91 protein-coding genes (2 of these 91 cut by a window edge) are annotated in these 115,343 nt (G+C 65.8%); 48 read left to right on the top strand and 43 right to left on the bottom strand.

Annotation, left to right across the window (positions count from 1 at the left end; translation table 11 throughout):
- Positions 1-321, top strand: partial view of an outer membrane protein assembly factor BamB family protein gene (locus tag H3H39_RS12570; protein WP_182153716.1) — the 3' portion only. 1,602 nt of this gene lie to the left of the window's left edge; only the last 321 of its 1,923 coding nucleotides appear in the window; the start codon falls outside the window, past its left edge; it ends in the stop codon at positions 319-321.
- A 40-nt stretch (positions 322-361) separates the two neighbouring features.
- On the opposite strand, the gene H3H39_RS12565 is transcribed toward H3H39_RS12570, so the two are convergent.
- The 5 genes from H3H39_RS12565 to H3H39_RS12545 form a co-directional block, all read right to left on the bottom strand.
- Entirely contained in the window at positions 362-1,066 is a 705-nt protein-coding gene (locus H3H39_RS12565) for a glutathione S-transferase N-terminal domain-containing protein (RefSeq protein ID WP_182153715.1), read from the bottom strand.
- A 113-nt stretch (positions 1,067-1,179) separates the two neighbouring features.
- Entirely contained in the window at positions 1,180-2,520 is a 1,341-nt protein-coding gene (locus tag H3H39_RS12560; protein WP_182153714.1) for a carbohydrate porin, read from the bottom strand.
- Positions 2,521-2,537: 17 nt separating this feature from the next.
- Entirely contained in the window at positions 2,538-3,854 is a 1,317-nt protein-coding gene (locus tag H3H39_RS12555; protein ID WP_182153713.1) for an NRAMP family divalent metal transporter, read from the bottom strand.
- Between the two features lie 418 nt (positions 3,855-4,272).
- Positions 4,273-8,034, bottom strand: a complete 3,762-nt coding sequence (locus H3H39_RS12550; RefSeq protein ID WP_182153712.1) for a DUF748 domain-containing protein — start codon at positions 8,032-8,034, stop codon at positions 4,273-4,275.
- Positions 8,035-8,179: 145 nt separating this feature from the next.
- Positions 8,180-8,887, bottom strand: a complete 708-nt coding sequence (locus tag H3H39_RS12545) for a phosphoribosyltransferase (protein WP_182153711.1) — start codon at positions 8,885-8,887, stop codon at positions 8,180-8,182.
- Positions 8,888-9,193: 306 nt separating this feature from the next.
- Here H3H39_RS12545 and H3H39_RS12540 point away from each other — a divergent pair, with 306 nt between their 5' ends.
- The 3 genes from H3H39_RS12540 to H3H39_RS12530 are packed head-to-tail and all read left to right on the top strand — an operon-like array spanning position 9,194 to position 14,967.
- Complete coding sequence (locus H3H39_RS12540) at positions 9,194-10,699, top strand: efflux transporter outer membrane subunit (protein WP_311196906.1); 1,506 nt, start codon at positions 9,194-9,196, stop codon at positions 10,697-10,699.
- A gap of 31 nt (positions 10,700-10,730) precedes the next feature.
- A complete protein-coding gene (locus H3H39_RS12535) occupies positions 10,731-11,870 on the top strand; it encodes an efflux RND transporter periplasmic adaptor subunit (protein WP_182153710.1) in 1,140 nt (379 codons plus the stop codon).
- Between the two features lie 10 nt (positions 11,871-11,880).
- The gene (locus tag H3H39_RS12530; protein WP_182153709.1) at positions 11,881-14,967 is read left to right on the top strand and encodes an efflux RND transporter permease subunit; all 3,087 of its coding nucleotides are present in this window, start codon (positions 11,881-11,883) and stop codon (positions 14,965-14,967) included.
- A 48-nt stretch (positions 14,968-15,015) separates the two neighbouring features.
- On the opposite strand, the gene H3H39_RS12525 is transcribed toward H3H39_RS12530, so the two are convergent.
- Together H3H39_RS12525 and H3H39_RS12520 are read right to left on the bottom strand one after the other, a co-directional pair.
- Positions 15,016-16,461, bottom strand: coding sequence for a wax ester/triacylglycerol synthase family O-acyltransferase (locus H3H39_RS12525; protein WP_229218000.1), 1,446 nt, complete (start codon positions 16,459-16,461; stop codon positions 15,016-15,018).
- A gap of 96 nt (positions 16,462-16,557) precedes the next feature.
- Positions 16,558-18,111: a fatty acyl-CoA reductase gene (locus tag H3H39_RS12520; RefSeq protein ID WP_182153708.1), complete on the bottom strand. Its 1,554-nt coding sequence runs from the start codon at positions 18,109-18,111 to the stop codon at positions 16,558-16,560.
- Between the two features lie 549 nt (positions 18,112-18,660).
- Here H3H39_RS12520 and H3H39_RS12515 point away from each other — a divergent pair.
- The gene (locus H3H39_RS12515) at positions 18,661-20,856 is read left to right on the top strand and encodes a putative bifunctional diguanylate cyclase/phosphodiesterase (RefSeq protein WP_182153707.1); all 2,196 of its coding nucleotides are present in this window, start codon (positions 18,661-18,663) and stop codon (positions 20,854-20,856) included.
- Positions 20,857-20,927: 71 nt separating this feature from the next.
- On the opposite strand, the gene H3H39_RS12510 is transcribed toward H3H39_RS12515, so the two are convergent.
- Both H3H39_RS12510 and H3H39_RS12505 read right to left on the bottom strand, forming a co-directional pair.
- Positions 20,928-22,565 (bottom strand): methyl-accepting chemotaxis protein, encoded by a 1,638-nt coding sequence (locus H3H39_RS12510; protein WP_182153706.1) that lies wholly within the window; start codon positions 22,563-22,565, stop codon positions 20,928-20,930.
- A 437-nt stretch (positions 22,566-23,002) separates the two neighbouring features.
- The gene (locus H3H39_RS12505) at positions 23,003-25,705 is read right to left on the bottom strand and encodes a winged helix-turn-helix domain-containing protein (protein WP_182153705.1); all 2,703 of its coding nucleotides are present in this window, start codon (positions 25,703-25,705) and stop codon (positions 23,003-23,005) included.
- Positions 25,706-25,851: 146 nt separating this feature from the next.
- Here H3H39_RS12505 and H3H39_RS12500 point away from each other — a divergent pair, with 146 nt between their 5' ends.
- From H3H39_RS12500 to H3H39_RS12460, 9 genes are all read left to right on the top strand, one after another.
- Positions 25,852-26,988, top strand: a complete 1,137-nt coding sequence (locus H3H39_RS12500) for an acyl-CoA dehydrogenase family protein (RefSeq protein WP_182153704.1) — start codon at positions 25,852-25,854, stop codon at positions 26,986-26,988.
- 25 nt (positions 26,989-27,013) lie between these two features.
- A complete protein-coding gene (locus H3H39_RS12495; RefSeq protein ID WP_182153703.1) occupies positions 27,014-28,219 on the top strand; it encodes an acetyl-CoA C-acetyltransferase in 1,206 nt (401 codons plus the stop codon).
- Between the two features lie 10 nt (positions 28,220-28,229).
- Positions 28,230-30,353: a 3-hydroxyacyl-CoA dehydrogenase NAD-binding domain-containing protein gene (locus H3H39_RS12490; protein ID WP_182153702.1), complete on the top strand. Its 2,124-nt coding sequence runs from the start codon at positions 28,230-28,232 to the stop codon at positions 30,351-30,353.
- Positions 30,354-30,567: 214 nt separating this feature from the next.
- A complete protein-coding gene (locus H3H39_RS12485) occupies positions 30,568-31,428 on the top strand; it encodes a beta-keto acid cleavage family enzyme (RefSeq protein WP_182153701.1) in 861 nt (286 codons plus the stop codon).
- Positions 31,429-31,479: 51 nt separating this feature from the next.
- Positions 31,480-32,334, top strand: coding sequence for an SDR family oxidoreductase (locus tag H3H39_RS12480; protein WP_182153700.1), 855 nt, complete (start codon positions 31,480-31,482; stop codon positions 32,332-32,334).
- Positions 32,335-32,395: 61 nt separating this feature from the next.
- A complete protein-coding gene (locus tag H3H39_RS12475; protein ID WP_182153699.1) occupies positions 32,396-33,565 on the top strand; it encodes an acyl-CoA dehydrogenase family protein in 1,170 nt (389 codons plus the stop codon).
- 1 nt (position 33,566) lies between these two features.
- On the top strand, positions 33,567-35,192 hold the full coding sequence (locus H3H39_RS12470; RefSeq protein WP_182153698.1) for an acyl-CoA carboxylase subunit beta: 1,626 nt from the start codon (positions 33,567-33,569) through the stop codon (positions 35,190-35,192).
- A gap of 9 nt (positions 35,193-35,201) precedes the next feature.
- Positions 35,202-36,044: an enoyl-CoA hydratase/isomerase family protein gene (locus H3H39_RS12465; protein ID WP_182153697.1), complete on the top strand. Its 843-nt coding sequence runs from the start codon at positions 35,202-35,204 to the stop codon at positions 36,042-36,044.
- Complete coding sequence (locus H3H39_RS12460) at positions 36,034-38,052, top strand: acetyl/propionyl/methylcrotonyl-CoA carboxylase subunit alpha (protein ID WP_220461523.1); 2,019 nt, start codon at positions 36,034-36,036, stop codon at positions 38,050-38,052. The genes H3H39_RS12465 and H3H39_RS12460 overlap by 11 nt, the downstream gene beginning before the upstream one ends.
- Before the next feature lie 52 nt (positions 38,053-38,104).
- On the opposite strand, the gene H3H39_RS12455 is transcribed toward H3H39_RS12460, so the two are convergent.
- On the bottom strand, positions 38,105-38,986 hold the full coding sequence (locus tag H3H39_RS12455) for a LysR substrate-binding domain-containing protein (RefSeq protein ID WP_182153695.1): 882 nt from the start codon (positions 38,984-38,986) through the stop codon (positions 38,105-38,107).
- A gap of 105 nt (positions 38,987-39,091) precedes the next feature.
- Between H3H39_RS12455 and H3H39_RS12450 the strand changes: the two genes are divergently transcribed.
- From H3H39_RS12450 to H3H39_RS12425, 6 genes are all read left to right on the top strand, one after another.
- Positions 39,092-39,403: a carboxymuconolactone decarboxylase family protein gene (locus tag H3H39_RS12450; RefSeq protein ID WP_182153694.1), complete on the top strand. Its 312-nt coding sequence runs from the start codon at positions 39,092-39,094 to the stop codon at positions 39,401-39,403.
- A gap of 17 nt (positions 39,404-39,420) precedes the next feature.
- Positions 39,421-39,834, top strand: coding sequence for a tautomerase family protein (locus H3H39_RS12445; RefSeq protein ID WP_311196905.1), 414 nt, complete (start codon positions 39,421-39,423; stop codon positions 39,832-39,834).
- Positions 39,831-40,403: a DUF4865 family protein gene (locus H3H39_RS12440; protein WP_182153692.1), complete on the top strand. Its 573-nt coding sequence runs from the start codon at positions 39,831-39,833 to the stop codon at positions 40,401-40,403. The genes H3H39_RS12445 and H3H39_RS12440 overlap by 4 nt, the downstream gene beginning before the upstream one ends.
- Positions 40,404-40,533: 130 nt before the next feature.
- Positions 40,534-41,391 carry a FecR family protein gene (locus H3H39_RS12435; RefSeq protein ID WP_182153691.1) on the top strand — a complete coding sequence of 286 codons (858 nt, stop codon included), beginning with the start codon at positions 40,534-40,536 and terminating at the stop codon, positions 41,389-41,391.
- A gap of 41 nt (positions 41,392-41,432) precedes the next feature.
- Positions 41,433-42,311 carry a c-type heme family protein gene (locus H3H39_RS12430; protein ID WP_182153690.1) on the top strand — a complete coding sequence of 293 codons (879 nt, stop codon included), beginning with the start codon at positions 41,433-41,435 and terminating at the stop codon, positions 42,309-42,311.
- Between the two features lie 15 nt (positions 42,312-42,326).
- Positions 42,327-43,835: a serine/threonine-protein kinase gene (locus H3H39_RS12425; protein WP_182153689.1), complete on the top strand. Its 1,509-nt coding sequence runs from the start codon at positions 42,327-42,329 to the stop codon at positions 43,833-43,835.
- Here H3H39_RS12425 and H3H39_RS12420 read toward each other — a convergent pair.
- Entirely contained in the window at positions 43,816-44,238 is a 423-nt protein-coding gene (locus H3H39_RS12420; RefSeq protein WP_182153688.1) for a VOC family protein, read from the bottom strand. The genes H3H39_RS12425 and H3H39_RS12420 overlap by 20 nt on opposite strands.
- 264 nt (positions 44,239-44,502) lie before the next feature.
- Here H3H39_RS12420 and H3H39_RS12415 point away from each other — a divergent pair, with 264 nt between their 5' ends.
- Positions 44,503-45,162, top strand: coding sequence for a Crp/Fnr family transcriptional regulator (locus tag H3H39_RS12415; protein WP_182153687.1), 660 nt, complete (start codon positions 44,503-44,505; stop codon positions 45,160-45,162).
- Between the two features lie 12 nt (positions 45,163-45,174).
- Here H3H39_RS12415 and H3H39_RS12410 read toward each other — a convergent pair whose 3' ends face one another.
- Both H3H39_RS12410 and H3H39_RS12405 read right to left on the bottom strand, forming a co-directional pair.
- On the bottom strand, positions 45,175-45,636 hold the full coding sequence (locus H3H39_RS12410; RefSeq protein WP_182153686.1) for a hemerythrin domain-containing protein: 462 nt from the start codon (positions 45,634-45,636) through the stop codon (positions 45,175-45,177).
- A 115-nt stretch (positions 45,637-45,751) separates the two neighbouring features.
- Positions 45,752-46,900: an acyl-CoA dehydrogenase family protein gene (locus tag H3H39_RS12405; protein WP_182153685.1), complete on the bottom strand. Its 1,149-nt coding sequence runs from the start codon at positions 46,898-46,900 to the stop codon at positions 45,752-45,754.
- Between the two features lie 222 nt (positions 46,901-47,122).
- On the opposite strand from H3H39_RS12405, the gene H3H39_RS12400 reads away from it, so the two are divergent.
- The gene (locus H3H39_RS12400) at positions 47,123-47,770 is read left to right on the top strand and encodes a TetR/AcrR family transcriptional regulator (RefSeq protein ID WP_182153684.1); all 648 of its coding nucleotides are present in this window, start codon (positions 47,123-47,125) and stop codon (positions 47,768-47,770) included.
- Here H3H39_RS12400 and H3H39_RS12395 read toward each other — a convergent pair whose 3' ends face one another.
- Positions 47,771-49,219: a coniferyl aldehyde dehydrogenase gene (locus H3H39_RS12395; protein WP_182153683.1), complete on the bottom strand. Its 1,449-nt coding sequence runs from the start codon at positions 49,217-49,219 to the stop codon at positions 47,771-47,773. It abuts the gene before it with no gap.
- A gap of 38 nt (positions 49,220-49,257) precedes the next feature.
- The gene (locus tag H3H39_RS12390; RefSeq protein ID WP_182153682.1) at positions 49,258-50,874 is read right to left on the bottom strand and encodes an AMP-binding protein; all 1,617 of its coding nucleotides are present in this window, start codon (positions 50,872-50,874) and stop codon (positions 49,258-49,260) included.
- A gap of 177 nt (positions 50,875-51,051) precedes the next feature.
- Between H3H39_RS12390 and H3H39_RS12385 the strand changes: the two genes are divergently transcribed.
- The 3 genes from H3H39_RS12385 (at position 51,052) to H3H39_RS12375 (ending at position 55,323) form a co-directional block, all read left to right on the top strand.
- On the top strand, positions 51,052-52,089 hold the full coding sequence (locus H3H39_RS12385; RefSeq protein ID WP_182153681.1) for a helix-turn-helix transcriptional regulator: 1,038 nt from the start codon (positions 51,052-51,054) through the stop codon (positions 52,087-52,089).
- 387 nt (positions 52,090-52,476) lie between these two features.
- Positions 52,477-53,832, top strand: a complete 1,356-nt coding sequence (locus H3H39_RS12380; RefSeq protein ID WP_182153680.1) for a nucleobase:cation symporter-2 family protein — start codon at positions 52,477-52,479, stop codon at positions 53,830-53,832.
- Between the two features lie 126 nt (positions 53,833-53,958).
- The gene (locus tag H3H39_RS12375) at positions 53,959-55,323 is read left to right on the top strand and encodes an 8-oxoguanine deaminase (RefSeq protein WP_182153679.1); all 1,365 of its coding nucleotides are present in this window, start codon (positions 53,959-53,961) and stop codon (positions 55,321-55,323) included.
- 89 nt (positions 55,324-55,412) lie between these two features.
- Here the strand turns inward: H3H39_RS12375 and H3H39_RS12370 are convergent, their stop codons facing one another.
- The 6 genes from H3H39_RS12370 to H3H39_RS12345 form a co-directional block, all read right to left on the bottom strand.
- A complete protein-coding gene (locus H3H39_RS12370; RefSeq protein WP_182153678.1) occupies positions 55,413-56,126 on the bottom strand; it encodes a GntR family transcriptional regulator in 714 nt (237 codons plus the stop codon).
- Positions 56,127-56,136: 10 nt separating this feature from the next.
- Positions 56,137-56,466, bottom strand: coding sequence for a DUF2288 domain-containing protein (locus H3H39_RS12365; protein ID WP_182153677.1), 330 nt, complete (start codon positions 56,464-56,466; stop codon positions 56,137-56,139).
- A gap of 138 nt (positions 56,467-56,604) precedes the next feature.
- Entirely contained in the window at positions 56,605-57,324 is a 720-nt protein-coding gene (locus H3H39_RS12360; protein ID WP_311196904.1) for an RES family NAD+ phosphorylase, read from the bottom strand.
- A complete protein-coding gene (locus tag H3H39_RS12355; protein WP_182153676.1) occupies positions 57,325-57,762 on the bottom strand; it encodes an antitoxin Xre-like helix-turn-helix domain-containing protein in 438 nt (145 codons plus the stop codon).
- Between the two features lie 133 nt (positions 57,763-57,895).
- Positions 57,896-59,590, bottom strand: a complete 1,695-nt coding sequence (gene recJ / locus H3H39_RS12350; protein ID WP_182153675.1) for a single-stranded-DNA-specific exonuclease RecJ — start codon at positions 59,588-59,590, stop codon at positions 57,896-57,898.
- Positions 59,587-60,642 (bottom strand): hypothetical protein, encoded by a 1,056-nt coding sequence (locus tag H3H39_RS12345; RefSeq protein ID WP_182153674.1) that lies wholly within the window; start codon positions 60,640-60,642, stop codon positions 59,587-59,589. The genes recJ and H3H39_RS12345 overlap by 4 nt, the downstream gene beginning before the upstream one ends.
- A 269-nt stretch (positions 60,643-60,911) precedes the next feature.
- Between H3H39_RS12345 and H3H39_RS12340 the strand changes: the two genes are divergently transcribed.
- The 7 genes from H3H39_RS12340 (at position 60,912) to dcd (ending at position 68,738) form a co-directional block, all read left to right on the top strand.
- Entirely contained in the window at positions 60,912-61,637 is a 726-nt protein-coding gene (locus H3H39_RS12340) for an FxDxF family PEP-CTERM protein (protein ID WP_182153673.1), read from the top strand.
- A gap of 145 nt (positions 61,638-61,782) precedes the next feature.
- On the top strand, positions 61,783-63,048 hold the full coding sequence (locus H3H39_RS12335) for a lipoprotein-releasing ABC transporter permease subunit (RefSeq protein ID WP_182153672.1): 1,266 nt from the start codon (positions 61,783-61,785) through the stop codon (positions 63,046-63,048).
- A complete protein-coding gene (gene lolD / locus H3H39_RS12330) occupies positions 63,041-63,748 on the top strand; it encodes a lipoprotein-releasing ABC transporter ATP-binding protein LolD (protein WP_182153671.1) in 708 nt (235 codons plus the stop codon). Before H3H39_RS12335 ends, lolD begins: the two co-directional genes overlap by 8 nt.
- Positions 63,749-63,750: 2 nt before the next feature.
- Complete coding sequence (locus H3H39_RS12325) at positions 63,751-64,548, top strand: TatD family hydrolase (protein WP_182153670.1); 798 nt, start codon at positions 63,751-63,753, stop codon at positions 64,546-64,548.
- Positions 64,549-64,654: 106 nt separating this feature from the next.
- Positions 64,655-67,108 (top strand): DNA internalization-related competence protein ComEC/Rec2, encoded by a 2,454-nt coding sequence (locus H3H39_RS12320; protein WP_182153669.1) that lies wholly within the window; start codon positions 64,655-64,657, stop codon positions 67,106-67,108.
- Between the two features lie 118 nt (positions 67,109-67,226).
- On the top strand, positions 67,227-68,066 hold the full coding sequence (locus H3H39_RS12315; protein WP_182153668.1) for an alpha/beta hydrolase: 840 nt from the start codon (positions 67,227-67,229) through the stop codon (positions 68,064-68,066).
- A gap of 105 nt (positions 68,067-68,171) precedes the next feature.
- On the top strand, positions 68,172-68,738 hold the full coding sequence (gene dcd / locus H3H39_RS12310) for a dCTP deaminase (protein ID WP_182153667.1): 567 nt from the start codon (positions 68,172-68,174) through the stop codon (positions 68,736-68,738).
- A gap of 43 nt (positions 68,739-68,781) precedes the next feature.
- On the opposite strand, the gene H3H39_RS12305 is transcribed toward dcd, so the two are convergent.
- Positions 68,782-70,155, bottom strand: coding sequence for an ATP-binding protein (locus tag H3H39_RS12305; RefSeq protein WP_182153666.1), 1,374 nt, complete (start codon positions 70,153-70,155; stop codon positions 68,782-68,784).
- Complete coding sequence (locus H3H39_RS12300) at positions 70,152-70,829, bottom strand: response regulator transcription factor (protein WP_182153665.1); 678 nt, start codon at positions 70,827-70,829, stop codon at positions 70,152-70,154. The genes H3H39_RS12305 and H3H39_RS12300 overlap by 4 nt, the downstream gene beginning before the upstream one ends.
- Positions 70,830-70,939: 110 nt before the next feature.
- On the opposite strand from H3H39_RS12300, the gene H3H39_RS12295 reads away from it, so the two are divergent.
- From H3H39_RS12295 to H3H39_RS12280, 4 genes are read left to right on the top strand one after another with little or no spacing between them, the layout of a single operon-like run.
- On the top strand, positions 70,940-72,091 hold the full coding sequence (locus H3H39_RS12295) for an efflux RND transporter periplasmic adaptor subunit (RefSeq protein WP_182153664.1): 1,152 nt from the start codon (positions 70,940-70,942) through the stop codon (positions 72,089-72,091).
- Positions 72,091-75,153 (top strand): efflux RND transporter permease subunit, encoded by a 3,063-nt coding sequence (locus H3H39_RS12290; RefSeq protein WP_182153663.1) that lies wholly within the window; start codon positions 72,091-72,093, stop codon positions 75,151-75,153. Before H3H39_RS12295 ends, H3H39_RS12290 begins: the two co-directional genes overlap by 1 nt.
- A 15-nt stretch (positions 75,154-75,168) precedes the next feature.
- Positions 75,169-75,489 (top strand): DUF3240 family protein, encoded by a 321-nt coding sequence (locus H3H39_RS12285; protein ID WP_182153662.1) that lies wholly within the window; start codon positions 75,169-75,171, stop codon positions 75,487-75,489.
- Positions 75,486-76,739, top strand: coding sequence for a TolC family protein (locus H3H39_RS12280; RefSeq protein WP_182153661.1), 1,254 nt, complete (start codon positions 75,486-75,488; stop codon positions 76,737-76,739). Before H3H39_RS12285 ends, H3H39_RS12280 begins: the two co-directional genes overlap by 4 nt.
- Before the next feature lie 33 nt (positions 76,740-76,772).
- Here the strand turns inward: H3H39_RS12280 and H3H39_RS12275 are convergent, their stop codons facing one another.
- Both H3H39_RS12275 and H3H39_RS12270 read right to left on the bottom strand, forming a co-directional pair.
- The gene (locus H3H39_RS12275) at positions 76,773-78,380 is read right to left on the bottom strand and encodes a sensor histidine kinase (protein ID WP_182153660.1); all 1,608 of its coding nucleotides are present in this window, start codon (positions 78,378-78,380) and stop codon (positions 76,773-76,775) included.
- A 3-nt stretch (positions 78,381-78,383) separates the two neighbouring features.
- Entirely contained in the window at positions 78,384-79,073 is a 690-nt protein-coding gene (locus tag H3H39_RS12270; protein ID WP_182153659.1) for a response regulator transcription factor, read from the bottom strand.
- A gap of 186 nt (positions 79,074-79,259) precedes the next feature.
- Between H3H39_RS12270 and H3H39_RS12265 the strand changes: the two genes are divergently transcribed.
- Genes H3H39_RS12265 through H3H39_RS12255 form a run of 3 tightly spaced genes read left to right on the top strand, consistent with a single transcriptional unit; the run spans position 79,260 to position 81,582 of the window.
- Positions 79,260-79,862, top strand: coding sequence for a Spy/CpxP family protein refolding chaperone (locus tag H3H39_RS12265; RefSeq protein ID WP_182153658.1), 603 nt, complete (start codon positions 79,260-79,262; stop codon positions 79,860-79,862).
- 48 nt (positions 79,863-79,910) lie between these two features.
- Positions 79,911-80,651 carry a hypothetical protein gene (locus H3H39_RS12260; RefSeq protein WP_182153657.1) on the top strand — a complete coding sequence of 247 codons (741 nt, stop codon included), beginning with the start codon at positions 79,911-79,913 and terminating at the stop codon, positions 80,649-80,651.
- A 10-nt stretch (positions 80,652-80,661) separates the two neighbouring features.
- Positions 80,662-81,582, top strand: a complete 921-nt coding sequence (locus H3H39_RS12255; RefSeq protein WP_182153656.1) for a dioxygenase family protein — start codon at positions 80,662-80,664, stop codon at positions 81,580-81,582.
- A 146-nt stretch (positions 81,583-81,728) separates the two neighbouring features.
- Here H3H39_RS12255 and H3H39_RS12250 read toward each other — a convergent pair whose 3' ends face one another.
- The 3 genes from H3H39_RS12250 to H3H39_RS12240 form a co-directional block, all read right to left on the bottom strand.
- Complete coding sequence (locus H3H39_RS12250; protein WP_182153655.1) at positions 81,729-83,981, bottom strand: arginine/lysine/ornithine decarboxylase; 2,253 nt, start codon at positions 83,979-83,981, stop codon at positions 81,729-81,731.
- Between the two features lie 166 nt (positions 83,982-84,147).
- Positions 84,148-84,768: a DUF4337 domain-containing protein gene (locus H3H39_RS12245; RefSeq protein WP_182153654.1), complete on the bottom strand. Its 621-nt coding sequence runs from the start codon at positions 84,766-84,768 to the stop codon at positions 84,148-84,150.
- A gap of 43 nt (positions 84,769-84,811) precedes the next feature.
- Positions 84,812-85,300 (bottom strand): dihydrofolate reductase, encoded by a 489-nt coding sequence (locus H3H39_RS12240; RefSeq protein ID WP_182153653.1) that lies wholly within the window; start codon positions 85,298-85,300, stop codon positions 84,812-84,814.
- A gap of 295 nt (positions 85,301-85,595) precedes the next feature.
- Here H3H39_RS12240 and H3H39_RS12235 point away from each other — a divergent pair, with 295 nt between their 5' ends.
- The 5 genes from H3H39_RS12235 to H3H39_RS12215 all read left to right on the top strand — a co-directional run bounded on the left by H3H39_RS12235 (position 85,596) and on the right by H3H39_RS12215 (position 92,298).
- Complete coding sequence (locus H3H39_RS12235) at positions 85,596-87,338, top strand: methyl-accepting chemotaxis protein (protein ID WP_182153652.1); 1,743 nt, start codon at positions 85,596-85,598, stop codon at positions 87,336-87,338.
- A 447-nt stretch (positions 87,339-87,785) separates the two neighbouring features.
- Complete coding sequence (locus H3H39_RS12230; protein ID WP_182153795.1) at positions 87,786-89,261, top strand: MBOAT family O-acyltransferase; 1,476 nt, start codon at positions 87,786-87,788, stop codon at positions 89,259-89,261.
- Positions 89,261-90,463 carry a hypothetical protein gene (locus tag H3H39_RS12225; RefSeq protein ID WP_182153651.1) on the top strand — a complete coding sequence of 401 codons (1,203 nt, stop codon included), beginning with the start codon at positions 89,261-89,263 and terminating at the stop codon, positions 90,461-90,463. The genes H3H39_RS12230 and H3H39_RS12225 overlap by 1 nt, the downstream gene beginning before the upstream one ends.
- Before the next feature lie 296 nt (positions 90,464-90,759).
- Positions 90,760-91,296 (top strand): FxDxF family PEP-CTERM protein, encoded by a 537-nt coding sequence (locus H3H39_RS12220; protein ID WP_182153650.1) that lies wholly within the window; start codon positions 90,760-90,762, stop codon positions 91,294-91,296.
- Positions 91,297-91,422: 126 nt separating this feature from the next.
- Complete coding sequence (locus H3H39_RS12215; RefSeq protein ID WP_182153649.1) at positions 91,423-92,298, top strand: LysR family transcriptional regulator; 876 nt, start codon at positions 91,423-91,425, stop codon at positions 92,296-92,298.
- A gap of 15 nt (positions 92,299-92,313) precedes the next feature.
- Here the strand turns inward: H3H39_RS12215 and H3H39_RS12210 are convergent, their stop codons facing one another.
- From H3H39_RS12210 to wrbA, 12 genes are all read right to left on the bottom strand, one after another.
- Positions 92,314-93,327, bottom strand: a complete 1,014-nt coding sequence (locus H3H39_RS12210) for a YeiH family protein (protein WP_182153648.1) — start codon at positions 93,325-93,327, stop codon at positions 92,314-92,316.
- Between the two features lie 217 nt (positions 93,328-93,544).
- The gene (locus tag H3H39_RS12205; RefSeq protein WP_311196903.1) at positions 93,545-94,240 is read right to left on the bottom strand and encodes an alpha/beta fold hydrolase; all 696 of its coding nucleotides are present in this window, start codon (positions 94,238-94,240) and stop codon (positions 93,545-93,547) included.
- A 6-nt stretch (positions 94,241-94,246) separates the two neighbouring features.
- Positions 94,247-95,221 (bottom strand): thymidylate synthase, encoded by a 975-nt coding sequence (locus H3H39_RS12200; RefSeq protein ID WP_182153647.1) that lies wholly within the window; start codon positions 95,219-95,221, stop codon positions 94,247-94,249.
- A 156-nt stretch (positions 95,222-95,377) separates the two neighbouring features.
- Entirely contained in the window at positions 95,378-96,880 is a 1,503-nt protein-coding gene (locus H3H39_RS12195; RefSeq protein WP_182153646.1) for a DEAD/DEAH box helicase, read from the bottom strand.
- Between the two features lie 53 nt (positions 96,881-96,933).
- On the bottom strand, positions 96,934-98,019 hold the full coding sequence (locus H3H39_RS12190) for a threonine aldolase family protein (protein ID WP_311196902.1): 1,086 nt from the start codon (positions 98,017-98,019) through the stop codon (positions 96,934-96,936).
- A 12-nt stretch (positions 98,020-98,031) separates the two neighbouring features.
- Positions 98,032-99,870, bottom strand: coding sequence for an ABC transporter transmembrane domain-containing protein (locus H3H39_RS12185; protein ID WP_182153792.1), 1,839 nt, complete (start codon positions 99,868-99,870; stop codon positions 98,032-98,034).
- Positions 99,871-99,899: 29 nt separating this feature from the next.
- A complete protein-coding gene (locus tag H3H39_RS12180; protein WP_182153645.1) occupies positions 99,900-100,982 on the bottom strand; it encodes a lipocalin-like domain-containing protein in 1,083 nt (360 codons plus the stop codon).
- 2 nt (positions 100,983-100,984) lie between these two features.
- Positions 100,985-103,585 (bottom strand): ABC transporter permease, encoded by a 2,601-nt coding sequence (locus H3H39_RS12175; protein WP_182153644.1) that lies wholly within the window; start codon positions 103,583-103,585, stop codon positions 100,985-100,987.
- Entirely contained in the window at positions 103,570-104,019 is a 450-nt protein-coding gene (locus tag H3H39_RS12170; RefSeq protein WP_182153643.1) for a DUF4124 domain-containing protein, read from the bottom strand. Before H3H39_RS12170 ends, H3H39_RS12175 begins: the two co-directional genes overlap by 16 nt.
- Positions 104,016-105,443, bottom strand: a complete 1,428-nt coding sequence (locus tag H3H39_RS12165) for an FAD-binding oxidoreductase (protein WP_182153642.1) — start codon at positions 105,441-105,443, stop codon at positions 104,016-104,018. The genes H3H39_RS12170 and H3H39_RS12165 overlap by 4 nt, the downstream gene beginning before the upstream one ends.
- A complete protein-coding gene (locus H3H39_RS12160) occupies positions 105,440-105,844 on the bottom strand; it encodes a DUF2069 domain-containing protein (RefSeq protein WP_182153641.1) in 405 nt (134 codons plus the stop codon). The genes H3H39_RS12165 and H3H39_RS12160 overlap by 4 nt, the downstream gene beginning before the upstream one ends.
- On the bottom strand, positions 105,844-106,452 hold the full coding sequence (gene wrbA, locus H3H39_RS12155) for an NAD(P)H:quinone oxidoreductase (RefSeq protein ID WP_182153640.1): 609 nt from the start codon (positions 106,450-106,452) through the stop codon (positions 105,844-105,846). Before wrbA ends, H3H39_RS12160 begins: the two co-directional genes overlap by 1 nt.
- A gap of 68 nt (positions 106,453-106,520) precedes the next feature.
- Here wrbA and H3H39_RS12150 point away from each other — a divergent pair, with 68 nt between their 5' ends.
- Positions 106,521-107,885 (top strand): YihY family inner membrane protein, encoded by a 1,365-nt coding sequence (locus H3H39_RS12150; RefSeq protein WP_182153639.1) that lies wholly within the window; start codon positions 106,521-106,523, stop codon positions 107,883-107,885.
- 36 nt (positions 107,886-107,921) lie between these two features.
- Here H3H39_RS12150 and H3H39_RS12145 read toward each other — a convergent pair whose 3' ends face one another.
- Positions 107,922-108,725: an alpha/beta fold hydrolase gene (locus tag H3H39_RS12145; RefSeq protein WP_182153638.1), complete on the bottom strand. Its 804-nt coding sequence runs from the start codon at positions 108,723-108,725 to the stop codon at positions 107,922-107,924.
- Between the two features lies 1 nt (position 108,726).
- Positions 108,727-110,037, bottom strand: a complete 1,311-nt coding sequence (locus tag H3H39_RS12140; RefSeq protein ID WP_182153637.1) for an O-acetylhomoserine aminocarboxypropyltransferase — start codon at positions 110,035-110,037, stop codon at positions 108,727-108,729.
- Between the two features lie 197 nt (positions 110,038-110,234).
- Between H3H39_RS12140 and H3H39_RS12135 the strand changes: the two genes are divergently transcribed.
- On the top strand, positions 110,235-110,681 hold the full coding sequence (locus H3H39_RS12135; protein WP_182153636.1) for a CBS domain-containing protein: 447 nt from the start codon (positions 110,235-110,237) through the stop codon (positions 110,679-110,681).
- A 97-nt stretch (positions 110,682-110,778) separates the two neighbouring features.
- Here H3H39_RS12135 and H3H39_RS12130 read toward each other — a convergent pair whose 3' ends face one another.
- Positions 110,779-113,040 (bottom strand): EAL domain-containing response regulator, encoded by a 2,262-nt coding sequence (locus H3H39_RS12130; RefSeq protein WP_182153635.1) that lies wholly within the window; start codon positions 113,038-113,040, stop codon positions 110,779-110,781.
- A gap of 254 nt (positions 113,041-113,294) precedes the next feature.
- Here H3H39_RS12130 and aroC point away from each other — a divergent pair, with 254 nt between their 5' ends.
- Together aroC and H3H39_RS12120 are read left to right on the top strand one after the other, a co-directional pair.
- Positions 113,295-114,401, top strand: coding sequence for a chorismate synthase (gene aroC, locus H3H39_RS12125; RefSeq protein ID WP_182153634.1), 1,107 nt, complete (start codon positions 113,295-113,297; stop codon positions 114,399-114,401).
- 98 nt (positions 114,402-114,499) lie between these two features.
- Positions 114,500-115,343, top strand: the 5' portion of a protein-coding gene (locus tag H3H39_RS12120; protein WP_182153633.1) for an MFS transporter. Its footprint extends 311 nt past the window's final position; the window shows 844 of its 1,155 coding nt (coding positions 1-844); its start codon is at positions 114,500-114,502; its stop codon lies off the right edge, out of view.

The raw sequence follows: 115,343 nt of genomic DNA, 5'->3' as shown, positions 1-115,343 counted from the left end.
ACGCCGATCGGTGAACCGGCGTATGCCAATGGCGTCGTGTATGCGACCAACGGCGTGGGACGGGTGTTGGAGGCGCGCGCGGCGGCCGACGGCGCGTTGATGTGGACCATGCAATTGCCGGGATATGATGACTTCGAACGCGTGGTCGTGACCCGCAATCTGGCCTTCCTATCAGCGCCGACCGGGACCGTGGCGGTCGACTTGAGCACGCATCAAGTCGTATGGCGCTATCCGTTTGGGGGGGAGCTGGGCATCTCCAGCAACGGTATCCTGTACATCCTCGATACGGTCGGCACCCTGTCGGCGATTAACCTGCAATAGCCTGGCATCGTCTGGCTGGCGGCGGCGCACCGCCGCCGCCTCAGCCTCGCGCGGGAATGGCGAGCCCGCGGGCCACGGCCGGCCGTTCCACGAAGGCGGCCAGCACCCGCTGCACGTTGGGGAAACGCTCGATGTGCACCAGTTCACCAGCCTCATAGAACCCGATCAGGTTGCGCACCCATGGCAGGATGGCGATATCGGCGATCGTGTATTGCGACCCCATGATCCAGTCGCGCCCGGCCAGCCGTTGTTCCAGCACGCCCAGCAGGCGCGCCGATTCGGCCACGTAGCGGTCGCGCGGACGCTTGTCCTCGTACTCGCGGCCGGCGAACTTGTGGAAGAAGCCGACCTGGCCGAACATGGGGCCGACGCCGCCCATCTGGAACATCAGCCACTGGATGGTTTCGTAGCGGCCTGCGGCGTCCTTGGGCAGCAACTGGCCGGTCTTTTCGGCCAGGTAGAGCAGGATGGCGCCCGATTCGAACAGGGCCAGCGGTTTGCCGTCCGGCCCATTGGGATCGATGATGGCCGGGATCTTGTTGTTCGGATTGAGTGACAGGAACTCGGGCGACATCTGGTCGTTGCTGTCGAAGCTGACCAGGTGGGCTTCATACGGCAAGCCCGTTTCCTCCAGCGCGATGGAGACTTTCACGCCGTTGGGCGTGGGCAGCGAATATAGTTGCAGGCGTTCGGGACGGGTGGCCGGCCACTTGGCCGTGATGGGGAAGGCAGCGAGAGCGGTCATGTGTGGTGATGTGGGAAGTAAGGAGCGTTCAATTATCGTCCTATTTTGAAGTACGCGCAGGAGGTGGACGGGCGGCCCCGTCCACCGTGGCGCGGCGAGATGACCCGCCGCCGTCAGAACTCCGCGTGCACGCGCGCGGCCAGCAGGTGGACCGGGCCGCGGCTGCGGTTGTAGGCCGGGTTGCTCGCTTCCTGCAAGTCCAGCGTCAGGCTCAGTTGCTTGCCCAGGCGGGCCGCGTAGTAGGCTTCCATGACCTTCTCGGTGCCATAGCGCAGGCCGCCGTCGCCGATCAGGATACCCATGCCGCCTTGCGCGAAATAGGCGCGCGCGTCGCCCGACAGGCCGTTGACCACGGCCGCCACGCCCACCGTGTCGTCCGGCCGGCCCCAGGCCGCGCCTTTGATGGCCACGCCGCCCGACAGCGAACGGTTGATCTCCGTGAACTCATACGCTTCCTTGGCGCCATCGTTCATGCTGGCGCGCGCGAACAGGCCCACGTCGGCCGTCAGTTCCTGCTCCACATTGACGGCCATCCCCGTGCGCCAGGCCGTGCGGCGCACGCCGGCCACGTCCGGCACATTGGGTACGGAGGCCGCCGCCTGGCGTACGGCGTCCGCGTAGCGCGCCATGCTGGCGTGGTTGGCGAAGCCCAGCAGCTTGACCTTGCCGCCATGGCCGTCCCACTGGTAGCGCTGCTCCAGCTCCGCCACCAGCATGACTTGATTGAATTTGGGGCGGATGATCTTGCCGTTCGGTTCGGCCGACAGCTGGAACACGCCGGCGCGCGCCGTGCGGCTGCCCTGGTTCCATTCCAGCGCCGCGCCGTAGGTGAAGCCCCAAGCGTCGGCCGCGTAATCGAAGGCGCCGGCGTCGATCAGCGACCAGTTCAGGAAGTCGCCGCGCGGATCGTGGGCGTAGCTGTTGGTGTCGAACACGTCGGTGACGGAGAATTTACCGGCCGTCAGCACCACATTGTCCTGCGCGCGGACGCCGCCCAGCTGGTTCGGCGCCGCTTCCACGGCTTCCTGTTGGCCGCCCAGCGCGAAGGTGTGGCGCAGGAAGGCACGCGGCAGGCGCAGGTAGGGCGTGTTCGCGCCCACCTTGTACGCCTCGCCGCTGGGGAAGCCCGCCATGCCGACCGTGTTACTGAGGCCGAAGCCCTGGTCGATCTCGGGATTGAGCCACAGTTCCGTACCGCCGGGCAGGCGCACGCCCGCGTACAGCGTGATGTCGCTGGTTTCCTCGGTGCGGCCGGCCGCGTCCAGGCTGTTCTGGCCCTGGTAGGGCGAGGCGAAACGGTTGTGGCCCTGGGTGACGTTGGTGAACTGGCCGTGGATGGCCCACGTTTCCGGCGCAGCACTCTGGTCGGCGGCGGTGCTCTGTGCGTGGGCCTGGGCCAGCGACAGCAGGCAGAACGGGGCGGCCAGCAGGTGGCGGGTGGCGTTTTTCGTCATCGTGTTGTTGTCTTCTGTTAGGAGAGGTCGAGGGTGAGGAACATGGCCACTACGGCCAAGGCCATGGCGCCTGTGGCCAGCCAGCCCAGCCACTTGAGTTGGCGGGTGACGACGAAGCGGCCCATCACTTTGCTGTTGGCGCCCATGATCATCATCACGCCCATGATGGGCACCGAGATCACGCCGTTGATGACGGCGCTCCAGTACAGTGCCTTGATCGGATCGATCGGCGTGAAGCCCAGCGCCACGCCCACCAGGGTGGAGATGGCGATGATGCCGTAGAAGCCCTTGGCGTCGAACAGCTTGTGTTCCAGCCCTTTCTTCCACTCGAACGCGCCGGCGATGGCGTAGGCGGCCGAACCGGCCAGCACGGGCACAGCCAGCAGGCCGGTGCCGATGATGCCGGCCGCGAACAGCAGGAAGGCGAATTCGCCGGCGATGGGGCGCAGCGCGGTGGCCGCCTCGGCCGAAGTCTGGATGGTCGTGATGCCTTGCACGTGCAGCGTGACGGCCGTGGTCAATATGATGAAGAAGGCCACCAGGTTGGAGAAGCCCATACCCAGGTAGGTGTCGATCTTGATGCGGCGGAAGCTGGGGCGGGCCTGTTCCGGCGCTTCCCGCAACGGCCGGCGATTCGGGTCGGCCTCCATTTCCTCCACTTCCTGCGACGCCTGCCAGAAGAACAGGTAGGGGCTGATGGTGGTGCCGAATACGGCCACGATGGTGGTGATGGTGGCGGCGTTCCAGTCCAGCTTGGGCGCGACCAGCGACAGCGCCACTTCGCCCCACGAGATGTGGACGGCGAACACCACGCCCACGTAGGCCAGCAGGGCCAGCGTGAGCCACTTGAGCACGCGCACATAGCGCGAATACGGCACCACGATCTGCAGCACCAGCGACACCACGCCGAAGCAGGCCGCGTACAGGTGCGACGAGCCGCCAACGAGCAAGCGCAGCGCCTCGCCCATGGCCGACACGTCGGCCGCGATGTTGATGGTGTTGGCCACCAGCAGCAGGCTGACGATCGCATACAGCAGCCAGCGCGGGAAGTGGGTGCGGATATTGCCGGCCAGTCCCATGCCGGTGACGCGGCCGATACGGGCGCTGACCACCTGGATCCCCACCATCAGCGGGTAGGTGAAGAACATGGTCCACAGCAGGTTGGGGCCGAACTGGGCGCCGGCCTGCGAATACGTGGCGATGCCGCTTGGGTCGTCGTCGGCCGCGCCCGTGATCAGGCCAGGGCCGAGTTTTTTCAGCCAGCTGCGCAGGCGCGGCGTGGACGATGGGGCCGGCTGCGGGGCGCCGGGAGTGCTGATGCGTTGATTCTTCATAAAACTCTCGCTACAAGGGAGCGCGCGCGGCGCATCCGGTCGTGACCTGGCGCCGTCCCCTGTGGACGGCACGACGGTAAAACTTGTGGCGTAGTGTGACTGACGATGCATTCCCCCTCGCCGCGTGAGCACGCGGTGATCGCATGCGCCGGCGCGGCCGGTGGTAAAAGGGAATGGTACATCGGAAGGCGGACCGGGGTCGGCCTGGAGATACCGTCATCCGCGAGCGGCGAGATGACGGCGGGAGATTATCCTGCGTTATCTTGCTCTGGCGGCGTCAGCGCGAAGCTGACCACTACAATCACCTGAACAACTGCCCATGACGGGGCTCCATAAAATGAAAACCCCGCGAATGTAATGGTTTGTGGCTACAAAGTCAACCAAGAATTCGCGGGGTGGGAGGTGGGGGCGCGGGCACTTATTTGGCCGACAGCCCCAGTTTGAGATTGACCGGCTGGCCCACCTCGGCCGGCACCGCTTCCGGCGCCGTGGCGCGGGTGCTGGCCGGGTTGACGCCACCCTCGGTGAGCGCGGCCACGATGGCGCTGGCACGCAGCGTGCCCAGGCGGGTGAGGGCGTCGGCCGGCAGGGCCTGGCGCTGTTCCAGCTTGGTTTGCAGCGCGCGATAGAAGCCGCTGGCGTCGGCTACTTGCGGTTCGCCCTGGATCAGCTTACCCAGCTTCTGCCATACGGCCAGTTTCTTCTGGCCGGGGGCCGGCTGAGCATTGGGGGCGTCGCTGGCCGCGTTGGCTGCAGTAGCTTCGCTGGCGCTGGCGGTGCTGGTAGCGGCAACGGGGACCGCTGCCGCCGCCTCGGCCGCCTTCTTTTCCTTGTCCAGTTCCGCCGAACCGAAACGCTCGCCGTACAGGCTGCGCAGCGCACTGCGCACCGGGCTGCTGTTCAGGTCCAGCGGCCCCGGTTCCTCGCCCGCTTCCAGCTTGATGCCGGCCCGCTTGGCGATCTCGCGCCGCACGGCGCGTCCGCGCAAGGCGGCGCCGTCGGCCTGTTCGCTGTACTGGCCCGGCACGGCCAGGGTGAGCTGGGCGCGCTTGGCCAGGATCTGCGCCACTTGCGCCAGCTTGGCGCGCTCCGGCGGCAACAGCACTTCGCTGCCGGGATCGAAGCTGATCGCTTCCAGCTTGTCGCCGCTGATGCCGAACAGGTTGCCCAGCGCGCGGAACGGCGCCGTCACGATCTTGGTCAGCACATTGCCCACGGCTTTCCACACCACGGCGCCGTAGCTGAACTGCGGATCGTTCATGTCGCCCGCCACCGGCAGGCCCAGGTCGATGCGGCCGTCGCTGTCCTTGAGGATGGCCAGCGCCAGTTCCAGCGGCAGCTTGAGCGCGTCCGGGCTGTCAATGCGCTCACCCAGGGTGAGCTGGTCGAGCACGATGTGGTTATTGCCTTGCAGCTGGTTCTGGCGCACTTTATATTCCAGGTCCAGCGAGATTTTGCCTTGGGCGATCTTGTAGCCGGCGAACTTCATCGTGTACGGCGAGGCCGACACCATGTCCACGTTCTTGAAGATGACGTTCAGGTCCGTGTTCTCGCTGGCCGCGAACGGATTGAGCTGGCCGCGCACCCGGGCCATCCCGAATTCGTCCACGCGGCCATCCAGTTCCACCTGGCTGCGTGCATCGCGCTTGGACGACAGGCCGGTGATGACGCCGCCCAGTTCATAAATTTTGGCGCTGAATTGGGGCCGCAGGCTCAAGTCGGTGAAATCGAGCTTGGCGTTCTGCAGCCGCATGCGCTGGACATGGACGGGGAAAGGCTGGCTGGCGGGCGCCGCCGGTTTGGCCGCTGCCACCGTCGTCTTGGCCGCCGGGGAGGCAGAGGCCACCGAAGCCGCCGGCTTGGCCGGCACGCTGGCGGTGCCCGCAGCCGGCACTGGCGCGCTGCTTGCCGCCCCGTTGGCCGGTTCCACCAGCAGGCGCGCCGCGTTGAGGCTGCGGTCGTTCTCGATGATCAGTTTGGCGTTCGGTTCGACGATGCGCAGTTCCGGAATATCGAGCAGGTCTGGCGCCATGCTCAGCGTCAGCTTGTCCGTGCGTACTGCTTTCCAGCTGGCGAAGCGGTCGCCGTCGTCCTCGTTGAGCGCCAGGTTGGACACATCGAACGCGCCCACGTAGCGCACGCTGGTGCGGTTGGCGGGACCGGGTTTGGTGCTCAACTGGCCGCGCGCGGAGACGGTGCCGCTGGCCAGTTTCAGTTTCACGAACTTGGCCAGCATCGGCTGCACGGGCGCCAGCGCCAGTTGCTTGACCTCGACGGCTGTATCGACTGCGCCTGTGGCCGGGACCAGCGAGCCCTGTGCGGACAGTTTTCCGCCCTCGCGCACGGCCAGCCCGGCCTGGAACTTGATGGCCTGCTTCAGGTCATTGCTGACGTCATCGAGTCTGAGGTTGAAGTCCTGCACATTGGCCTTGATGCCCGTGCCCTGGTCGGAATACGCGGCCGAGAACTTGTTCAGCTCCACGCTTTTGGCGTTCACTTGCCATGGCGTGCCGGCAGTCGCTTCCGGCGCGGTGGCGGGTGCGGCGCCGGGTTTGGCCGCTGTTGTGGTGACAGATGCGGTCGATGATGCAGGTGCTGGCTTGCCTGCCGCCGGGGACTTGTCGGCCGTTGGTGCGGCCTTGCCGCCGCCCGGCAAATGGTCCAGCAGGGCCAATTTGCCCTTAGCGTCGAACGCCAGTTGCAACTGGCCGCCGTCCGCATACAGGCGGCCAAAGGTGGCGCGATGGCCAGCCAGGTCGATGCTGCCGTCCGTGAAGCCCAGTTCACCCAGCTTGAATGGGGTTTGGCTGCCGCTGGCGATGGTCAGGTCGGCCAGCGAGAAGGTGGCGCCATCGAGATTGAGCTTGACCCCGGCCGGTGCTTGTTCCGCTTGCAGGTGCAAATGCAGTTGGGCCTGAGCCATGCTTACCTTGAGCGCGGGGCTGGCTGTTTCGTCGATGGCATCGAATGCGAGCCGGTCAAAGTCGAGCTGCTTGAGTTGCAGCTTCCACGGCGGTGGCGGGGCGCTCGGCTTGGCCGGCGCCGGCGTGGCGTTGGCCGTGCTGGACGCAGATGGTGTACTCGCCGCCTTGGCTGGTGTGGGTGCGGCCGCAACGGAGCCCGCAGATGCCGCAGGTGCGGAGGGGGCAGTCGGCACCGCCGCCGTGGCAGGCTTCGGCGTTTCGGGTGCGCCCAATTGGGCCAGATCCAGTTCGCCCTTGGCATTGCGGTGCAGAGAGAATTTACCGTCCGCCGCGCTCAGGCGCTCGATGGAGGCCGAGCGGGTGGCCAGGTTGGCCTGCACGCCCGTCAGCTCGAAGGTCTTCAACGCGGCGAAGGTAGCGGCCGGCGTGCCCTGGGCCACAGCCAGGTCGTGCACGCCCAGTGCCGCGCCATCGAGGCCGGCGTCGAACTTGCCGTCCTGGTAGCTGAAATGGTAGGGCAGCTTGGCCGACAGCAGGCCGGCCGTCACGCTGGCGCGCGTGTAGGGCTTGAGGTAGGCGGCCACACCGGGCAGGGCGACCTTGTCGAGCACCAGTTCGCCCTTGCCGCCGATGGGATTGAGGCTGGCGTCGCCGCGCCAGCGCAGCGTGCCGCCGCCGGTGGCGTCGGCGCTGAAGGTGTAGCTGCCGTTTTCGTCGGGCAGGGTGCTCAGGTTGGCCAGCTTGAAATCGATGGGCGTGTATTCGTCCGCATAGCCGGCGCGCTGGTCGCGCAGCGTCAGCTTGCCCTGTTCCAGCACCAGGCTGGCGATGGACAGGCGTGGCATGCCGCTGCTTTCCTCGTGCGGACGGCGGTTCAGCGTATCCATCAACTGCGCGATGTTGAAGCTGCCGTCGGCGCCGACGGCCAGCAGCGCTTGCGGCGCCGTCAGGCGCACTTCGGCCAGGGTCCAGGCGCGACGGAACAGCGAGCGCCATTCCAGGTCCACCGTCAGTTGGCCGGCCGAGAACAGCGGCGCGCCGTTGGCTTCGGCCAGGCGGAAGTCGACCACCTCCAGCCGCAGCGTGTAGGGATTGAAGCGCACGTCCCCCACCGACATCTGCCGTTCCAGCACGGATTGCCCGATCTTGGGCACCTGGATTTTGATGATCTGCGGCAACAGTCCAAAACCCGCTCCCGCGTACACGGCCATCACGCCCGCCCCACCTGCCACCCACCGTTTCCAGCGCATTTCCATCAAACTCGCGTCCTCATATCATCAAATCATGGCTTACAGACGAGAGTATGCCCCCTTACGGACTGAACCGCAAAGGGGCGGGTGATGGCGGTTCAGTTTCAGCAATCCCACAATAAGGATGGCGCCGGCTGGAATCCGCACCAGTTCATGGCGCGGGGTGGGTGTGGCCGTCTCCGTGGCATTGCGCGGCGTCGGCGCTGCGTGCCGCGTCAGCCCGCCGCAGCAGGTCGATCACTTCGGCATCGCTGGTCTGATCGAAATCGTCATACCAGCTGCCGATGGCAAAAAACGGCTGCGGCACCGTGAGGCAGACCAGCTGATCCACCAGCGGCCGCAGGGCGTGGACGGCATCGGCGGCCCCCACCGGCACGGCCACCACCACCCGCGCCAGCCCGGCCTGGTGCAGCGCTTTCACGGCCGATTCCATGGTGGCGCCGGTGGCGATGCCGTCGTCGACCACGATGGCGACCCGTCCTTCCAGCGGCACGGGCGGGCGGCCGGCGTGGAACAATTCGTCGCGCTGTGCCACCTCGGCCATCTTGCGTGCCGCCAGCGCTTCAACATACTCGGGCGGGATGCGTAGTTCCGCCACCAGGTCGTGATGGATGACCCGGATGCCGCCGCTGGCGACGGCGCCGATCGCCAGTTCCTCCTGGCCCGGCGCGCCCAGCTTGCGCACCACCAGCACCTCCAGGTCCACGTCCAGCTCGCGGGCGACGGCGTAGCCCACCGGCACGCCACCGCGGGGCAGGGCCAACACCACCACGTCGGCCCGGCCGGCGTAGGCATCGAGTACATGGGCCAGCGCATTTCCCGCGTGCATGCGGTCCTTGAATCTGCCTGCATTGCTCATGTCAGCCTCCTGCTCATGTCTATTCTCCCCGGTCGGCCCATGCACTGCTGGCTCGTATCTTCAATGTAGTCCGAATTTGGCGCTGCGTCAGGCAACTTGGCTGAAGCAGCGCAACCGCGCCACAGTTTGAGCGGCAAGTGCTATTCGTCGCCCGGCAGGTGATGCGGACGTTCGCCGGCGGCGCGCTCGGCCAGCCCGCACCGTAGAAAATTATTGTCATAATCTTCAGCTTTTTCCATATAATTGACCCTGAATTCAGCTAAGGCGGGCGCATCAGCGCCTTGCCAGCAACGTGGGAGTCTGTGCGTGAAGAAGCTCACCTTCAAGCAGTTTCCATTGGATGGACGGCGCCTGGGCCTGGCGGTTTTGTTCGCCCTGGCGGTCACCGGCTGCGCCGTCGGCCCCGATTTTTATGCGCCCGCACCGCCGCCCGGCCTGCGCGACGACAGCTACACGCCCGCCGCCATGCCGTCCGACACGGCGTCCGCCCCCGTTCCCGGCGGCGCGTCGCAGCACCTGGTGATAGGGCAGGACATTCCTGCTCAGTGGTGGTCCGTGTTCCATTCTCCTGAGCTGGACCGGCTGGTGCGCAGCGCGCTGGAACACAACCCTACCATGGCGGCGGCCGAAGCGGCTTTGCGCGAGGCCCAGGAGAACTACAACGCCGAGCGGGGTGGCCGGGCTTTCCCGGCCATCAATGCCCAATTGAGCGCGGCGCGCGAGCATCAGGCCGACCAGGGCAAGACCGTCAATGGCGTCTTTTCCCTGTACAACGCTTCCGTCAACGTCAGTTACGCGCCGGACGTGTTCGGATCTACGCGGCGCGCGCTGGAAGGAGCGCAGGCCGCCATCGACTACCAGCGCTTCCAGGTCGAAGCGGCGCAACTGGCGCTGACGGCCAATGTGGTGACGGCTGCCATCCGCGAGGCATCGTTACGGGCGCAATTGCAGGCCACGGCCGAAGTGCTGGCGGCCCAACGCAAGCAAATGGATGTGATCGACCAGCAGTTGAAGGCTGGCGCCGTGGCGCGTTCGGTGCTGTTGACCCAGCGCAGCCAGGTGGCCCAGACAGCGGCCACCGTGCCGCCACTGGAAAAAGCGCTGGCGCTGAGCCGCCATGCCTTGTCCGTGCTGGCCGGCCAGTTGCCAAGCACGCCGGACCTGCCGCAGTTCGAGCTGGCCTCGCTGACCTTGCCCGAGCAACTGCCCCTGTCCTTGCCGTCCGCGCTGGCGCGCCAGCGGCCCGACGTGCGCGCCAGCGAGGCGCTGCTGCACCAGGCCAGCGCGCAAGTGGGCGTGGCTACCGCCAACCTGTATCCGCAATTCACGCTCAGCGGCAGCTACGGCGTGGCCGGCGCCAGCCCGCACCAGCTGTTCAAGGCCGACAATGTGTTCTGGAACCTGGCCGCAGGCCTGACGCAGCCGCTGTTCAACGGCGGCGCGCTGACGGCCAAGCGCCGCGCCGCCGAAGCGGCCTACGACGCGGCCGCCGCCCAATATCGCGCCACCGTGCTGGGCGCGTTCCAGAACGTGGCCGACAGCCTGCGCGCGCTGGAGTTCGATGCCAACGCCCTGCAGGCGCAGGCCGACGCCGAGTCGCTGGCGGCCGAATCACTGGCGCTGGCCAAACGCCAGTACGAGTTGGGTGCCATCAGTTATCTGGGATTGCTCGATGCCCAGCGCAGTTACCAGCAGACCCATATCGCGCTGGTGCAGGCGCAGGCGGCCCGTTACGCCGACACGGCCGCGTTGTTCCAGGCGCTGGGCGGTGGCTGGTGGAACCGCCCGCCGGGTGGGGCGGCCGCACCGTAGTTCTTCCATTATTCGTTGAGCAGAGGGTGACATGACCAAGCGTATGTTCATCATGGCAGGCTGCGTTGTGCTGCTGGTCGCGGCGCTGGCGCTGGGTAAATTCCTGCAGATCCGGCAGATGATGGCCAGTTCGCCCCGGCCGGCGCCGCAGGTGGTCACGGCGATCAAGGCGCAGGCGCTGGAATGGCAGCCGCAGCTCAGCTCCGTGGGCACGCTGGTGGCCGTGCGCGGGGTCGACATCAGCAGCGAGATCGCGGGCATGGTGCGCGAGGTGCGCTTCCGCTCCGGCGAGGAGGTCAAGTCCGGCCAGGTATTGTTCGCGCTGAACGCTGATGCTGACCAAGCCCAGCTTCATGCGCTGCAGGCGTCGGCCGAACTTGCGGCCACGGTGCTGCGGCGCGACGAGGCGCAATATGCGGCGCAGGCCATCAGCCAGGCCCAGTTGGACAACGACAAGGCCGAACTGAAAAGCCGGCGCGCGCTGGCGGCCCAGCAGCAGGCGCTGGTGGACAAGAAGACGATCCGCGCGCCGTTCGCGGGCAAGCTGGGGATCACGGCCGTCAACCCCGGCCAGTTCGTCAACCCCGGCGACAAGCTGGTGACCTTGCAGACCATGGACCCGGTGTATGTGGATTTTTACGTGCCGCAGAAGCAGTTGGCCGGCCTGGCGGTGGGGCAGAAACTGAGCCTGACCAGCGATGCGTGGCCGGGCGCCGCCTTCGCCGCGCGCTTGACGGCCATCAGCCCCAAGGTCGACCCGGCCACCCGCAACGTGCTGGTGGAGGCGACGGCGGCCAACGCCAAGCGCCAGCTGATACCTGGCATGTTCGCCAACGTGAGCCTGGAGCAGGGCGACGTGCAGCGCCACCTGACCTTGCCGCAGACGGCCATCACCTACAACCCCTACGGTTCGACCGTGTTCGTGCTGGCGCCGGGGCAGGGCAAGGACGCGCCCAAGGACGATAAGGGCCAGCCCGTGCTGGTGGCGCAGCAGGTGTTCGTGACCACGGGCGCCACGCGCGGCGACCAGGTGGCGGTGCTGACGGGCCTCAAGGAAGGCCAGACCGTCGTTACCAGCGGCCAGTTGAAGCTGAAGAACGGCACCCCGGTCGTGATCGACAACAAGGTCCAGCCGGCCAACAGCGCCGCGCCCACGCCGCAGGAACACTGAGGGCGCCGCGATGAAATTTACCGACATCTTCATCCGGCGGCCCGTGCTGGCCAGCGTCATCAGCCTGCTGATCGTGGTGCTGGGATTGCGTTCGCTATTCAGCCTGCCCATCAACCAGTATCCGCGCACGCAGAACGCGGTGGTCACCATCTCCACCACCTATTACGGGGCGGACGCGCAGACCGTGGCCGGTTTTATCACCCAGCCGCTGGAATCGGCCGTGGCGCAGGCGCAGGGCATCGATTACCTGTCCTCGTCCAGCAATAGCGGGGTGTCCGTCATCACGGCCACGCTGCGCCTCAATTACGACGCCAACCGGGCGCTGACGGAAATCACCACCCAGGTCAACTCCGTCAAGAACCAGTTGCCGGCCCAGGCCCAGACCCCCGTGCTGACGGTGCAGACGGGCCAGACGACGGACGCCATGTACATGGGCTTCTACAGCAACACGCTGCCCACCAATAACGTGACGGACTTCTTGGCGCGGGTGGTCAAGCCCAAGCTGGACGCCATCGAAGGCGTGCAGACGGCCGAGCTGCTGGGCGCGCGCCAGTTCGCGCTGCGGGCCTGGCTGGATGCGGACCGGATGGCGGCCCACGGCGTGACGGCGGCCGACGTGAGCGCGGCGCTGGCGTCCAACAACTATCTGACGGGGCTGGGCTCGTCCAAGGGCCAGATGGTGAGCGTGCCGCTGACGGCCGGCACCGACCTGCACACGGTGGAGGAGTTCAAGCACCTGGCCATCCGCCAGAGCGGCGGCGCGATCGTCCACCTGGAGGACGTGGCCAACGTCACACTGGGATCGGAGAACTATGACTTTAATGTGGCCTTCAGCGGCGTGCGGTCGGTCTTCATCGGCATCAAGGTGGCGCCCGAGGCCAATATCCTGGACGTGGCCAAGCGCGTGCGCGTGGCCTTCCCGCCCATCCGCGAGCAACTGCCCAATGGGCTGACGGGCGAAATCGTCTACGACTCCACGGAATTCATCAACACCTCGATCCATGAAGTGGTCAAGACGCTGGTGGAAGCGCTGATCATCGTCACCATCGTCATCTACCTGTTCCTGGGCAGCTTGCGGGCCGTGGTGGTGCCGGTGATCGCCATGCCGCTGTCGCTGATCGGCACCTTCTTCGTGATGCTGGTGCTCGGTTATTCGATCAACCTGCTCACGCTGCTGGCCATCGTGCTGGCCATCGGGCTGGTGGTGGACGACGCCATCATCGTGGTCGAGAACGTGGACCGCCACATGAAGCAGGGCATGGCGCCGTTCGACGCGGCGCTGGTGGCGGCGCGCGAACTGGGCAGCCCCATCGTGGCCATGACGGTGGTGCTGATTGCCGTGTATGTGCCGATCGGCTTCCAGGGTGGCTTGACGGGCGCGCTGTTCACGGAATTCGCGTTCACGCTGGCGGGCGCCGTGGCCGTGTCAGGCGTGGTGGCGCTCACGCTGTCGCCCATGATGTGCGGGCGCTTCTTCCGCGCCAGCCAGGACGAGGGGCGCTTCGTCAAGGCCATCGACCGCGTGTTCGAGCGGGTGCATGGGCGCTACCTGCGCATCCTGCATGCGCTGCTCGACACGTGGCCGGTGCTGATCGTGATGGGCGTGATCCTGAGCGTGCTGCTGGCGCTGATGTTCAAGATGTCGCAGTCGGAACTGGCGCCGGAGGAGGACCAGGGCATCGTGCTGTCGCAGGTGGTGGGCGCCCCCACGGCCACGTCGGACCAGATGCAGACCTATGCGGCGCAGATTTTCGCGATCGGCAAATCGATACCGGAATATGCGCAGATGTTCCAGATCACGGGCGTGCCGACCATCAATTCCGGCTTTGGCGGTGTGCTGTTCAAGTCGTGGGACAAGCGGACCCGTTCCGCCCACGAGATCCAGCAGGAGTTGCAGGAAAAATGGAACAGCATCGCCGGCGCGCGCGTGGCGGCCTTCCAGTTCCCCGCCTTGCCGGGCAGTTCCGGCCTGCCGGTGCAGTTCGTGGTCACCACCACGGAGCCGTTCGAGAATCTCAACACGGTGGCCGAACAGGTGCTGGAAAAGGTCAGGGCGGCCAACAAGTTCTATTTTGTGGACGTGGACCTGAAGGTCGATTCGCCCCAGGCGACGGTGGAGGTGGACCGCGACAAGCTGGCGGCGCTGGGCATGACCCAGCAGGATTTCGGCAATGCGCTGGGTGCGGGGCTGGGCGGCGGCTACGTCAACTACTTCTCGATCGCCGGCCGTTCCTACAAGGTGATCCCGCAGGTGCGGCAGGTGGACCGGCTCAATCCCGCCAACGTGCTGGACTTCCAGATCAAGACGCCCAGCGGCGGCATGATCCCGGCCAGCACGGTGGCCAGCCTTAAATACAGTGTGGTGCCGGAATCGATCACGCGGTTCCAGCAATTGAACGCGGTGACCTTCGCCGGCGTGACGGGCGAATCGCAGGGCGACATCCTGCAATTCATGCGCGACACCTTGAAGCAGGTGGCGCCGTCGGGCTACACGGTCGATTATTCCGGCCAGTCGCGCCAGTATGTGCAGGAGTCGGGCGGCTTCCTCGTCACGATGGCCTTCGCCGTGATCATCGTGTTCCTCACGCTGGCGGCGCAGTTTGAGAGCTTCCGCGATCCTATCGTGATCCTCGTGTCGGTGCCGCTGGCGCTGTTCGGGGCCATGATCTTCATCTTCCTCGGCTTCGCCTCGATCAACATCTACACGGAGGTGGGATTGGTGACGCTGATGGGGCTTATTTCCAAGCACGGCATCCTGATCGTGGAAGTGGCCAACCATTTGCGCGCGGCGGGCAAGGACAAGCGGGAAGCGATTGAGGAAGCGGCCGGCACCCGGCTGCGCCCCATCCTGATGACGACGGCGGCCATGGTGTTCGGCGTGGTGCCGCTGGTGATCGCCTCCGGCGCGGGCGCGGCGGGGCGCCATGCGATGGGACTGGTGATCTTCACGGGGCTGGCCATCGGCACCTTGTTCACCTTGTTCGTGGTGCCGGCCATGTACATGCTCCTGGCCGGGAAGCATGTGGCGGAGGCGCCGCCGGCGGAACCGGAGCCTGGATCCGAACCCGAATCCGAACCCACACCGGCCATCCCCTGACTCTGGACCCGCCCCGGCCATCCTCTGATGGCCGGCGCTAGCCTGGACTCAGGCGGCGCGCACCGCCGCCAGCGGCGCGGCCGGTTCGCCGTCCTGAACTTGCGCCGCAGCCGTTTCCATCATGGCACGGGTGGACGTTTCCAGTTCCGCGAATGCTTCCGCCGTCAACGCCATCAGGCGGTCCGGATCAGGCACCTGGTCGGTGTCGACGAACAGGGCCAATTGGATCTGGCCCGCGTACGAGATGAACGCCAGTCCCACGCCCAGCTTGCCCGCCTGCGGCACCCAGCAGATCAGGTCCGTCATGCGCGAGCCGGCCAGGTAGCGGCGGCTGCCGGGGCCTTCGATATTGGTCAGCACCACCGAACCCTTGGAGGTGAACAGGTTCAGCGCGAAGTGCTGGAGCGCCGTCGGCAGGCAACCCGCGATGGACAGGAAGGTCATCGTGGCGCGCGGCTGGTGCGAGCGCTTGATGGCCGTCATGCGCGCGCTGGACTGGCGCAGGCGCTGGCAGGGGTCGTCCACGTTGGTGGGCAGTTCCACCGCCACCAGGCCGAACTCATTCCCCAGCTGGAAGGCGTTGGCCTTCTCGCGCAGGTTGAAGGTGACGGCGGCCCGCAGCGCGCGGCCATCCACCTGCTCGCCGTCGGCCGACAGGTAGGCGCGCAGCGCGCCCGAGACGGCGGCCACCCACACGTCGTTGAGCGTCACGCCCATGCGCTTGGACAGGGTGCGGACCCGCTCCAATTCCAACGGCGGCAGCCAAACCAGCTGTTTTTCGCCGTGCAAGGGCGCCTTCAGGCGGGTGCTGGCGTCCGGCCACAGCATGGACAGGCGGGTGACGTGGGCGGCGATCTTGAGCCACGAGACGGCGCGCGCCAGGCTGAAGCAGACCGGGTTGCCGGTGACGGCGGCGCGGTGCGGATGGCCCACCGGAGACGGCGTGCGGCCGTGCAGGCCGTTGTCGTCGGTCAGGTGATTGAGTACGTGCACCAATCCCAGGCCGTCCGTGATGCAGTGGTGGACCCGGAACACGATGGCGTGGCCGCCGTTCACGCGGTCCAGCACCGTCATGTGCCACATGGGGCGGTCCGTCTGCAGCGGCAGGTGGGCGATGCGGGTCAGGTGGTTCTGCAGCTCGGCGCGGCTCACTTCCTCCACCATCCGTTCGTGTTTGATGTGGTCGAGGATGTTGAATTCCTCGTCCTCCACCCAGTGCGCGCGGCCCCAGCGCGTCACCACCTTTTGCGTGAAGCGCGGGTAGTTGGGCAGGCGATGGGCGATGGTGGACACCAGCCGTTCCATGTCCACCTCGCCCTCGAACAGCAGGATGCTGTTGATGACCATCAGGTTCTTATTGGTGTCCATGCGATGCCAGGCGTAGTCGCGCCGGGTCATGCGCGAGCGGGGCTTGCTGGCCGGGCGTGCCGGTTCGGCGTTCTGCTGATCCGGCTCCTGGTGCGCGTGGGCGCGCGATGCGGAAGTGTGGTTCATGTGCTGCTGTCTCCTCTTGCCGCGCCGTTATAGTTGTAGTGGCGTCGGCCTGTTATTGATGCAATGCGCGATGCGTTGCGGTGCTGGCCGCCTTCACTAGCTGCCCACGCTGGCCTCCTGGCAGGCGGCCGGCGCGGACGCGGTGGCGGCGCCCGTCTTGGACGCGCCCCGTGGCCGCAGCGCATAGCGGTTCAAGCCGCCCATGTGGATGCGGCACAGGTAGTCGGGCCAGTTGATCTGCGCCGGATCGACCGGGAAGCGGGCCGCGTCCTCGGCGCCGAAGCGGCGCGCCAGCGCCATCAGGCGGTTGTTGTGGAAGCGGTAGCGCGGCGCCGTGTAGAACGAGAACGTCACGGCCAGCGTATGGGTGGTGCGCAGCGCTTCGATCGCCGGCGAGTCGCCCGCGCCCAGCAGCCGGCGCAAGCCATTCCAGGCGCCCGTGCCGGCGCGCATGGCGCGCAGCATCAGCAGGAAGACGGGCCGGCTCACCACCTGGAAGTCGCGCTTGGGCGCGTGGTAGAACAGGCGGTCGTACTGGCGCCAGTTGCGCTTGGCCTCGGTCTGGAACAGGTCGATCACCTTGCCCAGCTTGATCGGGTTGCCCGAGCCGGTGCAGGCCTGGTAGATGCGGTGCGCCGGCGCTTCCGTCAACGCCTCGGCGCTGGCCAGCAGGATGCTGTTGGCCACCAGGTCGGCCGGCACGATGTCGATCACTTCGTCCGGGCGGGCCGGGAAGAAGCTGGTCTTGCCGCGCGCGTAGGCCAGGATGATGGCATCGGCCACCTTCACGCCTTCGATCCAGCCCGGCACCGGCTCCTGCAGCGTGCTTTCGATGATGGACGGGCGCACGATGGTCAGCGCGCGGCCGTGCATGGCGCGCATGGCCAGTTGTTCGCCCATCCACTTGGTGAAGGTGTAGGTGTCGTTCCAGCCGTGGTGGTTGGCTTCGGCGATGCCCAGGTCCGTCAGGCGGGCGGCCAGTTGTTCAGGGTCCGCGACTTCCGCCTTGACCTGGCCGATGCGGTGGTTCAGGTAGTCGAGCAGGTTGGACAGGTCGTAATAGCCGTCCGCGTGGCGCGTGATGCTGGCGCGCGCCGGGCGCACGACTTCCTCCTGCATGGCGCCGCGCTGGTAGCCGTTCACATAGCAGGTGGAGACCTGGATCAGCGGCGCGTTTGCGGCGCGCGCCAGGGTGCACAGGTTGGCGATGGAGAGCGCGTTGATGGCCAGCGCCTGGTCCAGCGCCTCGCGGAAGTTGACGCTGGCGGCGGCGTTGATCACCAGGTCGACGCGGCGGGTGAGGGCGTAGAACTCGCCCGGATCGAGGCCGAAGCTCGGTTCCGTCACTTCGCCCATCACGCATTCGAGCTTCTCGGCGAAAAACTGTTCCAGGTAGCGGGGCCGTTCGGCGCGCAGCTTGTCGAACACGGAGGAGGCGGCGACTTCCCGTTCGAAGCGGGCGCGGGCCGTCACGCCGTTGCGTCCGCCCCGGATCAGCAGGATCACGCCGCCCACGTCGGGCACGGCGCGAATCAGTTTTTCCAGCACCACCTTGGCCAGGAAGCCCGTGGTGCCGGTGATGAAGACCCGCTTGCCAGCCAGCGCTGGCCCGACGCCCAGGGTGGGGCCGGCGTTCAAAACACTGTTCATAAGCTTCTCAACCTCTTCAATTGTCTGCAACCTTCGATCGATACGGCCGGAAAATACCCGCACCGTGTTGGTACTGTTACGGCTTGCCGCGCCGTCGAGGTTTGCTCCACATTCTTTGTGAGAAGTTTGCTGCGCCGCGCGGGAGGCGGTGGCCGGCCCGCGCGCTTGCCAGGAGAAAACGTATCAATACTGCAATAGACTCCGGTTCCGATCTTAATGCGAAACAGTGGCGCGGCAGGCCATTTTGCCTAGTCCCGGCGAGCCAAACGCATGGCGCGGCGAGTCACGCACGGCCGCTTGCAGGCGCGCCTGAGAGGGGCGGGGGGCGCTCGCGGGGAAACGGGAAATTGTGTTGCGTTTTGTCTATATTGTTGTCAAATCCATACAGCAAAAAGCTGCTTTTGAGCAATGCGTGGCCAACTATCGTCCCGGATAAGGTTGTTTCGACTATCATGCAAGCCTGACATTTGACCTTCAACCAGCGTTAAACGGCCTGGCAGGATGTGGACCGGAACGCGTAGCCGTGTCCATCGCATGCCCAGAACCGCGTTGATTGAACCAGCCCCGCTGACATCCCCATCCGCCGCCACCCGAAGTACGCGGCCGGCAGCCGGCAGGACCCTGTTCGGCGGGCTGGCGCTGCTGCTGGTGCTGGTCTGGCTCAGTCCCTGGACGGTGCCCCTCAAGCAAAGCGAAGTGCTGTTCTCGGCCGCCAGCCATACCATTTTCGAGCTGTTCGCCGTGGTGGTGGCCGGCCTCATTTTCGCCGTGTCGTGGAATGCCTACCAGCGTGAGCGGGCGGGCAATACCATGATCCTGGCCTGCGGCTTCCTGGCCGTGGGCCTGATCGACCTGGCGCACCTGCTGTCCTACAAGGGCATGCCCGATTTCGTTACCCCGGCCGCGCCGCAAAAGGCGATCGCGTTCTGGCTGTGCGCGCGCTTCGTGGCGGCGCTGACGCTGCTGGTGGTGGCGCTGCGGCCATGGACCCGCTTCCGCAGCGATGCCACCCGTTACCTGATCCTGGGCGGCGCGCTGGCGCTGACGGCCGCCGTCTATGTCCTGCAACTGTACGCGCCGGAGATCTGGCCGGTGATGTTCGTGCCCGGCCAGGGCCTCACCTCCACCAAGCTGATGGCCGAATATGGCATCGTGGCCCTGCTGCTGGTGCCGCTGGCGCTGTTCTGGCGCGCGCCGGCGGCGGAAGCCACGCCGCTGCTGCGGGCCACGGCCATCACCATCCTCAGTGAATTGTGCTTCACGCTGTACGCCAACGTGAATGACATCTACAGCCTGCTGGGCCATTTGTACAAGGTGATCGCCTATGGCTATATTTATCAGGCCGTGTTCGTGGCCAGCGTGCGCGAGCCGTTCCTGCGCCTGTCGGCCGCATTGCGCCAGCAGCGCCTGGCCGAGGAGCGGCTGCACTTCCTCGCTTATCATGACCCGCTGACGGAGTTGCCGAACCGGCTCATGGCCCGCGTCAGCTTCCGTGACGCCGTGGCGCGCGCCAACGCAGGGCGGGTGGCGCTGGTGTTCATCGACCTCGACAACTTCAAGCAGATCAACGACAGCCTGGGCCACTTGCAGGGCGATGTGGTGTTGCAGGAGATGGCCAACCGGCTGCGCGCGCTGGCGCCGGCCGGCGCCACGGTCAGCCGCCAGGGCGGCGACGAATTCCTGCTGGTGTGGAGTGGCCCGCCCGTAGCGGGCGCGCTGGGTTCCGCGCTCGACATGCTGTTGCAGCGCCTGCAGGAACCGATCATGGTGGCCGGCCAGGAGCTGGCCACCACCGTCTCGGCCGGGATCGCGCTGTCGCCCGACGACGGCGCCGACTTCGACATCCTGCTGCAAAAGGCCGATACGGCCATGTATCACGCCAAGCACCAGGGCCGCAATACGTGGTGCTGCTTCGCGCCGCACATGTTATCGGACGCCGCCGACCGGCTCGATATCCGCAACGGCCTGGCCCAGGCCCTGCAGCGGGACGAACTGCTGCTGTACTACCAGCCGCAGTTCGACCTGGCCAGTGGCCGCATGATCGGGGTGGAGGCGCTGATCCGCTGGCAGCGACCCGGTCATGGGCTGGTGTCGCCGGCCCGTTTCATTCCGGTGGCCGAGGAGTGCGGCTTGATCGTACCGATCGGCGCCTGGGTGCTGCGCACGGCCTGCCGCCAGATGGCCGAGTGGCGCGCAGCCGGTGCGCCGCATCTGGTGGTGGCGGTCAACCTGTCGGCGCTGCAGTTTGGCCGGGGCAACCTGGAACAGGATGTGCGCGCAGCGCTGGAACAGGCCGGGCTGCCGGCCGGCTGGCTGGAACTGGAATTGACGGAATCGATCCTGCTGCAGAATCCGGATCAGGTGCTGGCCATCGTGCAGCGCCTGCGCAAGCTGGGGGTGAGTTTGTCGGTGGACGATTTCGGCACCGGCTATTCCAGCCTGGCCTATCTCAAGCAGTTCGCCGTCGACAAGCTCAAGATCGACCAATCGTTCGTGCGCGCCATCGATGCCCAGCCGGACGACACGGCCATCGTGCGGGCCATCGTCCAGATGGCGCACAGCCTGGGGCTGAAGACGATTGCCGAGGGCGTGGAGAACACGGCCGTGCTGGATCTTCTGGGCAAGCTCGGCTGCGACGAGGCACAAGGCTATCACTACGCCCGGCCGTTGCCGGCGGCCGAGGCGTTGCCATTCATCCTGGCCGCGCAAGCCCAAGCCGAAGCCCAAGCCCAAGCCCAAGCGTAAGCGTAAGCGTAAGCGCATCCGCCGGCGGCGCCACCGGACCGTCTGGTCCGTCCCACCGCCGGCCATTCCGCCTAGGCGACGCGCCGCAGCGTTGGCTGGCGCGGTGCGGGCCGGGCTGGCGGCGTGGCCAAATGCATGGCCGGCGCGCGCGCCGTGCTGGTGGTCAGGCGGAAGTGGTCGACCAGCACGGCGAGTTGGGATGCCTGCTGCTGCATGCGCTGCGCCGTGCCGACGGCCTGGCTGACCACGTTCGCGTTCTGCTGGGTCATGGTGTCGATATGGCCGATCGCCTGGTTGACCTGCACGATGCCGTCGCTCTGCTCCTTGCTGGCGCCGCTGATATCGCCCACCAGGCCGGCCGCGCGGGTCACGGAATGCACGATATCGTCCATCACGCGGCCAGCGTCCGTCACCAGCTCATTGCCCTCGTCGATCGCCTGCACGCAATCGCCGATCAGCACCTTGATTTCCTTGGCCGCGCCGGCGGCGCGCTGGGCCAGGTTGCGCACCTCGTTGGCCACCACCGCGAACCCCCGGCCCTGTTCGCCGGCGCGGGCCGCTTCCACCGCTGCATTGAGCGCCAGGATGTTGGTCTGGAACGCGATGCCGTCGATGACGCCGACGATATCGGACATCCTGCCGGAATGGCCACGGATGGTGCTCATGGTGGCCACCACCTGGCGCACGGCATGGCCGCCGTCCGCCGCCACGCTGGCGGCCGAGTTGACCAGGATGGTCGCTTCCTGTGCGTTGTCGGCGTTGCTGCGCACGGTGCTGGTCAGTTCGTCCATGGTGGCCGCCGTCTGTTCCAGCGAAGCGGCCTGCGACTCGGTGCGCGAGGACAGGTCTGCGTTGCCGGCCGACAGGCCGCCGGCGGCGTCGTTGACGACGGCGCTGGCGTCCTTGATCTGCCCGACCAGCAGCTTGACGTTGATTTGCAGGATGCGCAACGCCTGCAGGGCGTCGATCGCTTCCTTGCCGCCGTGGGCGGGCACGGCGCCGGTCAGGTCGCCGGTACTCATCTGGTTCAGTCCATGGCGCAGTTGTTCGAGCGGCGCCAGTACGCCGCGCTGCAGCAGCACCCAACTGAGCACCAGCAGCGCCACGCCCAGGCCGGCGCCGGCCGCCAAGGCATCATGGCCGGCCGCCATCGCGGTCCAGAACATGACGCCGAACAGCAGCAGCATCAGGCCGCCGGCGACGGCGAACTGGGTCTTGAGCGGGCTTGCCGCCAGCGTGGCCAGCCGGCGCCAGGGGGAGCGCCGCGCGACGGCGCCCTCATGGACCAGCAAGGGCTCGCGGCCTTCGCGCACCTGGCGGTAAGCCTGCTCCGCCGCCTCGACCTTGGCCCGGCTGGGCTTGGTGCGGATCGAGGTGTAGCCGATCATGCGGCCCTGGTCCAGCAAGGGCGCCATGCCCGCTTCGACCCAGTAATGGTCGCCATTCTTGCAGCGGTTCTTGACCAGGCCGGTCCAGGCCTTGCCGGCCTTGAGCGTGCACCACAGGTCGGCGAACGCCGCGGGCGGCATATCCGGGTGGCGCACGATATTCTGCGGCGCTCCCAGCAGTTCCTCTTCGCTGAAACCGCTGATGGTGATGAAATCCTGGTTGACGTAGGTGATATTGCCTTGCAGATCGGTCTTGGAAACAATGGTTTCCGATTCCTTCAAAACGTACTCTTTATTCGTGACGGGTAAATTGTTACGCATCGGATGCTCCTGTTTGCGTTGGCGACAGCGGGCTCACAGGCCGGTCCGGGTGGCGGACGGGCCCAATTCAATGGCCAGACGATATGCTGCCCTGGTCAGGCAGACGTCGGAACCGGACGGTACGTGGTATTTGGTTTCCCGATACGGAAAACGGTGGTTGTGATGTGGTGGAAGGCCTGTTAAGGCAAACCGGAGTACAACCACGGCAAAGGAATGAGGGGAACTGGCGCGCTGCTTGGGGCAGTCCACCTTGCATGCCTATGCAAGCGAGATTATGGCTCGCAACTGGCGATGCTGGGAATCGCTTCCCTTGGGAATACTATATCTCAAATCAATCCGTGATGACAATTGGTGAGAATCTATGTTTCTTTTGATTTTGCTGAAGAAATTCGCTGCGGGTTTATTGTCCAGGACACACTTTCGGACAGGGGGGGCGCTCAGGCGATGATGCCCAGCCTGCGTGCGATGGCCACGGCCTGGGTGCGGCTCTGGGCATGTAGTTTGGTGTTGATGTTGCGCAGGTGGGTGCGGACCGTACTGTCCGAGACAAACAGCTTTTCCGCCAGCGCGCTGTTGGAGTAGCCGTCGGCCAACAGGGCCAGGATGCGTGTCTCTTTTTGGGTCAACGGCTCCGCCAACGCGGCGCCCGCGCCCGTTTCGGCGACCGTTTCCGCTTCCGTCTCCACTTCGGCCGGCGGGAACGCCTGGGTCAGGCGCAGCAGATAGTCGCCAAACAGGGGATCGGGCCGGGCCGCCGCGTCGGCGCGCAGGCCATCCCGCACGCGGCGCACCAGCAAGCCCGCCACCGGGCCTTCGTCCACGATCAGGCGCACGAAACCTTCACCGCTCGCTTCGCGCAGTGCCTGCAACATGGCCGTTTGCGCCACGCGCGACTGGCCCTGGCCACCATGATGGAGGCAGATGGCGCGCAGCAGTTGCAGCTTGAGCTGGCGCCGCACCCGGCCCTCGGACGCCGCTTCGGCCAGCGCCGCGTCGATCTGCTCCAGCGCCGAAGCGGACGGGCCGAAGTGGGCTTCCCAGCGCAGCCGTCCCAGGTCGAACTGCTCCACGTCGTGCGCCAGCAGGCGCAATCCGCGCACGCGGCTCCACACGGCCGTGTCGTTGGCCCGCTCCAGTTCCTCGCGCGCCGCGACGCGGTTGCCCTGCAGGAGCAGCATGCGCGAGCGTTCCAGCTTGGCGCTGGCCACCACGCGCGGCAACTGTCGCTGGTAGCCCGTGTATTCCAGTTCGCTCAGGTATTGCAGCATCATGTCGATGTCGCCGCGGGTGAAGGCGATGCGGGCCTGCCGCGTGTAGCCGATGATCATGTGATCGGCCAGCGCCACGTCCTTGGCCAGCGGCACGTAGACGTTGAACAGGTGGGCCGCCGTGCGCAGTTCGTTGGCCTCATACAGCGCATCCGCATACAGCACGCCGGCGAAGGCGTTGCCGTGGGTGTGGGTGTAGGAGGGCGCGTGCGTGGTATTGACGGCCAGCCGGAAGCGCGCGCTGGCCTGGCGCAGGCGGCCGCCTTCCAGGTCCAGGATGCCTTCGATCGATTCCGAATACATGCGGTTGAAGATGCCGGCGCCGTCACCCTGCTTGCGGCGGGCCGTGTCCAGCATCTGGTGCGACTGCTGGTACTGGCCCAGCGAACAGAGGATCAGCGCCATGCCGTTGATGACCATACTTTCCGCGAATGGCCGGCTGAGGGGGAGCTGGGCCAGCGCGTCCATGCCGGCCGTGCAGGCTTCCTCGATGCGGTCCATCATCGTTAGCAGCGACGGGCGCAAGGCCAGCAGGTGGGCGCGCACGTCGGGATCGGTGGAGTCGGCGCAGCCGGAAGCGTCCAGCACGGCCATCGCTTCTCGCGGGCCACGGCTCAAGGCCAGCGCCCAGGTCTTGACCACCACCAGCATGGGCGCCTGGGCCAGCGCGGCGGGCGGAATGGCGCCGAACCAGCGCGTGAGCAGGTGCATGCGGCCCTCTTCCAGCAGGGCTTCCGCGTGCTGTTGCAGCAGCCGCAGCGCCAGTTCCAGCTTGCCGCCGTCGAGCGCGTGGTCGATGGCGGGCACGATGGCGCCCTGGGCCTGATACCAGTCCGACGCGGCGCGGTGCAGGCGCTGTTCCTCGCCCGGCATGGTGATGCGCAGTTGCTGGCGCAGGAAACCGGCGAACAGGCTGTGGTAGCGGTAGGTGCCAGGTTCGCCCTCGATGGGCTGGATGAACAGGTTGGCCTGTTCCAGCGCGGCCAGCAACTGGGCGCTGTCGTCGCGGCCCAGCAGGGCGTCGCACAGCGAGGCGTTCAGGTGGCGCAGGATGGCGGTGCGCAGCAGGAAGTCGCGCACGGTGTCGCTCTGGCGGGCCAGCACGTCGTCGGCCAGGTAGTCGGCCACGGCGTCGTTGGAACCGGAGAAGCGGGCGATGAAGTCGGCCCGGCCTTCCTGGCGTTCCAGCGCCATGGAGGCCAGCCACAGGGCGGCGGCCCAGCCTTCCGTCTTGCGGTACAGGGCCGCCAGGTCGGCCTCGCCCAGCGCAATGTGGCGCTGGCCGGTGATGAATTCGGCCGCCTCGTCGGCCGAGAAGCGCAATTGAGTGGTATCGATCTCCAGCAACTGGCCGCGCGCGCGCAGCCGGCCCAGGCCCAGGTCCGGGCGGCTGCGGGCGCCGATCACGAGCTGGCCCCGGCGCGGCAGGTTGGCGATCAGTTCGCGCACCAGGTCCAGCACCGTGGGATCGGTCACATGCTCGAAATCGTCGAAAAACAGGGCGAACGGGCTGGGATGGGCGGCCAGCCGCTCCATGATGTCGAGCGCCCCGTCGCCGGCGGCGGCCTGCTCGCCGTGCAACTGGGCCACGGCCGCGCCCAGGCAGGCCAGGAAGCGGGCCGGGTCGTTGTCGCCCCGGTCCAACGTGAGCCACAGGGTTTCCACGCCGTCGGCCTCGAACTGGGCGCGGCATTGCAGCATGGTGGTGGTCTTGCCGAAGCCGGCCGGCGCCCGCACCAGCACCAGCCGCACCGATTGCGCCGCCCGCACGGCGCCGGCCACGGCCTTGCGCAGCACTTGCGCGGCCGGGGCGGAGGGCGGATTGAGCTTGGCGGCGAGCCGGTTGGGCGCGACGCTGGCGGCTTGGTTCATGGGAGAAGGCCGGGGTGGGTCGGTTGCGGGAGCCGCAATCTTACCGTTTTACGGGGCGCCAGCGCAATTCGTCGCTTCCGACGATGCCGGGGTGGGCGGCCCTGCCTACAATACTTGCATACTCAACTAACTGGAGACACTGTCCCATGATCCCACGTACCCTGTACAACCAAGAGCACGAAATGTTCCGCGACGCCGCCCGCCGCTTCATTGACGGCGAGATCGTGCCGCACCACGCGCGCTGGGAAGAACAGGGCCATGTGGACCGCAACGTGTGGAACAAGGCCGGTGAATCGGGCATGCTGTGCACCAGCATGCCGGAGCAATACGGCGGCGCGGGCGTGGACCTGCTGTACAGCGCCGTCTACATGGAGGAACAGGCGCGTGTGGGCGCCACCGGCGTGGGCTTCTTCCTGCACTCGGAAATCGTGGCACCTTACATCCTGCACCACGGCAGCGACTACCTGAAATCGACCTACCTGCCCAAGATGGCCAGCGGCGAGATGATAGGCGCGATCGCCATGACGGAACCGGGCGCCGGCTCCGATCTGCAAGGCATCAAGACCTCCGCCGTGCGCGATGGCGACGATTACATCCTGAACGGCTCCAAGACCTTCATCACCAACGGCTGGCTGTGCGACCTGGTGATCGTGGTGGCCAAGACCGACCCGACGGCCGGCTCCAAGGGCATCAGCCTGTTCGTGGTGGACACCACCATGCCCGGCTTTAGCAAGGGCAAGCGCCTGCACAAGATGGGCATGAGCGCGCAGGACACTTCCGAGCTGTTCTTCGACAATGTGCGCGTCCCGGCCCGCAACCTGCTGGGCGAGGAAGGCCGCGGCTTCTATTACCTGATGAAGGAACTGCCATGGGAGCGTTTGCAGATCGCCGTGACCGGCATCGCCGCCGCCCAGGCCGCGCTGGACTGGACCATCGCCTACACCAAGGAACGCAAGGCCTTCGGCAAGAGCATCGGCGACTTCCAGACCGTGGCCCACAAGCTGGCCGAGATGAAGACGGAAATCGCCGTCGGGCAGGTGTTCGTGGACCGCTGCCTGGAGCTGATGGCCGCTGGTAAACTGGATGCGGAAACGGCCTCCATGGCCAAGTACAACATCTCCGACCTGCAATTCAGCGTGATGGACCGCTGCGTGCAGCTGTTCGGTGGCTACGGCTACATGCATGAATACCCGATCGCCCGCGCCTGGGCCGATGCGCGCGTGCAGCGCATTTATGGCGGCACCAATGAGATCATGAAAGAACTGATCAGCCGCACCCTTTAACCTTCCAACCGCAAGGACCGACGACATGGAAGCGTACATCTACGACGCCGTGCGCACCCCGCGCGGCAAAGGCAAGAAGGACGGCTCGCTGCACGGCACCACGCCGGTGGAACTGGCGGCGACGGCGCTGCGTGCGCTGCGCGACCGTAACGAACTCGATACGGCCCAGGTGGACGACGTGATCCTGGGCTGCGTGACGCCCGTGGGCGAGCAGGGGGCCTGCATAGGCCGCGTGGCCACGCTGGCGGCCGGCTACGACCAGAGCGTGTCGGGCGTGCAGGTCAACCGCTTCTGCGCCTCGGGCCTGGAAGCGTGCAATATGGCGGCCGCGCTGGTCATGTCCGGCCAGGCCGATATGGCGGTCGGCGGCGGCGTGGAAGCCATGTCGCGCGTGCCCATGGGCGCCGACGGCGGCGCCTGGGCCGTGGACCCGCGCTGCGCCATGCCCGGCTACTTCGTCCCGCAAGGCATTTCGGCCGACGTGATCGCCACGCTGTGGGGCTACTCGCGCGCCGATGTTGACGCCTACGCCGTGGAAAGCCACCGCCGCGCTCAGCGCGCCGTGGACGCGGGCTGGTTTGCCGGCTCCATCGCGCCCGTGCGCGACATCAACGGCCTGCTAGTGCTGGACCGCGATGAAACCATCCGCCCGCAGACCAGCATCGAATCGCTGGGCGCGCTCAAGCCATCGTTCGCCGACATGGGTGAGAAGTTCGGCTTCGATTCCGTGATCCGCCAGCGCTATCCTGAGATGGAACGCATCAACCACGTGCACCACGCGGGCAACAGCTCCGGTATCGTGGATGGTGCGGCCGCCGTGCTGTTCGGCAGCGCCGAAGCGGGCGCCCGTTCCGGCCTCAAGCCGCGCGCCCGTATCCGCTCGTTCGCCACCATCGGCTCCGAGCCATCCATCATGCTGACCGGTCCGAGCTACGCGGCCGAGAAGGCGCTCAAGCGCGCCGGCATGCAGGCCTCCGACATCGACCTGTTCGAGTTGAACGAGGCATTCGCCGCCGTGGTGCTGCGCTTCATGCAGGTGATGAACGTGCCGCACGACCGCATGAACGTGAACGGCGGCGCGATCGCCATGGGCCACCCGCTGGGCGCCACCGGCGCCATGATCCTGGGTATCCTGCTCGACGAACTGGAACGGCGCGACCTGAACACCGGCCTCGCCACCCTGTGCGTGGGCGCGGGCATGGGCATCGCCACCATCATTGAACGGATTTAAGGAGAGCGGCATGATTGATTTTGAACTCGACGCCCAGGGCATCGCGACGCTGAGCTGGAACATGCCGGGCCGCAGCCAGAACGTCATCAACGGCGAAAGCTGCGCGGCGCTGTTTGCCGCCATCGAGCGCGCGGTGAGCGATCCCGCCGTCAAGGCGATCCTGATGACGTCGGCCAAGGCGGACTTCATCGCCGGCGGTGACCTGGAATGGCTGCAATCGGCCGACGCGGCGCCCGAACTGTTCGCCCGCACCACGGACCTGCATAAAGCCCTGCGCAAGCTGGAAAGCTGCGGCAAGCCGGTGGCCATGGCGCTGCCCGGCACCACCTTGGGTGGCGGCCTGGAAGTGGCCCTGTGCGGCCACTACCGCGTGGCGGCCGACAAGCCGTCGGCACGTTTCGGCCTGCCTGAAGTGACGCTTGGCCTGCTGCCGGGCGGCGGCGGCACCCAGCGCCTGCCGCGTTTGATCGGCGTGCAGAACGCGCTGCCGCTGCTGCTGGAAGGGAAGCGCCTGAAAGCGGCCGACGCCCTCAAGCTGGGTATCCTGAACGCGGTGGTGGCGGCTGGTACGGAAGTGCAGGCGGCGCGCGACTGGCTGCTGGCGCAGACCGGCCCCGTGCAGCAGCCATGGGACGTGAAAGGCTACAAGATTCCCGGCGGCGCCATCAACAGCCCGGCCGTGCAGCAGTTGATCATGGCCGCCAATGCCATGCTGCGCGCCAAAACCTACGGTAACTACCCGGCGCCGGAGCACATCCTGTCGTGCGTGTACGAAGGGCTGATCACCGACCTCGATACGGGCTTGAAGACGGAAGCGCGCTACTTTGTGCACGCCGTCCTGAGCCCGCAGGCCAAGAACATGATCCGCAGCCTGTTCTTCGGTATGAACGAGGCCAACAAGCTGGCCGCCCGTCCAGCCGACGTGCCCAAGCAGCGTTACAGCCGGGTTGGCATCCTGGGCGCGGGCATGATGGGCGCCGGTATCGCCTATGTGACGGCCAAGGCGGGCATGACCGCCGTGCTGCTCGATACGTCGCAGGAAGCGGCCGAACGGGGCAAGGACTACAGCCGCAAGCTGCTGGAAAAGCAGGCCGCGCGTGGCCAGATCACGCCGGAGAAGGCGGCCGCGCTGCTGGAACGCATCGTGCCCACCACCGACTACGCGGCGCTGGATGGCGCCGAGATGGTGATCGAGGCCGTGTTCGAGGACCGCGCCATCAAGGCTGACGTGACCCGCAAGAGCGAAGCCGTGCTGGCGCCGGACGCGATTTTCGCCTCCAACACGTCGACCCTGCCGATCACCGGCCTGGCTGAAGCGAGTGCCCGTCCAGCCAACTTCATCGGCCTGCATTTCTTCTCGCCGGTGGACAAGATGCCGCTGGTGGAAGTCATCCTTGGCAAAGGCACCAGCGACGCCACGCTGGCCCGTTCGCTGGACTACATCGCCGCCGTCGGCATGACGCCCATCGTGGTCAACGACGCGCGCGGCTTCTACACCAGCCGCGTGTTCTCGACCTATGTGATGGAAGGCTTGCAGATGCTGAAGGAGGGCGTGCGTCCGGCACTGATCGAGAACGCGGGCCTGCAAGCGGGCATGCCTGTTGGCCCGCTGGCGCTGACGGATGAAGTGTCGGCCGAACTGCTGGTCAAGATCGAGAAGCAGACGGCGGCGGATTTAGGAGACGCGTATCGTCCCCGTCCCGGCCTGGAAGTGGCGCAGCGCATCGTGGCGCTGGGCCGCATCGGCAAGAAGGCGGGCCAGGGGTTCTACGATTATCCCGAAGGCGGCAAGAAGTCGCTGTGGCAGGGACTGGCGGAGCTGTTCCCGCCAGCGGCGCAGCAGCCGGACGTGGACGTGCTGGTGCAGCGCCTGATCGCCGTGCAGGCGGTGGAGACGGTGCGCTGCATGGAGGAGGGTGTGTTGACGACGGCGCGTGATGCCGACATCGGCGCCATCCTGGGCTGGGGCTTCCCACCGTGCCGTGGCGGCACCATCGGCCATATCCACAGCACCGGCATCGCGGCCTTTATCGGCCAGTGCGAGGCGTTGGCGGGTCAATTCGGTGAACGCTACACGCCGCCGGCGCTGTTGAAGACGATGGCAGACAGCGGCCGCACGTTCTACAGCCGCTAACAGCGCATACACGGCCCCGCCATGGGGCTGTCAGTACCCATCCGGGGCCGCCATTATGCGGCCCCGTGTTGTTTTTACGGCTATCTTTTCATTGATGGACGACAAATCTAGACACACTGTCTAATCGTGTGTACTATCGTTCGCAGATGGTGCCGTGTGGCGCCGCATAGGTATCGGTGCGTATTTGCGCATATTTGCGAGGAGTGGCCAGTCGATGAACAAAGCAATCGTGACCTGCAGCCTGACGGGCGTGCTGACCGATCCCAAACAGCATCCAGTGCCCGTGACGGCCGACGAAATGGCCCGTTCCGCGCGCGACGCCTACAACGCCGGCGCCTCCATCATGCACGTCCACTTCCGCAACCAGCAGCCAGGCAAAGGCCATCTGCCGACCTGGGAGCCGGACGTGGTCGAACACATCGCGCAAGCCATCCGCGAAGCCTGCCCCGGCGTGATCCTCAATTTTTCCACCGGCGTGGTGGGGCGCGACATCGCCGGGCCGGTGGCCTGCCTGGAGCGCTGCAAGCCCGAGATGGCGGCCATGAACGCGGGCAGCCTCAATTATCTGAAAACCACGTCGGCCGGCGCCTGGGCCTGGCCGCCCATGCTGTTCGATAACCCGGTCGAGAAGATCGCCGCCTTCCTCAAGGTGATGCACGATAACGGCGTGATCCCGGAATGCGAATGCTTCGATGTCGGCATTCTGCGCTCGATTGCCATGCTGCGCGCGGCCGGCCTGCTGCGGGACCCGCTGCACGTATCGCTGGTGATGGGCGTGGCCTCCGGCATGCCGGCCGACGCCGACCTGCTGCAAGTGCTGATGAAATACATCCCGTCCGGCGCGCAGTGGCAGGGCATCGTCATCGGCCGCGAGGAAGTATGGCCGCTGCACCGCCGTATCGCGGAACTGGGCGGCCATTTGCGTACCGGCCTGGAAGACACCTTCTACCTGCCCGACGGCGCCAAGGCCAGCGGCAACGGACAACTGATCGAGGCGCTGGTGGCCACCGCCCGCGCCGCCGGCCGCGAGATCGCCACGCCGGCCGAAGCGCGCGCCATGCTGGCCGCCCATTAATTCACACTAATTCACACTAATCCACCCTGAGCCACCCACGAGGAAAACGTCATGAGCCTGAAAGGTAAAACCCTGTTCATCACCGGCGCCTCGCGCGGTATCGGCCTGGCGTTGGCATTGCGCGCCGCGCGCGATGGCGCCAATGTTGCGGTGGTGGCCAAGACCACGGAACCCCATCCCACGCTGCCCGGCACCATCTACACGGCGGCCGAGGAAATTGAACAGGCAGGCGGACGCGCGCTGGCGATAGCGTGCGATATCCGTGACGAAGAACAGATAGCCGCCGCCGTAGAACAGACGGTGGACCGCTTTGGCGGTATCGATATCTGTGTAAACAACGCGTCGGCCATCAGCCTGGCGCGTACGCTGGCGCTTGATCCCAAGCGCTACGATTTGATGCATAACATCAATGCGCGCGGCACCTACATGGTCAGCCGCGCGTGCGTGCCCCATTTGCGCGAGTCGGACAACCCCCATGTGCTCAACATGTCGCCTCCGCTCAATCTGGTGCCCGCATGGTTCGCGCCATTTCCCGCCTACGCCATGGCCAAGTACGCGATGAGCATGTACGCGATGGCGATGGCAGAGGAATTCCGCGAAGACGGCATCGCGTTTAACACGCTGTGGCCGCGCACCATGATCTTCACGGCGGCGGTGCGCAACCTGCTGTCGCCATCCGGCGCGGCGCGCAGCCGCAAGCCCGAGATCATGGCCGACGCGGCCTGGCACATCCTGAACCAGCCGGCGCGCAGCACGACCGGCCGCCACTTCATGGACGATGAAGTGCTGATTTCCCATGGCGTGACGGACCTGCGCCCCTACCGCACGGTGGAGGGCGACGGCGGCCTGCAGGCCGACCTGTTCGTGCCCGAAGATTGGACCCCGCCGGCCGGCGTGCTGGTTTGACCCTATCGAATCGATCCTGTCCCATAGCGCTGTCCCATTATTGAATTTGAGGAGACGTTCCATGTTTGAGAGCAGAGAACACGCCGATTTGCGCCAGACCGTGGCCAAGTTCGTCGACCAGGAAATCAATCCCCACGTGAACGAGTGGGAAGCGGAAAAGATCTTCCCCGCCCGCGCCCTGTTCAAGAAGCTGGGCGCATTGGGCCTGCTGGGCATCACCAAGCCGGTCGAATACGGCGGCATGGGGCTGGACTACAGCTACTCCATCGCTTTCGCGGAGGAGTTGGGCCGCATCGACTGCGGCGGCGTGCCGATGGCGATCGGCGTGCAGACCGACATGGCCACCCCGGCGCTGGCCCGCTTCGGCTCGGACGAACTGCGGCGTGAATTCCTGGTGCCGTCCATCAGCGGCGAACTGGTGGCGTCCATCGGCGTGAGCGAGCCGGGTGCCGGCTCGGACGTGTCGGGCGTGAAGACCACGGCCCGCAAGGATGGCGGCGATTACATCATCAACGGCACCAAGATGTGGATCACCAATGGCATGCAGTCGGACTGGATCTGCCTGCTGGCCAATACCTCGGACGGCGCGCCGCACAAGAACAAGTCGCTGATCGTGGTGCCCATGAATACACCAGGCGTGCAGCGCGCCAGGAAGGTCGACAAGCTGGGCATGTGGTCGTCCGACACGGCGCAATTGTTCTTCGACGACGTGCGTGTGCCCCAGCGCTACCTGATCGGCCAGGAAGGCGCCGGCTTCCAGATGCAGATGCAGCAGTTCCAGGAGGAGCGTATGTTCGGCGCCGCCATGTGCGTCAAGGGGCTGGAAAAGCTGGTGCAGACCACCATCGACTATACCCGCGAGCGTAAGGCGTTCGGCGGCCCGCTGCTCGACAACCAGGTGATCCACTTCCGCCTGGGCGAGCTGCAAACGGAAATCGAAGCGCTGCGGGCGCTGATCTACCGCACCGGCACGCTGTACCACGCCAATCCGGACAGCCTGGAAGTGGTCAAGCTGGCTTCCATGTGTAAGCTGAAAGCGGGCCGTCTGTCGCGCGAAGTGACGGACGCCTGCCTGCAATACTGGGGCGGTATGGGCTACACGTGGGAATCGCTGCCATCGCGCCTGTACCGCGACTACCGCCTGACCTCCATCGGCGGCGGTGCGGACGAAGTCATGCTGGGCATTATCGCCAAGCTGATGGGCACTTTGCCGGGCAAGCGCGGAGCCTGATATGGCCATCATCGAATCGCAGCTCGACCCGCAATCGGACAGCTACGCGCGCCAGCGCGAGGACATGCTGGCGGCGCTGGCCGAAGTGCGCGCGGCCGAGGACATGGTGCGCGCCACCGAAGCCGCGCGCCAGCCGCAGTTCCACCAGCGTGGCCAGCTCACCCCGCGCGAGCGCATCAACCTGATGCTCGACCGCGGTTCGCCGTTCCTGGAAATCGCCTCGCTGGCCGGCTTGCGCCAGCACGACGACAAGGACGGCTCGCTGGCGGGCGGCAATACCATCTGCGGCATCGGCTACGTGGGCGGGGCGCGGGTGATGCTGAACGCCTCCAATAGCGCCATCAAGGGCGGCACCGTCACGCCGTGGGGCATGCGCAAGACGCTGCGCATGCAGGAGATCGCGCTGGCCCAGAAGCTGCCGCTGATCTCGATGATCGAATCGGGCGGCGCCAACCTGCTGTACCAGGCCGAAATCTTCACGGATGGCGGGCGGATTTTCGCCAACCAGGCCCGTTTGTCGGCGGCCGGCATCCCCCAGATCACGGTGGTGCATGGATCCAGCACGGCCGGCGGCGCCTACATACCTGGCCTGTCCGACTACGTGGTCATGGTGCGCAAGCGCGCCAAGGTGTTCCTGGCCGGGCCGCCGCTGCTGCTGGCGGCCACCGGCGAAGTGGCGAAGGATGAAGACCTGGGCGGCGCCGAGATGCACTGCCAGGTGGCCGGCACCAGCGAATTCCTGGCCGAGGACGACGCGGACGCGATCCGCATCGCACGCGACATCGTGCGCAGCCTGGACTGGAACAAGGACCGGCCAGCCGCACCGGCGGCGGAAGTGCGTAAGCCCTTGTACGACGCCGAGGAACTGTGCGGGCTGGTCCCAGTCGATTACCGCAAACCTTACGATTGCCGCGAAGTGATCGCGCGGCTGGTGGACGGCAGCGATTTCCTCGATTTCAAGGACGAATACGACGCCCACACCGTTTGCGGACGCGCCACCATTCATGGCATGGCGGTGGGCATCGTCGGCAACAACGGCCCCATCACTGCCCATGGCGCGGCCAAGGCCGGGCAGTTCATGCAGTTGTGCGACCAGGCGGCCATTCCGCTGGTGTTCCTGATGAATACCACCGGCTTCATGGTCGGCAGCGAGAGCGAGCAGGGCGGCATCGTCAAGCACGGCTCGAAGATGATCCAGGCGGTGGCCAATATCCGCGTGCCGCGCATCACGGTGGTGATCGGCGCCTCGTTCGGCGCCGGCAATTACGGCATGTCCGGGCGCGGCTTCGACCCCGATTTCATCTTCGCCTGGCCCAACGCGCGCACGGCGGTGATGGGCGGCGAGCAGGCGGCCAAGGTGCTGTCCATCGTCACCCGCGAGAAGTGGCTGAAGGAAGGACGGCCCGTTTCGGAGGCGGAGGAAGCACAATTGGCCAAGATGGAGATGGGCGTGGTGCGCCAGTTCGAGGCCGAGTCTCATAGCCTGACCGGCACGGCGCGGCTGTATGACGACGGCCTGATCGACCCGCGCGATACGCGCCGGGTGCTCGCCTACACGCTTTCCATCTGCCGCGAGGCGAAACAGCGCACGCCGCAGGCCAGCAGTTTTGGCGTGGCGCGATTCTAGGGACATCCCATGCAAAATACCGATAGTTCCGTGCTGCTGGCCCGTCGCGCGGGGGCCGTACTGCACCTGACGATCAACCGTCCGGAAGCCCGCAACGCCATGAATGGCGAACTGCTGGAAGAACTGATCGCCGCCTTTGAGGCCGTCGCCGCGTGCGCCGAAGTGCGGGCCGTGGTGCTGCGTGGCGCCGGCGGCAATTTCTGCGCGGGCGGCGATGCGAAGGATTTCGCCCTCCTGCGCCGGCAGGACGCGGCGCCGGGGACGGACCCGGTGGCCGCGTTCAACCGCCGGTTCGGGGCGCTCCTGGAATTGGTGAACGGCGTGCCGCAGGCCGTTGTCGTCGTCGCGGAAGGCGCGGTGCTGGGCGGTGGCTTCGGCCTGGCCTGCGTGGCCGACGTGGCCATCGTGCGCAATGACGCCAACTTTGGCCTGCCCGAAACCAGTCTGGGTGTGATCCCGGCACAGATCGCGCCGTTCGTTGTGCAGCGCATCGGCCTGTCGCAGGCGCGCCGGCTGGGCGTGTGCGGCGGCCGCTTCGATGGCGCGGAGGCGTACCGGCTCGGGCTGGCCCACTACGTTGAGTACGGCGAAGCGGCACTGGCGGCCCGCGAGGCGCAGGTACTGGGCCAGATCATGCGCTGCGCCCCGGGCGCCAACGCCGTGACCAAGCAGATCATGCTGGCCGTGGGCGGCGAACCGCTGGGGCAGGTGCTGGACCGGGCGGCCACGCTGTTCTCGGCCGCGCTGTGCGGGCCGGAAGCGGCGGAGGGCACGCAGGCGTTCATGGAAAAGCGCTTACCGCAATGGGCGGTGGCCGGCAATGTGGAAACGGGTGAAGCAGATGTTCGATAAAGTCCTGATCGCCAATCGCGGCGAGATCGCGCTGCGCGTGATCCGTGCCTGCAATAAGCTGGGCTACGCGACGGTGGCCGTCTATTCCGAAGCGGATCGAGACGCATTGCATGTCGCGCGGGCCGATGAAGCCGTGGCGATAGGCCCGGCGCCGGCCGCGCAATCGTATCTGGTGATCGAAAAGCTGGTGCAGGCGGCGCTCGATACGGGCTGCGGCGCCATCCATCCCGGCTATGGCTTCCTGTCCGAGAGCGCGGCGTTCGCGCGCGCCGTGCAGGCGGCGGGTCTGGTATTCATCGGCCCGGACCCGGAAGCCATTTCCGCGATGGGCAACAAGTGCAACGCCAAGGCGCTGATGCTGGAGGCGGGTGTGCCCTGCGTGCCCGGTTACCAGGGCAAGGAGCAGGATGACGCCCATCTGGCGGCGCAGGCGCTGAAAATCGGCCTGCCCGTGATGGTCAAGGCGGCGGCCGGCGGCGGTGGGCGCGGCATGCGGCTGGTGCAGGATGAGGCGCAACTGGCCGCCGCCATCGTCTCCGCGCGCAGCGAGGCGGCCAATGCCTTTGGCGATGGCCAGCTTCTGATCGAAAAGGCCGTGCTCAACGCGCGCCATGTGGAGATCCAGGTGTTCGGCGACCGGCACGGCAACATCGTCCACATCGGCGAACGCGATTGCTCGGTCCAGCGCCGGCATCAGAAGGTGGTGGAGGAATGTCCCAGCCCGGCCGTGGACGACGTGCTGCGCATGCGCATGGGCGCCGCCGCCATCGCCGCCGCGCGCGCGGTGCGTTACGTGGGCGCGGGGACGGTGGAATTCATGCTGACCGAGGATGGGCAGTTCTACTTCCTGGAGATGAATACGCGGCTGCAGGTCGAGCATCCCGTCACCGAGATCGTGTATGACCTTGATCTGGTCGAGTGGCAGTTGCGCGTGGCGCAGGGTGAAGCCTTGCCTTTGGCGCAGGATGCGATCCTGGCGCGGCGCAAGGGCTGGGCCATCGAGGTGCGCCTGTGCACGGAAGATCCGGCGCGCGGCTTCCTGCCGCAAACGGGGACGCTGCTGGCGTGGCGCCCGCCGGCCGGAGAGCGGATGCGTGTCGATCATGGCTTGCGCGAGGGCGGCGTGATTGCGCCCAACTACGATTCCATGCAGGCCAAGCTGATCGCCAGCGGCGCCGACCGCGAACAGGCACGCCGCACGTTGTTGCAGATGCTGGACGGGACGGTGATGCTGGGCGTGGCGAATAACCTGGACTTCCTGCGGCAGGTGGTATCGCATCCGGCGTTCGCGTCGGGCCGGTTCTCGACTGATTTCATCGCTGAGCATTTCCCGGCTGACCAACTGGCTGCCGCGCTGGCGGGCGACCCGGTGCATCGCGCCCTGGCAGCGCTGTTGTTCTACCGGCAGGATGCTGATGCGCTGGCCCAGGGCGAGATGCTGGAACGCGAGTTGATGGAGTGGCAAAGTTCGGCCGCCGCGGTGGTGCCGGTGCGGCTCAAGTGCGGCGACAACGTGGTGAAGACCAGCGTCCGTCCATGTGGCGGGGGGCGTTATGAAGTGCAAACGCCGGATGGTGGCGCAATGCTGGAGTTGGAGCTGGAGCTGGAGCTGGAAAGCCACGGTACGACAGTGCGATTTGTCCACGAGCGCGTGTTGCAGAGCGCGCAAGTGGCGCGGTCGGGCGCCACCCTGTGGCTGCGTTGCCATGGTGCGACGCTGGCGTATGAAGACGTGACCTTGGCGCCGGCGGCCCGCAGCGGCGCCGCCAGCGATGGCCGCGTGCAGGCTCCGATGGATGGCAAGATCATTTCCGTGCTGGTGGAGGCGGGCAGCGCCGTCGCAAAAGGCCAGCCGCTGGCCGTGCTGGAGGCGATGAAGATGGAGTTTTCCGTGACTGCCCAGACGGATGGTGTGGTCGACACGCTGGCCTGCAAGGTCGGCCAGCAGGTCAAGGCGCGCCAGCAATTGATGACGATGCGCAGCGATTCCTCGAAATTTGGGACGTAACACATTTCGAAATTGGGGACGTAACACAATTGGCCGCCGCAGCGGCTGGCGTTCAATCCGGCGCGTGCTGGGCGACCGCTTCCAACACAACATCGCGCAGTCGTCCGATCACCGGGCTGGGATCTGATTCGCTGAACAGCAGATCCAGCCCCACTTTCGGCAACGGAGGCAGGGCGGGTGAGTCGAGCGTTTGCAACCGCGGCGGCAAACCGACCTCCGTACGCACGGTCACGCCCAGTCCCGCAGCCACGGCGGCCCACACGCCGCCCAGACTGGGACTGGTGAAGGCCACGCGCCACGCGATGCCGGCCCGGTCCAGCGCATTGGTGGCCGCCGTGCGCATCAGGCAGGGTGCATCGAACAACACCAGCGGCACCGGCTCAGTGCCTGCGATGAGCGATTCCGGATCGCAGTCCTGCGCGCCGATCCACCGCATGGCCGTTTCGCCCACCGCTTCCGCGTGGGGACGGGCGGCCCCCGCGTTCCAGGCCAGCGCCAGATCCAGCTGGCCCGCCGTGATCTGCTCCACCAACACCGCATTGCGCGCCACCCGCGCCTCGATCCGCAGTTTGGGATGGGCGCGGGCGAAGCGGCCCAGCACATCGGTCAATATATGCTCGCCAAAATCTTCCTGCATGCCCAGCCGGATGCTGCCCGCCAGATCCACACCGCGCACCGCCGTTGCCGCCTCGTCGTTCAGTTCCAACAGCCGGCGCGCGTAGCCGAGCAGCGATTCGCCGGCCGCCGTTGTCGCCATGCCGCGCCCCGCCTTGCGCAGCACGGGCGTGCCCAGTTGCTCCTCCAGTTTCTTGAGCTGGGCGCTCACGGCCGACGTGGAGCGGCCCAGCCGGTCGGCCGCCTTGGCAAAACTGCCCAGCTCCACACCCGTTACGAAACTGCGCAGGATGTCGAGGTCAAAGGTGATTCTTCGCATGATCGTCCTGATTTTTGGAATTGTTAATTCAGATATTCCTGATTTTCTGAATCAAATTAGTCGCGTATTGTATCCCTGTCAAATCAATTTTCAGGAGCGATGCACATGACGACCGGTTCCACCGCAGGAAAACAGAGCATGGGCGCCATCGCTCCCAAGCTGGCCGAACTGACCGACAAGGTGCTGTTCGACGACGTCTGGCAGCGGCCCGGCCTGTCGCTGCGTGACCGCAGCATAGTGACGGTGGCGGCGCTGGTGGCCATGTACCGCGTCGAGCAGTTGCCGTTTCACCTGGCGCGGGCGCTGGAAAACGGCGTCACACGCGACGAACTGGTGGAGCTGATCACCCATCTGGCGTTCTATTCCGGCTGGCCTACGGCGGCATCAGCCATCAACCTGTTGAAGCACATTCACTGAAGGAGTACATCATGCCCATGAGCCGCATATCGCTGTTGAAGGGGAAATCGCCAGACTATCTGCGGGCCGTGTCGGACAGCCTGCACCAGGCGCTGGTGGATACGTTCGGCGTGCCGGCGGACGACCGCTTCCAGGTCATCCATCAGCACGAAGCGTATGAAATGAGCTTCGATCGCCACTACATGGGCGGCCCGCGTTCGGACGACTACATGCTGATCAACGTGACAGCGGGCCGCGCCCGCAGCGCCGCCGTCAAGCAAGCGTTCTACCGCCGGCTGGTCGGACTGCTGGCCGAGTCGCCCGGCGTGCGGACGCAGGACGTGATGGTTGTCATCACCACCACCCAGGCCGATGACTGGTCGTTTGGCGGCGGCGAATTGTATGCACCCGGCGCCGCCTGGCAGAACGCGATGGCGGAGGCGCAACCATGATGGCAATGCAATACAGCTTCGTGCTGCCGGCCGACTATGACATGGAGATCATCCGTGAGCGCATCGCCAGCAAGGGCCACATGCTGGACGACTTTCCCGGTTTGGCGTTCAAGGCATACCTCAGTGCCGACAGGAGCCGTGGCGCGACGGCCGAGAACCTGTACGCGCCGTTCTACCTGTGGCGGGAGCCCGAGGCCATGCATGCCTTCGTTAACGGGCCGGGCTTCGCCGGCGTGGCCCAGGCGTTTGGCTGGCCATCGATCAAGACCTGGACGGTGTGGCACCACTGGCTGGGTGATGAGATATCGCAGGCCCGGTACGCGCGCCGCATCGTCAAGCCGATCGCGCCCTACACCGCATTGGCGGCGTTACGTGAGCAGGAGGACGCCGAGGCCAACGCCTTGCGCGAGAGTGGGGCGTTGGCGGTGGTGGTGGGCTTCGAGCCGGGCAGTTGGTCGCTGGTGCAATTCTCGCTGTGGCGCAGTGTGATCGACACCGCGCCGCAGACGGGGGAGCAGCGTTACGCGGTAGGGCATATGTCGGTGCCCGGTAGCGGGGAGCGAAAATGATGGGTTGAGGTCTGTACCCTTCGCGCATCGACTCCCGGTTCTTTACAAGGGAACCAAAAATTTGGGCGGCGATGTCAAAATCCCATGTTATTCTCATAGCGAGACAACGGGACCGGACCTCATCACCGTCATGGCGAAGCACTCATCCATCTTTCCCACCGTGGCCGCGCTGGCCGTGCTGCTCACGTGCGGCGGCGCTGCCTGGGCCGCGCCGTCGGCCCGGCTGGCTTTTGCCGAGCAACCGGTGCGCGTGATCCGTGCGGCCGATGTGTACCAGGCTGTCAACGGCACGCCGCTGGAGCAGGACGATATTGTTGAAACGGGCGCCAGCGGCGCCCAGATTGAACTGGACAGCGGCACCATCGTGGCCATTGGTCCACAAACCCGGCTCTATCTGTCAGCCTTGGGCGCGGCACCGAAGGGCGCCGCCGACCTGGCGCTGCTGCAAGGCTGGATCAAGGTGCAGACAGCCGCCGGCCGGGCCACGGTCGCGGCCGAGGCGCTGCAGGCCAGCGTGGGCGGCGGCGCGGCCGTTGTGTTCAGCCGCCCCGGGCGCGACGCCCTGTTCGCCGACGCGGGCGAACAACTGGCCGCTCCCGTCATCGCGCCCGGCAAGGCCGGCCCCATGCAAAAAGTGGCGTCCGAAAGCTACGTGCAGGCCGACGCCGGCAAGCCCTTGCTGATGCTGCCGCGTGCCGATCCACAGTTCCTGCGCGATATGCCACCGCCGTTCCGCGACCGCCTGGCGCCCGCGCCGCAGCCGGCCAAGCCGGTCAAACCGGCCGCCCAACGCCAGCGCGCCGTCGATTTCGCCGACGTGGAGAGCTGGTTGCGCTGCAACCTGGCCGTGCGCAAGCACTTCGTCGCCCGCTTCCGCGCGCGCTTGCAGGATCCCCATTTCCGCCAGCAGCTGGACCAGGCGCTGGGCCATGGCAGCGAATGGCAAGCCGTGCTCCATCCCGTCGTCAAACATCCGTCCACGCCGTAACACCGGCGCCGCAACCTTCATCCAACCTCGCAGGAGTGCACATGAAGTTGTCCATCGCAAGCAAGTTCAATCTGGTGTTCGTGACCATCTTCGCCGTCGGCTTCGTGGCCGCCGGCTTCATCGCCGACAGCCTGCTCAAGCAGAGCGCGCGCGAGGAGACGCTGCAAAATGCCCGCTTGCTGCTGGAGGCGGCCAAGAGTGTGCGCGGCTATACGGCCAAGCAGATCCAGCCGCTGCTGGCCAACCAGATGAAGTACGAGTTCCATCCGCAGTCCGTGCCTTCCTATTCGGCGGTGGAGAACCTGAACGTGATCCTCAAGGCCTATCCCGATTTCTCGTACAAGGAAGCGACACTGAACCCGACCAACCTGCGCGACAAGGCCACCGACTGGGAGGTGGACATTGTGCAGAAGCTGCGCAAGTCGCCGGACTTGACGGAATATTCGGGCGAGCGCGAGACGGCCACCGGCCGCAGCCTGTACATCGCGCGGCCGTTGCAGATCAAGGATGGCGCCTGCCTGGCCTGCCACAGCACGGCGGCCAACGCGCCCAAGACCATGGTCGATATCTACGGCCCGAACAACGGTTTCGCGTGGCAGCTCAACGAGATCGTCGGCGCGCAGGTCATTTCCGTGCCGATGGCCGTGCCGCTGCAACGCGCCCACGCCATCTTCCGCACCTTCATGCTGTCGCTGCTGGGCGTGTTCGTGGTGGTGCTGATCGCGCTCAACGTGATGGTGCACTTGCTGGTCACGCGCCGCATCACCCATTTGGCCCAGGTGGCCGACCAGGTCAGCATGGGCAAGTTCGACGCCGAGGAATTCCAGGTCAAGGGCGGCGATGAATTGAGCGCGCTGGCGCAGTCGTTCACGCGCATGCGCACCAGCCTGGCCAGCGCCTTGAAGATGCTCGACGAATAAGCCAGCAGGAATCAGATGACAGAAAAGATAGGCAAGTATCGTATCGACGGCAAGCTCGGTAGCGGCGCCATGGGCGTGGTTTACCGGGCCTACGACGACGACATCGCGCGCGTGGTGGCGCTCAAGACCATCCGCGTCGAGCTGCTGGACGGCCATTCAGGCGCCGAGCTGGTGGCCCGTTTTCGCAACGAGGCGCAGGCCTCGGGCCGGTTGGTGCATCCGAATATCGTGGCCGTCTACGATTATGGCGAGGCGGACGGCGTCACCTATATCGCCATGGAATACGTGGATGGCCGGCCGCTCAACGATTTCCTGACGCCGGAGGTGCCGATGGATTTAAGCGCCTGCGTGGCCTGTATGTCGCAGTTGCTGGCTGCCTTGGACTACGCCCACGCGCGCGGCGTGGTGCACCGCGATATCAAACCGGCCAACCTGCTGATCACGCCCACCGCCCAGGTCAAGATCACCGATTTCGGCGTGGCCAAGATCGAATCGTCCACGCTGACCCAGGTGGGGGACGTGATCGGCACCCCCAGCTACATGTCGCCCGAGCAGTTTCGCGGCGAGCGGGTGGATGGCCGGTCCGATATTTTCGCCGCCGGCATCCTGCTGTACCAGATGCTGACCGGGGCGCGGCCCTTCACGGGCGCCGCGTCGGTGGTGATGCATCAAATCCTCAACACCATGCCAAGCCCGCCCAGCGAACGGCACGCCGGCTTGCATCCCGCATTCGATGCCGTGCTGGCCCGCGCGCTGGCCAAACGGGTGGAAGACCGCTTCCAGACGGCGCGCGGCTTCCTCACGGCGTTGACCGACGCTCATCTACAGCATACGGGCGGTGTACCGCCCGGCGAGGAGGACAACGAGCGCACGGTGCTGGCGTTCAGCCGGCCGGCACCGCGCCCCGCGCCGCCGCCGCACACGGGCACCGGCGGCCAGCACCACAGCGCCGCCAGTGGTGCCGCCAGTGCAAGTGGTGCCGCTGGCGGTGCGGGTGCCAGTGTTGGCCACACGGCCTCGCTGTCGGCGTCCTCGCCGCAGTGGCTGGTGGAAGTGGCGCCGGAACTGCAACTGGCGCTGTCGCTGCAGATTGGCCCCATGGCCAAGCTGCTGCTCAAGAAGGAGGCGCACGATGCGGCCGATCTGGATGTGTTGTGCCGCCGCCTGCTGGCCCACATCCCGACGGAGCCGGGAAGAGCGGCCTTCCTGGCCAGTGTCCAGGTCATCAAGCGCAAAATGGGGTTGGGCACGGTCGGCACCACATCGCTGGGCCGCGGCGGCGCTGATCTGCCGCCTTCGCAACTGAGCCAGGTGGCCAGCGGCGGCACGGCCCTGCAACTGAGCCCCGAAGTGATGGAACACGCCCAGCAGAAATTGCTGCCCTACGTGGGGCCGATCGCCAAGGTGCTGGTCAAACGCTTTGCCAAGGTGACGGGCGATCCGGCGGAATTCCACCGGCTGCTGGCCGCGCAGTTGCCGAATGAGCAGGACCGGGCCAAGTTCCTCAGGGAGCTGGGGGCGTGAGATCCTCGCCGGCTACGGCGTCGTGGCAGACGACGCCAAGCTTGTTGCCGTCCGGGTCGCGGAAATAGGCGCCGTAGTAATGCGGATGGTAGTGTGGCCGCAGTCCCGGCGGACCTTCGCAAATGCCGCCATGGCTTAACGCGCTGGCGTGGGCGCGCCGGACCGCCTCGCGCGAAGGCGCCAGCAGGGCCACCATATTCCCATTGCCGGTGGTGGCCTGCTCGCCGTTGAATGGCGCGCCGATCAGGAACAGGGGGCGCGCCTGGTCTGGTTTCATCCAGCCTGCCCACGGACGCGCCGCATCGCTGAATTTTAGTTGCAGGCCAAGTTCTTCCATGACTGCGGAATAGAAGCGCAAGGCGCATGGGAAATCCGAGATGCCGATGAAAGTATGGGAGATCAAGCCAGCCTCTGTGTGAGTGGGAACACGGTCCGCCGGGGATGCCGTCTGCGCGGTCGAGTTATCGTGGAGCCAATTGTTTCATGATTTTCCATTTGTCGCCACAGGACTTTACAATATTGGCCGCCCGACAAATCCGTATCCTTCCGGTGAGGCAATTTGAATCCGTTTGATTCACATCAAGAAATTTCTGCTAACACATCGTTACCATGGGCGCTTTGATTTCAGGCAAAGAAGGCGGGCATCATGCGTAACGATGGCGCGAAAGTGAAGAGTATTATTGCCAACGCGTCGCTGTATCGCATGCTGACGCCGCAGCAAGTGGAGCGCGTGGCCCTGCACACCCATGTGGTGCGGGCAAATGCCAATACGGCGGTGATCCAGCAGGGCGATCAGGCGCTGGGCACCTATTGGGTGGTGTATGGACAGGTCCATATCGGCATCCACAGCAAGCACGGCGTGGTGCGCAATCTGGCTATCCTGGGCGGTAACAAATGCTTTGGCCTGGGCGAGATGGTGATGGGGCAGGCGCACCAGACCTGCGTCAAGACCACGGCCGACACCATGCTGCTGCATACCGACCGCGAAGTGATCTTTGAAATCGCGGACGAAAATCCTGCCTTCGCGCGCGAGGTGATGACCTGCCTGGGCCGCCAGTTCTGCGGCCTGGTGCGCGACATCGGCAGCACCGCGCTCAGCGCCCACCAGCGCGTGGCCGATTATCTGATGCGGCAGGTGCAGGAGCGCGTGCCCAACGCGGAGATCGCGCTGGTGGCCAACAAGGGCGCCATCGCGGCGCGTTTGAGTCTGACGCCGGAGACGCTGTCGCGCGTGTTCCGCGACTTGAGCCAGGACGGCATCATCGAAGTCAACAAGCGCCGCATCACGGTGCGCGATTGGGACCGCATCGAGGCGATGCTGGCCTGATCGTCATTCACTTCAATCGTTGGGGCGGGCGTGGTCGTCGCGCAGGTCATCCATGGCGTGTACCAGTTCGTCGTAGCGTGGCCGTAGCAGCTTGTCGAACATGGGGAACAGGATGCCTTCCTCTTTCAGGTTGTGCTGTTCGGTGATGAGGCGGAAGGTGTCTGCGTGGTCGGAAAATTCGATCACGTCGCGGCGCTGGATGGCCATGCCCATGCGGTGCATGATTTCACACAGCAGATGGTGTTCGGCGTGCAGCGACTGGGTGGGCGCGGCCGTGTTGGCCAGCAGTTCCTCGAACGCGGGGTAGACCACGCGCTCCTCCATTTCCACGTGGCGCCGCATCGCTTCCGCGAATTCGAGGAACGATATGGCCGCCTGGTCCCAATCGTGGGCCGCCACGTGGGCGACGGCGTCGGCGTACAGCCCGTCGCAGCGGCTGTGATCGTGCGCGAGGTAGTTGCTGACCTTGTGCATGGGTGTGTTTCTCCTGTCTACGGTACAGGAAAAATTATCTGTCTTTCTTATGAGTCAATACCTTGACTTATGATATTAAATTTACAGTTAGATATGATTTTGCGCGCCGTCCCCATCAAATACCCAGCTGGCGCGCCGCCAGTTCCTTCATGATTTCCTCGGCGCCGCCGCCGATCGTGCAGACCTTCACTTCGCGGTAAATCCGCTCGCTGGCCATGCCCCGCATGAAGCCCATGCCGCCCAGCGTTTGCACGGCCTGGTCGGCGCAGAACTGCATGGTTTGCGTGGCGTGGTTCTTCAGCATGCACACGTCGGCCACCCAGTCCGGCCCCGTTTGCTGGCGGTCGGCCCGCTCGGCCACGGCGTTGAGCCAGGCGCGCGTGGACTCGATGCGCATCTTCATGTCCACCAGCTTGTGCCGCACCACCTGGTGGTTGACCAGCGCCGTACCGAAGGTCTTGCGTTCGCGGGCCCAGGCCAGCGCTTCGTCGTAGCAGCACTCGGCCATGCCCAGCGCCATGGCCGACAATGCCATCCGCTCGCCGTTGAAGTTGGACATGATGATCTTGAGTCCTTTGCCTTCTTCCCCGATCAGGTTGGCGGCCGGCACCCGCACGCTGTCGAAGCGCAGGTGGGCCGTGTCCGAGCACAGCCAGCCCATTTTCTTCAGGCGCGCGCGCGACAGGCCGGGCGCGTCGCCCGGCACGGCCAGCAGCGAGATGCCGCTGGCGCCGCGCTCCTCGCCCGTGCGCACCGCCACCGTGATCCAGTCGGCCCGCATGCCGGAGGTGGTGAACACTTTTTCGCCGTCGATCACATAGCTGTCGCCGTCGCGCCGGGCAGTGGTGCGCAGCGCGGCCACGTCCGAGCCGCCGCCCGGTTCCGTGATGGCCAGCGCGGCGACCTTGCGGCCGGCCAGCACGTCGGGAATCACGCGCTGGCGCAGTTCCGCGCTGCCGTGGTGGAGGACGGGCGGCAGGCCGATGGTGTGGCTGAAGGCGCCGGCCATCACGCCGCCGCTGCCCGTGTGGCGCGAAAGTGTGACCGACAGGGCGATGCGCAGCGCCCATGGCGCGGGCGTGCCGCCCAGTTCTTCTGGATAGCCCATGCCCAGCCAGCCCAGGTCGGCCAGCTTGCCGTACAGGGCGCGCGGGAACTCGCCGGCTTCCTCCCAGTCCTCCAGGTAGGGCCGCACTTCGCTGGCGGCGAAGCGGCGTGCGGCGTCTTCGATCGCGGCGATGTCGGCGGGGGTAAAGCCTTGCATGGTGCTTCCTTGTGCTGTTGTTGACAAATTACCATGCTAGCCGAAGATGGTGATAAGGTCTAGACATCTTGTCCAATATTGTGGCGTAATGGGCGCATGGGCACCTGCCGCCACGATGGACGGGGCCGGGGCGCTACAATGGCGCCTGTCCTGGCCACTGAACGAAGCACATAACGAAGCATGCTGCCGCGGCCTCAATGCAATCCGAGAAAGAACAACCCGATGCGATCCGTCACCCTCCGTCCGCGCAACGATGGCGCCGACAAGCCTTCCGCCACCATCGCCAGCGTGATCAGCGCCTGCGAGCGCCTGCTGAACAAGGGCGAGAGCTTCACCACGCTGTCGATCGAGCAGTTGGCCAAGGAGGCGGGCATCGCGCGCGCCACGTTCTATCTGCACTTTCGCAACAAGGGCGAGATCGTGCGCCACCTGATGGCCCAGGTGGCGCGCGAGGTGCGCCATGCGGCCAAGGCCAAGCTGGCCAACCTGGACCAGTTCGGCCGCGCCGAGTTCTTGTCGTTCATGGAGGATGCGGTCGATATCCAGTACCGCCACCGGGCCGCCATGCGGGCCACGGTGGAGCTGTCGGCCTACGATCCCGGCGTGGCCGAGATTTACCGCAGCTTCGTGGACGAGGTGGTGCATGACTTCCGCCGCATCATCGTCAAGCTGGAGGCGGCCGGCGGCGCCCATCCCGACGTGCGGCCGGAAGTGGCCGACATCCTGAGCTGGGCCACGGAGCGCTGCTGCGCCCAGATGCTGCGCGACGAGGATACGCCGGAGCGCCGCCAGCAACTGGCGGAACTGCTGACGCACGTGGTGTGGAGCGCCATCGCCCGGCCCGCGTGGGAGCCGGGCGCCATGCCATGATCAGGTCTTGAGCTTGATCAGCAGGTTCAGCAGCTTCATGGCGCGCCCCGTGTAAGGCGGCTGGAACAGCATCTGGATCGCCGACACCGGACCCTGGTAGAACACGGGCCGCAACTTGGAGAAGGTGTTGAAGCCTTCGCGCGAGTGGTAGTGGCCCATGCCGCTGGGGCCCACGCCGCCGAACGGCAGGTCGTGCTGGGCCACGTGCAGCAGCGCTTCGTTGACCGACACGCCACCCGACATCACGTGGGTGATGTAGAACTGCGCCAGCGCCTTGTCGTTGGTGTACGGGTAGATGGCCAGCGGACGGTCGCGGCGGTTGATGTAGTCGGCCACTTCACGCGCGTCGCGGTAGGTACGCACCGGCATGATGGGGCCGAAGATTTCGCGCTGCGACAGCAGCATGTCCGGTGTTGGGTTAAGCACGATGTGCGGTGCGAACTTGCGCAGCGCGGGATCGGGCTTCTGGTCGCCGGCCAGGTTGACCAGGCGCGCGCCCTTGGCACGTGCGTCCTCCAGCGTGTTGGTCAGGCGTTCATACGAGCGCTGGTCGATGATGGAGGTGAAGTCGGGGCCGTTGATGTCGGGATAGCGCTCTGCGAACAGGCGCTTGCAGTGGCCGACGAATTCCTCCACCGCCGCTTCGGGAATGAACACGTAGTCGATGGTCGTGCAGATCTGGCCCGCGTTGAACAGCTTAACCCACAGGATACGTTCGGCCGCCGTCTTGACGGAGTAGTCTGGCCCGACGATGGCGGGCGACTTGCCGCCCAGTTCCAGCGTGACGGGCGTGAGGTTGCGGGCCGCGTTGGCCATCACGGCGCGGCCGGTGGCGCCGGAACCGGTGAACAGCAGGTGGTCGAACGGGATCGAGGAGAAGGCCGGGCCGCGGCCATTGCCGTCCTCGAAGAACTTGAGCTTATCCTCGGGGAAGTAGTTGGGGCTGATGCGGATCAGCAGTTCGGCCAGGTGCTGCGAGTTCTCCGACATCTTGACCATGGCGCGGTTGCCGGCGGCGAAAATGGAGGCCAGCGGGCAGAAGGTCAGGTTGAGCGGGAAGTTCCATGGCACGATCACGCCCACCACGCCCAGCGGCTGCGGAATCACCCGGTTGGTGGCCAACGGGTGCACCATCATGTCGATCTTGCGGCGCTGGGGGCGCATCCAGCCCTTCAGGTCCTTGATGGAATCCTTGATCGTTTCCAGCACGACGAAGAACTCGGCGAACAGGGTTTCGAATTCGGAGCGGTTGCCGTAGTCGCGGTTGATGGCGGCGACCAGGTCTTCACGGTTTTCCTTGAGCATGCGCGCCAGTTGCTGCAGGTCGCGCTTGCGTTCAGCATAGGTTGGCTCCGGGTGGGCGTGATAGGCCGCGCGCTGACGCTCGAAGCAGGACTGGAAGTCGGCCGGGATCTGGAGCTGGTCCAGGTGGGCGGTGGGTGCGTTCATTGGTGTGATCCTTCCTGAGGGCGGGTTCAAGTGCGGATTCAAGCGTGGCTGCGCAGTTCACGGCGCAGGATCTTGCCAACGGCGGACTTGGGCAGCGCGTCGACGAAGGCGATCTGGCGGGGCACCTTGTAGGCGGTGAGTTCCTTGCGGCAGAACTCGGCCAGCTCGGCTTCGGTCAGTTGCGCTTGCGGTGCGCGTACCACGTACAGCTTGACGGCTTCGCCGGTTTTTTCGTCCGGCACGCCCACGCACGCGCATTCCTGCAGGCCAGGGCAGGAAGACGCCACGGCCTCGATCTCGTTGGGGAACACATTAAAGCCCGACACGATGATCATGTCTTTTTTCCGGTCCACGATCTTCAGGAAACCGCGTTCGTCGAACTGGCCCACGTCGCCGGTGCGGAAGTAGCCGTCGGCCGTGAAGGCGGCGGCGTTGGCTTCCGGCTGGCGCCAGTAGCCGCGCATCACTTGCGGACCCTTGACGCATACTTCGCCGGACGCGCCGGGCGCCACTTCAGCGCCGTTATCGTCCAGCAGCTTGATGTGGGTGTCCGGTAACGGCAGGCCTGTGGTGCCGGTGAAGGACGTGATATCACCCGGCGTGAAGGTGACGATGGGGCTGGTTTCCGACAGGCCGTAGCCTTCGCGGATGAAATGGCCGGTGAGGGCCATCCAGCGCGCGGAGGTGGCTTCGATCACGGCGGCGCCGCCGCCAGCGGCAAAACGCAGGCGGGAGAAGTCCACTTCCCCGATGCGCGGGTGCGCCACCATGCCGGCGTACAGGGTATTGACGCCGGTGAAGGCAGTGGGGCGGGCCGCTTTCAACACGTCGATGAAGCCGTCCATGTCGCGCGGATTGGGCACCAGCCAGTTGTGCGCGCCCACTGTGAAGAAGCTGAGGAGGTTCACCGTCAGCGCGAAGATGTGGTACAGCGGCAGCGCCGTGACGATGGTTTCATCGCCAGGCACCACGCAGCCGGTCGCAATGGCCTTGAACTGCTGGATGTTGGCGACCACGTTGCGGTGCGACAGGGCCGCGCCCTTGGACAGGCCGGTGGTGCCGCCCGTGTATTGCAGGAACAGCAGGTCGGCGCCCGTCAGCACGACCGGTTCGAACGGCAGGCTGGCGCCCATTTGCAGCGCGTCGGCCAGCATGACGGTGGACGTGAGGCGCGCATCGACGGGTGGGCTGGGCAGGTTGACGGCCGCGCCGTCGCCCGGCGTGGCGATGATGACGGTCTTGAGCCGGGTCTTCGGCAGCACCTCGGCCACCGTGGCCGAGATGCCGCTGTAGGCGACGATGATCTCGACGCCGGCGTCGTTCAACTGGTGTTCCAGTTCGCGCGGCGTGTACATGGGGTTGACGTTGACCTGCACGGCGCCGGCGCGGGCGATGCCCAGGAAGGCGATGGCGAAGGCCAGCAGGTTGGGCGACATGACGGCGATACGGTCGCCTTTCTTCACGCCCAGCGTGCGCTGCAGGTAGGCGGCGAAATCGCGTGACTGGCGCTCGATGTCGGCGTAGCTCAGGGTCTGGCCCAGGCAGGTGAAGGCGGGCTGGCCGGCGTAGCGCGCCATCGCTTCCTCCAGCATGGCGGTGACGGATGGGTAGGCGTCGGGATCGATATGGTCGGGCAGGGCGGTGTTATGTGGCATGGTGTGCTATCCAGTTGTTGTGGTTGTGTGGCACGTGTCTCCGTGAGTGAATCATTGTGGGGCACATGGACAAGCCACACCAGTGTTGAACGCGCCATTAATTTGTCTTAAAATGCCACAATGAGCCGCCCAGCCCCTCCACCTGTCACTTCGCCAGCGCCCCAGGCGACGCATTCCGTGCAATCCGCGCCGGTCGCGCAGCCGCCCGGCAGCGCGCTGCCGTCCGCGTGGTTCGAGCCGTGCATTCATTCGGCCTATGTGCAGATTCTCGCCAAATTCCTGCAGGCGCGCGGGCTGGTCTTGCCGTGGCCGCAGCCGAGCCAGAGCAGGCTGCTGCCGTTCCTGGACGTGTTGCCCCTGCTGGACGCGGTGCATGCTGCCGTGCAGCCCGATTTCGGCCTCGAACTGGGCATGGCCATTCCGGCCGCCGCGCACGGCCTGAAGGGGATGGCGGCCATGTCCAGCCCCAGTTTGTGGGCGGCGATGGAAACCTTCGTGCGGTATGCCCGCATCCGCGACCACCTGTTCCAATACCGATGCCAGCGCGCGGGCGGTTACGCCACGCTGGAGCTGCACCCCCGTGTGCCGCTGCACCAGTACACCCGCTTCATGCAGGGGGCGACGGTGCATGCCACCTTCAACATTTTCCGTGCGATCGCGGATGAAACGGCGCTGCGCCAGGCTGTCGTGGTGCTGCCGTGGGAAGCACCCGCCGGCCAGGACAAGGCGCCCGCCACCGCGTGGCAGGTGGAATACGGCGGCAAGGTACCGGCCATCCGCTTCCCCATCTCCATCGCGGACGAACCGTCGCAAACGGCCGACGCCGACCTGCACGCGCGCATGTGCAAGGCCGGCGATGAGGAGTTGATCCGCCTGGCCGGCAGCATCGGTGCGCGCGTGCGCCACCTGATGCACCAGGGGCAGCCGGCCTGGCCCACGCTGGCCGATATCGCGGACCGGCTGGCGCTGTCGCCGCGCACGCTGGTGCGGCGGCTGGAGTCGGAAGACCTGAGCTACGGGCAATTGCTGGACGAGGTGCGCAATGAGCTGGCGTGCTGGTATCTGCGCCAGTCGGCCCTGCCGATGAGCGACATTGCCGAGCGCACCGGCTTCAGCGACCAGGCCAATTTCAGCCGCGCGTTCGGGCGCTGGCAGGGGCAGACGCCGCGCGAATACCGGCGCCAGTTCCAGGTGGGCGGCCAGCCCGCGCAATAATCTCGTCCCGAAGTCGTTATCCCGTTTCGCACCTGTTTCGCACCCGTTCTGCAACGGTTTCGTAACCGTTTTGCCACCGTATTGCGACCGTGTTGCCACCGTTCCGCCGCCGTCTCGCACCGTTAGGCGGCGTTGTTTTATGCGCATAAATTGTATACAAAAACTGTTGACAATGAATCCACGCGAGCGCAATATCGTCGACAACAGGGCGGCCCAGATCCCGGCGCGCACCTGACAACGTCGATCGCCACCCGATCCCGTCTATCGCGGCCCTTGCCGCGGCGTCTCACCAGCACCACTGAATTGAATAGCGCGCGGCCACGGGCATGCCGCGCGTGCAGTCGGTAGTCAGTCACGCCCTACATAAAATAGATGGAGACAAAGTTCATGAATCACTTGCTGTTTCAGGTCGAAGATCGGCCGCCTGTATTGACGACATTCCTGCTGGCCGCTCAGCACATGCTGGCTGCGCTGGGCGGCATCATCGCAGTACCGCTGGTGGTGGGCGCCGCGCTCAAGCTGCCGGCTGACCAGATCATCACCCTGATCAACGCCGCGCTGCTCGGCTCCGGCATCGTCACCCTCATCCAGTGCAAGGGCGTGGGCCCGATCGGCATCCGCCTGCCGTGCGTGATGGGCACCAGCTTCGCCTTCGTGGGCGCGGCCATCAGCGTGGGCCTGGAACACGGCGTGCCCGGCATCCTCGGTTCCTCGCTGGCCGGCTCGGCCGTGATGATCGTGGGGAGCTGCTTCATGCCCCAGATCCGCAAATTGTTCCCGCACGCCGTGACGGGTGTGGTGGTGACCATGATCGGCCTGTCGCTGGTGCCGGTGGCGGTGGACTGGGCCGCCGGTGGCCACGCACCGGGCGCCGTGTATGGGGCGCCGCTCAATCTGGGCATCGCCGCCTTCGTGCTGATCACCGTGATCATGCTGGTGCAGTTTGGTAAAGGCATCGTGTCGGCCGCTGCCGTGGTGATCGGCATGTTCGTGGGCTACCTGCTGTGCGTATCGCTGGGCATGATCGATTTCACCCAGGTGAGCAATGCGCAAGTGTTCGCGCTGCCGCAGCCGCTGCACTACGGGATGACGTTCCCGGTGGCCGGCATCGTGGCCATGGCGGTCGCGTTCCTGGTGACGATGGTGGAAACCACCGGCACCTTCATGGCGCTGGGCGCGGCCACCAACACCAAAATGCGCGGCAAGACGCTGGCGCGCGGCATCCTGTGCGACGGCGTCGGTTCCGCCTTCGCGGCGCTGCTGTCCAGCCCTCCCGTGTCCACCTTCGCGCAGAACGTGGGTGTGGTGTCGCTGACGGGCGTGGCCAGCCGCCATGTGGTGGCGTTGACGGGGGTGATGCTGTTCCTGGCCGGCCTGTTCCCGGTGCTGGGCGCGATCGTCGTCACCATTCCCCAGCCGGTGCTGGGTGGCGCGGGCTTGATGATGTTCGCCATGATCATTTCGGCCGGCGTACAGTTGCTGAGCCACGTGGAGCACACCAAGCGGAATGGCATCATCATGGCGGTGGCCATTGGTTGCGGCCTGGCTGTGACGGTGCGGCCGGAACTGCTGTCCAAGCTGCCGGCCTTCGTCAAGGAAGTCTTCGGCTCCGGCATCACCGTGGGTGCGCTGGTGGCTGTGGCGCTGAACCTGGTGCTGCCCGAACGTCCGATTGAGCTGGACGAGGACGACGAGGAGGAAGTACCGCAAGCTTTTTTAACGCAGGAGCGCGAAGCAGCGTAAACTAGCGTTCCGCAGTATTTCCAAAGCCGGTGAGCGATCGCCGGCTTTGGCCATTCACATTGTTTCCGCAGTGCGCGTGCGCTGTTTCCGCAGTGTTTTTTTCATTCTTCTTATTTCGACAATAAAATGACTAAGACTCTCTTGATCAAGAACGCCCGCGTAGTGGTGACCATGGATGATGAACGGCGCGAGATCGACGGTGGCGGCGTCTACATCCGCGACAATGTGATCGTGCAGGTCGGCCCCACCGCCGATTTGCCGCGGCAAGCCGACGAAGTGATCGACGCCGCCAACCATGTGGTGATGCCGGGCTTGATCAACACCCACCACCACATGTACCAAAGCCTGACACGCGTGATCCCGGCCGCGCAGAACGGCGAATTGTTCAACTGGCTGACCAACCTGTATCCGATCTGGGCCAATCTGACGGCCGATATGGTGCACGTATCCACATTGACGGCCATGTCGGAACTGATCCTGTCCGGGTGCACCACCAGCAGCGACCACCTGTATATCTACCCCAACGACTGCCGGCTTGATGACAGTATCGAAGCGGCACGCAAGATCGGCATGCGCTTCCATGCGGCGCGCGGGTCGATGAGCGTGGGCCAGTCCAAGGGCGGTTTGCCGCCGGACCGCGTGGTGGAGGAGGAGGGCGCGATCCTGAAAGATACCCAGCGCCTGATCGAAACCTTCCACGACGCCGGCCGCTACGCGATGGAACGCATCGTGGTGGCGCCATGCTCACCGTTCTCGGTGTCGCGCGACCTGATGAAGGAAGCGTCGGCCATGGCGCGTAATTATGGGGTGTCGTTGCACACCCATTTGGCGGAAAACGCCAACGACATCGCCTACAGCCGCGAGAAATTCAATATGACGCCGGCCGAATACGCCGAGGATTGCGGCTGGGTGGGACATGACGTGTGGCACGCGCACTGCGTGCAGCTCGATGACGAAGGCATCTACATGTTCGGCCGCACCGGCACCGGCATCGCCCACTGTCCGTGCTCGAACATGCGACTGGCGTCCGGCATCGCGCCGATCCGCAAGATGCTGGACCAGGGCGTGTCCGTGGGATTGGGCGTGGATGGTTGCGCTTCAAATGACTCCGGCCACATGCTGGGCGAAGTGCGCCAGGCCATGCTGCTGCAGCGGGTGGGTTACGGGCCGGACGCGATGACGGCGCGCCAGGCGCTGGAAGTGGCCACGCTGGGCGGCGCAAAAGTGCTGAACCGCGACGATATCGGCGCGCTCAAGCCGGGCATGGCGGCCGATATCGTGATGTTCAAGCTGGACCAGATCGGCTTCGCCGGCGCACTGCACGATCCGGTGGCGGCGCTGGTGTTCTGCACGCCGTCCAATGTCTCGTACAGCATCATCAACGGCAAGGTGGTGGTGCGCGACGGTGTGTTGGGTACCATCGATTTGCCGGTCGTGATCGAGCGCCACAACCAGTTGGCGCGCGAGCTGGCGCTGGCCACCGGCGCCTGAAAACAAATTGGGACGTAACACATTTTCCACATTTCCCAATTGTGTTACGTCCCAAATTTCGAAACCGGAGTCCGTCCCCGATTTTGGGGTTACATCAGGAGGGCCGTCACCAGATCGCGGCGCGCTTCGGCGGCGCTGCCGTCGAAGCGCAACGCCGCTTCAACATGGCTCAGGTGGTGCAGCATCAGGCTGGCAGCCCGTTCGGCGTCGCCGGCCTTGGCCGCTTCCAGGAAGGTGGCATGTTCGTCGGAAGAGCAGACGGCGTCCCGGTCGGACTGATACAGCATGGTGATCAGGGTGCTGCGGGCCACCAGTTCGCGCAGGATCTCTTTCAGTACATGATTGCCCACCACGTCGGCCAGCAATACGTGGAAGTCACCCAGCAGCTGCGAGCGCTGCTTGGAACTCTGGTCGCCGGCCAGCGCCTTGCGTTCGGCCTTCAGGTGTTGTTCCAGCTTGCGGTAGTCGGCCGGCTTGGCCTTGGCCACGAATTCGCGGGCCAGCGCGCCTTCGATCAGGCGGCGGGCGGCGAAGATGTCGCGCGATTCCTGCTCGCTGGGCTGGCTGACGAAGGCGCCCTTGTCGGGCACGATCTGGATCAGCTTGTCCTTGGACAGGCTCAACAGCGCGGCGCGGATCTTGGTGCGGCTGACGGAATACAGCCGGCACAGCGCTTCCTCGCGCAGCTTGGTCCCCGGCGGCAGCTTGCGCGCCGCGATGGCTTCCGCGATATGGTTGGCGATGTCGCCGGAACTGGCGGCGCCATTCTGGATGTCGTCCGTCGCCGCAGGTGCGTTGCTCATGGGCGGGCGCTTAGTGCACGCTTTGTGGGCTGGCTTTTTCCTGCTGCACGAGGATGAATGGGCTGACCACCACGGCCCACAGTTCGGCGTCCGATTCCAGCCAGCTCTGGGCCTGCTGGTCCGACACCTTGGCCACCAGGCCGGCGTTCATCCACTGGCTGATGTTGGCCTTGTCGTCGTGCGAGATGCGCACGGCCACGTCCACCAGGTCCAGGGAATTGGCCACCCACACCACGTTCCCGGCGGCGAAGTGCTTGAGCAGCTCGGTCCAGGGCAGGCGCGCGGTTTCACGGTTCACTTTGAGGCGCAGGTCGGTGTCGTTTTCTGGTTTGGTTTGCATACGCTTGTTCGGTAAGGAGAGTGGCTGGCGGCCTTCAATAGATGCCTCTGCGGCAGCATCGATGGCAGTGTCAATGGCAGCATGTTAACCGATCGCCCGCCGGTTGGCGATATCGGGCCCACGAAGAAGGTTGAGTACTCAACTATCTGTGGCTGGCGTCACCCGTTCGATGCGGGGCTCGGGCGTGCCGTGCCAGCTCAGGCGGTACACGTCGCCCTTGCGCACATTGCCCACCAGGGCCGGGCGGAAGCAGGCCAGGTTGGTGCCTTGCTGCCGCCGCGCGCTGGGATAGATCACGCCCATCGAACCGCCATCGAGCAGGCGGGCCGCCAGTTGCTGCGATTCGATGTAGCTGGCCGGGTCCAGGCAGTTTTCGTAGCGGGGCTGGGCGCGCAGGTCGTGGAAAGTGGAGGTGAAGTCCGCCAGCATGGTCTGGTAGTTGACGGCGTCGTCGAAGCGGTTGATCTCCATGTATTCCACCGTCTTGTGGAAGCACACTTCGGCCAGCGCCGTTTCCACCTCGAAGGCGCAGTACCAGGCGCCGCGCAGGCCGTCGTTGAATCGGCTGCCTTCCGGGCGGGCGTAGGTATAGGCGGCGTTGATGATGCGAAAGTTGGGCACGCCGAACACCAGTTCGTCCATGCTGATGCCGGGCGCGCCGCCATGCTGCGCCACCAGGCGCGCGTTGGTGGCGTTATCGAGGTCGAACAGGTCGTGCAGGTGGTCGTCGCTTTCGGCCAGCGGCGCCAGCACCGAGTCTTCCATTTCCGCGAAGCGCGAGGGCAGCAGGCGGCAGGTGTCGAACTGGCGCAGCGTGGTCAGGGGCGGCGTGAGGCGGGGTATCAGGCTGACCGCCACTTACAGGCCTCCGCGGCGGGCGTCGAGCAACTGGCGCGTGGTTTGCATGGCCAGCAGGCCGCCCGCCAGCATGTGGGCCAGCGGCGCGCGGCCGCCGAAGATCTGGTTGGTGTTGGGCAGGCTCACCCACTCGTCGGCCAGCTTGTCGCCGTACAGGATGTGCAAGGCCTTGTAGATGCCCAGCAGGTAGGATATGCGCGTGATGCGGTCCACCTCCAGCACCCGTTCCGGGTTCTTTTTCCACTCGTAGTAGGCGCTGGAGGACAGCCCGCCCAGCAGTTCGCGGGCGTCGTCGTCGCGCAGGTTCCAGGCGGCCGCCAGCCGGAAAAAGCCTTTCAGGGCGGACTTGGAGAGGCGCTCGCGCTCGGCCTTGGCGTTCAGGTCGACCAGTACCGTGGGTTCGAAGCGGCTCTTGGGGTAGGCGTAGGTGGGATGCATATGTCCTCCGTTTATGGATTATTTATACTCCTTTTTCGGAAGACTGGCAATCGTGCGCATGATTTTCCCCTCCCTGAGCGCCCATGATGGGATAACGCCACTGGCTAGAGTTGACTTGGCGCAATATTGGGCTCTACGCCGGTTCCGCGTGCTCCACCAGCAGTTGCACCTTGGTGACCCCGTTGTATTCATTGGCGTCCAGCCGGAACGCGACCCGCGCCCGGTCGCCCAGCGCGTCCACGTGGCCGAACCAGATGGCGTCGTAGCGGACGCCGTTCTTCTCCAGCAGCAGCTTGAGGTGGCGTTCCTTCAGGATGCGCTGGCTGACGACGCGGAATTCGTCGCAGAACACGGGCGGCGCAAAGCCCTGGCCCCACACTTGGCCATCCATCAGCGTGATGAAATTGGTGGTGTAGCAGTCGTCCTCCAGCGGGCCGTCCGTCTCGATCACCCGTTCCAGCTGCTGTTCCGTGAGCCAGGCGCGGCCCACTTCCTCGAACGCGGCCGAGAAGGCGTCGAACGCCTCGGCGCGAATGGTCAGGCCGGCCGCCATGGCGTGGCCGCCGAACTTGTCGATCAGGCTGGGGGCGCGCTTGGACACCAGGTCCAGCGCGTCGCGCAGGTGGAAGCCGGGGATGGAGCGGCCCGAGCCTTTGAGCCAGCCGTCCGCGCCGGGCGCGAAGGTGATGGTGGGGCGGAAGAACTTCTCTTTCAGGCGCGAGGCGACGATGCCGATCACGCCCTGGTGCCAGCTGTCGTCGAACACGCTGATGGTACTGCTGTTGGCCGGCTCGAACTGGTCCAGGTGGAGCAGGGCTGCGTCCTGCATCTCGGCCTCGATCTCGCGCCGCTTGAGGTTGATCTCGTTGAGCTGCTGGGCCAGTTCCCATGCGCGGCCTTCGTCGTCCGTGATCAGGCACTCGATCCCCAGCGACATGTCCTCGAGCCGGCCAGCCGCGTTCAGGCGCGGGCCGAGCGCGAAGCCCAGGTCGAACGGGTTGGCGTTGCGCGGCTCGCGCCCCGCCACCCGGAACAGCGCCGCCACACCCGCGTGCATGCGGCCCGCGCGCATGCGCTTGAGCCCTTGCGCCACCAGGATGCGGTTGTTCGGGTCCAGCCGCACCACGTCGGCCACGGTGCCCAGCGCCACCAGGTCCAGCAGGCTGTCCAGCTTGGGCTGGGTCTGAGCGTCGAACACGCCACGCCGGCGCAGTTCCGCGCGCAGGGCCAGCAACACGTAAAACACCACGCCCACGCCAGCCAGGTGCTTGCTGGGGAATCCACACGCTGGCTGGTTGGGATTGACGATCACGCGCGCCTCGGGCAGTGTGTCGGCCGGCAGGTGGTGGTCGGTCACCACCACTTCGATGCCGCGCCGGTTGGCTTCGGCCACGCCGTCGATACTGGCGATGCCATTGTCGACCGTGATGATGATGTCGGGCTGCTTCTCGCGCGCTGTGAGGGCCACGATCTCGGGCGTGAGGCCGTAGCCGTACTCGAAGCGGTTGGGGACGATGAAGTCCACCACCGCACCCATGGCGCGCAGGCCGCGCAGGGCGGTGGCGCAGGCGGTGGCGCCGTCGCAATCGTAGTCGGCGACGATCACCATGCGCTTGCCTGCGGCGATGGCGTCGGCCAGGAACACGGCCGCCGCGTCCACATGCAACAGCCCCGATGGCGGAATCATGGACGCCAGTTCGCTGGACAGCTCCTTGATGTCGGTCAGGCCGCGCGCCGCATACAGGCGTGCCAGCACGGGATGGACCCCGCCCTGGCGCAGCATTTCGGAAGTGCGGAAGGAGCAGGGGCGGGTGGCGATGCGGGTCATGTCGATAACTTGGTCAGGGAGGGCTTACGCCAGAATTTGCGTTGCGCCAGTTTGCTGGTGGTGTAGCTGGCGCTGGTGTGGCGGTGGCTCAGCACCAGCGTGATGCGGCTCACGCGGCCGCTGTGCAGGGCCGCCAGCAGGGGCGCGAACCATTGCTGCTCCAGCTGACGCATGTGGTCCAGCCACGAGGCCCACTCGCCGGCGATGGCCGGTTCGATCAGTTGGCCCAGCACGGCCATCGGGTGCGTGCCGCCTTGCGCCAACAGCGTGTCGAGCGAGACGTCGCGCAGCGCCGGCGGGCAGATGGCGCGCAGCCAGGGCTGGCCCGCGATCACGGCGGGGCCGGTGGACGGCTGGCCGCTGGTCGCGCCACCCCACAGCCAGAACGAATTGACGGGCGGCAGACCACGCGCCTGGCGCGCTTCGTTGACGGGGTGTTCGTACCACAGCATCTGGATTTCATTCTGAAGCTTGCGGGCGGCGATGGCGTGCTCGCCCTCAGGCATCCAGTCGCTCAAATTCATGCCGGTGACGCAGTCGGGGGAGGCGGTGCGCAGGCCGTGCCAGTCGTCGGCGCGCATGAACCAGGTGTTGGCGTCGCCGTAGACCAGCGGCTTGCCCAGCTCCTCGAAATAGGGGCGGGCCGATTCATACAGTGCGCGGGATTCGGTTTCGTCCAGCCGCAACTGGCGTTGGTCGGCCAGGGTCAGGTGGGTGCGCGCCATCTGCACATGGACGGGGTGGACGATGAACCAGTGGCCTTCGGCCGGCGCTGTGCCGAAACCAGCCAGCACGGCGGCGGCCAGCGGGGCGCTTTGTTCGACCGGTGAGGCGCCATGCGTGGTCGGCGCTCCGTCATGCAAGCCGAGCGAACGCGCCAGCCACGCTTCGTAGGGCAGCGCGCGGGCCCCCGTGTCTATCGTTTCCCGGCTTTCGGCTGCAGTGCGCGAGAGCAGGGCAGCCAGGGCGGGCAGTTCAAGGGCGCGGTGGAGGTCAGGGGCGAGTTCGGACGGAGGCAGGGCGAACGGCAAGGCGAGGGTAATCTGGGTCATGCGGCATTGTAACTTTATCCGTGCCCGTCCGGGAGAGCGCGCCTCGCCCATCGTTGCCGTGACATGCTTCTTGCAAGTAACTTCAATTGTTAAACATTAATATTTTTCTTGTGTTAAGTTGGATTAAAAGTATAATTTGATAAGTCTGATGTCTTTTTGATACTAACTAGCGATAGGCAAGTTTGCCGAATCGCATAGCCTGACCGGCAGTGCACCGGCTACTACAAGCTGAACCATTTTCGTATCGATAACAACTCTTGGGAGTCCACATGAAGTTACGCAACATCCTGGCAGCGTCCGCGCTGTTCGCCGCCACTGTGCCGGCCTTCGCCGCCGTCACCGTGTTCGACTTTTCCAACCTGGAGTATGTGGGCGGCCACAACACCGGCCTGCTGCCTTCGGAAGCGCTCAACAGCGGCTATTGGGGCTGCACCGGCGGCGATATCTGCAGCTCCAACATCGACGGCCACGGCCACAACCTGGGCGGCAACCTGGTCTACACCGTGGGCGGCGTCAGCGCCACGGCCACCGCCCAGTACCAGACGGGCAACCACTGGCATGACGCCACCGTTGTGCAGGACCACGAAAACGGCTACAGCGCCGCCCACAAGATCGGCGCGGGCCTGGGCGTCTATCACGTCGTCGGCGACAACAGCGACGACAACATCACCAGCCACGAAAAGCTGACCCTGACCTTCGCCGGTCCCGTCACGCTCAGTTCCGTCATGCTGCGTTCGGACGGCCATGACACGAGCTGGGACCGCAACGCCACTTTCCTGCTGAACGGCACCTCGTACAAACTGGCCGACACCATTTCGCCCGCCGCGTTGACCGGTTCCGTGTTCACGTTCCAGTTCGGCGGCGCCAAGCCTGACCAGTTCTACCTGGGCGGCGTGACCGTGTCGGCCGTGCCGGAACCATCGAGCTACGCCATGCTGCTGGCCGGTGTGGGCCTGCTGGGCTTCATGGCTCGCCGCCGCAAGCCGCAAGCTTAAGAAGGCATTAAACCCGTAGACCACCCCGCCTGGCGACAGGCGGGGTTTTCTTTTTTGGGCCGCCAAAAGCGCCGCCCGCGCCCCATGACATGCTGTTTATATGGCAAACTGCGGGCTCGCGAACAATCCACCGTTTTGGAACCCCATGAGCATCATGCAGAAACTGCCGTTTGAATGGCTGGTCGGCCTGCGCTACACGCGCGCCGGCAAGCGCAGCGGCCGTAACAGTTTTATCTCCTTTATTTCGCTTATTTCCATGGCCGGCATCGGCCTGGGCGTGGCCGCGCTGATCGTCGTGCTGTCCGTGATGAACGGCTTCCAGAAGGAAGTGACGGACCGCATGCTGTCGGTGCTGGCGCACGTTGAAATCTTCGACGCGCGCGGCTCCATGCCCGACTGGCAGTTCGAGGCCGCCGAGGCGCGCAAGAATCCGGAAGTGATCGGCGCCGCGCCGTTCGTGGAAACGCAGGGCATGCTGGTGCGCGATGATGAGTTGCGTCCCGCCGTGATCCGCGGCGTGCTGCCGGAGCAGGAGCCGAGCGTGTCGGACGTGTCGCGCCAGGTCAAGCGCGGCAGCTTCACGGCGCTGGAGCCGGGCGCCTACAACATCGTGCTCGGCATCGAACTGGCGCGCGCGCTGCACGTGGGCCTCGGCGAGAAGGTGACGCTGGCGCTGGCCCAGGGCCAGGCCACGCCGGCAGGCGTGCTGCCGCGTTTGCGCTCGTTCACGGTGGTGGGCATCTTCGAGGCCGGCCACAACGAATTCGATTCCGGCCTGGCCTTCGTGCACATCACGGACGCTGAAAAACTGCTGCGCCTGGACGCCCCGTCCGGCCTGCGCCTGCGCCTGTCCGATATGCACCGCGCGCCGCAAGTGGCGCTGGACCTCAAGCGCAGCATGCATCCGGACCTGATCATGCGCGACTGGTCCAAGCTGAACGCCAACTGGTTCGCCGCTGTGCAGACGGAAAAGCGCATGATGTTCATTATCCTGACCCTGATCATCGCCGTGGCCGCGTTCAACCTCGTCTCCACGCTGGTGATGACGGTGACGGACAAGCAGGCCGACATCGCCATCCTGCGCACGCTGGGTGCTTCGCCCCGTTCGATCATGAAGATTTTCATGATCCAGGGTGCGCTGGTGGGCATACTGGGTACCGCCATCGGCGTGACGCTGGGCGTGACGGTGGCGCTCAACGTGGACGTGATCGTGCCGTTTATCGAACATTTATTGGGAGTGCAGTTCTTGTCGAAGGATATTTACTACATCAGCACAGTGCCATCCGACCTGCGCTGGCCGGACGTGAACATGATCGGCGCCGTGGCTGTGCTGCTGGCGTTCGTCGCCACGCTCTATCCGAGCTGGTGGGCGGCCCGCGTGAAACCTGCGGAGGCGCTGCGCTATGAGTAATCACGACATCCACAACGGCGCGCCGGTGCTGTCCTGCCGGGGCCTGGGCAAGACTTTTACGCAAGGCGCCTACTCGGTGCAGGTGCTGAACGGGATCGATATCGACGTGCGGCGCGGCGAGCGGGTCGCCATCGTGGGCGCTTCCGGCTCCGGCAAATCGACGCTGCTGCACCTGCTGGGCGGGCTCGATACCCCCACGCGCGGCAGCGTGACCCTGCAGGGCAAGGACTTCGCCAGCATGAGCGAGAAGGCGCGCGGCGACCTGCGCAACGCATCGCTGGGCTTCGTCTACCAGTTCCACCACCTGCTGCCCGAGTTCACGGCGCTGGACAACGTGGCCATGCCGCTGATGATACGGCGCACCAGGCGCAGCGAAGCGCTGACCGCCGCGCAGCAGATTCTTACCCGCGTCAACCTGGCCAAGCGGGTGACGCACGTGCCGGGCGAACTGTCCGGCGGTGAACGCCAGCGGGTGGCACTGGCGCGGGCGCTCGTCACGCAGCCGGCCTGCGTGCTGGCCGACGAACCGACCGGTAACCTCGACCACGCCACGGCCCAGCAGATTTTCGACCTGATGCTGGAGCTGTCGCGCACCCTGGGCACGGCCTTCGTGATCGTCACCCACGATATTGAACTGGCGCGGCGCTGCGACCGCATCCTGCGCTTGACGGACGAGGGCTTGCGGCCAGCCGAGGACTGATCATGTGGATCGACACCCATTGCCACCTGGACGCGCACGAATTCGGCACCGAATCGGCCGCCGTCGCCGCGCGGGCGGGCGAGCAGGGGGTGGGTATGATCGTGATTCCTGCGGTGGAACGGGCCAACTTCGGCATCGTCGCCAGCCTGGCTGCGCAGGTGGACAACGCCTGCTACGCGCTGGGTATCCATCCGATTTATGTGCCCCACGCCAGCGAGGACGACCTGGAATTCCTGCGCCAGCAGGTGGCCGACAGCATGGGCGACGGGCGCATGGTGGCCATTGGTGAGATTGGCCTGGACTTCTTCATTCCCATGCTGAGCGAGCCGGCCATGCGGGAAAAGCAGGTGTTCTTCTTCCGCGAACAGCTCAAGATCGCCCGCGAATTCAACCTGCCGGTGCTGACGCATGTGCGCCGTTCGCAGGACGTGGTGCTCAAGCACGCGCGCCAGATCCGGCCGGCCGGCGGCATTGCCCATGCGTTCAACGGCAGCATGCAGCAGGCGCAAGGCTATATCGACCTCGGTTTCAAATTGGGATTCGGCGGTGCCATGACCTTCACCCGCGCCTTGCAGATACGCCGGCTGGCCGCCGAATTGCCGCTGTCGTCCATCGTGCTGGAGACGGATGCGCCGGACATTTCCCCCAGCTGGATCCATCCCGGCCGCAACGCGCCCGAACAGCTGCCGCGCATCGGCGCCGTGCTGGCCGAGCTGCGCGGCATCAGCGTTGAGGAAGCGGCGGCCGCCACCAGTGCCAACGCGCGCGCTATCCTGCCGCGCATTCCACCTATTCCCTGAGCCGCATCAACAGATCGCCGCGCCGGGCCGTCCATTTGCCCTGAGCCTTGGCTAACATAGCCCGGATCGGCACGTGCCGACGCGGGCCAACCATGGCGGACAGGGGATGCGGACAGCGATCTTGGGTTTTGCGGCGGGCGCCGCGTGGCTGCAGATGCAAGCGGATTTGCCGGAATGGCCAGTCATCGCCTTCGGCATGCTGCTGGCGCTGGCCGGCTGTTGGCTGCGGGACGGCTGGCTGCGCACGGCGCTGGTGTTCGCAGCGGGCCTGTTGCTGGGATTCGGCTGGGCCGCCATGCAGGCGCGCGGCGCGCTGGCCGATCAACTGGATAAGGCGGACGAGGGACGCGACATCACGCTGGTAGGCACCATCGCCAATCTACCGTTTCGCTTCAGTGATGGTGTGCGGTTCAATTTCGCCGTCGAGCGCGTGGTTGGTGCGGACGTGCATGTGCCGGCCAACCTGTCGCTGGCGTGGTATGCGAACTGGCGGGGCGCAGTGACTGAAGCCGGCGAGGCGAGCCGGCAGCCGGCCGATAGCATGACCGGCATCGCGGCCGGAAGCGCGTTTGGCGAAGTGCAGCCGGGCGAACGCTGGCAACTGGCCGTGCGGCTGCAGCGCCCCCACGGTAATGCGAATCCCTACGGCTTTGATTACGAGGTGTGGCTGCTGGAGCAGGGGCTGCGGGCCACCGGCTACGTGCGGCCATCGGCAGCGAACCGGCGGCTGGATAGTTTTGTGCTCAGTTTCGGCCATGTAGTGGAACGCTGCCGTGCCGTCCTGCGTGACCGCATCCAGCGCGCACTGGCGGGCAAGGAATATGCCGGTGTGATCGTGGCGCTGGTCGTCGGTGACCAGCGCGGCATCCCCCAATCGGACTGGAAAGTGTTCAACCGCACCGGTATCGGGCACCTCATTTCCATCTCCGGCTTGCATATCACGATGGTCGCCGGATTGTTCTCGCTGGCCGTTTCCGCGCTGTGGCGGCGCTCCTTCTTCACCAGTTGGCAACTGCCCCTGATCCTGCCAGCGCAAAAGGTGGCGGCGTTGACTGGCGCCAGCGTGGCGCTGTTGTATGTGCTGCTGGCCGGCTTTGGCGTGCCGGCCCAGCGTACGCTGTACATGCTGGCGGTGGTGGCCATTGCCCTGTGGCTGGATCGGATTGCCTGCGTGTCGTATGTGCTGTGCGCCGCGCTGGGGGTGGTGGTGCTGCTCGATCCGTGGGCCGTGCTGTGGCCCGGCTTCTGGCTCTCGTTCGGCGCGGTGGCCGTGATCCTGTATGCGACGGTGGGGCGTACCGTCGTTCGCGCAACGAAGGACGCGCCCTTGCCGCGCCACCGGCGCCTTTGGGAAGCGCTGCGGCTCGGCGCGAACACCCAGTACGCCGTGACGATGGGGCTCGTGCCGCTATCCATGCTGCTGTTCGCGCAAGTGTCGCTCGTCAGTCCGCTGGCCAACGCGGTGGCGATCCCCCTAGTCAGCCTGGTGGTCACGCCGATGTCGCTGGTGGGGAGCGTGCTGCCGATGTCACTGGCGGTTCCTGTGCTGGGCCTGGCGCATTTCATCGTGCAGTTGTTGGCAGCCTGCCTGCATTGGTTCAGCGGCCTGCCATTCGCCGTGTGGGCCGCGCCTACACCGCCGTTCTGGCTGTTCTGCTGGGCCTTGTTCGGCACCGTCTGGATGCTGGCGCCGCGCGGCTGGCCCGTACGCTGGCTGGGCCTGGCGACCTGGATACCGCTGCTGGCGGCCACGCCCACGCACCCGCGCGAGGGCGCCATGCGCGTGACGGCGTTCGATGTAGGGCAGGGCATGGCGCTGCTGATCGAGACGAGCGGGCATCGCCTGCTGTATGACACAGGTCCGCTGTACTCGGACGTATCGAACGGCGGCAACCGGGTCATCCTGCCATATCTGGGTGCGCGTGGCATCGTGACGTTGGATGGCATGATAGTCACTCATAGCGACAGCGACCATTCCGGCGGCGCGCTGGCCGTGCTGGCGGCGATGCCGGTGGACTGGCTACTGTCCTCACTGCCACCGGAACACGCCATCGTGCGCGCCGCCCGCCAGCATCACCACTGCACGGCAGGGCAGCACTGGGACTGGGATGGCGTGCGTTTCGAGATGCTGCATCCGCTGCAAGTCAGTTATGCCGACGCCACGCTTAAGCCCAACGCGCGCGGCTGCACGCTGAAGATTACGGCCGGCGGCAAATCGTTGCTGCTGGCGGCCGACATCGAAGCGCCGCAGGAGGCGGCCTTGTTGCAGCGAGCCGCCGCCGGCTTGGGCGCCGACGTGCTGCTGGCACCGCACCACGGCAGCGGCACTTCGTCCACGCCGGCGTTCCTGCTGGCCGTCCACCCCCGGCTAGCGGTCTTTCAGGTCGGATATCGGAACCGCTATCACCATCCCAAGCCAGAAGTGTATGCGCGTTATGCCGCGCTGGGCATACAACGTCTGCGGACGGATGAATCGGGTGCAGTAACCCTGGACTTCGATGGCGGAGTGCAGGCGGCGGCGTTTCGTAGCTTGCAACCGCGCTATTGGTATGGTCGCTGAGTGAGGGCGAACGAAAATTAGAGCACCTCCACCAACCCTCCCGCGGCACCTCTATTACAATAAAACGATCACCACCCAATGGAGACAGCCTTGTACTGCAAGGTGTTAGCATAAAAACATGAGCAAACCGCAGCTGCATTTCGCCCACGCCAATAGCTACCCGGCCGGCACCTACCGCCAGTTTTTTGACTATTTAGGCCGCGAGTTCGATATCCAGGCGCTCGACATGCACGCCCATAACCCGCTGTATCCCGTCACGGATTGCTGGGATGCGCTGGTGGACGAGTACATCGCCGAGCTGTCGGCGCGCTACACCGAGCCCGTCATCCTGCTGGGCCATTCGCTGGGCGGCATGTTGAGCCTCATGGTCGCCTACAAGCGCCCGGACCTGGTGCGCTGCGTCGTCATGCTCGATTCGCCCGTGGTGGCAGGCTGGCGAGCGCTGTTCTGGCGCGTGATGAAGATGACCAAAGGTGCGGACAAGTACTCGCCGGCCAAGTTCTCGGCCCGCCGCCGCTTTGTGTGGCCGGACGCGGAAGCGGCCTACCAGCACTTCGTGAGCAAGGACCTGTTCGCGGCCTGGGCGCCCGGCGTGCTGCGCGATTACATGGAACATGGCCTGAAACCGCACCCGGAAGGGGTGCAACTGCGCTTCACCCGCGAGATTGAGACGGCTGTCTACCGCAGCCTGCCGCACCATTTGGGCGCGATGATGCGCGGCCGCTTCCCGGTGCCGATCGGTTTCATCGGCGGTACGGATTCGTGGGAAACCAGCCAGTCCGGCCTGGACCACACCCAGGCGCTGGTGGGCGAGCATTTCCGCCTGCTGCCGGGCGGCCACCTGTTCCCCATGGAGTCGCCTGAGCAGGCGGCCAACGCCACTTCCGAGATGATCAAGGCGCTGCTGGCCGATGGCCGCCGTGCGCGCGGCCAAAAAAGGCTGCCAGCGCATGCCTGAGCCATGAAAACCTTCAGGTAAGCGGTCGTTTCGCGTAAAATCGCGTGCAAAGCGCCGCGCCGTCGCGCGCGGACCAGCCGTTCCCACTTTTGAGGTACCTTTGCAATGACGATTAAGAGCGATAAATGGATACGCCGGATGGCGGAGCAGCACAAGATGATCGAGCCTTTCGAGCCCGGCCAGGTGCGCGCGCAGGACGGCCGCAAGGTCATCTCCTACGGCACTTCGTCCTATGGTTACGATATCCGCTGTGCCGATGAATTCAAGATTTTCACCAACATCAACAGCACCATCGTCGATCCGAAGAACTTCGATTCGAACTCCTTCGTGGACGTCAAGAGCGACGTCTGCATCATCCCACCCAACTCGTTCGCGCTGGCGCGCACCATCGAGTACTTCCGCATTCCGCGCAATGTGCTGACGGTCTGCCTGGGTAAATCGACCTACGCCCGTTGCGGCATCATCGTCAACGTCACGCCGTTCGAACCGGAGTGGGAAGGCTACGTCACGCTGGAATTCTCCAACACCACGCCGCTGCCCGCCAAGATCTACGCCGGCGAAGGCTGCGCCCAGGTGCTGTTCTTCGAAAGCGATGAAATCTGCGAAACGTCGTACAAGGACCGCAACGGTAAATACCAGGGCCAGCACGGCGTGACCCTGCCCAAGGCTTAAGCAGTATGGCCATGCCGGGGCTAGTCCCCGGCGCCCGCCGCCTTCATTGGGTGGCGATGGCGGGGAAGAATACCCGCACACCCAATCCCCGTCCATCGAGCCCGTCGCCCAGTTGCACGCTGGCACCGTGGGCGTCCGCCACGCGGCGGACGATGGACAATCCCAGCCCGCTGCCCGGTTGATTCGCGTCCGCCAGGCGGAAGAAGCGGTCGAACACCCGTTCGCGCATCGCGGCCGGGATGCCAGGGCCGGTATCGGCCACTTCCAGGCACACTTGATCCCCCTCGCGCCGGCACGACAGGCGCACCACGCCCGGCTGCGGCGTGTAGCGCATGGCGTTGTCGCATACATTCCGCAACAGGATCAGGATACTGTCCGGGTCCAGCATGCAGCGCGCGGGCGATAATTCCGTCTCCAATTGCAGGCCGTGGCGGCGTGCCTGCTCGCGCAAGGCCGGCACCTGCGTGGCCAGCAGTTCGCACAGGTCCAGCGCTTGCAGGGCGGGGTGGGCGCCCGTTTGCGGTTCCAGCCGCGACAGCGTCATCAACTGATCCACCAGACGGCTGGCCCGATCCACGCTGGCGCCCAGTCCGGCCAGGAACTCATTGCGCTCGGCATCGTTGCGGGCGCGCTGGATCACCTGCAGATTGGTCTTGATGGCGGCCAGCGGCGTGCGCAGCTCGTGCGCGGCGTCGGCCGTGAAGCGCTGCTCGTGTTCCAGCGTCTGGCGCACGCGCGTGAACAGGTGGTTGATGGCGCGCAGCAGCGGCTGTACTTCCGTCGGCGCGCCGTCCACGCTCACTTCGCGCAATTCGTTCGGGGTGCGCTCGGCCACTTCGCCGGCGCTGCGCTGCAAGGCGCGGAACACGCGGTTGATGCTCCACCAGATGGCGCCCGCCAGCAGCGGCACGGCCAGCAGCGCGTAGGCGGCGATGCGGTGGGCGAACTTGTCGCTGATCTCCTGGCGGTGGCTGGCCGGTTCCGCCAACTGGATCTGCAACTGGCCTTTGCCGTCCCAGCTGGTGTAGGTGCGCCAGCGGCGGTTGTCGATCGTGGTCCATCCCAGCCCGTCGGTGTCGGCGAATGCCTGTTCCGGCGCGGCGGCGCTCTTGTACAGCAGGTGGCCGTTCTTGTCCCACAACTGGAAGATCAGATATTCGCCGTGCATCAGGTCATCATGCTCGTCCAGCGCCGTGGCATCCACGCCCTGGCGCTCTTCCACTTCATGCGCGGCCAGCGTCAGCAACAGATGGGCCGTCTCCGTCAGCGACTGGTCGAACAGTTCCTGGCTTTCCCGGTCCGCTTCCAGATACACGGTGAACGCGCTCACGGCCCACACGGCGCAGGTGAGGCTGAGCAGCACCATCAGCAGCGTGCGCCGCAGCGACCAGCTGCGTGCAGGGGCGGCCGTCGTCATGGCGCGGGGACGGCCGGCGCCGGGTCGATGGTGTAGCCCACTGCGTGCACGGTGCGGATCAGTTCCTTGCCCAGTTTGCGGCGCAGGTGGTGGATGTGGACCTGGATCGCGTTGCTCTCCACTTCCTCGCCCCAGCTGTACAGGGTTTCCTCCAGTTGTTCTCGGCTCAGCACCCGGCCCCGGTTCTCCACCAGCATCAGCAGGATGCCGTATTCCTTGCTCGTCAGGGGCACCGGCTGGCCGGCGCTGCGCACCTGGCGCGCGGCCGTGTCGATTTCCAGTGCGCCGTGGGTGAGTAGCTCCTGCGTGCGCCCGGCCGCGCGGCGGCTGGCGGAACGGATGCGGGCCGCCAGTTCGTCCAGGTCGAAGGGCTTGATGATGAAATCGTCCGCGCCGCCATCGAGGCCGGCGATGCGGTCGGGCACCTGGTCGCGTGCCGTGACGATCAGGATCGCGCCCGCGTAGCCATTGGCGCGCAGGTTGCGCAGCACCTGCATGCCGTCCATGTGCGGCAAGCCCAGGTCCAGCAGCACGCAGTCGTAATGGTGCAGGCGGGCGGCCGTCAGCGCGCTTTCGGCCGATTGCACCCAATCGACCGCGTAGCCTGACTGGTCCAATCCGATCTGGGTGGCACGGCCCAACTGGGGATCATCCTCGACCAACAATATACGCATGGTGTTCTCTCTCCTGTCGACATGATCCCATGGTAGGGCGAGGTTGTTAAGAAGCTCTTAACAAGTTTCGCCCACTATGCGCGGCATTGACCACACATCCACAGGCTGTCATGACTTCCATACCTACCCATCCCGCCGCCCGCCGCGGCCGACTGTTGCTGCTGGCCGGTGCGCTGGCGGCTGTCTTCTCGTCCGCCGGGGCACGGGGCGCTACCGAGGAATTGATCAAGCTGGACGCGGCCCAGCGGAGCCGCGCCGGCGTCCAGACCGTGGCCGTGGGCGCCGCGCCGGCGCAGGATGGCGCCACCAGCGGCCAGCAGCTGGCCGGCACGGTGGTGGCGGCGCCCGAGGGTACGGCGGTCCTGAGCAGCATCGTGGGCGGTGTGATACAGCAGGTGCATGTGAGCCCGTTGCAGGACGTGCGGACCAACACACCGGTCGTCACCCTGTTCAGCCAGCAGTTGGTGGAGTGGCAGCGCGATTATCTGCAACTGGCCACGCAAGCCACGCTGACGAAGCAAAAGCTGGCCCGCGACGAAGCCTTGTTCGCGGACGGCTTGATCGCCCGTTCGCGGCTGGAGGAAAGCCGGGCCGCCGCCATGCAGGCTTCCGTCATGGCCAGTGAGCGGCGCCAGGCGTTGCGCGCCGCCGGCATGGGGCAAGCGCAATTGCAGCGCTTACAGGAGCAGCAGGCCATGTCGCCCGCCTTGACGCTGACGGCGGGCGCCGCCGGCACCTTGCTGGAACTGCCGCTGTCGCCCGGCCAGCGGGTGGAGGCGGGCGTGCCGCTGGCGCGCATCGCCAAGTCCGGCGCGCTGTGGCTGGAGTTGCAGGCATCGCCCCAGTTGGCGGCGCAACTGCGGGTGGGCGACGCGGTGCAGGTGGCCGGTTGCGGTGCGGCCCGGGTGCGGGCGCTGTCGCCCCAGCTCGACGCGGGCAACCAGAGCGTGCTGGTACTGGCGCGCATGGAGGGTGGCGACGCTTGCCTCAAATTGAACCAGTATGTGCAGGCCACGGTCGCGGCCAAGCCGGCTGGCGGCGTGCAACTGCCATCGTCGGCCCTGGTACGGCGCGGCGCGGCCAGCTTTGTCTTCGTGCAGCGTAGCACCGGCTTCGCGGCGGTCCCGGTGACGGCGGCGCCAGCGGGGGCGGACGCGATGTGGGTACAGGGCGCGCTGCCCGCCGGCAGCCAGGTGGCTGTGCGCGGCGTGGCCGCCATCAAGGGGGCCTGGCTGGGGCTGGGTGCGGAAGGAGACAAGTGATGCTGGAACGCCTGATCGCATTCGCGCTATCCCAACGCCTCCTGATGCTGGTGCTTACGCTGCTGCTGGCGGGCGCCGGCGTGCAGGCGCTGCGTGGGTTGCCGATCGACGCCTTTCCCGACGTCTCCGGCACCCAGGTCAAGCTGATCATGAAAGCGCCCGGCATGACGCCGGAAGAAGTGGAGGCGCGCATCGTGGCGCCCATCGAGCAGGAATTGCTGGGGATTCCGCGCCAGGTCATGCTGCGCTCGCAGTCCAAGTACGCGATCGCCGACGTGACGCTGGATTTCCAGGACGGCACGGACGTGTTCTGGGCCCGCCAGCAGGTCAGTGAACGGTTGGCCGCGGTGTTGAAGGATTTGCCGGCCAACGTGGCCGGCGGCCTGGCGCCCATCACCACGCCGCTGGGTGAGGTGTTCATGTTCACCATTGAAGGCCCGCTGTCGCTGGCCGAAAAACGCACGCTGCTCGATTGGACGATCCGCCCACAACTGCGCGGCATCCCCGGCGTGGCTGAAGTGAACACGCTCGGTGGCCTGGTGCGCAGTTTCGAGGTGGTGCCGGATGTGACGGCGCTGGCCGCGCGCCGCCTGTCGCTGTCGCAGTTGCAGGCCGCCCTGGAGAACAACAACCGTAACGATGGCGCCGGGCGCCTGGGCGCGGGTGAGGAATCGCTGCTGGTGCGCAGCGACGGCAATATCCGCACGCTGGATGACGTGCGCGCCATCAGTGTCGCGTCGCGCGATGGCATGACGGTGCGCGTGGGCGATGTGTCCACCGTCCGCATCGGCCAGCTGACACGCTATGGCAGCGTGACCGAAAACGGCAAGGGCGAAGCGGTGGAGGCGCTGGTGCTGGCCATGCGCGGCGCCAACGCGCAGCAAGTGGTGAACGAGGTGCGCGACAAACTGGCGCAGGTCGGCAAGACGCTGCCCGCCGGGACCACCATCAAGACCTTCTACGACCGGGGCAATCTGGTGGAGCGGGCCGTGGGCACCGTTACCTCCGCGCTGGGCGAGGCGACTGTGCTGGTGGTGCTGCTGTTGTATCTGTTCCTTGGCAACCTGCGCTCGGCGCTGGTGGTGGCGTGCATCCTGCCGTTGGCCGCGTTGGGCACGTTTGTCCTGATGCAGGCTTATGGTTTGAGCGCCAACCTGATGTCGCTGGGCGGGCTGGCCATCGCCATCGGCATGCTGGTGGACGCGGCCGTCGTGGTGGTGGAGAACATCGAGGCGCACGGCAGTGGGCAAGGGCCGAAGCTGGCCCGCCTGCACGTGATCTACCGGGCCGTGCGCGAGGTGGCCTTGCCGGTGACGGCAGGCATGCTGGTCATCATGATCGTATTCCTGCCGCTGCTGTCGCTGCAAGGACTGGAGGGCAAGCTGTTTGGTCCTGTGGCGCTGACCATCATCTTCGCGCTGGCCGCCTCGCTGCTGCTGTCGCTGACCGTGATCCCGGTATTGGCCTCGCTGCTGCTGAAAGAACATCACGGCGACGCGCCCCGGCTGGTGCAATGGCTGGAGCGCCAGTACCGCAGGCTGCTGGTGGCGGCGCTGGGCCATGGCCGCAAGGTGGCCGTGGGGGCAGTGGGCGCTCTGGTGCTGGCGGCCGTGCTGTTCCCGTTCATTGGCAAGTCCTTCATGCCCACGCTGGACGAGGGCGACATCATCATGCAGATCGAGAAGCTGCCGTCGGTGAATTTGCAGGAGTCGGCGCGGCTGGACATGGCGCTGCAGCAGCGCATCCTGGAGCAGGTGCCCGAGGTGTCGCGCATCGTGGCCCGCCTGGGTTCCGACGAATTGGGGCTGGACCCCATGGGCTTGAACGAGACGGACAGCTTCCTGGTGCTGAAGCCGCGCGCCCAGTGGCGCAGCCAGGACAAGGAAGTGCTGATCGACGCCTTGCGCGCCGCCACGGCGGGCTTCCCCGGCCTGAACATCAGCTTCACCCAGCCGATCGAAATGCGCACTTCGGAAATGCTGTCCGGCGTGCGGGGCGACCTGGCCGTGAAAATCTACGGGCCTGACCTGAAGCGCCTTGGCGAACTGGCCGACGCGATGGTGGCCGCCGTGCAGGCCGTCCCCGGCAGCGAGGATGTCCTGACCATCAAGAACAGCGGCGTGCAGTATCTGCAGGTGGAGCTGGACCGTGCCGCCGTGGGCCGCGCCGGCCTCAGTGGCGATCAGGTGCAGAACGATTTGCGCACGCTGGTGGAAGGCCGCACGGTGGGCGTGGTGGTGGAGCAGGGCCGCCGGTCGCCTCTGCTGCTGCGGGGCGCGGACCAGTTGCAGCGCTCGCCCGAGCTGTTCCAGCAACTGCGCTTGCCGCAGGAGGGCGGCGATGCGCTGGCGATCGGTCAACTGGCGGCGCTACGCATGGTGGACGGCCCCGTCAAGGTCGAGCGCGAGAACGCGTCGCGCATGGTGGTGGTGCGTGCCAACGTCCGGGGCCGCGACCTCGTGGGCTTTGTCGATGAAGCCAAGACACGGGTGGCCAAGCAGGTCGCCCTGCCGCCGGGCTACCACATGGCCTGGGGAGGCCAGTTCGAGAACCAGCAGCGCGCGGCAGCCCGCCTGGGCATGGTGGTGCCGGTGGCGCTGGCGCTGATCTTCCTGCTGCTGTTCGCCACCTTGCACAGCGTACGGCAAGCCTTGCTGGTGTTCGTGAACATTCCGTTCGCGCTGGTGGGCGGCGTGCTGGCCCTGGCCGTGACGGGGCAGTACCTGTCCGTGCCTGCCTCCGTCGGTTTCATCGCGCTGATGGGTATCGCGGTCCTGAACGGACTGGTGATGATCACCTGCTTTAACCAGTTGCTGGCGCGCGGCACGCCGCTGGCGGACGTGGTGGTGGAGGGCGCCTTGCGCCGCCTGCGCCCCGTGCTGATGACTGCCTGTATCACGGGCTTTGGCCTGGTGCCGCTATTGCTGGCCAGCGGCCCCGGTTCGGAGATCCAGAAACCGCTGGCCATCGTCGTCACGGGCGGCTTGCTGAGCGCGACCTCACTGACCTTGATCCTGTTGCCGCTGCTGTTCCGCCGTTTTGGCATGGCGCGGCATGGTTGAAAGAAGAGAATGAATATGACTACCGATACTCAATACGAGGCCATGCTGACGCTAGCCATACCCGGCGCATTGGAAGGCGATGTGCTGGATTTCCTGCTGCTGCACCCCGAGCAGGCGCCCGGATTCTCCGTGGTGGATGCGCATGGCATGGGCCAGGGCGCGACCCTGCACACGACGCTGGAGCAGGTGCAGGGCCGCTGCCGCCGCAAGCTGGTGCACGTTGTGGGCAGCGTGGACGGCCTGAAAGCGCTGGTGGCGCAACTGGCGGCGGAACTGCGCAATGCCGAAGTGGCGTGGTGGCTCACACCGGTGATCGCGTTCGGGAGACTGGTATGAAGCGCCTCGCCTTGGCATCCCTCTACGCGCTGCTGGCCGGCGCACCGGCCTGGGCCTGGGCTCAGCACGCGGCCGAGCCGGGACTGGCGCTGCTGCCGCCTGAAGCCACGGTGCGGCAGGTGCTGGCCGCCATGCCGCAATTGCGCGAGGTGGCCTTGCAGGGCGAACTGGCGCAGGCCAACAAGGCCGGGCTGGAAGCGGGGCGGCATGAATGGACGGTGCGCGGCGGTGTGAGCACCCGTAACGAGCTGGCCGGACCCACCTGGCGCGAACAGGAACTGGCATTGGAGCGGCCCGTACGCTGGTTTGGCAAGGCGGCGCAGGATGCGGCCATCGGCGCCACCGGCATCGCTGTGGCGGAAGCGGCGCACGAGGACGCGTGGCACGAAGCGGGGCGTACCCTGATGACGGACTGGTTCTCCGCCGTGCGCGAGAATGTGGCGGTGGCGCGGCTGGAGCAGCAGTATGCGCTGGCGGGTCAACTGGTGCGCATCGCGGTGCAGCGCGTGAAGGCGGGCGATGGCGCGGCGCTGGAGCAGTTGCAGGCGGAAACGGAGCAGTCCCGTGTGGCGGCGCAATTGCAGCAGGCACGCCAGCGCGGCGCGTTGGCGCAGCAGTTGCTACGGTCGACCTATCCGGGGCTGCCGCCAGCGCTGGCTGGCGCGCTGCCCGTGCCACCGGAGGCGGAGGGCACGGCCGACAGCTGGGTCGCCAGCATCGTCGGCCACAATCACGAACTGGAATTGGCCGAAGGTGAGGCCCGGCTGGCGGCGCAGCAGGCCCGCCGCACCAGCGCCGAGCGCATGCCCGATCCGACCGTGAGCGTGCGTGCCAGCCGCGAGCGGGGCGGGCAGGAGCGCGTGTTGGGACTGATGCTGTCTATGCCCTTGCCGGGTGCCGCCCGTGGCGCGGACACGCGCGCCGCCAGCGCGCGCGCGGAGCAGGCCAGGGAGCGGCTGGACCTGGCGCGTATCCGGGTCGACGCGGCGGCGCGCCGGGTGGTGCTTGACAGTGGCCACAGCCGCCAGATCTGGCAAACCATGGACAGCATCGCGCAACAGAGCGAACGCCAGGCGGCCCTGATGATGAAGGCCTATGCGGCCGGTGAAGTCAGTTTGAGCGAGGCATTGTTAGCCCGGCGGCAGGCGTTGGATGCGGCACTGGCGGCGCAAACGTCCCAGCTGGACGCGCTGCAAGCCTACGCGCGCTTGAAGCTCGACGCCCATATGCTGTGGGCGTTTGAGGAGTAGTCGCCGCGAGCGGACTTCGTCGCCGGTGTGTGGTCAACTGGCGTCATGCATGCCGGTTGCGCGCTGCTGGGCCAACGGCAGCGTGATTTCCACGCACAGGCCACCCTCGGGCTGGTTGCTGGCCGTGATGCCGCCGCCGTGGGCGTGCACCACATGCTGGGCGATGGCCAGGCCCAGGCCATGGCCATCCGTATCGTTGCGGGTGTTGCTGGACCTGAAGAAGGGCTGGAAGATGGATGCCAGTTCGTCCGCCGCCACACCCGGACCGCTGTCCAGCACACGGATGCCCAACTGGCGCGCATGGAGGCGTGGCCGCAGCTGCAGCAGCACCGTACCGCCTTCGGGACTGTGCTTGATGGCGTTGCGCACCACGTTTTCGATGGCGCGCGCCAGCAGGTCCGCCTGGCCGATCACCAGCACATCGGCCTCGCCGTCGCACACCACGCCGCGATGCTGGCTGGATGCCTCGAAGCTGGCGTCGTCGGCGATCTGCTGCAACAGGTCGGCCATGCTGATTTCCTCCTGCCCCGCCCCCAGCGCACCCGCTTCCAGGCGCGACAGCGTGAGCAATTCGCCCACCAGCTTGTCCATGCGCACGCTCTCGCGCTCGATACGCGCCATCGATGACGCCATCTTGTCCGGCTGCTGATGCGCCAGGCCGATGGCCGCCTGCATCCGTGCCAATGGCGAGCGCAGTTCGTGCGACACGTCGTGCAACAAGCGGGTCTGGCCGTCGATCAGGCTGCGCAGGCGCGCCGTCATGCGGTCGAAATCGCGCCCCAGGTCATTCAGTTCCGTGCCCCGTTTGCCGGATGCGTCCACAAAACGGGGCGCCAGGTCGCCGTCGGCGGCCGCTTCAAAGGCGGCCCTCAGCGCGCGGATGGGACGGGAAAAATACCAGGCCAGCAGTACCGCGAACAGCAGGCTGGCCAGGATGGCCGCCATGATCGGCACATACGGTGCCAGCGGCTGGAAGCGGGGGTTGCGGCCATCAGGTGGCGGCCCGGCGTGTGGCGGACCGCCTTCGCCGGGCGGCGGCATACGCATTGCTACGCTGTCGGATGCGGGTCGTGCGTCGCCGTCGCGTGGCATGGGGGGCGGGCCGGCGGGGCCGTCGCCGGGACCGTGGCGCGGCGGTTCGCCCATGCGCGGTTCGCCCATGCGGGGTTGGCCCAGGCGCGGGTCAGCCAAGCCGGCCAGCAACGGATTGGGATAGCCGCCGTCGAATCCACGCAGGCGCTCGTGCGACGGCAGGAACAGCAGGTAGTGCTGGCCGCGTCCATCATGCGCGTCGCGTACGGCCGGCCGGGCATCATCCTCCTTCAGCAAGGCGCGCGCTTCGGCCAGCATGACGGGACTGACGGTGCGCCCCAGCAGCTCCCGGCCTTGCGCATCGACGGCGTAGACCCGGTGGTGGCGCATGGCCTCCAGCAGGCCGCGCAGGGCGTCGGCGCCGCCAAATTGGAGCGTGGCGGCGGCCGAGTTGATGGCAATTTCGGCCGGCGGACTGGTGTCGATGGCGGTGCTGGCGTTGTTGGCCGCGTTGCGGTTCTTGAGCCAGACGGCGCCGCCTATGCCCACCGTGGCCGCCAGTTGGGCCAGCAGGATGGAGAGGAAGAACTTCCAGAACAGGCGGCCCACGGCTTACTCCTTGATCAGCTGGTAGCCCTGGCGGTACACGGTCTGCAGGCAGGAGCGGCCGTCGGCGATGGTGCCCAGCTTGTGCCGCAGGCTGCTCAGGTGCACATCGATATTGCGGTCGAAGCGGGCCATGGGGCGCCCCAGGCCCTGTTCGGACAGGGTGTTCTTGCTGACCGGCCGCCCGGCATTGCGGGCCAGGACTTCCAGCAGGTTGAATTCGGTGCTGGTCAGTTGCAGCTTGACGCCGGCCCAGGCGGCGCGGCGCTGTTCCGGCCACATGGTGAGCTGGCCGACGGTGAGCGTGGCGGCGCCGCCAACGTCCGCCGGCGCGGCCTGGGCCCGGCGCAGGATGGCGCGGATGCGGGCCGTCAGCTCGCGCGGCGTGCAGGGTTTGGCCACGTAATCGTCGGCGCCCAGCTCCAGGCCCACGATGCGGTCCGTGTCGTCGCCGCGCGCCGTCAGCATCAGGATCGGTAACTGGCTGCTGGTGCGGATGCGGCGCAGGGTTTCCAGTCCGTTCATGCGCGGCATCATCACGTCCAGGATGGCGATCGCGTAGCTGCCGGTGAACGCTTCGGCCGTTCCGGCTTCGCCGTCGTGGACAGCTTTGACCTCAAAGCCTTCCTGCTCCAGGTATTCCTGGAACATGCCTATCAGTTCGATATCGTCATCTATCAGCAGTACTTTGCTCATCGCAGCGGGTGGGGGCAGTGTGGATGCGGCCATCATAACGCAAGCGGCACTGGCCCCAGCGCGGATTTACCCGCTTTTACACGGGCGCCGGGCCGCATCTTTACACGGATTTACCTTGTCCTAACGGCGCTTTACACCTCCCGGCCAGAGAATGGCGGCTCCACTGTACAAACAAGGACCGCAGTCATGAATATCAAGAAAACCAATCTGCAAGCATTCCTGTTGGCCGCGATGCTGGCCTTGCCTCTGGCCGCCAACGCCAATGCCGACGCGGCCGCGCTGGCCGCGATGCCTGATGATGCACCCGGCGCCGGCCCCGCTTGTGGCCATCCATCCGCTCCTGGCAGAGAGGAAGGCCATCCGATGCGCGGTCCGGAAGCCATGCGCGGCGGCCCGGCCATGCCCGGCATGATGGTGCCGTTCGGCGCCCCCGGCATGGCCGGCCAGCCGCCATTCCTGCGCGGCCTGGAACTGAGCGAGGCGCAGCAGGACAAGGTATTCGCCATCCTGCACGCCCAGGAACCCTATCTGCGTGACCAGGGCAAGGCCGCCGCCAAAGCCCATGCCGGACTGCGTGAGCTGGCCCATGGGGCCCAGTACGACGACGCGAAGGCGGCATCGCTAACCCAGGCCGGCGCACAGGCCATGGCCAACATCATGCTGCAGCACGTGCGCACCGAACAGAAGCTGCTGGCCGTGCTGACGCCTGAACAGCGCAAGCAACTGGCCGATGACCATACGCGCCCGCAGGATCAGGCACGCCAGCCAGCACGCGCACCACGCCAGTAATCCGGTCTATCCATCCACCACGTTCCACCCCAAACCAAGGAGAACACGATGTCGATCAATGCCCTCAGCGCCAGTAGTGCTGTCAGCCAGATGAGCTATTTGAGTAAAACCAGTTCCACGTCCGGCGCCGGCGACAGCGGCCAGGTGCGCGGCGGCCCGCCACCGGGCGGACGCCCGGATGGTGGCGGCTTTGTCGCCGCGATCGCGAACGCGCTCAAGGAAATTGGCGTGACCAGCACCGGCAGCAGCACGTCCAGTGCCGGCACGTCGACCGACAGCACGACCAGCAGCGCCAGCGACACCACGTCCACCAGCGACACCTCCAGCACGGACGGCAGCAATGTGGCGCAGGCGTTGGGCAGCTTCCTGCAAAGCCTGATGGGCGCGCTGCATGCGCAAGGCAGCGCCAATGAAGACGGTCCACCGCCCTATGGCGAAGGACAGCAGGGGCAGGGCATGGGTGGGCCGGGCGGCGCCGGAGGTGCTGGTGGTCCCGGACGGCTGGCGTCCGACCTGCAAAGCCTGATCTCGAAGCTGGGCAGCTCAACGTCCACCTCGTCGAGTTCGTCCACAAGCTCCACCAGCGATACGGACGACACCACGGCAACCGACGCCACCTCCGACCTGGAGAGCACATTCAAGAACCTGCTCGACCAGTTGGGCGGCAGCAGCACCAGCGGCACCAGCAGCGCCGACAGCAACGACAAGCTGGCCAGCTTTCTGCAAGCGCTGTCGAACAACCTGTCCGGCGCCGGCAGCAGCGGCAATCTGATTAACACCACTGTTTAAGGACCGGACAATGGAGGCAAATCACGAGGCACACGGCCACAGTCTGGCGGAGGACCTGGCCGCCATGATGGGGATGCAGGCCAGCCGGCGCCAGTCGCTGCGGTGGCTGCTGGCTGGCGCGTCGGCGCTGCCGGTGCTGGGCTGTGGCGGGGGCTCGTCCACGACGGACAGCAGCACGACCAGCACCGGCACGGGTACGTCGTCCGGCACCAGCGGGAGCTCCAGTGGCAGCACGAGCGGCAGCACGGGCGGCACTACCGGCACAGGATCGGCCGGCTCCTGCGCCGTCATACCGGAGGAGACGGGTGGCCCATACCCGGCCGACGGCACCAACAGCAACGGCACCGGCAGCGGCACCACCAGTGTGCTCAACCTGTCGGGTGTGGTTCGCAGCGATATCCGCAGCAGTTTCAATGGCGCGACCGGCGTGGCTGCCGGCGTGCCGCTGACCATCAAGCTGCAGATCGTGAACGCCAACGGCAGCTGCGCGGCCTTGCCGGGTTATGCCGTCTACCTGTGGCACTGCGACCGGGACGGCAACTACTCGCTCTATTCCAGCGGCGTGACGGACCAGAACTACCTGCGCGGCGTGCAGGAGGCGGACAGCACCGGCACCGTCACCTTCAGCACCGTCTTCCCCGGCTGCTACGCGGGGCGCATGCCACACGTGCATTTCGAAGTCTATCCATCGCTGGCGAAGAGCGTGAGCGCGGCAAACCGGGTCAAGACGTCCCAGTTCACTTTCCCGATGGCGACCTTGAACGAGGTCTATGCGAGCACCGGCTACAATACCAGCGTGCGTAACCTGGCCCAGATCAGCTATGCTACCGACAACGTGTTCAGCGACGGCACCTCCTTGCAGATGGTGGCGGTGACGGGCAATGCGACGGATGGCTATGTCGTCACGCTGACGGTGGGCGTGGGCGTCTGACGCCGTTCCGGCCGAACGGCCACACAGGCATGCGGCAACGCGCCGCATGCATGCCGCGGCTGGTGGCGTTGGTGCAAAGAAAATCGGGGAGGTAACACGGCGCGAAAACCGTGTTACCTCCCCGACTAGTCATCCCGGTGGGCGGCTTACTGTTTGACGCAGTCGACGAAGTAGCCGCGCTTGCCGTCCACTTCGCGCTTGACCAGGCCGTGCACGTCCGTCTCGAAGCCGGGGAAGCGCTCGTTGAAGTCGCGCGCGAAGCGCAGGTAGTCGACGATGGTCTTGTTGAAACGCTCGCCCGGAATCAGCAGCGGGATGCCCGGTGGGTAAGGCGTCAACAGGATGGACGTGATGCGGCCTTCCAGTTCGTCGATCGCCACGCGCTCGATTTCGCGGTGCGCCATCTTGGCGAAAGCATCCGACGGCTTCATGGCCGGGATCATGTCCGACAGGTACATCTCCGTCGTCAGGCGCGCCACGTCGTAGGCCTTGTAGAAGTTGTGGATCTGCTGGCACAGGTCGCGCAGGCCCATCTTCTCGTAGACCGGATTGGCGGCCGCGAACTCCGGCAGGATGCGCCACATCGGCTGGTTCTTGTCGTAGTCGTCCTTGAATTGCTGCAGCGCCGTCAGCAGCGTGTTCCAGCGGCCCTTGGTGATGCCGATGGTGAACATGATGAAGAACGAGTACAGGCCGCACTTCTCGATGATCACGCCATGCTCGGCCAGGTACTTGGTGACGATGGAGGCGGGGATGCCCGTCTCGGCGAACGTGCCGTCCAGCGACAGGCCGGGGTTGACGATGGTGGCCTTGATCGGGTCGAGCATGTTGAATCCCGGCGCCAGCTTGCCGAAGCCATGCCAGTCGTCGTCGGCGCGGATGATCCAGTCCTCGCGCGTGCCGATGCCGTCTTCCGCGAAGTCGTCCGGACCCCACACCTTGAACCACCAGTCCTTGCCCCATTCCTCATCGATCTTCTTCATGGCGCGGCGGAAGTCCAGCGCCTCGATGATCGATTCCTCCACCAGCGCGGTGCCGCCAGGCGCTTCCATCATGGCCGCGGCCACGTCGCACGAGGCGATGATGGAATATTGCGGCGAAGTCGAGGTGTGCATCAGGTAAGCCTCGTTGAAGGCATCCCGGTCCAGCTTGACCGATTCCGATTCGCGCACCAGTACTTGCGAAGCCTGCGACAGGCCGGCCAGCAGCTTGTGGGTGGACTGGGTCGAGAAGATCATCGACTCCTTGGCGCGCGGACGGTCCTTGCCGATCGCGTGCATGTTCTTGTAGAAGTCGTGGAAGGTGGCGTGCGGCAGCCACGCTTCGTCGAAGTGCAGGGTGTCGATCTTACCGTCCAACATTTCGCGCAGCGTTTCCACGTTGTAGATCACGCCGTCGTAGGTGGACTGGGTGATGGTGAGGATACGGGGCTTCTTGTTGGCCGCTTCGCGCGCGAACGGGTTGGCTTCGATCTTGCGGGCGATGCTCTCGGGCGTGAACTCTTCCAGCGGAATCGGGCCGATGATGCCCAGATGGTTACGGGTCGGCATCAGGAACACGGGAATCGCGCCGCACATGATGATCGAGTGCAGGATGGACTTGTGGCAGTTGCGGTCCACCACCACGATGTCGCCGGGGGCGACGGTGGAGTGCCACACCATCTTGTTCGACGTCGAGGTGCCGTTGGTGACGAAGTAGCAATGGTCGGCATTGAAGATGCGCGCGGCGTTGCGCTCGGACGCGGCCACGGGGCCGGTGTGGTCCAGCAGCTGGCCCAGTTCCTCCACGGCGTTGCAGACGTCCGCGCGCAGCATGTTCTCACCGAAAAACTGGTGGAACATCTGGCCGATGGGCGACTTCAGGAACGCCACGCCACCCGAGTGGCCGGGGCAGTGCCAGGAGTAGGAACCGTCGTTGGCGTAATGCACGAGGGCGCGGAAGAACGGCGGCGACAGGCCGTCTAGGTAGGACTTCGCTTCGCGGATGATGTGGCGCGCCACGAACTCCGGCGTGTCCTCGAACATGTGGATGAAGCCGTGCAGCTCGCGCAGGATATCGTTGGGGATGTGGCGCGAGGTGCGCGTTTCGCCGTACAGGTAGATCGGGATGTCGGCGTTCTTGTAGCGGATTTCCTCGACGAAGGCGCGCAGCGATTTCAGCGCGTGGTCGGTTTCCTCCACCGAGCCGCCGCCGAATTCCTCGTCGTCGATCGACAGCACGAAGGCCGAGGCGCGCGATTGCTGTTGCGCGAATTGCGACAGGTCGCCGTAGCTGGTCACGCCCAGCACTTCCATGCCTTCTTTTTCCATCGCATCGGCCAGGGCGCGAATACCCAGGCCGGACGTGTTCTCGGAACGGAAATCCTCGTCAATAATGACGATGGGGAAACGAAATTTCATGCTGTCTCCAAAAAAGAAGACCGCCCCTGACTGTTGTACAGGGGCGGGCTGGGCGCCCATGGTGTTGGATCAGGACGCGGAAAAAAAATAAGAACGGGATTCTCGCAGAAATGGGGGCATCGTGGTGAAAAAATTAGCCCTTTTTCCGCGATCTGCCCGCTTCCTGTCAGTGGCCGGCGGCGGCGCCGCCCAGCTTGAGCATCATCGCGCCCAGCGGGTCCACATGCAGCCAGGCGAACGCGCCCAGCGCCAGGCCAACCCCGGCCACGCCGTAGGCGGCCGCCTGCAACCATTTCTTCCTTGTTAACAAAGTGATGGCGGCCAGCGAAATGGCGATCTGCTCGGCCGTGGTGGCCAGCGCCCACTGGTGGTGGGCGTGCATGGCTTCATCGGACTTGTGGTTCCATTCCTTGGACGACTCCTCCCACTTTTCCGCTTCCTTCTTGATGTCTTCCTTTTCCGACTTGTAGCGCGCCACTTCCGACTTGTAGCGTTCCACGTCCACGCCGGGCAGCGTCATGGCCAGTTCGGCCAGGTTTTGCTTGTTCGACTTGGCCTGGTAGTAGTTCCAGCTGTTGGCAGCCTGGGTCTTGTCGATGGCGGCATTGTTCTTGAACAGGGCCGCGTCGTTCTGGGTGGCGCCGCCCTGGTAGCCGAACATGGCTCCCACGGTGGCCAGGATGGCCGTCATGACGGCGATGTTGTTGGAAAAACTGTCGCCGCCGTGGGCTGCGTGTTCCACCGCGTGATCGTGCGGGCCGTGTACGTGAAATCCGTGACCTGACATGGTTGTATGTTTCCTCTAAAAGTATGGAGCTGAACAGGATGGGTTATGGAGCGGCCCGACGGCGCAGTGTGACGAACGCGTATTCCAGGCCGGTGGCCGATACGTGCGCCTCGCGGGCCGTTTCGACCCATGCATCCTGCGCGATGGCGGGGAAGAAGGCGTCGCAGGCGAAGGTCTGGTTGATGCAGGTCAGATCAAGTTGATCGGCCAGCGCCAGGGCCTGTCCGTAAATCTCGGCGCCGCCTATGATGTAAGCCGGTGCATCTTGCACTAAAGCAACGGCGGCCTCCAGTGAAGCGGCCGTTTCCACGCCGTCGTGGCGCCAGTCGCCGTTGCGGGTGATGACGATGTTGCGCCGGCCCGGCAGGGGACGGCCGATGGATTCAAACGTTTTGCGTCCCATCAGGATGGGGTGACCCGTCGTGAGGCGCTTGAAATGGGCCAGGTCTTCCGGCAAACGCCAGGGCAGGGTGTTGGCGATGCCGATGCCGCGCTGGGCATCCATGGCGACGATGATGTTCAGTTGGCTCATGTTCTGGTGCTAGTAGTCGGTGCGTGGCCGGCGCGGCCGGGTTCGGGCGCGCCATGCCGTTGCTTTTGTGGCGCGCCGCGGCGTGGCCACATTATCGTCGAATTCAGCGCCCGCCGGGCGGCGCCGTCGTCGCTTTCAAGATGATATTTAGATCAATCATTCCAGTGTGAAAATGTGTGAGTTTCATCTTTGATTTTTTGCGTATTGTACGAGGGAATTGTTAGTGATTCCTAGTTGGAAATTTAACAACCGCCGGGCAAGGCAAGCATCCAAGAACAATACCTAGGGAGTAGACATGTTTACGAATCTCAAAATCAGGACGCTGGTGATCGTCGCGCTGGCGGTCTTGCTGGCCCTGATGCTGGCTAACGGGCTGATGGGCATTTACGGCGCCGGCCATTCTGTCGGCCTGGTCCAGCAGGTGACGCTGCGCGACCAGCAGAACAGTACCGAACTGAACGCCATGCGGCTGGACATGGAACAGAGCCGCAGCCAGATCCTGCAAGCGTTGCAGCACAACCCGGAGCTGGCCTGGGCCAAGCTGCATGACCATCCGTTGACGGTGCACTTCGACTTGATCGCCACCTTCGCCGACCGTACGGCCAAGCGCTGGGACGCTTACCTGGCCGGCATCAGCGCGCCGGAGGAGAAGCGCCTGGCCGAACAGTGGTACGCCGACAGCGCGGGCCTGGGCCTGGAGGCTATCAAGGCGGCCGGCGCCGCCATCAAGGGCGACCAGTGGGATGAAGCGGAGGCCATCCTGATCAAGAAGATCAATCCGTCCTACCGCAAGGGCGATGTGGCGCTCAAGGTACTGACCGAGTATGCCGTGTCCAAGGCCAAGGCCAACGACGCAGCGGTCGGCGCCAGCCTGGCGTCGACCACCTGGACCATGGTGGCCGTGCTGGCGGTGGGGTTGCTGGTGGGCGCCGCCGTCGGCATGGCCCTGCTGCGCGCCATTTCCGCGCCGCTGGAGCAGGCCATGGCCATCGCCACCCGGGTGGCGGACGGCGACCTGACGGGCCGCATCGAATCGCACAGCCATAATGAAATCGGCGCCTTGCTGACGGCGCTGGACCGCATGAAGGGCAACCTGGCCAGCATCGTGCATGAGGTGCGCGGCAGCACCGACACCATCGCCAGCGCGTCGGGCCAGATCGCGGCCGGCAATATGGACCTGTCGGGCCGCACCGGCGAGCAAGCCAGTTCGCTGGACCGGACCGCGCAGGCCATGGAGGAACTGACGGGTACCGTGCGCCAGAATGCCGACAACGCGCGCCAGGCCAACCAGTTGGCGCAGTCGGCGTCGGCGGTGGCCGTCAAGGGCGGCACCGTGGTGAGCGAAGTGGTGCAGACCATGGGTTCGATCAACGATTCGTCGCGCAAGATCGTCGACATCATCGGCGTGATCGACGGCATCGCGTTCCAGACCAATATCCTGGCCCTGAATGCGGCGGTGGAAGCGGCGCGGGCGGGCGAGCAGGGACGGGGCTTCGCCGTGGTGGCGTCCGAGGTGCGCAACCTGGCCCAGCGCAGCGCCGGCGCGGCCAAGGAGATCAAGGAGCTGATCGGCGACTCGGTGGAAAAAGTGGGCACCGGTGCACGCCTGGTGGACGAGGCCGGGGCCACGATGCAGGAAGTGGTCACCAGCATCCAGCGCGTGGCCGACATCATGGGCGAAATCACCCAGGCCAGCCAGGAGCAGACGGCGGGGCTGGACCAGATCAATGCCGACATCGGCCAGATGGACGCCATCACCCAGCAGAACGTGGCGCTGGTGGAGCAGGCATCGGCGGCCGCCACGTCACTGCAGGAGCAGGCCGGTTCGCTGGCCCAGGTGGTCAGTGTGTTCAAGCTGGACGGCATGGCCCCGGCCCGTTCGGCCGCGCCACGGCCAACGCACGTCGCCCGGCCCGCGCCGGTGAAGGCGCTGAAGGCTGCCGCGCCACGCGTGGTGGCCAAGGCGGCGCCGTCGCCCGTACGCGCCAAGGCTGTGGCGAACAGCAAGCAGACGGATGGCGACTGGGAAGAGTTCTGACGCGCGGCCTGGCCAAGGGGGCGCTAGCGCCCTTTGCCGCCGGACGCGATCATCTTGTCCAACTGGCCGAAACGATGGCACATCGGTGCGTACCGGCGTAAGAAAGCCCGCACGGGGCGGGCAGGGTGATGCGGCGTGGTCAAATGGACTCGACGGTCGGTGTCAGACGGTCGGTGTCAGGTCTGTCATTCGGACAGCAAGCTAGCACCCTTGAGGTCAATCAAACGGCCTCGTAATCGCATGTGGTAGATGGTCTCTCACTGGAGCTACCTTTTCTAATAGCAGAAAAAGTATGCCACGATGAGAAAAATCAAAGAAACGCGACGATTGTCCGAATGACAGACCTGACACCGACTTGCTGAATTTGCTGGTTACACGGCATGATCTGGCACAGGACCGCTTGGCGCGGCCCGTCATACGATGGGCTTTTCCGTCGGCGCGCCAGCCATGTTGTTCAACTCGCAACCCTTCCTGCTGCTGTTCCTGCCGGCCGTGCTGGCCGGCTTCTTCCTGCTGGGGCGACGTTCGCCCACAGCCGCAGCATGGTGGCTGGCCGCCGCTTCGCTGTTTTTCTATGGATACTGGAATCCGCGCTTCCTGCCCTTGCTGCTGACCTCCGTCATACTGAACTACCGGCTCGGCGCGTTGTTGCAGCGCAGGCCAAGCCGGCGTTGGCTGGCGGCCGGAGTGGCGGCCAACCTGCTGGCCCTGGGCTGGTATAAGTACGCCGGTTTCCTCGCCGCATCCGCGCATTTGCCGGTGCCGGACGTCGTGCTGCCGATCGGGATTTCGTTCTTCACTTTCACCCAGATCGCCTTCCTGGTCGATAGCTGCCAGGGTAAGGCCAGCGAACGCCGCTTTGCGCACTACCTGCTGTTCGTGACCTACTTTCCGCACCTCGTGGCCGGGCCCGTGCTGCACCACAAGGAGATGATGCCGCAGTTCGCGGACCCACGCATCTACTGTCCGCGTGCGCTCAATTTCGCTGTGGGCGCCACCATTTTCTTCGCGGGCCTGGCGAAGAAGGTGCTGATCGCCGATAACATCGCGCCGTATGCCAACGCCGTCTTCAATCATGGCGGCAGCCCGTCGCTGCTGGTGGCCTGGGGCGGGGTGCTGGCCTATGCCTTCCAGTTGTATTTCGACTTCTCGGGATACTCCGACATGGCGATCGGGCTGTCCCGCCTGTTCGGCGTGCGCCTGCCGCTCAATTTCAATTCGCCCTACCAGGCCGCCAATATCAGCGAATTCTGGCGCTGCTGGCACATGACGTTGTCGCGCTTCCTGCGTGATTACCTGTACGTTCCTCTGGGCGGCAACCGCCACGGCAAGGCGCGCCGCTACGTCAACCTGATGGTCACCATGCTGCTCGGCGGTCTGTGGCACGGCGCCGGCTGGAACTACATGATCTGGGGCGGTCTGCATGGGATCTACCTCGCCGTGCACCACGCATGGTCGGCGCTGCGCCTGCCTATGGGACGCCGTACCGCGACGGCGATCACCTTCATCGCCGTCTGCTACGCGTGGGTGTTCTTCCGTGCCCCCGACCTGCACGGCGCCCTGGCGTTCGTGCGGGGCATGTGCGGCGCCAACGGCATCGCCTTGCCCGATGCCTTCGCCAGCCGCCTCGGTGGCCTGCTGCCGCTCATGGAACGGGTGGGTATCACTTTCTACGGCGGCGGGGGCAGCCAGTTCATCGACACCTGGGGCGCGGTGGGCGCGGCCGCCGCCCTGGTGTTCCTGTGCCCGAACACGCAGCAGATCACGGCGCGCTTCAAACCCGCGCTCGATAGCGGCGGGTGTCGTCCCTCGCGGCTGGCGTGGGCGCCCACGCGCGCGTGGGGCATGGTGATCGGCGTGATCGCGTTGCTGGATCTGCTGTCGCTCAATCGCCCCAGCGATTTCCTGTACTTCCAGTTCTGATGCAGGCCCGCTCCCGCACCTTCCTGCGTACTGCCCTGGCCACGCTGGCTGCGGGCAGCGCCGCCTGTGCGTCTTTTGTCTACGTGGTCGATCCTTACGGCTTGTATGGCGCGGTAAAACGACCCGGCGTCAACGCGGTCAAGCCGTCGCTCACGCGCTACCAGGAGGAGATCAAGGTCAGCAACGCATTGCGCTCCGGCGCGACCAACTTCATCTTTGGGAATTCGCGCGCCGAAATCGGGTTCGATCCTGAGATACTGGGCAACGCCTACAATCTCGCCATCGCCGGCTCCGTCATGGACACCGTGATCAGCCAGATCGCCTACCTGCGGGCGCGCGGTGTCAAGCCGGCCAGCGCCATCGTCGGCATGGAATTTCTCAACTACGCGGAAGCACCGCGTCCCGCGCAGGCCTTGGCGCCGTCAGCAGCGCCGGACCATCCGGCCGACCGCGCGTTCTGGCGCTTCGACACGTTGTTCTCCTTCACATCGCTCAAGGACAGCGTGCAAACCCTGCGCATCCAGCAGGACGCTTATGCCGAGTCGATGAGTCCACGCGGCTTCAACCCGCTGCGGGAATACCTCGCCTATGCCCGCGTGGATGGCTACCACCTGATATTCCAGCGCCGTGCGGAGGAGAACGCGGCCAATTACCTGCGCAAGGCGGGCACCGGCTTCAACGCCGCCCAGGCCCGGCGCGATACGCGCCGCATCCTCGACCTGCTGGCGCCTTCCGGCGCCGACATCAAACTGGTCATCTACCCCTACCACGCCCAGTTGCTGCTGCTGTTCGAGGAGACCGGGCTGTGGCCGTGGTTCGAAGCCTGGAAAGCGATCCTGGCGGAGGAGGTCGACGCGGCGCGCATTCGCCATCCCGGCGCGCATATCCTGCTGGCTGACTTCAGCGGCTTTGGCGCGCGCCAGTGCGAGGGTGTGCCAGCCCGGGGATCGTCCGCGGCGACGCGTTGGTATTGGGAAGGCGGCCACTTCAAGAAAGCGCTCGGTGACGAAGTGTTGCGCGCCCTGATCACCGGAAAAGGCGATCAGGACCTGGGCATGGCGCTCGATACGGCCACCCTGGCGGCCAATCGCGCGCGCATCATACGAGAACGTGCGGCCTGCCTGGCCGCACGGCCCGGCCTGCTGGCAGAGGTCCGCGCCATTGTGGCAACCCAGCGCCGCAGCGCCGTTCCAGCGTGGTGATCCGAGCCGGCGATCCGGCCCGCTCAGTGTCTTGCCTTTTTCTCGTCTTGGTGTAGGAAATTTCCTACACAACCCCAGCCGATATCCCGGATGCAAGTCATCGTCACCCACTCCTCATAGGGAAGAGCTCGCAAAACTGGCTCGACCGATTAACAAAATTTATTGTTGGAAATATTTCCTAAATGAATTGAAATAGTGTCGCACGATTAATGCTGTCAGTTTTGCCATGTTAAGCTCAAAAGGCAGTATGTGATCAATCAACGGGAACTGCTGTTCCCGCTTTACATGGAGAAATTATGACTAAACTCAAATCGGCGTTCGCCGCCATCGCGCTGGCTGGCGCGGCACTGTCGGGCAGCACCGCCGTCGCCGCCGACATCAGCCAGCCTGCCCAAGCGCTCACCCTGACCGCCGGTGCCAATTTCTTTGGCCACGTGTTTGACTTGGGTAATAGCGGCAATACGTTCAGCGATCGCTACAACTTCACCTCCAGCGGCGCGTCCAGCTTGGTGGCCCAGGTGTCGGCCATCAGCCCCGCGTCGACGGATGGAATCAAGATCACGGGTTTCTCCCTCTTCAACTCTGGGGGCTTGTCGCTGGGTGGCACGAAAGTGCTCGATGGCATGGTTGACCTGTGGACGCTGACGAGCACCCATCTGGTGCCAGACAGCTACTATCTGCTGGTAACGGGCCAGGTGCTGTCGGCCGCCCCGACCAGCTACAGCGGCACCGTGATCACTTCGGCGGTGCCTGAGCCTGCTACCTATGGCATGTTGGTTGCTGGCGCCATCCTGATCGCCTACCGCAGCCGTCGCCGCAACGACGTGGCGTAAACGACGCGCTAGTATCATCGTATGACCGAACGGAGGCCGCGGCCTCCGTTTTTGCATCCCTTCCGCCGCACGCTATACAATCTGGGCTTGCCGCACCTTGCCGGCCAGCCCAGATCCCGCCACGCCATGACGTTAGACCAATTACGGATTTTTATCGCCGTCGCCGAGCGCGAGCACCTGACGCAGGCCGCAAGCGCGCTGGCGCTCACGCCATCGGCCGTCAGCGCCGCCATCCGCGCGCTGGAGGACCGCTACGGCACGCCACTGTTCAACCGGGTGGGGCGGCGCATCGAATTGAGTGAGGCTGGCCGCATCTTCCTGACCGAAGCACAGGCCACGCTGGCCATGGCCCGCAGCGCCGAGCTGACGCTGGCCGAACTGGGTGGCCTGAAACGGGGCGCACTGCGCATCCACGCCAGCCAGACCATCGCCAGCTACTGGCTGCCCGCGCTGTTGGTGCGCTTCCGCCAGCACTATCCGCAGATCGAACTCACGCTCACCATAGGCAACACCCAAAGCGTGGCGCGGGCCGTGGTGGAGGGGGGAGCTGACCTGGGGTTTGTGGAAGGCGAGATCGACGAGGCGGAACTGTCGGTGCAGGTGGTAGCCGAGGATCGCATCGCCGTGCTGGTGGCGCCTGGCCATCGGTGGGACGGCCACGCCGGCGTGACGGGGGAAGAACTGCTGACGGAACGCTGGGTGCTGCGCGAGCATGGCTCCGGCACGCGTTCCGCGTTCGAAGGCATGCTGGGCGCGCTGGGCATGGATGGTGAGCGGCTGGACGTGGCGTTGACGCTGCCGTCCAACGAAGCCGTATGCGCCGCCGCCATGTACGGCGGCTTCGCCACGGTGGTATCGGAGCGGGTGGCTGCCGCCTATCTGCAGGCCGGCCTGCTGCGCAAGGTGGACTTCGCGCTGCCGGCCCGCGCGTTCCGCCTGTTGCGCCACCAGGCGCGCTACAGGAACAAGGCGTCGCTGGCGCTGGAGGCGTTGATCACCTGAGCCGCCGCTGCGGCATCAGGCGATATGCAGCAATTGAATCAGGGTGGCGCTGAACACGCCCAGCACTACCAGCGACAGCATGACGACGCCGGTGACACGTCCGCCCGCCCGCAGCACGGCGCGCGCGTCCACGCCCAGGCCCAGGGCCGCCATCGACATCACTGTCAGGTAGCTGGCGCCTTCATGGGCGACGGCCAGCAGCGATTCCGGCAGCACGTCGGCCGAACGCAATCCCATCATCACCAGGAAACCGACGATAAACCAGGGCACCATCTGCGACAGCGGGGGGCGCTGGCCGGCATCGTCGCGGCCCAGCAGGGATAATGTCAACACGACGGGGCCCAGCATCAGCACCCGCACCAGTTTGACCAGCGTGCCAATATGAACGCTGGTCTGCGACACGGTGGCGGTGGCCGCCAGTACTTGCGGCACGGCGTACACGGTCATGCCGGCGAACACGCCGTACTGCACGTCCGACAACTGCAGCAGCGGCACCAGCAGGGGCAGGGCCAGCACCACCACCACGCCCAGCACGGCGGTAAAGGCGATCGATGCCGCCACGTCCTTGCCGTCCGCGTTGATGACGGGGGCTACGGCGGCGATGGCTGAATTGCCGCAGATGGAATTGCCGCAGGCGATCAGCAGCGCCATCTTGCCGGGCAGGCCGCTGGCGCGTCCGATGCCGTAGCTGCCCGTGATGGTGATGGCCACCACGACGGCGATCCCGACGATCATCGACATGCCGTGTTCCAGGATGGCGCCCGCGCTGACGGAGGCGCCCAGCAGGACCACGGCCACTTCCAGCAGGGTCTTGGCACTGAACTTGACGCCGCCCTGGTAGCGTGGCGCTAGCCCGCGCGCCGTGCAGACGATGGTGCCGAGCACGATGGCCAGCACCAGGCTTTCCAGCCAGGCGCGGCCGAACAGGCGTACTTCCAGCACTTCCAGGCCGTGGGCGGCGACCGTGACGGCACCACACAGGAGCAGGCCGGGCAGGAGGACTTGTGCGTTTGTTATAACTTTTTTCATCACCACAGCGCTCCGTTATTACATTATTTGTGTAACGGATTATCAAGGCCGCGTATTGTTGTGTCTATTTGTAAGTTATTGATGAATCGTTCGATTAAATTGAACAATGGTGGCATGCATGGCATGCATGGCATGGCATGGCGTGGTGCGTGTGTCGTGGCTTGGCAAGGCACGGCTGACGTGGGGCAGCGCGCGTGGCGCGGGCGGGATGCCGCGTTCAGGTGAGGAGGTAAAACTCGCGTATTGTCGCCGCGAGGGCTTGCGGCGCTTCCAGTGGAATCATGTGGCCGCAGCCGTCCAGCATGGTCAGGCGGCTGTTTGGGCAGTGCGCCTGCATGGCGCCCAAGTCGGCCGCTGCGACCTTTTGGTCGCCCTCGGAGCCGACCAGCAGCACGGGGCAGTGAAGTTCGGACAAGCGGTCCAGCAGGTCGGCCCGTTCCATCGATGCCGCGAATTGCGCCAGCAGCAGTTCCTTTCCCAGGTCCAGCGCCATTTGCTGGATCACACCAACCACGGCCGGATCGCCCATATTGGCCGGATGGACGAATTCACGCAGTTGGGCAGCTGACATGCCAGCGTAGGCGTGGCTGGCCAATACTTTCATGGTGCGCTGACGGCGCGCTATTTCATCCGCTTCCAGACCCTTGGCGGATGCAGCGATCAACACCAGCGAGTTGACCCGTTCGGGATGGGCCAGCGCATGTTCGAGCGCCAGGTAGGCCCCCAAGGAAAAGGCCACCAGGTTGGCTGCCGGTGCGCTATGTTCCGCGATAGTCTGGCGCATGGCGGCCCGGTCGTGCGCTGCTTGCAGCGGGACGAAGCGGCAATCCACGCCATCGCCCAGCAGCGGTGTCAGTCCCGACCACATGCGCTCGTCGCACATGGTGCCGGGGATGAAGTCGAGCCGCAGCACGTCCCGTCAGACTGCCATGGGCGCCGTGATAGGCGCATGGTGCTGGTAGCCTTCCAGCGCGAAGTCGGACGGCTCGATCAGTTCCAGCCACTCGGGCTGGTACTGGCCCGTTTGTGCGAAGGCCGGCACGCGGTCCGAGATCACCAGCTTGGGCGCGGGGAAGGGCGTGCGCGTGAGCTGTTCCTTGACCATATCCAGATGGTTTTCGTAGATGTGCGCATCGCCCACGAAGTAGGTGAACCAGCGCGGGGTGTAGCCGGTCAGGCGGCCCACCAGATGCAGCAGGGCCGCGCCTTCGGCCAGGTTGAACGGCGTGCCCAGGCCGATATCATTGCTGCGCACGTACAGGCACAGCGAGATTTCGCGCGCGGCGGCGTTAGGGATGAACTGGTACAGCAGGTGACAGGCCGGCAGCGCCACGGCGTCCAGGTCGGCCGGATTCCAGCCGTGGAACAGGATGCGGCGGCTGCCCGGATTGTTGACGATGGTGTCCAGGCATTCGCGCAACTGGTCGATGGCCTTGTACAGCAGGACTTTGGCCACGCCTTCGTCCTGCAGCGGGGCCACTACACGGAAGCCGTTGCGTTGCGCGTCCTCGATCTGCGCCGTCTGGTCGGCGGGAATCAGCTTGTAGCCGGGCCAGCCGCGCCACTGCACGCCATACACGGGGCCGAGGTCGTCTTCGCCCAGGCGGTAGGGGTTGTCCAGCCATTGCTGGTTCTCGTTGGCGTTCTGGTCCCACACTTTGCAGCCCAGGGCGCGGAAGTCGGCCGCGCTGCGCGAGGCGCGCAGGAAGGCGCACAGCTCGCCCACCACGGATTTGAAGGCCAGCTTCTTGGTCGTCACGGCTGGGAAACCGTCGTTCAGCAGGTCGAAGCGCATCATGGCGCCTGGCACGCTCAACGTGCGGATGCCGGTGCGGTTGTCCTGCCAGCTGCCGGTGTCGAGTACCGTCTTGATCAGATCCTGGTATTGCTGCATTCAATTCTCCAACGTGAGGCGTGGGCCGCGCGGCCCGGGAAGGCGGTTATTGTATCAGGCACGCATGCGGGCTAAAGGTCAGGGCGGGGGTATCAAGCGTACGCATGTGGGGCGATGGTCAGCGCGAGGGTATCAGGCACGCATGCGGCGTGAAGGTCAGCGCGAGGGGCCGCGGCCGGCGGCCTTGCCCTTGCGTTGGCCGCCAGCCGCGCCACCGGCCGAGGCCTTGGCTGCGCTGCGCGCGACGGACTTGGCGCCCCGTCCACCAGCGACGACGACGGCGCCGCGTGGCACGGAAGCGCCCGCGCCCGGTCCTTTTGCGCCCAGCCCCTTGGCGCCCGACCCTTTGGCGCCTGGTGCCTTGAAGCCGCTGGCTTTGGGCGCGGTAGCCGGTGTGGCGGGGCGCTGCCCGCCGCCAGCAGCCAGGGCTGCCTTGCCGCCCGGTGGTCCGGTGAATGGGCGTTTCTTCTTGGTGGAAGGGGGCGGCTTCGGTCCAGATGCCGCGCCGCCGGTGGCAGGCACGCGGTGGTCGGCCTCGAAGCCCGGTTCCTCCTCGCGCAGTATCACCTGGCCGGTCAATTTTTCGATGGCGGCCAGCAGGTCCACTTCATCGGCGCAGACGAGCGACACGGCTTCGCCCGTCGCCCCGGCGCGGCCAGTGCGGCCGATACGGTGGATGTAGTCTTCCGCCACGGTCGGCAGGTCAAAATTGACCACCTGCGGCAGTGCTTCGATATCGAGCCCGCGCGCGGCCACGTCGGTCGCCACCAGCACCTGCACCTGCGCCGTCTTGAAGCGGTCCAGCGCCCGCAGGCGGGCCGGCTGCGGCTTGTCGCCGTGGATGGCGTCGGCCGCGATGCCTTCCTCGAGCAGCATCTGCACCAGTTGTTCCACGCCTTTGCGGGTCTTGACGAATACCAGCACCTGTCCCCAGCGGAGCTTTTTCATCAGGTGCAGGAACAGTTCCGGCTTGCGTTTCTTGTCGGTCGGGATCAGCCACTGCCTGACGGTCTTGGTGGCCGTGTTGCGCGGGCTGACCTGGATCGATACCGGATCGACCAGCAGGCCCTTGGTCATGGCGCGGATCGCGTCCGAGAACGTGGCCGAGAACAGCAAGGTCTGGCGTGGCTTGGGCATGGCCATGAACAGCAGGTCCAGGTCATGGGAAAAGCCCAGGTCCAGCATGCGGTCGGCCTCGTCCAGCACCAGCGTTTGCAGCGATTTGAACTGGATCGCATCCTGGCGCAGCAAATCCAGCAGACGGCCCGGCGTGGCGACCAGCACGTCCAGCCCTTTGCGCAGTTTGTTTACCTGTGGTTCGATCGGCACCCCGCCATAGGCCACGAAATAGCGCAGCGGCAGATTGCGGCCATAGGTGCGGAAGCTGTCATAAACCTGCTCGGCCAGTTCGCGCGTGGGCACCAGCACCAGGCAGCGCACGGACAGCGGCGCCACCACACCTTCCATGGTCAGGCGGTGCAGGATGGGCAGCGCGAAGCCGGCCGTCTTGCCGGTGCCGGTCTGGGCGGCCGCCATCAGGTCGCGGCCGGCCAGCACGGCCGGTATGGCCTGTTTCTGGACCGGCGTCGGTTCGTTATAGGCCAGCGCTTCGAGCGCGCGCAGCAAAGGGTCGATCAGGCCGAGGGATGCAAAAGTCATGGTGTACTGAGTAGAAGACGGAAGGGGCGGCGCAGCATGGGCTGGCCGCCGGATTAATTGGTCAGGGCCGCGGCCCACAGGGCCAGGACTTCCCGCGCGCGCTCGTCGGACAGCGACAGCAGGTTATCACCCACATACAGTTCGACCACGCTGTGTTCGGGCAGCGCGCCATGGCTGGCGCGGTTGAACAGCCACACGCCGTGCCGGGCGGCGATCTCGTTGCGAATTTCCATGGCGCGCTCACGGCTCACGGGCAAGTGCAGATGGAGCATGTTCGCGTGCGGACAGGCCGGATTGACCATCATGCGCGGGTGCGCGCGCAAGGCTTCGTACAGCCATTGCGTGCGGCGGAAGTAGTCCGGCATGGCGGCCAGGCGCGCGTCGAACTGCATGGCCGCTGCCACCACATAAGGCGAGCGGTGCACGATATTGCCGCCCTGGCGGCGATACCACTCGGCCGCTTTGGCCACGAAGGCATGGCTGCCGGCCAGCAGGGCGCCGCCCAGCCCGCCGATGCCCTTGTACAGGGAAACGTAGACGCTGTCGAAACCGGCGGCGATGTCCGCCACCGGCCGGCCGTAAGCGGCCGCCGTCTCCCAAAGCCTTGCGCCATCCATGTGCAAGTGAATGCCTTGCGCGGCGCAGTGGCGCTTGATGGCGTCCAGTTCGTCCCAGCTCGGGCACTGGCCTCCGATCTCGCGCGCCGGCAGTTCCAGCGCGGCCGCACCCAGGCGGTCCGGGATGGCTTGCAGTTCTTCCAGCGTCCACGGGCGATGCTGGTCGCCGATCTGGAGCACGTGGAAGTGGTCGAACAACTGATGGTTGCCCCGCTCATGGCGCAGGATGTGGGCGGTGGGATGCAGTGCCACCAGCCTGCTGCCCCTCTCATCGCAAGCCAGGCGCAGCGCCGTGGCCTGGACCATGGTGCCGGTGATGCAGAACACGGCCGCTTCCTTGCCCAGCAAGGCCGCCACCTTTGCTTCGAATTGCTGCAGCAGCTCGCCGTCGCCGTAGGTGTCGTGCACCACGCCGTTCGCCTCGCACCATGCCGCCATGGCGGCGAAAGTCTCGGCCGGCGTGGGCTGGCGGTGGCCCGGCAGGACGGTGTGGCATTGCTGGCGCAGTTCGGCGTCGGTCACATCCGGCTCCGGTCAGTGGACCACGTGGACGTTATGGAATTGCAGCGCCGCCAGGTTGGCATACACGCCGCCCAGCGCCACCAGGGAAGCGTGGGTGCCGGTTTCGACGATCCTGCCGTCTTCCATGACGATGATGCGGTCGGCGCGTTGCACCGTGGCCAGGCGGTGCGCGATGATGACGGTGGTGCGGCCCACCATGGCCGCTTCCAGCGCCGATTGCACCAGGCGTTCCGATTCCGCGTCCAGCGCGCTGGTCGCTTCGTCCAGCAGCAGCAGCGGCGGGTTTTTCAGCAGCGCGCGGGCGATGGCGATGCGTTGGCGCTGGCCGCCGGACAGGCGCACGCCGCGCTCGCCCAGGAACGACTGGTAGCCTTGCGGCAGGCGCTCGATGAATTCGTGGGCGGCGGCCAGCTTGGCGGCCTGGATCACTTCCGCGTCGGTGGCGCCGGCGCGGCCGTAGCGGATGTTTTCCATGGCGTCGGCCGAGAAGATCACGGTATCCTGCGGCACGATGCCGATCGCGTCGCGCAGCGTGTGCAGGTCGAGGCGGGTGATGTCCACGCCATCGAGCTTGATGGTGCCATGCTGCGGGTCGTAGAAGCGCAGGAACAGCTGGAACAGGGTGGTCTTGCCGGCGCCGGACGGGCCGACTACGGCCACCGTTTCGCCGGGCTTGATCTCCAGCGACAGGTGTTCCAGCGCCATGGTATCGGGGCGCGAAGGATAATTGAACGTCACGTCCTGCAGTGCCAGCGCAGCGCCGTTGGCCGCGCGCGGCGGCAGCGCCAGTGGCTGGGCCGGCGATTCGATGCGCGACTTGGCCGACATCAGTTCCAGCAGGCGTTCGGTGGCGCCGGCGGCGCGCTGGGCCTCGCCCATCACTTCCGACAGGGCGCCGATGGAGCCGGCCACGATGGAGGCGTACAGGATGAACTGGCCCAGGTCGCCGCCCGTCATGGTGCCTTCGATCACGGCATGCGCGCCCAGCCACAGCACGAACACGATGGTGCCGAACACCAGCACGATGGCGATCATGGTCAGCAGAGCGCGGGCGCGGATGCGGCGCATGGCCGTCAGGAAGGCGCCTTCCACGGACGTGCCAAAGCGGTCCGATTCCACTTTCTCATGGGTGAACGCCTGCACGGTGGGCATGGCGTTCAGGATCTCGCCGGCCATGGCCGAAGCGTCGGCGATGCGGTCCTGCGAATCGCGCGACAGCTTGCGTACGCGGCGGCCGAACATCACGATCGGCAGCACCGTCAGCACCAGCAGGCCGATGATGATGGACGACAGCTTGACGCTGGTGACGAACAACATCACCAGCCCGCCCAGGAACAGCAGCACGTTACGCAGCGCCATCGAGATGCTGGTGCCGACCACGGCCTGGATCAGGGTGGTGTCGGTGGTGATGCGCGACAGGACCTCGCCCGTTTGCGTGGTTTCGAAGAATTCGGGGCTCTGCGTGACCACATGACGGTACACGGCGCTGCGGATATCGGCCGTGACGCGTTCACCCAGCCAGGACACGGTGTAGAAGCGGGCCGCCGTGGCCAGCGCCAGCACGGTGGCGACGGCGAACAGGGCCAGGAACACCAGGTCCACGTGCTGGATGCTCTTGCTGCCGGCCGGGCCGCCGAAGCCCAGGTCGATCATCTGCTTGAACGCGGCGGGAATGGCCAGCGTGGAACCGGCGGCGACTACCAGCGCGATACCGGCCATCATGAACTGGCGGCGATACGGCAGCAGGAACGGCATCAGGCCCTTGAAGGCGGCCAGGCTGCCTTTCTTCAGTTGACGCGATTCGGTTGGTGCTGCGGCGGACGGTGGGCTGGCGGTGGTGCTATTTGTCATCGTGTTGGCAGTATTAGTGGTCATCGTTTTCATAATTTCATGGCACCAGCGTACCCGGTCAGTTCCAGGTAGGCGCGGCCGGCAGGTTCGCCGTCGCGGCTGACCGTGACGGCACCTTCCCAATACACCGCGCCGGTCGAGCGCCGCGAGTCCAGCTCCTGGTCGTCCTGCAAGGGCACGATGCGCCATGCGGTACGTCCGGTGGTGAGCAGGGTGGCGACGGGATACTCGGCATTGGTGCGGGGCGAACGCCAGCGCCGTTGCGGAGCAAAACTGACCTGATCCGGCGCGTACTGCGTGATCTTACCGGATGCATCGCGCCATGTCGCGTGCGCCCATAGTTTACCACCTGTGGCGCTCCTGATCTGGAAAGCCATCAGGGCGCCGCCGTCATCCAGATTGGCGCCCACCCAGTCCCAGCCCGTGGCGGCCGGATCGAGCACCTGGGACGACCATTCGTGATCAAGCCAGCTGCGGCCGGACACGGCCAGGATCTTGCCCTGGCGGTTGATGGTGCCGGTGGTGGCCAGTTGCGGCTCGCTGTAGTAATAACTGGCCTGCGCCGGTTGCGGACCCTTGCGGGAATAGCCGCCGTCGCCTTCCAACAACAGCGGCTGGCTGGGCGCCAGCCGCAGCGCGAGCGCGAAGCCGGGCGTCTCCACGCTCACGCGGTAGCCGCCGTCCGCGTCGCGCACCATACGCCAGGCGTCCAGTTTGACGTCGGTGTCGCCCACCTTGGCGTAGGCCAGGCCGAAACCCTCGCGCGCGCTGCGCTGGTCGTGCAGCAGCTTGCCGTTGGCCGGATCGGAGAGGGCCGCGTGGCCGACGATCATCTGCATGGGCGCGAAGCGGCTGGGATTGGCCCGGTCATGCGGGGTGGCGCTGCGGAAGAACGTGACCTGGTAGCCCAGCGGCTTGCCGTCCGCTCCCGTGAGCCAGCCGGTCACATACCACCACTCCGTCTTGTAGTCCGGGTGGGCGCCGTAACTGGCGGGGAAGGGCAGCGGCGCGGCCAGCGGCGTGACGGCGGCGTATTGCGGCGGCGCCGCCAGGGCCGGAACGCCGGCGGCGGCCAGCAGCGCCAGGAGTGCGATATTAATCAGACGGCGCATGGTTACCAATCCTCCCGGACGGCGCGTATCGGTCCGCCGGACAGGGCCTGGCGCCCGGCCAGCAGCGCCGTCAGCGCGGCGGCGCCCAGCAGCAGCCCGGCCACAGCGCCCAGCAGGCCCCAGGGCAGGTGCAGCTGCATGGTCCAGTGGAACGATTGCGGGTTGATGACGAAGACGAGAATCAGGCTGATGACCCAGCCCAGCACAAAGCCGGTGGCGATGCCCAGCCCCGTGAGCGAGCCGCCTTCGATGGCGAGGATGGCCAGCACCTGGCGCCGCGTGACGCCCACGTGGCGCAACATGCCGAATTCGCGGGCCCGCGCCAGCGTCTGCGCGGAGAACGTGGCGGCCACCCCGAACAGACCGATCACGATGGCGATCGCCTCCAATAGATAAGTGATGGCGAAGCTGCGATCGAACACCTGCATGCTCATGGCGCGGATGTCGGACGGCGCGCCAAAGTCCAGCCGCGCACCGAACGGCAGTTGCTTGAGGCGTTCAATCGCCTGCGCGGCGCTGGTGCCGGATTGCAGCCACAGGGCCGCATCGCTCACTTCCTGGTCGCCGGTGATGGCGCGGTAGTCGGCCAGGCGCATCTGGATCGAGCCGGTGGGCCGGGCATAGTCGCGCCACACGCCGGACACGAAGAACGTGTGCGTTTGCCCCGCCAGCGGCAAGGCGATGCGCTGGCCGGGTGCCATGCCGTACAGGTCCACCATCGCTTCGGAAATCCAGACCGGCGGCAGGCCGGCGGGCGCGGGCAGGGCCGAACCCACCAACGGCAGCAGGCGGCCCGGATCGGATGCGTCGATATAGCGCGCGATCAGCGCCACGTTGGGCCGTTCCGCCGCCAGCGACAGCGAGCGGGCGCGCAGGAAATCGGCTTTGCGCACACCCGGCAGCGCGGCCAGCGCGGCCTGTTCCGGCGGGCGCAGGCCAGCCGTGACGCCGCCGCTGGCCGAACGCACATACAGGTCGGCCGGCAGCAGATGCTGCAACCAGTCGTCCAGCGACACTCTGAAGCTGGCCACCATAATGGCCATGGCCACCATCAGGCTGAAGCTGGACAGCACGCCGCCCAGCGCGATGCCGGCCTGGCCGGAGGCGTTGGCCAGCCGCGCCAGCGTCAGCGTCAATACCGGGGAGGCGTCCGGCCGGTGTGCGGTGGCGGCGCTCCAGCGCGCGTGCGCGGCGCGGAACACGGCGGCGGCCAGCCGGGGCATCAGGGCGATAGTCCCGATCAGCAGCAGCGCGACGGCCAGGTAGCCGAAGATGGGCAGTTCGAACACGGGCGGCGCGCGCGACAGCAAGGCGGCCAGCGCCAGGCAGGCGACGGCGGGCCAGGTGGTGGCCAGGCGCGAAATGGTGGCTTCCTCCGTGCCGGATTTGAGGGCGACGGCGGGCCGGGCGCGGGCCGCCTCCAGCGCCGGGGCGGCACAACCGAGCAGCGCGACGCCCACCCCCAGCGAGAAATACACCAGTGCCGCCACCGGCGTGAATTCCACCGCCGGCTGCACGCCGGCGAACAGGCCCGCGCCCAGGTCGGCGCCGAAAAAGCGCAGCATGGCGGCCGCGATGCCATAGCCGGCCGCGATGCCGATGGCCGATCCGGCCACGCCCAGGCACAAGCCTTCCAGGAGAATTTGGCGCAGCAAACGCTTGCGGTCCATGCCCAGCACGCGCAGCAGCGCGAACTGGCTGCGGCGCCGGATCACGGACAGCGCCTGCGTGGAGAACACGAGGAAGGCGCCGGTGAACAGCGCCACCAGCGCCAGTACGGTGAGGTTGACCCGGTAGGCGCGGCTGACGCCTTCGTTGCGGCTGTTCTGGTCCTCGTCGTTGGGCAGGCTGACGCGGAAACGGCCCGGATAGCGGCGTTCCAGTTCCTGCGCCAACTTCACCTTGAACGCGTCGCGGTTGACGCCGTCGCGCAGCTTGAGGTCGATGCGCGACAGTTGGCTCAGCTTGTTGAAGCGCCATTGTGCCGCGCCCACGTCCATCACGCCCAGGCGCTGGCCGGCGCGTGCGTGCAGCAGCGGGCCGGCCACGCGCAGGCGTATGGTGTCGGTGCCGCTTTGCAGCGCGAGCATGCCGTTGCGTTCCAGCTTGAGCCAGGACAGGGCGGCGGGCGACAGGAACACTGTATCGTCGGCCAGCGCATCGTAGGGTTGATCGTCCGCCGGCACCCCCATCAACTCGGGCGTCACGAACCCGGCCCGCATGGCGTCCACGCCGATGATCTTGAGCGCGTTGCGCTGGCCGGGCAGCGAAGCGTCGAATTCCAGCACGGGCGAGGCCACGGCCACGCCGTCGCGGTTGGCCAGGTCGGGGAAGACCGTCTCGTCGAAAAACGCTTCCGTGCCGCGCACCTGCACGTCGGCCACGCCAGACAGGCCCTTGATGGCGGACGAGAATTCATTGAACGCGGCGGCGTTGATCAGGTGGATGGCGAAACCGAGCGCGATGCCGATGGCGATGGCGGCGATGGCCGTGATGGCGCGCAGCGGGTGGGCGCGCCACTCGCCCAGCAGCAGCCATCGGGACAGGCGGCGCAGGCCGGCGGCCACCGTGCGGCGATCGGGTGCGGCTAGGATGCCGGGCATTCGAGCGCCAGTTTGTCGGCCGCGTGCCTGGCCCGCAGTTGGGCCTGCGTGGCGGCCTTGCCGGTGGCCGTCTTGGCCGCGTCCTCGGCCCACTGGCGTTTCAGTTGGAGGCGGCCGCATTTCAGGCGTTTCGCCTCTGCGGCACGCTCGGCGCGGGCATAGGCGCGTTCGTCAGCTTGTTCCCGCTTCTGGCGTGCCTTTTGCAGCCCGTCGGCCTGGCGTTTGTCGCGCGCCAGCTGGGCGGCGGCATCGCTGGCGGCATCGGACGGTGGAGTGGCGGGCGCGGCCAGCACGACGCCGCGCCCATCGGGGCATGGTTCGGCGCCGTAGCTGATCTTGCCATCGGCGGAGGTGCATTTGTAGACAGGCTGCGCGCAGGCGCCGGCGGCCCACAGCAGGCCGGCGGCCAGTAACAGGCGCGCCGTCAGGTTCACAGTATCTTCCCCGGATTCATGATGCCCAGCGGGTCCAGCGCGGCCTTGATGGCCCGCATCAGGTCCAGCTCCACGGCGCTCTTGTAGTGGGCCAGGTCGTCGCGTTTGAGCGCGCCGATGCCATGTTCGGCCGAGATTGAACCGCCAAAATTGACCACGCTGTCGTGCACCACGCGGTTGACGGCGGCCTGGTTGGACAGGAAGGCTTCGTGGCCTATGCCATCCGGCGGCGCCACGTTGAAATGCAGGTTGCCGTCGCCAAGGTGGCCGAAGCACACCAGCTGGCAGCCGGGGAAAGCCTGCTCCAGCATGGGTTCGGTGGCCGTGATGAACTCCGCGATGCGCGACACGGGCAGCGAGATATCGTGCTTGATGTTCTTGCCGGCGGCCGCCTGCGCCAGCGGGATATGCTCGCGCAACTGCCACAAGCCGGCCGACTGCGCGATCGAACTGGCCACCACGGCATCGTCGATGATGTCCTGTTCCAGCGCCGCGCCGATGGCGTTTTCCAGCAGTTCGACGGCATGCTGTTCGGATTCATTACTTGATAACTCAAGTAATACATACTGGCCGTGGGCCGCCGCGAATGGCTTGGGCAGTTGCGGGAAGTGCTGCGCCACCAGCGCCAGGCAGAATTGGGACATCAGCTCGAAGCCGGTCAGGCTGGCGCCGCAGCGGTCCTGCATCAAGGTCAGCAAGCGCAGCGCGTGCGCCGGCGTGGGCAGCGCGGCCAGCGCCGTGATGCAGGCTTTCGGCTGCGGATACAGTTTGAGCACCGCGCCGGTGATCACGCCCAGCGTGCCCTCCGCGCCAATATACAGGTCGCGCAGATCGTAGCCGGTATTGTCCTTGCGCAGGCCGCGCAAGCCATCCCACAGTTGGCCTTGCGGCGTCACTACCTCCAGGCCCAGGCACAGTTCGCGCGTATTCCCGTAGCGCAGCACGGCCGTGCCGCCGGCGTTGGTGGACAGGTTGCCGCCGATGCTGCAACTGCCTTCGGCCGCCAGCGACAGCGGGAACAGACAGCCTTCGGCCGCCGCCGCTTCCTGCACCTGTTGCAGGATGCAGCCCGCATCGACCGTGATGGTGCGGTTGACGGGATCAACGGCGCGGATGCGGTTCAAGCGCGCCAGCGACAGCACCACGGCATCGCCGCTGGCGTCGGGCACACTGCCCAGCACCAGGCCCGTGCGGCCGCCTTGCGGCACCAGCGGCACCCGCCATTGGGCGCAGGCAGCGACCAGCAGCCGGACCTGTTCCACGGTGGCAGGGCGCAGCACGGCGGCCGCCTTGCCGGTGAACCGGCCGCGCCAGTCGGTAAGGTAGGGCGCCATGCCGTCGTCGTCGCAGACGACAAAATCATCGCCCACCGTGGCGCGGCAATGGTCCAGGAATTCCAGCAGGGAGGTGGCGGACAGGCTCATTTGGCGGGGTTGACCTTATCCAGCAGTTCCTTGGCCATGCGCTTGGCGGCCTTCTTGTAGGGGCGCAGGTACATCACGGCGCACACGAAGTAGACGCAGACGATGGCCGCCTCGCCCCAGCCCAGCCAGGCCGACAGGCTGCCTTTGTCGCTGTAGCCGCGCACCACGCCTTCCGTGAAGTACAGCAGGATCATCATGGACGACCATTGCAGCGTGTAGATGTCGCGCTTGAACACGCCGTACAGGGGAATCAGGAGGGGCGCCGCCTTGAGCACGACCCACGAGCCGCCCGGATGCAGCGGCGCCAACACCATCTCCCACAGCACGCACCAGATAATGAGCAGTATCAGGCTGGCGATGGCGCCCCGGTGGAAATAGCGATGCAGCTTATCGTTGACCATTATCGTCCCCGCAGTTTGACGGCCGTTTCGGCCAGGCGCCGGCCCAGTGCGATGGCCAGCCGTTTTTCGTCTTCCGTGATGGCCAGTTTGCCATCGAGTCCCGCCCAGTGGCTTGCGCCATATGGGGTGCCGCCGCTGGCGGTGGTCATCAGTTCGGGATGGGTGTAGGGCAGGCCCAACACCATCATCCCGTGGTGGAACAGCGGGATCATCATCGACAGCAGCGTCGACTCCTGGCCGCCGTGCAGGCTGCCGGTGGACGTAAACACGCAGGCCGGCTTGCCCGCCAGGGTGCCGGACAGCCAGTCGGCCGAAGTACCATCCCAAAAATACTTCATGGCCGAAGCCATGTTGCCAAAGCGCGTGGGCGAGCCCAGGGCCAGTCCGGCGCATTCCTTCAAATCGTCCAGTTCCACGTAGGGCGCGCCGTCGCTGGGCACCTCGGGCTCCGTGGCGACGGTCACGGTGGACACGGCCGGCACCGTCCGAATGCGGGCGTCGCAGCCCGGTACGCTCTCAATGCCTTGTGCAATCAGTTCCGCCAATTTGCGGGTCGCGCCATGACGCGAATAGAACAATACAAGAATAATCAGATTGGTTTGGTTCATGGGGAGTTATTATAGGGCCCTTTGACGGGTGGCATGAGTGCCACTCTTGCATTCTGATTATTGAGTCCATGTCCTTACATTACGTTTCCCCGATCTGGCAATTCCTGAAACAGCGCTGGACGGGCGGCGCCGACGCCGTCCGTTCATTGTCCTGGCAGGAAATCCGCGACCTGCTGCTGTTCGCGCGCCGCCGTCTGCGCGAGGAAAGTCTGACCCAGGTGGCCGGCAGCCTCACGTTCACGTCCGTGTTCGCGCTGGTGCCCTTGCTGACGATCGCGCTGGCTATCTTCACCACTTTCCCGATGTTTAACACCTTCCGCAGCTCGCTGGATGCGTATTTTATCCAAAGCGTGATGCCCAAGGCGATCGCCAACACCATCATGAGCTACCTGACCGGGTTCGCCTCCAAGGCCACCCGGCTGTCGGCGGTGGGTGCGGTGGCGCTGGTGGTGACGTCGGTGGCCATGATGGGCACCATCGAGCGCGTGTTCAACCGCATCTGGCAGGTGCGGCGTGAGCGGGGCTGGACCAAGCGCATCCTCGTGTACTGGGCCTTGATCACGCTGGGTCCACTGCTGATCGGTGGTTCGCTGACGCTGTCGTCGCAGTTTTTCATGGCCACCAGCGACCTGGTGGGGGGCATACCGGTGCTGGGCGCGCTGATCTACACCATCCTGTCGATGGCGCTGACGACGGCCAGCTTCACGCTGCTGTATGTGATCGTGCCCAATCGCGACGTGGATTGGCGCGACGCGGCATGGGGCGGCCTGGTGGCTGGCCTGGCGTTCGAGGTGGCCAAGCGCGGTTTCGCCATCTTCATCACGCATTCGCCCAGTTATTCCAAGATCTACGGCGCGCTGGCCGCCTTGCCCTTGTTCCTGCTGTGGGTCTACGTGTCGTGGCTGATCACGCTGGTGGGCGCGCTGCTGGTGGCGGCGCTGCCGGTGGTGAAATATGAACGGTGGTGGCACGAGGCCGTGCCCGGTGGCGAGTTCGTGGATGCGATGGCGATCCTGAAAGTGCTGTACGGCGCGCGCCAGGCCAGCGACACGGCCCTCGTGAACGCCGGCACCATCCGCCGCGCCACCCGGCTCGGCTTCGACGAAATGGATCAGCTGCTGGAAAAAATGGCGGCCGAAGGCTGGGTGGGCAGGGTGCAGACGGAGCCGCCGCGCCGGGTCCAGTGGGGCAAGCGGGTCAGCGACAGCGGCGACCATTGGGTGCTGCTGGCCAATGTGGACCGGCTGACCTTGGCCGACGTCTATCGCCTGTTCGTATTCGGCGGCATGCCCGTCAACGCCGGCGTGGTGGCCGATGGCGACGACGAACGCGAGGCCCGCGCCGCGCGCGAAGCGGCCTCGCTGGCGCGCGCGGTGGAGAGCGCCGTCGAGCAGGGCTTGGGACGCTCGCTGGCCGAGCAGTTCGGTCAGTAAGCTGGCCGGCGGCGGGGGGCCGGCGAGGCGTGGCCGCTAGCGGCGGACGAAGCCGATCAGCGCATCCAGCACCGCATCCGGCTGCTCGCTCATCAGCGAGTGGCCGCTGTCGACCTGCACCACCTTGCCGTGGGCGATGGTGGAGGTGAGCAGCTTGGTCGAGCGCGGCGGCGTCATCATGTCCTTGCGGCCGAACAGGAACAGGGTGGGGCAGCGTACCGCTTGTGCGGCCGCTTCGCCGTTGGCGTAGCTGTTGCAGGCCGAGAAATCGGTGTGGAACACCAGCGCCGGGTTGATGGCCGAGATGCGTTGCATCAGCCGGCGCGCGCTGCCCATCACGGAAGCGCCTGGCCCCGACTTCGATGGCGCGCCCGTGGCGGACGAGTGCGACCAGATGTTGACCATATCGATCGCCGCTGCTTCGTCCGTGCGGGCCGTGTCCAGCAGCGCGTCCGACACCTTCATCGGATAGGTCGAACCGATCATGCCCAGGTGTGTGACCCGGTCCGGCGCGCGGAACGACGCCTCCAGCGCGATCAACGATCCCATGCTGTGCCCGAACAGCGCCGCCTGCCGCACGCCGGCCGCGTCCAGCACGGCCAGCAGCCAGTCGGCCAGCGCTTCCACGCTGGCCTTGGCCGCGCCTAGGCTGCGGCCATGTCCCGGCAAGTCCACGGCCAGCACGCCGTAGCCATGGTGGGCAAAATAGCGGGTCTGCAAAGCCCACACACTGTGGTCGTTTTGCGCGCCATGGATGAACACCACGGTGGGCAGATCAGGATCGAACGGCTTGCCGCCGGTGTAGCAATAGGCGTCCACGCCTTCCACGTTGAGCAGCATGTCAGGCTCCTTTCTGGGACAGTTTCAGGCCGCGGGCCAGGTCTTCAATCAAATCGTCCGCGTCTTCCAGGCCGACCGACAGGCGCATGGTGCTTTCCGTGATGCCGGAAGCGGCCAACTGGTCGGCCGGCACCCGGAAGTGGGTGGTGGAAGCGGGATGGATCACCAGCGACTTGGCGTCGCCCACGTTGGCCAGGTGCGAGAATACCTGCAGGCTCTCCACGAAGCGCTTGCCGGCCGCGCGGTCGCCCTTGATGGCGAACGACAGCACGGCGCCGCAGCCTTTGGGCAGCAGGGTCTTGGCCAGTTCGTAGTCCGGGTGGCTGGGCAGTTCCGGGTAGGACACGGCTTCCACGGCCGGATTGGACAGCAGGAATTCAACCACCTTGCGGGTGTTGGCCACATGCCGTTCCATGCGCAGGCCCAGCGTTTCCACGCCTTGCAGGATGGCGAACGCGTTGTGCGGACTCATGACGGCGCCGAAGTCGCGCAGCCCCTCGCGGCGCGCGCGCAGCGCGAACGCGCCCACGGTCGATTCCTCCGTGAACACCATGCCGTGGAAGCCGTCATACGGTTCGCACAGCTCGGCGTAGCGGCCGGTCTGGTCGTGCGCGGCCTGCCAGTCGAAGGTGCCGCCGTCCACCAGCAGCCCGCCCATGGCCGTGCCGTGCCCGCACAGGAACTTGGTGGCCGAGTGGAACACGAGGTCGGCGCCGTGCTCGCACGGACGCAGCAGATAAGGCGTGGTGAAGGTCGAATCGACCATCAGCGGCAGCTGCTGTTCATGGGCCAGCGCGGCCACTTGCGGCACGTTGAGCACGTCCAGTCCCGGATTGCCCAGCGTCTCCCCGAACAGCACCTTGGTGTTGGGGCGGATGGCGGCGCGCCAGGCGTCGATATCGCGTGGATCGACGAACGTGGTCTCGATGCCGAAACGTTTGAGCGTGTAGGCCAGCATATTGTGCGAGCCGCCGTACAGCGCGCGCGAGGCGACGATGTGCGAGCCGGCGCCGGCGATGGTGGCCAGCCCCAGGTGCATGGCGGCCTGGCCGCTGGCCGTGGCGATGGCGGCCACGCCGCCTTCCAGCGCGGCGATGCGTTCTTCCAGCACGGCGTTGGTGGGGTTGGAGATGCGCGAGTAGACGTGGCCGGCGCGCTCCATGTTGAACAGCGAGGCCGCGTGGTCGGCGTCCTGGAACGCGAAGGCGGAGGTGAAGTAGATCGGGGTGGCGCGGGCGCCGGTAGCCGGGTCGGGTGTCGCCCCGGCGTGCAGCGACAAGGTATCGAAGCCGGGGTAGTGTGGGCCGCTCATATTGTCTCAGCTGGTTGGTTGGAATGCTGGGCATCCTACCTTGAAACGTGCTGTAGCAACAGTAGCAAAAAATGTTGCGTTTTGATTATCCACAACGCTGGATTTTTTGGCGGGCTTAGGCTACATTCGCTATAAGGCTACGACAAGTAGTAATCTCATTCATATAGCCCATCAGACAGCGGATAGGACGGCCCAAAATGAAAGTTTCCGAAATTCTCCAGGTTAAAGGCAATATTCTTTACACCATTTCTCCGGACCAACCGCTGGTGGAAGCGGCCAACACGATGGCTGAAAAAGACATCGGCTCGCTGGTAGTGATGGAATTTGGTGATCTGGTCGGCATGCTGACCTTCCGCGAAGTGCTCAAGGCTGTCCACAGCAACGAAGGCGCCGTGGGCGGCGGCACCGTGCGCAAGCACATGGATGACCATCCGATCACCGTCACGCCCGACACGGAAGTGAACGAAGTGCGCCGCATCATGCTGGAAAAGCACGCGCGCTACCTGCCCGTGATGAACGCCAAGACCCTGCTGGGCGTGATCTCGTTCTACGACGTGGCGCGCGCCGTGCTGGAAGCGCAAAGCTTCGAGAACCGCATGCTCAAAGCTTACATCCGCGACTGGCCGGCCGAAACGACGGAATAGACGCAGCGGTGCTCCCCAAAAAAACGCTATCGGTTGATAGCGTTTTTTTTCGGCCGGGCGAGCCGTGCGGCTTGCCGGAGAGGGATCTGCGGGCGCTTCAGGCCGCGCCTTCCAGCGCGTCGTTGTTGAGCCAGCCGGCCAGCACCGGCGCCGTCATCGGGCGTGCGAACAGGAAGCCCTGGGCCAGCGGGCAGCCCAGCGTTTGCAATATCATGGCTTGCCGTTCGTCTTCCACGCCTTCCGCGATCACGGCCAGGCCCAGGTTGCGGCCCAGCTGGATCACCATCTCGGCGATGCTGCTGCCGCGCGCCGAACCGGTGATCTCCGTGACGAAGGCACGGTCGATCTTTAGCCGGTCGATCTGCAGGCGCTGCAGGTAGGACAGCGACGAGAAGCCGGTGCCGAAGTCGTCGATGGCGATGCTGACGCCGGTCTGCTTGATCTGCCCCAGCATCTTGATCAGCAGGTCCGGTTCCTCCATGGCCATCGATTCCGTGATTTCCAGCTCCACGAATTCCGGCGGCGCCTTGGTGTCTTCCAGCGCCGAACGCAGCATTTCCAGGAAATAGGGGTGGCGGAACTGCACCTGCGACACGTTAATCGACATCATGAAGTTGTCGTGGCCAGCCGCGCGCAGCGCCACCAGCTCGCGCAGGGCGGTGCGCATCACCCACTCGCCCAGGTCGATGATCAGGCCCGAATACTCGGCGATGGGGATAAAGCGGTCCGGTGAGATGAACTTGCCGTCCGGCGTTTGCCAGCGCAGCAGGGCCTCGGCGCCCATCGGGCGGCGCGTGACCAGGTCGATCTGCGGCTGGTACACCACGAACAACTGGTCCTGGCCGAAGGCCGTGCGCAGCGCGTGCATCATGCGCACCCGCTCGCGGATCTCCACGCCCATGCTGCGCGAGAAGTAGAAGTGGCCGGCGCGCTGCTGCAGCTTGGCGCGCTTGAGGGCGATGTCGGCGTCCTTGAGGGCGTCGGCGCCGCTGCCGTCATGTTCATTCAGGCGCACCAGGCCGAGGGTGGCAGACAGCCGCACGTCCTGGCCGTCGATCACGAACGGGGTCTGGAACAGGGCCAGGATGCTGGCTGGGTTGACCTGGGCGGAGTCGCCCAGCACGCAGAAGATGTCGCCGCCGATGCGCGCCACCGTCAACTGCTTGCCCAGGCGCGATTGCAGGCGCTGGGCCACGGTCACCAGCAGCGTGTCGCCGAATTGGTGGCCCAGCGCGTCGTTGGTTTCGGCGAAGTGGTCCAGGTCCACCAGCGACAGGGTGGACGTCTCGCGGGCCGGGCTGGCCAGCATGACGTCCAGGATTTCGATCAGGCGGGTGCGGTTGGGCAGCTTGGAGAGCTGGTCGTAGAAGGCCGCGTTGTGCAGGTGCGAAACCAGTTCCACGTTGTCCAGGCCCACAGCGACGTTGCTGCAGAACACTTCCAGCAGCCGCTCGTCGATGTCCGTCATGGCGCGCTCCATGTCGAGGAAGGCGACGAAATCGCGGCTGGCCTTGCCAGCGAAATACAGGGTGATGTAATCGGGGCCGTACAGGTTGCGCCGCTCCGTGAGCGACTGTTCCATCGCCGCGTACATGCGCGGGTCGGCCTTGGCCGTCAGTTGCAAGCCTTCCAGGTGGCCGTAGGCGCCGGCCGTGGCCATCACCATCCATTCATCGCAGCCATCTTCCGGACATTCGCGCACGCACAGCGCGCCGCTCGGTTGCTGGCCCATCAGCGAGGCGGACTGTTGCAGCACGCCGGCGGCGTAATTGTGCACGCCGTGCAGCGCCATCAGCTCGGTGCTGGCCGATACGATCTGGCTCAGGCCGCGCCGGCTGTCGTTGATCTTACGGATTTGTTCGTAGGAGCGGATGGCCGCCGTCACCGTCGTGTACAGCTTGATGCGGGTCAGCTCGGACTTGGTCTTGTAATCGTTGATGTCGAAATCGCGGATGGCGTCGATCTCGGGCGCGTAGCCCGGTTGGCCGGTGCGCAGGATGATGCGCACGTCGGCCAGTTTCAGCGTTTCGCGGATGTAGCGCACCAGGTGCAGGCCGGCGTCGTCCTGTTCCATCACCACGTCAAGCAGGATGACGGCGATTTCCTGTTCATGCTGGAGCATTTCGCGCGCCTGGCTGGCCGAATACGCGTGCACGAATTCCAGCGGCCGGTGCTGCATGTCCAGGTTGCCCAGCGCGAAGGTGGTGGTCGAGTGCACATCCTCGTCGTCGTCGATGATCATGACCCGCCACACGCTGCGCGTTCCAGTCCCGTCCGTCGTCGTCGGGTGCTCTTCTAAGAATACCAGATCGTCGTGATCGTCCTTGGATTGCTCAAGGGGGGTGATCGATGGGGGCATGTGTCGCATCTCCAGGATATCTCGGTGTTCTCGGATTAAGTATATAGCGAATTGTTGCGGAGAACGACGTTTTCAGTAGTTTCCGGGCGGCATAAGGTGTCATTGTGCAAGTTTTGTCAAAAATGACGCCATAAAATCCGCCCACGGAGCCGGTCCTGCTGCGTACCCTGTTGCCAAAATGGCGTCCGGCGGCCACGCCGGAGGCCGTGGACTGGTAAAATGACCGCTTCCTACCTTCCACCATGACGATACCTATGTCCGGCAATACCTTTGGCAAGTTGTTTTCCGTAAGCACTTTTGGTGAATCCCACGGTCCGGCGATCGGTTGCGTGATCGATGGCTGCCCGCCGGGCCTGGCCCTGAGCGAGGCCGATATCCAGCCCGAGCTGGACCGCCGCAAGCCGGGCACGTCGCGCCATGTGACCCAGCGCCAGGAGTCGGACACGGTGGAAATCCTGTCGGGCGTGTACCAGGGCGTCACCACCGGCACCCCGATCGCGTTGCTGATCCGCAATGAAGACCAGCGCAGCAAGGATTACGGCAACATCGCGGAAAGCTTCCGCCCCGGCCACGCCGACTATACCTACTGGCACAAGTATGGCGTGCGCGATCCGCGCGGTGGCGGCCGTTCCTCGGCCCGCCTGACGGCGCCCGTGGTGGGCGCGGCGGCCATCGCGAAGAAATGGTTGCACCAGCAATACGGCACCGTATTCAAAGGCTGCATGAGCCAGTTGGGCGATATCGCCGTGCCGTTCCAGGGCTGGGAACACGTGGCCAACAACCCGTTCTTCGCCGCCAGCGGCGACGCCGGCCTGATCGCCCGCATGGAAGCGGCCATGGATGAATTGCGCAAGGCCGGTGACTCGATCGGCGCGCGGATCGACGTGATCGCCCAGAACGTGCCGGTCGGCCTGGGTCAGCCCATCTACGACAAGCTGGATGCCGACATCGCCTACGCCATGATGGGCATTAACGCCGTCAAGGGCGTGGAAATCGGCGCCGGTTTCGGCTCGGTGGCGCAAAAAGGTTCCGAGCATGGCGATGAGCTGACCCCGGAAGGCTTCATCGGCAACAACGCCGGCGGCGTGTTGGGCGGCATCTCCACCGGGCAGGACATCAGCGTCTCGATCGCCATCAAGCCCACCTCGTCGATCCGCACCCCGCGCCGTTCGATCGACAAGGACGGCAATCCCGTGATGGTGGAAACCTTCGGCCGCCACGATCCCTGCGTGGGCATTCGCGCCACGCCGATCGCGGAAGCCATGCTGGCCCTGGTGCTGATCGACCACGCGCTGATGCACCGTGCCCAGTGCGGCGACGTGCACGTGACCACCCCGGACATCGCGCTGAGCGCCCGCTAAGCACGACCAAAAGCCGGGGTCAGCTCATGCGATCACGCAAACTGCGCGATTGCATGAACTGACCCCGGTTTTCGTTTTCCCGCCGCAGAGTCCAGCCCATGCCCGCCCAAGCCATCAGCTTCGCCTTGTTCCTGTGCGCCTACTACGCGCACGCGGGCACTTTTTCCACCTACGCCACGCTGTTTTTCGCCGGCAAAGGCATGAGCGTGGCCCAGATCGGGGTGCTGATGTCGATGATCCAGGTGCTGCGCATCGTCGGCCCCAATGTGTGGGGCTACGTGGCCGACCACAGCGAACGGCGCGTGTGGGTGTTGCGCATGACGGGGGTGGCGGCACTGACGGCGTTCTCGGGCTTCTTCTTCGGCCAGACCTTCGGCCAGTTCATGTTGGCGATGGTGCTGCTCAACCTGTTCACCAGCGCCCAGGGGCCGTTGTGCGAAGCGCTGATGCTGTCGGAGATGCGGGGCGACCTGACCTACTATGGCCGCATCCGGCTGTGGGGCTCGATCGGTTTCATCGCCAGCGTGATGGCGGCCGCCTACGCGCTTGACGCCTACGGCATCATGGCCTTGCCGTGGATCGCGGGCGGTCTGCTGGTATGCGTGGTGCTGGCCAGCCTGCGGCTGAAGGAAGTGCCGCGCGTGCAGCACAAGACGGCGCCGCCGCCGTTGTGGACGCTGCTGCGCCGGCGCGAGGTGATCGCTTTCTTCTGCTCCACGGCCTTGATGGTATCGGCCCACACGGCGCTGTACACCTTCTATTCGCTCTACCTGGAACGTCATGGCTACAGCAAGGCCTTCATCGGCACCATGTGGTCGCTGGGCGTGACGGCGGAGGTGCTGCTGTTCTATTTCCAGGCCCCGCTGTTCCGGCGCTGGGGCGCGCGGCGCCTGATGTTTGTGGCGCTGGGTGTGGGCGTTCTGCGCTTCGCGCTGATCGGCG

This window comes from Rugamonas apoptosis (assembly GCF_014042355.1).
Classification (GTDB): Bacteria; Pseudomonadota; Gammaproteobacteria; order Burkholderiales; family Burkholderiaceae_D; genus Rugamonas; species Rugamonas apoptosis.
This window is presented reverse-complemented; position numbering and strand designations above follow the sequence as displayed.

What these genes read in the sequence shown, in the direction of transcription:
- H3H39_RS12505 (WP_182153705.1), bottom strand. Translation starts at nt 25,705, where the DNA reads ATGAACCAAGCCGCCAGCGTCGCGCCCAACCGGCTCGCCGCCAAGCTC.
- H3H39_RS12320 (WP_182153669.1), top strand. Translation starts at nt 64,655, where the DNA reads ATGCGGACAGCGATCTTGGGTTTTGCGGCGGGCGCCGCGTGGCTGCAG.
- H3H39_RS12215 (WP_182153649.1), top strand. Translation starts at nt 91,423, where the DNA reads ATGACGTTAGACCAATTACGGATTTTTATCGCCGTCGCCGAGCGCGAG.
- H3H39_RS12355 (WP_182153676.1), bottom strand. Translation starts at nt 57,762, where the DNA reads ATGCATCCCACCTACGCCTACCCCAAGAGCCGCTTCGAACCCACGGTA.
- H3H39_RS12255 (WP_182153656.1), top strand. Translation starts at nt 80,662, where the DNA reads ATGGAGGCAAATCACGAGGCACACGGCCACAGTCTGGCGGAGGACCTG.
- H3H39_RS12485 (WP_182153701.1), top strand. Translation starts at nt 30,568, where the DNA reads ATGAACAAAGCAATCGTGACCTGCAGCCTGACGGGCGTGCTGACCGAT.
- H3H39_RS12285 (WP_182153662.1), top strand. Translation starts at nt 75,169, where the DNA reads ATGACTACCGATACTCAATACGAGGCCATGCTGACGCTAGCCATACCC.
- H3H39_RS12200 (WP_182153647.1), bottom strand. Translation starts at nt 95,221, where the DNA reads ATGCAGCAATACCAGGATCTGATCAAGACGGTACTCGACACCGGCAGC.
- H3H39_RS12160 (WP_182153641.1), bottom strand. Translation starts at nt 105,844, where the DNA reads ATGGTCAACGATAAGCTGCATCGCTATTTCCACCGGGGCGCCATCGCC.
- H3H39_RS12475 (WP_182153699.1), top strand. Translation starts at nt 32,396, where the DNA reads ATGTTTGAGAGCAGAGAACACGCCGATTTGCGCCAGACCGTGGCCAAG.
- H3H39_RS12180 (WP_182153645.1), bottom strand. Translation starts at nt 100,982, where the DNA reads ATGCGCCGTCTGATTAATATCGCACTCCTGGCGCTGCTGGCCGCCGCC.
- H3H39_RS12245 (WP_182153654.1), bottom strand. Translation starts at nt 84,768, where the DNA reads ATGTCAGGTCACGGATTTCACGTACACGGCCCGCACGATCACGCGGTG.
- H3H39_RS12430 (WP_182153690.1), top strand. Translation starts at nt 41,433, where the DNA reads ATGAAGTTGTCCATCGCAAGCAAGTTCAATCTGGTGTTCGTGACCATC.
- H3H39_RS12185 (WP_182153792.1), bottom strand. Translation starts at nt 99,870, where the DNA reads ATGACAAATAGCACCACCGCCAGCCCACCGTCCGCCGCAGCACCAACC.
- H3H39_RS12175 (WP_182153644.1), bottom strand. Translation starts at nt 103,585, where the DNA reads ATGCCCGGCATCCTAGCCGCACCCGATCGCCGCACGGTGGCCGCCGGC.
- H3H39_RS12425 (WP_182153689.1), top strand. Translation starts at nt 42,327, where the DNA reads ATGACAGAAAAGATAGGCAAGTATCGTATCGACGGCAAGCTCGGTAGC.
- H3H39_RS12340 (WP_182153673.1), top strand. Translation starts at nt 60,912, where the DNA reads ATGAAGTTACGCAACATCCTGGCAGCGTCCGCGCTGTTCGCCGCCACT.
- H3H39_RS12560 (WP_182153714.1), bottom strand. Translation starts at nt 2,520, where the DNA reads ATGACGAAAAACGCCACCCGCCACCTGCTGGCCGCCCCGTTCTGCCTG.
- H3H39_RS12465 (WP_182153697.1), top strand. Translation starts at nt 35,202, where the DNA reads ATGCAAAATACCGATAGTTCCGTGCTGCTGGCCCGTCGCGCGGGGGCC.
- H3H39_RS12295 (WP_182153664.1), top strand. Translation starts at nt 70,940, where the DNA reads ATGACTTCCATACCTACCCATCCCGCCGCCCGCCGCGGCCGACTGTTG.
- H3H39_RS12480 (WP_182153700.1), top strand. Translation starts at nt 31,480, where the DNA reads ATGAGCCTGAAAGGTAAAACCCTGTTCATCACCGGCGCCTCGCGCGGT.
- H3H39_RS12270 (WP_182153659.1), bottom strand. Translation starts at nt 79,073, where the DNA reads ATGAGCAAAGTACTGCTGATAGATGACGATATCGAACTGATAGGCATG.
- H3H39_RS12225 (WP_182153651.1), top strand. Translation starts at nt 89,261, where the DNA reads ATGCAGGCCCGCTCCCGCACCTTCCTGCGTACTGCCCTGGCCACGCTG.
- H3H39_RS12165 (WP_182153642.1), bottom strand. Translation starts at nt 105,443, where the DNA reads ATGAGCCTGTCCGCCACCTCCCTGCTGGAATTCCTGGACCATTGCCGC.
- H3H39_RS12265 (WP_182153658.1), top strand. Translation starts at nt 79,260, where the DNA reads ATGAATATCAAGAAAACCAATCTGCAAGCATTCCTGTTGGCCGCGATG.
- H3H39_RS12335 (WP_182153672.1), top strand. Translation starts at nt 61,783, where the DNA reads ATGAGCATCATGCAGAAACTGCCGTTTGAATGGCTGGTCGGCCTGCGC.
- wrbA (WP_182153640.1), bottom strand. Translation starts at nt 106,452, where the DNA reads ATGAACCAAACCAATCTGATTATTCTTGTATTGTTCTATTCGCGTCAT.
- H3H39_RS12325 (WP_182153670.1), top strand. Translation starts at nt 63,751, where the DNA reads ATGTGGATCGACACCCATTGCCACCTGGACGCGCACGAATTCGGCACC.
- H3H39_RS12555 (WP_182153713.1), bottom strand. Translation starts at nt 3,854, where the DNA reads ATGAAGAATCAACGCATCAGCACTCCCGGCGCCCCGCAGCCGGCCCCA.
- H3H39_RS12250 (WP_182153655.1), bottom strand. Translation starts at nt 83,981, where the DNA reads ATGAAATTTCGTTTCCCCATCGTCATTATTGACGAGGATTTCCGTTCC.
- H3H39_RS12145 (WP_182153638.1), bottom strand. Translation starts at nt 108,725, where the DNA reads ATGCTGCTCAACGTGGAAGGCGTGGACGCCTATTGCTACACCGGCGGC.
- H3H39_RS12525 (WP_229218000.1), bottom strand. Translation starts at nt 16,461, where the DNA reads ATGAACCACACTTCCGCATCGCGCGCCCACGCGCACCAGGAGCCGGAT.
- H3H39_RS12470 (WP_182153698.1), top strand. Translation starts at nt 33,567, where the DNA reads ATGGCCATCATCGAATCGCAGCTCGACCCGCAATCGGACAGCTACGCG.
- H3H39_RS12210 (WP_182153648.1), bottom strand. Translation starts at nt 93,327, where the DNA reads ATGAAAAAAGTTATAACAAACGCACAAGTCCTCCTGCCCGGCCTGCTC.
- H3H39_RS12375 (WP_182153679.1), top strand. Translation starts at nt 53,959, where the DNA reads ATGACTAAGACTCTCTTGATCAAGAACGCCCGCGTAGTGGTGACCATG.
- H3H39_RS12530 (WP_182153709.1), top strand. Translation starts at nt 11,881, where the DNA reads ATGAAATTTACCGACATCTTCATCCGGCGGCCCGTGCTGGCCAGCGTC.
- H3H39_RS12445 (WP_311196905.1), top strand. Translation starts at nt 39,421, where the DNA reads ATGAGCCGCATATCGCTGTTGAAGGGGAAATCGCCAGACTATCTGCGG.
- H3H39_RS12545 (WP_182153711.1), bottom strand. Translation starts at nt 8,887, where the DNA reads ATGAGCAATGCAGGCAGATTCAAGGACCGCATGCACGCGGGAAATGCG.
- H3H39_RS12410 (WP_182153686.1), bottom strand. Translation starts at nt 45,636, where the DNA reads ATGCACAAGGTCAGCAACTACCTCGCGCACGATCACAGCCGCTGCGAC.
- H3H39_RS12455 (WP_182153695.1), bottom strand. Translation starts at nt 38,986, where the DNA reads ATGCGAAGAATCACCTTTGACCTCGACATCCTGCGCAGTTTCGTAACG.
- aroC (WP_182153634.1), top strand. Translation starts at nt 113,295, where the DNA reads ATGTCCGGCAATACCTTTGGCAAGTTGTTTTCCGTAAGCACTTTTGGT.
- H3H39_RS12565 (WP_182153715.1), bottom strand. Translation starts at nt 1,066, where the DNA reads ATGACCGCTCTCGCTGCCTTCCCCATCACGGCCAAGTGGCCGGCCACC.
- H3H39_RS12400 (WP_182153684.1), top strand. Translation starts at nt 47,123, where the DNA reads ATGCGATCCGTCACCCTCCGTCCGCGCAACGATGGCGCCGACAAGCCT.
- H3H39_RS12390 (WP_182153682.1), bottom strand. Translation starts at nt 50,874, where the DNA reads ATGCCACATAACACCGCCCTGCCCGACCATATCGATCCCGACGCCTAC.
- H3H39_RS12345 (WP_182153674.1), bottom strand. Translation starts at nt 60,642, where the DNA reads ATGACCCAGATTACCCTCGCCTTGCCGTTCGCCCTGCCTCCGTCCGAA.
- H3H39_RS12195 (WP_182153646.1), bottom strand. Translation starts at nt 96,880, where the DNA reads ATGACTTTTGCATCCCTCGGCCTGATCGACCCTTTGCTGCGCGCGCTC.
- H3H39_RS12290 (WP_182153663.1), top strand. Translation starts at nt 72,091, where the DNA reads ATGCTGGAACGCCTGATCGCATTCGCGCTATCCCAACGCCTCCTGATG.
- H3H39_RS12280 (WP_182153661.1), top strand. Translation starts at nt 75,486, where the DNA reads ATGAAGCGCCTCGCCTTGGCATCCCTCTACGCGCTGCTGGCCGGCGCA.
- H3H39_RS12230 (WP_182153795.1), top strand. Translation starts at nt 87,786, where the DNA reads ATGTTGTTCAACTCGCAACCCTTCCTGCTGCTGTTCCTGCCGGCCGTG.
- H3H39_RS12150 (WP_182153639.1), top strand. Translation starts at nt 106,521, where the DNA reads ATGTCCTTACATTACGTTTCCCCGATCTGGCAATTCCTGAAACAGCGC.
- H3H39_RS12500 (WP_182153704.1), top strand. Translation starts at nt 25,852, where the DNA reads ATGATCCCACGTACCCTGTACAACCAAGAGCACGAAATGTTCCGCGAC.
- H3H39_RS12140 (WP_182153637.1), bottom strand. Translation starts at nt 110,037, where the DNA reads ATGAGCGGCCCACACTACCCCGGCTTCGATACCTTGTCGCTGCACGCC.
- H3H39_RS12240 (WP_182153653.1), bottom strand. Translation starts at nt 85,300, where the DNA reads ATGAGCCAACTGAACATCATCGTCGCCATGGATGCCCAGCGCGGCATC.
- H3H39_RS12130 (WP_182153635.1), bottom strand. Translation starts at nt 113,040, where the DNA reads ATGCCCCCATCGATCACCCCCCTTGAGCAATCCAAGGACGATCACGAC.
- H3H39_RS12495 (WP_182153703.1), top strand. Translation starts at nt 27,014, where the DNA reads ATGGAAGCGTACATCTACGACGCCGTGCGCACCCCGCGCGGCAAAGGC.
- H3H39_RS12315 (WP_182153668.1), top strand. Translation starts at nt 67,227, where the DNA reads ATGAGCAAACCGCAGCTGCATTTCGCCCACGCCAATAGCTACCCGGCC.
- H3H39_RS12305 (WP_182153666.1), bottom strand. Translation starts at nt 70,155, where the DNA reads ATGACGACGGCCGCCCCTGCACGCAGCTGGTCGCTGCGGCGCACGCTG.
- H3H39_RS12395 (WP_182153683.1), bottom strand. Translation starts at nt 49,219, where the DNA reads ATGAACGCACCCACCGCCCACCTGGACCAGCTCCAGATCCCGGCCGAC.
- H3H39_RS12435 (WP_182153691.1), top strand. Translation starts at nt 40,534, where the DNA reads ATGGCGAAGCACTCATCCATCTTTCCCACCGTGGCCGCGCTGGCCGTG.
- H3H39_RS12380 (WP_182153680.1), top strand. Translation starts at nt 52,477, where the DNA reads ATGAATCACTTGCTGTTTCAGGTCGAAGATCGGCCGCCTGTATTGACG.
- H3H39_RS12490 (WP_182153702.1), top strand. Translation starts at nt 28,230, where the DNA reads ATGATTGATTTTGAACTCGACGCCCAGGGCATCGCGACGCTGAGCTGG.
- H3H39_RS12300 (WP_182153665.1), bottom strand. Translation starts at nt 70,829, where the DNA reads ATGCGTATATTGTTGGTCGAGGATGATCCCCAGTTGGGCCGTGCCACC.
- H3H39_RS12365 (WP_182153677.1), bottom strand. Translation starts at nt 56,466, where the DNA reads ATGCAAACCAAACCAGAAAACGACACCGACCTGCGCCTCAAAGTGAAC.
- H3H39_RS12235 (WP_182153652.1), top strand. Translation starts at nt 85,596, where the DNA reads ATGTTTACGAATCTCAAAATCAGGACGCTGGTGATCGTCGCGCTGGCG.
- H3H39_RS12370 (WP_182153678.1), bottom strand. Translation starts at nt 56,126, where the DNA reads ATGAGCAACGCACCTGCGGCGACGGACGACATCCAGAATGGCGCCGCC.
- H3H39_RS12460 (WP_220461523.1), top strand. Translation starts at nt 36,034, where the DNA reads ATGTTCGATAAAGTCCTGATCGCCAATCGCGGCGAGATCGCGCTGCGC.
- H3H39_RS12535 (WP_182153710.1), top strand. Translation starts at nt 10,731, where the DNA reads ATGACCAAGCGTATGTTCATCATGGCAGGCTGCGTTGTGCTGCTGGTC.
- H3H39_RS12520 (WP_182153708.1), bottom strand. Translation starts at nt 18,111, where the DNA reads ATGAACAGTGTTTTGAACGCCGGCCCCACCCTGGGCGTCGGGCCAGCG.
- H3H39_RS12550 (WP_182153712.1), bottom strand. Translation starts at nt 8,034, where the DNA reads ATGGAAATGCGCTGGAAACGGTGGGTGGCAGGTGGGGCGGGCGTGATG.
- H3H39_RS12220 (WP_182153650.1), top strand. Translation starts at nt 90,760, where the DNA reads ATGACTAAACTCAAATCGGCGTTCGCCGCCATCGCGCTGGCTGGCGCG.
- H3H39_RS12450 (WP_182153694.1), top strand. Translation starts at nt 39,092, where the DNA reads ATGACGACCGGTTCCACCGCAGGAAAACAGAGCATGGGCGCCATCGCT.
- H3H39_RS12135 (WP_182153636.1), top strand. Translation starts at nt 110,235, where the DNA reads ATGAAAGTTTCCGAAATTCTCCAGGTTAAAGGCAATATTCTTTACACC.
- H3H39_RS12510 (WP_182153706.1), bottom strand. Translation starts at nt 22,565, where the DNA reads ATGCGTAACAATTTACCCGTCACGAATAAAGAGTACGTTTTGAAGGAA.
- H3H39_RS12260 (WP_182153657.1), top strand. Translation starts at nt 79,911, where the DNA reads ATGTCGATCAATGCCCTCAGCGCCAGTAGTGCTGTCAGCCAGATGAGC.
- H3H39_RS12440 (WP_182153692.1), top strand. Translation starts at nt 39,831, where the DNA reads ATGATGGCAATGCAATACAGCTTCGTGCTGCCGGCCGACTATGACATG.
- lolD (WP_182153671.1), top strand. Translation starts at nt 63,041, where the DNA reads ATGAGTAATCACGACATCCACAACGGCGCGCCGGTGCTGTCCTGCCGG.
- dcd (WP_182153667.1), top strand. Translation starts at nt 68,172, where the DNA reads ATGACGATTAAGAGCGATAAATGGATACGCCGGATGGCGGAGCAGCAC.
- recJ (WP_182153675.1), bottom strand. Translation starts at nt 59,590, where the DNA reads ATGACCCGCATCGCCACCCGCCCCTGCTCCTTCCGCACTTCCGAAATG.
- H3H39_RS12405 (WP_182153685.1), bottom strand. Translation starts at nt 46,900, where the DNA reads ATGCAAGGCTTTACCCCCGCCGACATCGCCGCGATCGAAGACGCCGCA.